The organism is Paenibacillus paeoniae (genome assembly GCF_003388735.1).
In the GTDB taxonomy this organism is placed as follows: domain Bacteria; phylum Bacillota; class Bacilli; order Paenibacillales; family Paenibacillaceae; genus Pristimantibacillus; species Pristimantibacillus paeoniae.
On the sequence record NZ_QUBQ01000001.1, the window covers coordinates 1,844,469 to 1,958,652 of the forward strand.

Consider the following 114,184-nt stretch of genomic DNA (forward strand, 5'->3'; position numbering starts at 1 on the left):
ATGCTTTTAACTAGAAAAGGAAGGCTAATGAAGATAAAGACAGCATAAGGGATCGGGGTTAGAGCGTAAAAGATATTAACGATTGAATAGCCAAATGAGATAAATAAAACTCCGCTAAATATATACCAGTACCTGCCTTGTGCCAATCGAACTTTAAAATCCATCTCGTCATCCTCATTCTCTGCGTAAAATATACATGCCTCTGCCTATCCATTCATATTCGTCGTATTCCACACATAAGCCCTCGCTAATGAAAAGCTCGGTTAGCTCTTCTCTTGAGAACAAGCCAAGCTCCAGCGTTTCCTGCACATGTTGAATGCCATCTCTGCGCCCAATCAAATAATCGAAATGAAGAACCGAGATTGAACCAACCGTACTAGAATGAGACATCCGGCTGATTTTGCAATCCTCCGATTCGTATTGAAGAGTTGATACGTAACCAGGCTGCCAATCATCGGGGGTGAACCAAGCTTCAATGAGGAGGATGCCATCTGGCTTCAAATGCTCCTTGAACCTGCGAACCGCTTGCTCAACTCCGACTAGCGTTTTGGCGAATCCGATGGAGCTGAACAAGCATGTGATGACATCGTAGGTTCGATTGAGTTGAAAATTCGTCATATCATCGACTGTAAACTGCGATTTCGGATTTCTTTTGCGCGCCGCCTCAATATGGGACTCATTCAGATCAATCCCATCTACAACGTAGCTAAGTTGAAGGAAACTTGCGTGTTTCCCCGTACCGCACGCTACATCCAGAATCGTTCTGGCATTCGGATGCTTTCTATCGATTAACTCTTTGATAACCGCTGCTTCCTGTTCATAATTTTTGAAGCTGTATATGGCATCATAGAGCTCGGATTGCGCTTCTGACATTGCCCAGACTTCCTTTCTTGGCGGTCAATATAGACTTAATGCTGCCGCCGGATAACAAATGCCTTATCTAATCGTTCCATGCCCATTCGCTCATAGAATCCGACGGCCGTAGGCGCAGATACGAGGATATATTGGATTTCATCATTGCCTAGCTTCTCCTGCAGCTTCTGCATGAGCCTCTCTCCAATTCGCTGCCCGTGATAAGCTTGATCTACAGCTAAATCTGAAATATAGCAGCAATAAGCGTAATCCGTAATCGCCCGTAATATGCCTACCAACTTTCCGTCCGCTCTGGCAGTCAACCGTTCATCGGCATGTGTCAGCATACGGCTGAGCCGCTCCAGATCTTGCGCTGGCCTGCGAATGCCAGACTGTATGAACACTTCAGCCAGCTCCTCCGGAGTAATCGTATCGTCTTCGTGGAATGTAATGGTCATGGAGTATCCCTTCCCTCTGCTTAGTTAATGGTCTAGTTGAACCTGCTCGTAATGCTCGACTGTCGGGAAGGGATCATAGTAATGATGCAGCAGTGCTTTCCATTCCTGGTAAGGCTGCGACTCCCGGAAACCAACCGTATGATCTTCAAGCGTCTCCCAATGGACAAGCAAAATATATTGATGGTCATTCTCGATGCAAGACTGAAGCTCATGATTGACATAACCCTTCATACTGGCAATAATGCGTGAGGCTTCCTTAAAGCTAGCTTCAAACTCGCGAGTCAAACCCTGCCTAATAGTTAAAATGGCTACTTCCAGTATCATGGTTGACTCCCCTTTTCAGACAATAATTCATAAACCATCAGCTCTTCGTCATACCGTATTCCATCCACGATGAGGGCATTTCGTTCCAAACCGTAACTCTGAAAGCCAAGCGATTCATATAATTGCCTTGCCCCTCTATTGGCTGTGACAACCGTCAATTGAATCAGCTCAAGACCTTCCATCCTGCGGGCTTGCTCGATAACGGCTTCCAGCAACCCTTTGCCGACTCCATGTTTGCGGTAGTCAGACTTTACGTACACTCCCCATATGAACCCCTTATGTCTTGTCTTTCGAGCAGTCTGTCTCAGAAATCCAGCCATTCCAACCATTTCGCCATCGGCATAAGCCCCCAGGATGAATTGATTTTCAGTCGCTTCGACTTTAGCCCGCACAGCCTCCAGCGGAGTCTCCAGCGCATCCTCGTAGGAACTGCCGAATGCCTCCGGGCTGGTGCCGAGCGCCTCCAGCCGGAGCTCCCACAATACGGAAGCTTCATCGACCGTTACAGGACGTATGTTCAGCATAGTCATTCACTCCGTTGCTTCTTATTCGTCACAAAAGCTGTATCGAAAACACCATCTTCATACAGAAGGGCATTAAGCTGCAGACCGATTGAGCAACCTCCGTCAATGCCGATTTTATCCCCGGCGAACCAGATATCAGCCGTAGCTTGGAGCTTTGTCGTAATGGTATGGCCAAAGATGACCGTCTTGTCCACTGTAGTAGGATGGAGATAAAATTCATCCTTAATATACATAAAATCGTGATCGGATTGTAATGTCCAATCGGACGTTCCCGGCCGCAATCCGGCATGCACATAGATATGATGGTCATCCTCCACATAAAGCGGCAAGTCTGCCAAGAAATCCAGATGACTCGCATATTGCTCCTCCATCATTTCTCGCGCTTTCTCCCGGCTGCGCTCCGTTACCTCCGAGAAACCGACATAGCTCTGTAACGTTGGCGGGCCGCCATGTTCGGCAAATTTATGGAGTACGACCGGATCATTCCCCCGAATAAAATCGACGAGACGCTGATCATGATTGCCCCGCAGCGCAATCGCGCCATGCCGCTCCACAAGTCGCATGACAGCTTCGACAACTTCTCGGCTTTGCGGTCCCTTGTCGACATAATCGCCAATCAGAATTAGCCGATCTTGCTCCGGCACGTACCGCACCTTCTCCAGCAGCCGTTCGAAGGGCTCCAAGCATCCGTGAATATCACTGATCATAATAGTCCTGTTCATAGCTCCGTCACCATCGCAATCGAAGTTCCGACCACGCCGATCTCTTTGAACCCGTAACGGGTATATAGGATGACCGCTGCTTCATTGGAAGGGTCCACACTTAAAGAAAGCTTACCAACTCCATTAATCCGCAGCTCAGCAATTAGCGTTTCCATTAGCAGCTTGCCCAGCCCTTTTCCCCGATGCTCTGCCAGTATTGCCATTCCCAGTTCGGGAACATCATCGCCGACATAGCCAAATCCTTTGTTTGCCTCCGTGTAGAGGCGAGCCGTAATGGAGCCTACCGCAATGCCATTCTCATTTCTGGCAATATATCCGACATCGCCGCTTCTGCCCCATCCCTCTACATATTTGGCCATAAAGGGCTCTTGCAATATCGAACGGTCGAACGGCTTTTGTCCTTCCTGTACATAGAGCGACTCCAATAACATATCCCATAAAAAAGCTGTATCTGCTTGAGTTGCTTTATGCAGTGTATAGTTCATGCTTTTTTCACTCCTACATCATCTACTTTTAGTCTATTCATTTCGGTTTAGGCAGTTGAAATCGTTTTATTGTCATAGGATGGCTTAAATTAAGGCTATGAATAGAGCGCTCGCGATATTGGTCCAACAACCGCCAAAAAATTTTGGCAATTCGATAGCTGTCACTAAGCGCATCATGCCTGGCGAGTCCCGAATCGTCGACGCCCAATCGTTCCATTAATAGATTGGTAGAAATAATGGCTTGTTCTTCAGGATACAAATATTGATAGAGCAGCTTGGTGTCCAGAATAGGCGCATTCAGAGCAGGCAACTGGCGGCGATGGCATTCCGCTTGGATAAGCGGCCAGTCATATTCGTAGCCCGCTTGCGTAACGAGTATCGTATCTTTGGCAAAAGTCCGAAAGTCCTCATAGGCTATTTCCCAACAGGGTGCATCTGCTATATGCTCATTAGTCACGCCAGTCAACTGTTCAATGAAGGGAGAGATCGGCTCCGGCGATCGTACATAAGTCATAAAAGACGGATTGGATTGGCTAGAATCATCGTTGCCTGCAGAGATGCGTACGGCCCCGATTTGAATAATATGGTCTCTTTCCGGATTGATCCCGGTAGCCTCCAGATCGAACACACAATACGACTCATTGAACAAGTTGTCGACTTTAAGCTCCGACACTTCGTACTCAACTTCGGATATGATTTGAAGTTTCATTCGCCCACTCCTATTGTGATTAGCCGCTGTTCTGTCCCCTTCCGCCTGCTTCAAGCAGCGGCTCATACATCATTAACGCCTTGTTCTCTGTCACAAATTCATCTGCAATACATTCATGACTAGGATTCATGACTCGTCGATAGATTTGATTGTGCCTGGTATAGCCGCCCCAGTACTCCTGAGCCAGACGATGCTCCCGTTCATATATTTCATAGTGATAGATGGATGGCTTCGAGCATCTCCATTCACCTACCAAATTCTCCTCGGTCAAGTGAAGCGCTAGTTGATAGGGCGTATCCGTTGCATTGTAGATTTGCAAATCCAAATAATTGTAAGCGCAAGTGGCACCGCTGCCGAAGGGCTGCGTACGGTTCGAATCCGGGAATACATCATAGCTGTGGCGATGCCGCTCCACTACCTTAAGCGGTGTATGGAGTGTAATCCAATAGAGAAGATTCGATAATTGACATAATCCGCCGCCTACACCGCTCTTAAAGCTGCCATAGTACAAGATCATGCCCTCTACATATCCCTTTCTTGTAGTGGGCTTGCCGAGCAGCTTCCAATAAGAGAATGTCTCGCCGGGATTAAGAACGATACCGTTCAACGCTTTCAGGGCAATCGTCAGGTTTTTGATTTTGTTATACTGCATGGACATATCCACATCTCTGAGTTGACGCAGCAATGGGGTTTGATGTGTACTGATGCGATGAGGTAAGAGTGTCGTGCTAACGGTTCTAGAGTACCTTTTGCCGCCAAATCGCCAAGCTAAGTGCCTTCGGAACCGATAGTACATCGTACCTGCCATAATTCTTGCCTTCGATCGCTTAATTGGCTTCATCTCACATCTCCTTTGCTTCCAAATCAACCCAATGATTGGAAATGATTGTATCGAAAAAAGCCGAAAGGTGTCAAGCACTATTATTCAAGATAGTGGACACCTTCGACTTCAAAGTTCTTATTCGTTAAGGTTCAATGCCCCAGACCAGAGAGCCGTTATGATATAACGTTATTTTGTTATGATCGGCAAAAGAAGTTAGAGACGGCGCATAAGAGTAATCATTTGCTTCATTGAAGTTGGACCAGTTGCTGTTGTTTATTCTAATTCTGATGTCACCTGTATCACTTGAAGCCGCTACGTTCCCGGCTGCAGCCAAAAATCCCAGTTCAAGATAAGCGTCTGCCGTAGCAATTGGCGAACCCATCGTATAGAAGACGCCTGTCAGATTCGTCTTACCTATGACGGCATAATCGATTGTAAAGTTCTGGGCTACGGCTGCTTCCCTCTTGAAGTAGTAACGAACGGTTAGTTCACTAAGGGGAATAGGCGTTGTACCGGTATTCACAATTTTCAAGAATGGCTTGATCGCATTATTGCCTACTACACCGTCTCCATCCTTATATTGAATTTTAAGCGAGGTAGTACCCCCGCCGCCCCCTGAAGACAGTGTTGTCGCACTTACGGATGTGCTGCTTGCAGATACATTATTGAATGCATCATACGCTTTGACTGTATACGTGTATGAGGTGGATGAGCTTAGCCCTGTATCGCTGTAGGATGTTGTATTCGTTGTTGCGAATTGTACGCCATTCCGATAAAGCCGATAACCCGCAACACCTACATTATCAGTAGACGCGCTCCAAGTTAAGGCAATGGCACTGCTCGATGTTGCTGTTGCCGTTAGACTGCCAGGTACTGTTGGCGCTTGTCGATCCCAGGATACCGGCGGATGTCCTGCGAAAAACTGGTTGTTCGTATACGTATTCCCGTCACTCGTATCTCCGAGGCTTTGATTCGATGTTTCGCTTGCGGGACACCACGGACTGCTGCTGGTGCGATTCACTTCCGCAATATCGGCTGTGATGCCTGTGTTGTTCTGGCGATAGCCGATATTGTTACGTATGGTGACATGCACTCCCTTCACGTCGATGAAGCTGTCTGCGAAATTAAAGCCTGCACCGGCAATGCCTGCCCCTAGAAACAGATTATCTTCAATTAAAGTATGCGAGGTTCCTTCCTTAATATCGATCGGTTCAGCTGCTACAGCAGGACCAATGATGTTGTTGCGCACAATCGTATGCCATACAGCGCGATTATAACCTTGCCCTGACCCAACGCTGCTCCCCGGCATCCCTTCATTGACATCCCATACCGAACGATCCGACCCGATATAGATACCTTCGGCAAAACCTTTATCCGTAGCGTTGCCCGTCGCTCCAGTCTGGTCTACGATGCTGTTTTCAATAATGGCGTAAGAACTTCCATCTCTGATGTGAATGCCTTCCTGTCCGACATGACGGACAGTTACTCCATTCAAATGAGCGTAATTGGCGTTATCGAGCACTATACCTTTCTGACCATGCGTAATCGTCATATTTTTGACAATCCAATGGTCACCGGTCAAATATAACGTATAGCCAGGCGATGAGATGGATCCGCCTTTCAGTATAGCGGGATTGGCAGGATCAGCGCTTTGCAGCGTGATAGGTGCAGCAGCTGTTCCATTAGCACCAGAATAATAATAAGCGGGCCGAATACCGACAGTGCTCACTGTCGACAATTCGTAGGTACCTGGGGCAACATCAATGACATCGCCAGGACTAGCATGCTGCAATGCGTACTGAATCTCTGCGACAGTGTTAACTGTGACAATCGTGGCAGCATCTGCCGTTGGAGTGCGAACAATCGCAATCGTACCAATGACTACAACCATACTTAACAACCATAGTGACAAGCGTAGCAAAACCTTCACTAACTTTCCCTCCCCATAGAATGAAATACTTGCATGACGGCGCCGTCACATTTCATCCTATTCAGTCAAGGGAATGTCAAGAATCAATGATATGATTTCCTATGTCGAACGTAAAGATCGGTTCGATATAGCCCCTCGGCGGAACTCTATTTCCAGCAGCTTGGCATACCATAGGCTTGTCATGAATCGTCCTTTTCTTAGAACTAATGGTAACAATGGACTCTATTACAAAAGGGTCATTTCTTTCACGAAGACGGCATGTCCGGAGACATATACACTCATGCCAAGATCGGTTCGGCTAACTTCGACCTGCACCCGTCCATCCCGTTGAATTTCGTGACCTTGTTCTACCTGAAAGGATAGCTGCTCTAATTCCGGTTCCATATACGTCAGATAATAAGCCCCCATTACGCCGGATGCTGTCCCCGTGACTGGATCTTCAATTGTACCTGAATAAGGCGATGAGAAATGTCGGGCATGCATCAGCGTATCCGAATAAGCAGTCTCGAAGCCGAATGGATGTAAGGAAGCACGCGGCATCTCGGTCAATAAAGCGGGAAATTGTGCGGAATCGGGTCTCATGAGGCCAAAAGCGCCCAACGTTCGGATCGGTATGAGCAACGTCCAGGTACCCGTACTTCCGTATACAATCGGATAACGCGAATCCCAATCCTCCATCGTAAGACCAATCGATTGCATGAGCCGCTCTTCATCACCTTTGAACGCTACAAATTGCGGTTCGCTCTGCTGCATGCGAATCTTTAGTTGTTCGCTGGAATCTGTCGATAACGTAATCGGCAATACTCCTGCTTTTGTCTCTATGGTGAGGTCGGAGATCCCATCCAAGTAACCTCTGGTTTGCAATCCATAGATAGCTGCCATCGTGGCATGTCCGCAAAGATTAATTTCATGCCCCGGCGTAAAATATCGCAATTGGACAGTAGCAACCGAGGAGGTCTGTACGAATACCGTCTCGTTAAAACCTACCTTCCTGGCAATTTCCAGCATCGTAGATTCATCAAAGTGATCCGCATCAAATACAACACCTGCCGGATTTCCTTGATTAGGAATCTGAGTAAAAGCATCATAATGATAAACGATCATACCTTGCATCCTCTCCAGCTTTAAGTTTTGATACTATTCAATGTTAGAGGTCGTCAATAACTGTTTCTGAAAGTATTCTCTCCAGTACCAATGCTACCCCGTCTTCGTCATTCGTTCCTGTTATTTCCTTGGCCAATTGCTTGAGCTCTGGAATCGCATTGCCCATTGCGACCGGCCATCCGAAGCATGTGAACAAACCCACATCATTATAATCGTCACCGAATACAACAACTTCTTCCTCAGGTATTCCATATGCGCTACAGATGGTGGCCACTCCTTGTTCTTTGGAAGCTTCGCGAGAACTAATCTGAACTACCCTGCCTTGATCGGTAACTACAATATGAAGCAGCGATGAAAACTCTTCAAACAATGGCTTAACAGAAAACGATCCTGTCACTAAAATTTTCGTCGCCGCTTGCTTGCGAAGCTGTTCCAGTGGAGTGACCGTTGGTCCTGAACTCACGCCTACTAGCATTTCTACTTCCATGTGCTTAAGGCTCAACCACTCATCGAGTACTTCAAGACTTAATTCTGATTCCGGGTACTCGCGGATACAACGATCCAATACCGCGGCCGTTAAGGAGGCGGGAATGGGTTTATGAAGAGCTGTCCCGGTATGACTGCATTGGATATATGCTCCGTTGTAATAAACAAAGGAACCAAGGCGAAGAAGGTCGTTTGGCAAAAAATGATTCACGGTGCGAGGAGGTCTTGCCGTTGCAAAAATGATTTTGATCCCGAGACTGTGGCACTGTCTTACAGCCCTTACGTTACGTATGCTAATTTGTTTGTTCGATTGCAGCAATGTACCGTCGAGGTCCAATACGACAGCAGATACTCTCATACAATAATCCCTTTTCGAGGGATAGAGGTCATTTCATATCGTTTTCCCTTAAGCATTTTTCCGATGTAGAAGATTTGACCCATATGTTCGGAGAAATGAGCCGCGCATTGAATCAGCATATCCAGATGTGTTCTTTCCTTGCCTCTTACACACTGTGTTTGATGCCACTGCGCATCCGTCATTTGCGCCACTGTATCCGTCACGAACTGAAAGGATTCGGATATTATTCGAATCAGCTCAGATTTGGATAGATGAATGGGTTCAAATTCAGAGTCCCTGTCTCTGGCGACATTCTGACCTTGAATCCCATTCACGATGCGTTCGTTTATATTTCCTCTAATATGTACAATCAAGTTAGAAATACTGTTGCTGGACTCATCGGGACGCCAGTTTAATTCTTCTTCGTCCAGTTGATTCACAACGAGCAGAATGCGCCTTTCGATTTCATTGAACTTTTGTATAAGCAAATCTCGCATCAATTCCAAGAGCTAACCCTCCCCCCGCGCATTTAACAATTGTTCCATTGTAAATAACGCGTGGACACGAACACCAATGGCCTCCAGCTTGCGTCTTCCTTCCGGGTTGCGTTCGATGACACATATAACATCCTCTACGATTGCGCCAGCTTCGAGCAGCTCCTGTGTGCTCATGATCACTTGACCGCCAGTTGTAATGACATCCTCCACAACACATACCCGTTTGCCTTTGATGTGTGCTCCTTCGGCCAGTTTACAGGTTCCGTATTCCTTCGCTTTCTTACGGACGAAAGCCGCAGGCACGCCAGACTGAAGTGAAAGAGCAGTTACGACGGGAATACCGCCCATCTCTAGACCTGCGAGCACTTCTGTACCATGTGGAATAAGCGACAACATCTGCTCCGTTATGGCACGTAGTACACCTGGATCAGCCTCGAACAGGTATTTGTCAAAATACTCGTTGGATATTTGCCCAGACCGCAATGTAAACGTACCATTTAGATGGGCTGTATCATAGATTTGTTTTGCCAGAGATTGTGTCATAGGAACCTCTCCCCTAATAGATTTCTATTATCATACAATTTTCAGGCAGGATATGGGAATAGCTATTTTATGTTCCATCAATGAATAGCTGATTTAATCTGGGCCAAGTGATGTCGATTATGCCACACTAATCGCTTAAGTGCTGTACCAAGCGTAACGCTGCCCAGCGCCTGGGTAGTCAACGTCCGCTCGAAGTCGCTTTCCTTCATACGAGACATGACGATGATGAGTCGTTCATGAACCAGCTCTAATAGCCCTATGGCATGGGCTACAGGGACACTTTTATAATCGGCTAGTTCTGCCCATAAGTCTTCCCGATACGAGCTCGCTGCCGGCGCTTCCTCCGTTAGGGCACGCTTGAATCGAATATAGGCATTCATATCGTTATCGGCCATATGATGAATAATTTGGCGTATCGTCCATCCGTCGGGACGATAGCTGCTCTCCAATTGAGCCTCAGTTATTGAATTTGCGACTTGACGCAGGGATTGAGCGATGGTTGGCAATTCAGCGATCAGCTGTATCCGATCATTTGGCGACAGATCTTGAGAAAGAAACGTGCCGATCGGAAAACGAATGGCATCCATAAGAACAAGTACCTCTTCTCTCTACGAAAGTTGTGTTTCATTCCATTGTTCATCACGCAAAAGGATTGTCGCCTGCCACTCGGTCTGCAGAAAGGTTGTCGTACGCTCCGTAAGCTGCTCCAGACTCATCGGATTTGCACTTGACGATAACTTATTGGATGGCCAGACATATACTCACCCTCCGAGATTCAAGGTATCATTAATTTGAACGGTACCAAAGTATACAGGCGAGTGATTAACAATATCGGATACCGCCAACTCTCTGGCTTTATCATTTTTATCCTTATTATTTATAAATTGCAGTCAAATACAATAATCTTCTTCCATTTCAATTGGGTTGGATTTGATGTGAGTTACCGTTTTGGTGCGCTTATAATAGAGGAGTTCTATTTGAGCACCTTCATCTATATGTTCGAATTGTTCATTGGGCAGACGATATACAAACTTGTCTCCCTGAGGATTAGTCACAAGAATCTTGTTATACCGCTTCTCCGTCAGTGTTCCAGAAAAGCTCTGTTTGTCCTGATAGATGAGATCGAGGCTAATCATGACAATCACAAACAGCAGTATAGGGACACACACGAAAAATGCGAGATTCAAGATAGGCGGATAATATCTATAAATATTGCTCCACTTCAGCTAAAGAGGCTTTGCAGTTCCACGATAGGTGTATGAAACCAATGGACGATGGGAACGTCGATGCTAGAGATCACTTGGTCCTGGCTCCCAACCTATATTTTGCGACCAGGTATGCGCTCTCTGCAATATATCCCATACGATGGGCCCTTTGCCTTCTACGTACTGGGCTCGTTCATGATAAAATTCCTTCATCAGCCGATGCTTCTCACGTGCATATCTAAGACAATCTTCCGGATGCAAACGTAAGTAATCGCGGAATAATAAGGATAGCTGTTCCGAGTAGCTGCCTACTTGACGTACATGGATATGTGTTCTTCGATCACCCGGCCGTTCGCGAAAATAACGTTTGCTTAAGTCAGGATTCTCTGATCGGAGAATGAACCCAATTGATTCAATCTTTAGTTGGTAACACGCTAGGTTCTGATAATCAGCTACAGATATTTGAATATCAATAATTGGTTTTGCAGCTAACCCTTCTATCGACGTAGAGCCAATGTGGTCGATTCGAATAGCCGTCTCCTTCATAGCTTTTCTAAGCAAAGTACCCGTATGAAAGAACAACTGCCTCCATTCCGACTGATAAGAGGCTATCCTCCATTGATCCTCCATGCTCTCATCCTCTCAATATCGAACGTTCACTTGACCTATAACTAAGGCATCGTTGGCCAAGGAGAACCTGAACGATATTGTTTAATTAACCATTCGTTATCGGCCTTAACCATTGTCAATCGATCTATTCCTTTAAACCATTTTCCAACTGTGTTGTTGCTCTCTACTTTTATAAACACAAGCTTTTTATTAGGACCGATCCATAATTGCCCCATTTTCTTATGCCTATCTATTTCGCCATACCAGTGTCTATCATTAATGATGCTCTGAGCAATAGATCCCATCTTCGTTGTCTCATCGTAAGCGTCATCGTTTTTAATCGTAAAATGCAGGTAGCTTGTTTCTAATTTGTTTTTTGCAAATCCGTCGTAGAAAGAGTTTAACGTAAGGTTAATACCTCTTGTTCCACTCATGCAGAAAAAGGTATATATGCCAATAAGAACAACACCAGCAATTAAAATTTTTCTTATCATCGAGACATTTCCTCCATTAATTTAAGCACACCATGTCTAAGGAAGTTATTAAATATAAATTCCGGGAGCAATTCAGCTAATTGATCTTTGGTCGCCCATAGATAAGCGGAATGTTCTTCCGATAATGTGATGATGTCCTGTTCTGAGCAGCAGTGATAGGACAAGAGTATGATCTGGCGATTAGGCGCTGTATGGAAGGTGGACGCGTATAACAATCTTTCGATCTCAATATCAATGCCCGCTTCTTCATGGACTTCGCGAATAAGTGCAGGTTCCAAGTGCTCGCCAAAATCATTTTTTCCGCCCGGTGTTTCCCAGTCGCCTGCTGCAAACCCCTCCTCATCGGAGCGTTTCATGATCAATACTTTTCCATGGCGTATAATGATCGCTTTAACGACCACAACCATCTGGTTCATAGAATGCCTCCCTGATTTAATGTTCTGCGTTATGTTTTCTTTTCATGATGCAAGCGTACTGCTTTTCTAATTCTGTACTTGTACATGAACCAAGTTTTCAGGATGGATTCAGCAGAACGATGCTTCGATACTTCATGAAGATATACAAAGTCTAACGGCTTCACGCGAATATGAAACAACGGCTTGACGGGCTCAATGCTGGTCCATTCATCAAAGACAAGAAGCCCTTTGCCCTGCTTCTTGAACGAATTGCGCGGCAGAACATAGACTACTCCTTCGCACCAAGGATCATTATGATAGGTCTCTTCACTGAGCGAAAAGAAATAATATCTTTGACCTCTGCATACGATACAGCCATTCCTGAAATTGCCTTGCAGCTTCATACGATTAAATACAGCGTAAAAAATAGGCCAAATGCCGTCTGAAGTTGCGAAAACAGCTTCTGTCAATTGACCTGTATATATTGTCTGCGGTCGTGGAGTAAACTCCTGTATATCCCTTGCATTGGAGCCATGAAATAATACTTGATAACGCATGGACAAATAGTGCAGGAAATGATCTACATGAATTTGTCCATCCAACTCGCATGTTTGATGCAATAAGGCCTTCTCATATATTTGATCGTACCTTTTGATTTCTGCTTCGCTAAACTTTGGTTTTTTGCCTTGAAAAAACAGCATTCTCCATAAGAGTCTTCTCATGACTGTTTCCTCCGTTCAATAGCAGCTTACCAACCTATCTCTCATGACTATAAGTGCCATGTTCAATCTGATCTTCCGCCTCGTTTCTCGTTGATGTAGATATCAAGCGCTATAATTCCACGTTTTGCTAATCGAATAAACAGAATTAATGCATATATAACCAAAACAATACCTGCTATATAGACTAAAAACATGATTAAGGGCCAAGCTGAAAACAAAGATATACTCACGTTCACCATCACCTTTCTATGGTTTAATCGATTCCTTCAGGACGTTATGGATTGGACTGCACTTTCATTAAAGGTTGTAGAAGCTGTAATAATTCAGGTGAGGCTTGAAAAGAATAGCGTTGATTCTGGACAACTAACCAAAAAACCTCACTATCCGGACGGATATAAAACTCCAAATCTTGAAATGACTCTCGATACTTCTCGGAATCCTGTTGCAGAAGCAGTCTCCACTCATCGTCATGTTGCATGTATGGTCTTTCTTTTGCAGGAGTGGATTGCTTCATAGCCTCGTAGATCTGACGACCCTTTTCATCCTGCATATGATAGGACCAATAGATCGTCCCTTCTGGATTATTCATTAAGAAATTAAAGCCCCGTTTCTGTTCATTACTACCAATAGTTAAGTAAGTACTCATCTGATCACGAGGATAAAACCAGTCTTGCATTCCGCTTTGCAAAGGAAGAAATCCGATGAGATAAACTACTAAGCCAAGTAGAATGACCCGTCCCTTGTAGACTTTGTTTTGTTTGGCATTTCGGTAGAACAACCATGCCACTAGTGCGCCTGCTGGCAAATACAAACCATTGAATAGGAGACGAAAAGGCGTAAGCAACAAGTACCCTGCCGTCTTCCAGCCCAGGTTGCGTTCGTCTTGCCTCTCTGTCTTCTTCCATATTAGAAGCAACAGAAGCATTATCGGAATCGCTACGATCAAGTAAGGCATTATCAGACTAAAAAAATAGTAAGCCATAGCAACCATCCCGCCTATACCAAAGTGTAATATTGTCCTGCTTTGACTTCAATTTGGTGCTGATCCGCCCACGCTTTCAGGGCCTTGAATCCTTCATCGTGATCTCGAAAGGCAAAGCTTAAATACGCAGGCACGAATCGCTTTCCTTTAGGAACGATTCCGACCGAAGGATTGAAGTAACCCTGAATGACAATTTTCTTAATCTCGTGAGGCTGAATCCCCCGATTATACAGAGCTATACCGTTCTCTAGAAATTGAATATGACTGGGTTTGAGTTTGATCTTCTGTAGTACAAGAGTAATAAAACCAACTAGATATAATACAATAGAAGTCACAAAGAAAATGGTGGCAACATTCCATGAATGATACCTATTCATAGTCGCCAGCATGATCGTTAGAGAAAGAGCCATGAAAAGGAACAGAATAGGGGTATAGTTAAACGTTGGTCTTTTTATCACATATGGTTGATCCTCTTGCATTTTTGTTCTCTCCCCTCTTAGATGCCGCTCCTTCGCATCGTATTTGAAATGCAACTTGGAGCGATTAGCTTTAAGCTTAATCGTATGATAAGACCTGCTCGAATAAATAGCGATTCTCGATCATTTTTTGCAAATGTACGCTTATTTCTGCGGGACTCAAAAGCTGACCCGAATGATGCGCATCTCGAAAATAGTGGGCCATTGCGAAGCTTCGATCATCCTTGTAGCGAGCAGTAGCCTGCATCTCCGTTTCAACCATATCAACCATAACCGGCATCATTTTTCGATCCCCAGCCATTGAATAGATCAAACGAAAAGTGATGATAACGTTCAAAAGCAGCTAATGGCTCCGGTGTCTTTCGTGTGATGCCAAAAACATGGCTTCCTTGCTCAAGCAAATCCTCGTGCTGCTGGAGTCATCTCACGAGCCTCCATCCTTCAATATTCTAATTCTACGTATTAGAAGTTGAATGAATTTGATAAGGAAGCCCTCTGACTTGATGAACAGACTCATGAAGGCCTTCTATGACTACTTGCAACGGAAAGACTCTTACAGGTTTAGTGGAGCCTAGCCATTGTCGTTCCGTCGAGGATAGGATGAGCAGTCCATATTCGTCTCCAATCGGCGCAAATAAAGAATCTGCGTTCAAATAAATTTGCTCTTTCAGTAAGTCTTGCAGTTCATCAGCTGTGTCCGTTACGTTTGTCACAGCCATTCCAATCTCAGTTATGTTAAGCAAAACATTTCCTTCGAACGCTACTTCCGACACTCCAGCCAACTTCTGTCGCGCAATGTATTCAACAATGTTGCCCGCTGGGTCATAGAAATAAATAGAATCCGAATTCCAACTATTCGAGTGAACAATCTCTCGACCATTTACCAGATTCAATTGAATACCGCGTTCTCTCAAATGGCTGATGGCTAAATCGAATTTATGAGGGGAAATATTAAAGGCAAAGTGATAGTAAGGCATTTCATCCCCGTTGTAAGCTTCAAAGGTTAATATGGAGTCGCCGCACTGAATACGAAGCAACTTCTCTGTATAGGCTACGATTGGCAAGCCGATCCTCACATGGTAGAACTGATACTGCTGATCCAATTCACTGGTCTGTAAAATCACTTCTCTTATCTTCATGCTGTCTTCCTCGATTCATTAAAAAGTAAAGGAACTTAGAGTTGTCTCCGTTCTGTATCGCTTTGTATTAATATCGAGTAGACGTCATCTAAATTATGGCAGATATAATCAGGGCAGTATCCATCGGTTTGCTTTTTATGGAGCCGATTCAGCCAAACCGCTTTGATTCCGAGTTGTTGGGCGCCGTATACATCGCTTACCATCGAATCTCCGATATGAATAACTTCATGGGGCTGCAGCCCTGTCCGTTTCAAAGCTTCCAGAAATAGCTCCGCTCTTGGTTTGTAGGACCGCACGTCCTCACTTGTAATAATCGCATCCGCATGTATGCCATGATGCCGGACTGCTTCTGCGATATCATCAGAATCAATATTCGACAGAATATATACCCTCGTCCCCTGTAGTTGCTTCAGAAATGGCAGTGTATCTGTATATAACCTTGGTTTCCTCCAATGGTCAAATTGAACCTCTATCAGCTCTTCCGCTCTACGTGTTGATTGAAAATGTTCCAGCGTCTGCTTCAATGATTGGATGCCAATCGCTCTTTGGGTTTGATAGGTATCGCCGAAGCTATTTTGGAAAATTGCCGAAAAGCTCTTCCACCAAAATCTTCCGATCTCTTGTTGATTACAAGCTCTAGAAGCTGAATCTTGAATCTGTTGGTAAATTACCGGTAATATGTCGTCATCTTCATGTACTAATGTTCCATAAAAGTCCAGAAAAACAGCTTTGTACATCATCATTTCACGCTCCATATCGGTCGTAAGAACATAACCCACCGGTGGCAGTTAACCATGGGTGGGTTATGGAGAACATACTATAACATACGGCTTAACAGCATTCTTACTACATAATAGATGAAGGCGATGGCCAAAAATCCTGCGGACATAAATAAAATGGTTCTCCACCCGAATGAGCTTTGAATGAATCCAAAAGTTACTTTGGACTGTAGATAATCGACCGATTCATAGCTTTTTAGAATATCTGGCACATGCTTCTTGGTCAGCATATAACCTTGTACAATTCGCCATATGACTCCAACTAGAAGAATGACGAACGAGATAATAAGTGATTCCAATGCCAGCCATTTGTTGAAACTCATGATATTCCTCCAGTTTATAAGGAAAAGATCGGGCTAGCCTTTACTCTGTTAACTAATGTCAACTCATGCTGAATGGAATAGTCCACTAGCTTGCGAGCGATGTCTTCCCGGTGATTCGGATCAATTGAATAGGCGATCCTGCTCCACTTTCCTTTTACATGCAATTTGAATATATAATTCGTGATGATGAGTCGGTCAATATCTTCGACCTGAACTTTCTGATCGGCAATCATAATGAAGCTAGGATCAAGCACGACTGTCGAGGTCGCACTGTGCTTTTTCATTTTAATGAATAGGTAAACAAAGTAACTAAACAAAAGGAGTAAAACGATAATACTTGCAGTGTTAATGTTGCTATTGCTCGATCCCCACTTGTTGGCTGATAGAACCATAATATTAAAAGGCACTAGTAACAACATCCAATAAGCAACAGGGCGTTTTGTCATAAATGTATTTGGATTCATATTGTTCACCTCGTTTGATGCTCACCTGCCTATTGTACCATCATATTCCAGCAGATTGAAGAAGTTTTTACTTAGGAAACAATCAAATTTGGGTATTACATGCAACTTTTCTAATTATACACTGTCTATAGTGTGAAGAAGGATAATGCGTTCAAATGAAGGAGAGTGAACATCATAAAGAAGTTTATATTAGGACTAATTTGCGGAATGGCAGTTATTGTATTCACTGCTGCAGCCGTATCCGAGGAGGTCAGAGCTAAATTAACACCTGTATTTGTGACGTTTCACCTCGGCGGCGAAGAAAATGCGCTTAGCTCGGATGACACCAAAATATTGAATTATAAAGGCCAGCTGTTCGTACCGCTGCGATCCTTTGCGAATGAGATGGGCGGCTCCGTCTATTACACGGCCCCGGTCAATGGTGAGAGAGCTAAGGTGGACATTTATTATGAAGATGATCGAGATATGACGCTGAAAGACAAAGAGGGCTATGTTAGTCTGGCCAATCTGGATGTTCGTTTTGCACTGGATGATAGTATGCCTGGAATTAATGGTACGGTCAAGATCAATAAAGTCGTCCCAAAAGATCGCGATATAGTGATTTCCGTCTTGGACAGCAATGGCAACACACTAGGCGTTAGCGGAGCAATTCAGTCCTCTGATCCTTTTCATTTGCCAATATCACAGATCAAGCAAGGGAATATAATCAACTTCGGTACGTACTTCCCTTATATGTCAACGCCGGATAAGTATACACTCAAGGTAGAAGTAGTAAAGAAAACGGACTGGGCATACTCTCAAGGATATATAGGGACGGTTTCAGGTGCGGGTGGTTTTAACGGTTTCCCTTTAAATCCCGCAATCCATGGTACTAATCATCAAAACAAGTTAGGAGAATCTACTCCTATTGTTGTTAATGTAATTAATATTGGCAAGGAAGACTCTATTGTCATAACCAAACCATTTACCCTTAGTGTGGAAATTTCAGACAGCAACGGTAAGATCATTCGTACACTCACAACAAAACCTTTTCAAGGAGAAATCCTATGGAGATATGGTTCGATTCGTACAACAATTCCATGGGATCAAAAAGACAGCTCTGGTAAAAAAGTAACCAAAGGCGAGTATCAAGCCAACCTATTAACAACCGTAGCTGAAGGCCACTATAAAAACAAACCCGATAAGATCATAAAATTTGATCTGCTACATTCCATGCAAGCAAGCATATCGCTTTTGCTTGAATAAAAAACAAGCTTCCTGCTCCGGTTCCCGGTAGTTTGGAAGCTTGTTTTCTTACTCCACATCTGGCTTAAAGCTTAAGGAGTTGGTTACCCTCACATTAATTATGCCTTAGCAGAACGTTGTTCTGACTACAAAAATGAAGGATTACAGACCCTAGTTTCTCCGATTGTTCCTTATGTTTTAACTTAAGCCGCATGATTGTTAATCCCTTATTTTTCCTTCTAAGATAAAGATCGACTTTGTCTTTAGCTAAAACCATTTCCGTTATATGTTCCGCTTGAATAGTCGTTGCGTTAAAAATAAGCTGATCATTGGCGACAATAAGTTCTTTTGATCTTTTAACTTCAATTGCATGCCATAGTAAACATATAAGTGATAGCAGAAACGCGGCTGACATCAATGGAACTCGAAGATTTGTATCCATCAGAAGAGCAATACAGATAAAAATCAACATGCTAACTTGCATGATAGCTGTAAGCGCAAAGCTTTTCCACGTCTGGAACTGCTGCATAATAAACTCAGAGTTTCTTTGTATCTCGCTCAATTAGGATCCCTTTCCTTTATGTTTGAATCTGTTTCATTCCAATTTTTCTCTATGATTGTCGATTGTTTTTTCGTCACTTTTTTTATATCCGGTAAAAAGAGGCAGATCCCTGCGATCAACGCCATCCAGCTAAGAACTAAGGGGCCGCTTCCCACATACTCTAGCATGTCAGAAAATAGACTTTTGCTCCATGAGCTAAGATTCGAGCCAAATATGGCCGCCGCAATATATCGTACTCCATAAAGGAATGCAGCTATTCCAATAAAAACAAGCCAATCGATCTTCTATTCATAATATCCTCCTTCAACAAGTGTTCATCTAATATATGTAAACATACTGTTTTTGTCCTATTCTCGCTATCTCTTCGTAAACATATTGCTTCATAAAAAATGTTTAAGTTCTCTTATGTCTAATATGTTTCCAAATGGCACTACGCCGTTTTTGTTCATTTTCTCGGTATCGCCATTATAGGCGATAAAAGCGATTCCTGCATTGGCTGAAGCCTTACCATCGATCCAGGAGTCGCCTACTGATATCCATTCTAATGCTGATGTAGAATTAAAATGTTCCAACACGCATAGAAAACCATCAGGAGAAGGTTTAATCTCTTTCATCACTCCCCTGCCGACTACATAATCAAAATATGATAGTATTTGATGATCCCGAAGCGCTGTCTCAGCCGCTTCCATTGCGTTATTTGTGACAACCGCTAACTTGTAGTGTCCGCGAAGGTCATCCAGAAGTTTCAGAACGCCCTCTTCAAGATCAGCTCCTTTCATCCCTCTTACTTCATACTTTTTAGGAATATCCCACATTTCACGGATACTCTCGGTACTCATATTGTTCGTGGATAACGCAAGCGTAATAATAGTGGATGTAGTATGATGCTCAAGATTCATATTAGGAGGCAGATATTCCGCGTTGACCAAATATTGATAAGTATCTCGCTTCATCGAGTCAAAATCTATCCTTGATCGCAGCAACGTATTGTCCATGTCAAATATGATACCTTTTATCGTACAATTTTCAGGCGACATCATTGCGTATTCCCCTCTTTTATATCCTATGGTCCGCTTTAACTTTGATTCGCGCATTTTCTTCAGTTCAGGCTGATCTCACATTATAAATAAAATATTGGCTGGATATCTTCTCAGCCGTCAGACGCCGCCATTTGTTTCTGCTGCAAATGAATAGCAGCTTTATAAAAGCTTCCCCTTTAAGTTGATTTTGATCTCGGGCCATTCGTTGAAAATAATACTGTAAATTACATAATCCAGATTATAATATTTTCTTCGAAGTATTCCTTCTTTAGTTGCACCTAATCGCTCAATCGCTTTCTGTGACCTGACATTATCGGTTGTCGTAACGATTTCTACTCTTACCACTTCCAGCATCTCAAATGCATATTGTAACATCAGAAATTTGCATTCTGTATTGACACTCGTTCTCCATACTGTGGGTGAAAACCAGGTTGTTCCAATATTCAAATTTTTATTTTCCTCAGAGATGCGAAGAAACCGCGTAGTGCCAACATATTCTTGCCGCTCTTTGTCATACACGGCATATGGATACTGCTCCTTCCTTTCACGGCAATCCATTGCTTTATGCACAAATGTCGTCATCTCTTCCAATGTCTTTATGACATAAGGATAATGAGTCCATATCTCGGGATCTCTAGAGCAATTATAGAGCGGATGGATATGTTCTTCCTCAAGCGGAACTAGCTTCACTCTCTTTCCTTCCAAGGCCGAAAATATATACAAATCCTTCACCCTTTCATTCAAAAGTGACGTTATGAGTTTCTATCATTTGAAATATTCTTTCCATTTAAAGTATACTCAATGTTTAAAGGTTTATATAGACAATCTTAATAAAGGAGTTGTTTTGAAATGCCATTAGAACAAATCACCATGAATCGATCCGAAATAAAGCTAGTTGGATACCGTGTACACGTATCTTTGAATCAAGATTTGGAAGAAAACATTGTTGTAAACTTGCGCGAGGAAATGACAAAACAGCGACATCATATATCCAATCAAACGAATGCAGGCATGTATCTGGTTCAAATCTACCCCGAAGAGGAGTGGACGCCGGATGTGCCGTTTACTAGTTTGGTTGCAGTAGAAGTTAGTGAATATAGTGAAGCGCCTGAAGGATGTGTCACACATACGATTCCATCCGGTCAATATGTGAAAGTCACGCATAAGGGACCAGAATCTGATATCGGAGAAGCTTACGATTGGATTCGCGAACAAGATATTTGCAGCGTTCGTTCATTTGATTTCGAGTATTGGGCGCCAAAAGCTTCCTTTGACGAGGAAGACAGTATGATCGATATTTATTTGCCAGTAGAAGAATAAGCAGTGTTTGTAGTTAGAACTCGTGCAGTTGGCGGGTTCTTTTTATATCCAAATATCCATATAGACGTGCGTATGTCAAATAAAAAAGTGAGAGAATTTCTTCTCTCACCCTAAATGATTACTTATTGTGGAAATGTAAGGTTAATGAATGAATGTATTTTTAACGCGAATGGACCTAATAAAATAAGGGATCCAGATGAGACAAACACCAGCCGATCTAACCAACTCGAAAATCGTGCTGCCGTCATCAAGACTTTTTGCTAATGGAATTTGAAGGAGAAGCGCATAATCGATCACTCCTACAATCAAGAAGGAACTAAAGTAAATAATCATTAATCGCGGTAAAATCGCTTTTTTACTATAGAAGCAAACGATTATATATATCCAAAAAGCAAAAAACAATACATGATAAATAACTTCAAACAAAATTAGAGGCTTCCATAAAGCATGATACATAGCGGAGCCTTTCTGCGTAAGCAGCTCCCAAGACCCGTCACCAAAAATGCTTACCGATCCCATGAACTGAAAGAATGAAGCAATTATGGTGACATACAGGCCAATTTGAACTACGACTAACCAACCTCCTAGTCCCGAAATGAGTTGAGGTAATGGTTTAATTTCTTGCGTAGCCTGAGTCTGAGTTTCCATTGATACACGTCCCTTTGTCAAATGTAAGTTTGGTCTATTCTAGCTTCGCCAAGAAAGTTCCGTCCTGAACATTCCTGACCCACCATAATAAACCCTCTACTTACTTATCGTCCCATCAAGGGAAAATATTAAGAGACAAAGACAAAACAAGGCCTTTCTAAACTCTTATACATTTGTATCTGGTTTCTCATCTATTTTTTAACCTATAAATCAATATAATTAATGAGAGCAATACTATTGAACAACACGATAATCATCGGACAAATCAACATTCTGAAAATACCTATTTTCTTATAAGTAACCTTTAAGTTCAAATCCCGATCCCATGATGTAATCTTTGCATATCTTAAATTGTCATAGCCGATCATATAGCAAGCCAGGTTGATTAGACCTACGCCCACTCCCATACCTCGAAACCAAACCAATATGGCTCGTTTTAACGCAGTATACTTAGGGACAGCACTGCCTTCTGAGCTTAACACGCGTATACCCAATATTTTCTTACCCGGAGTTGTGCCGAATATTGCCATGTACCCCCATTCCATGAATATCCATAAAAAAGTAGTAAGGGCATTAAAACTGAAGCTAGACATGCGTTCAATGCTTGCTTCATGCAGGAAGACCCATACCATGCCAATAATCGTAGCATGTATTAATACATCAAAGGTTCTTGCCCAAAATCGTAGCCAAGGTCTTTCTTTTTCTACTACCTGCGTAATTGCTGTCTCCAAGCTTTCCCCTCCATAAATAGATCATAGATGTTGAAGCCGATACTTTACCAACTACTAATACTATCATATTTATGGAATATTGTGCATGATTATTTCCATCATTACCCTTCAACCAGCTTGAAATATCGGATATCCCCTGCATCCGTTTCTGCAATCACAATATCTCCACGCTCTTTGGCACCATATATTTTTGTACCGATTGGCAATTGATTTGCTGCTCCATTCTCAAATTGTTCTGCATCATCCGTTTTTAATGTAATCTCCAACAAGAATTCACCCTTCGTAAGTTCTACTTCATCAACCCAATCAATCCCCGAAACGAGCACCACATCATTGTACATGATCATGTTGGCTTCAGGGTTTCCCTTCAATACTTCTTGAACCGTCGGATTTCCAATGCTATTTGGAATTGTACCGTTCTTTTTCTCAAACGTCCCTGTACCGCAACCCGCTAGCACCATAACCATACAAATGACTAGAAGCCATCCTTTCATATAGCTCACTCCTTACTATTCATAGTAGCCTTCATTATCCGGCAATGTCTGGTAAGCTTCTTTGCTGTTAATTATCTCTATGATCATGTTCGTCAATCGCTTAAACTCCTTATGCGTTCTGGAGTCATTGAATTCGCCTTTCCAATGAATGGTTTGTGTATTACCGTTCAGACTAATCTGAAATGTATATCCTGAAACCGGTATGATATTCATTCCATCCACTTCATTGGGATATTCGAATAGTCCAATTTCCTTCATGACAGCATATACGTCCTCTTTTTCGCTAGCAGTTAATGTCAAATGAGTAGAAATTGTTCCATTCTGAACAAGATCTTTCGTAAATGTCTCCTCCGCTGTGTTCAAAACATTTTTGTACATGACACCATAGGAAAATATAAAATCAAATTGCTTTTCATTAGAGCAACTAACTAGCACCAGCAATAACACCACTGCAAGGAGCCTCATCATACCTTAAGTCCTCCCCTCTATCCCGATCGAATCGCATACAATAAACTAGACGTGATGATTTGAGGAAAAGTTGTTATTCTTTGCATATTCAAGCAAAACAAAAAACAGCGTCTCTAAGCCAGAGTGCGCTGTTCTATTGGAATAGAACCAAATTCCCCAAATAAAATGTCAAACTGTTTTGTTGTGAATGGCTAGAAAGTCTTGAACTTCACGCATAGAAGTCGGCCTATATCCTGGCCCGTCACAGCCGCACGAGTGATAAGCAATTCCATGATCATACAGAAGCTTTACCTTTCTCCATTGGTTCTTATCGATTTGTTTTGGCGCTTTGAAATCATGCCCCATATTCACCATTGGCTCATGACACTGGGGACATTTATAATTGAGTTTGCTAATCTGTTCTGGATTCAAATCTGCGGTTGATGTTTGTTTGAACGATTTCCTGCAACCGAAGCATGCGAATATATCTTTGTACGGGCCATATATGGCATACCTGCACATGAAACTCCCTCCAGCCTTTTTTTCTAATCAAAAATCTTAGTATAATCGCTTCTCATAGCTGTCTTGCAATCCTTTTCTTATCACATCAACTGTAAAGGAGTCCGACTTTACATGCGCAGTTATCATATGCGGGATAGAAGGTAACTCACACTCATCCACCCACGTGTCCTTATGCCAGGCACCCGAGCGTTTGAAAGCTTTGGCACAATGGATAAAGGCTTCCTCTACTCGAACGCCTATACCTAACACCGGTTTTTTGTCTTTAACCGTCATTTGCTCCAAAATATCTTCATCCTTAATGACAAATGCCTCACCATTTACTCTGAGCGTTTCTTCTAAACCAGGTATAAGAAAGATAAGGCCTACTCTAGGATTTGAAAGAATATTTCGAAGCGAGTCGATTCGTCGATTGCCTGGCCGCTCTGGAATAACGAGATGCTTATTATCCATGACATACACTGATCCAGGCGAATCACCGCGAGGAGATACATCACAATATCCTTGGACATCAGAAGTAGCCATAAATAAGAGTGGAGACAAGGAAATAAACGTTCTACAATGATGATCCAATTCTTGAATCGTTTTCTTCTGCACCACTTCGCTCGGATAACCAACGATCTGCCTGATTTCATCTTCTGTTGAAAGAACATGCTTGAACGGAGTCATTTCTTCACAGCCTTTCTTTCCCGGTCACTCTGATGCCGCTGTTTCAAAGCGACAACATTCTAGTGGATCAAAGTCATTCCATCTTTAAACTGAACATCACAATGAAAATGACCAAAATACCAGTGATTGAACAAAAGTTTGTCTTTTACCACCTCTAAATATTGATTAAGCAGATCTTCTTCTACGATCGTATGAACGTTCTGACGTAATGCCTGTAATGTAGATGCTGGACAGGTATGGGCAACGACGCAATCCACCAATTATTTCCACTCAGATTTGTAAATCCTTTAGAACAACCCTTTATTATGAGCGAGTCTTTTTTGAATTAAGCTTCCTTATATCCGTATAACCATGCATATCTCCTGTTATAAAGATCAATAGCACCAAGTCCTATTACATCAGGTAATCAAGCATTTGTACTTATTTTTCCAGAATTAATGTATCAAAGAACTCCTCATAAGAAGACAAATAATAATCAGCGCATGGTGCTTGGTTTTGGAATAGGCAACTTTTAATTCCCAGAGCTTTAGCTGGTAAAATATCAATCTCGCGATCTCCAATAACTAGGTCTATCCCATATCGATCTTGTAATACTTGATATGAAGCTGGGTCAGGTTTTCTGGGGTATCCATCATCTCCGGCAATCATGTCTTGAAAATAAATTTCCATACCATAGTATTGAAGAATCTGTTCTACTTCATTGCGAGGCTTATGGGTCATAATGACGTTGAGCTCTGAGTAAGACAGAATTTCTCGTAGATGATGAAACGGTGGAGTTAAACTTGGATGCATTTGGCTTTCCTTATCAAAAAAAAAGTTAACTTGTTCATCTGACAACTCAAAGTGCTTAATTGCATGCGTAAACGATATCTTAAGTTGTGACGAAATGTCATGCTTGTCCTTCTTTGCTTCCATCACAGCGTATAAAATATCGGTGTAAGCAGGATATGTATCAAAGAGAGTTCCGTCAAAATCCCATAAGATTTTCATATAACTTTATCTCCTCATTTTTCAATAAAGACGTTGAAGCTATCTCCGTTTACTCGCCCTTAGACTTCCGATATAGCTTCTCTGTCCAATGCCACGTCCACAATCCGAAAAAGATACCGCCTAATGGGAATAACACCAATGATGTGAGCAGTGTTTGATAAAACTCTTGATTCATAATCAATTCTTGATTATTGAAAAATGTCGATGTTGTGCTAAATAAAATCCCTGTCGGAACTCCCCAACCTAAAATCCCAGTAAAAATGATAAAGTTTTTCTTCCCTTTAGCTCGTGTAACTTCCCATTTATCCCATTTTGTTTTCATCTTGAATCCCTTCTTTCTAAGGTTAATTTAAATACGTTATCAACTCGCACCAATCGTTGGTACTGATCATTAATATCTGAATACTTCCTACCCAATTCAATCTATGGAAAGAGCAGCCTCTAAGGGTCACCGATGACCTTTAGAAGCTTATTTTTACATATTCCCGATTGTAATGGACATCCTTGACCATTAGAAGTCGTTTCCCACTGAATCGTCCCTTTTTTGGCCTGTAAGGGACATCCGTGTCCGTTACAATCTCATTTCGCTGCATTTCCGATTCTAACGGACTATAGTGACCGTAAGGGATTAGGGGCACGTATTGCACTATGACATGCCGCTATTAAGCTGGCATTTTTATAGAATTTAACAGCCGCCATCGATTGTTAGTTTGACTATCAAGCGCTGATTAGTAGGTTGAGCCAATATTTATACAGTTATTTTTTCCATTTCAGCCTATTATACTGTCAATCTGCATATTTGGAAATATAAAACAGCGTAATTGATAAGAAATGAACGCCCTTTCACCGGGTTATACTAGAATTATAAAAATACAAGAGGAGTTGTCCATCATGTCAATCAAGCTTACTCCGTATCTCGTAATGGAAGGTACTGCAAAGGAGGCAATCGCTTTTTACCAAGAGGTGTTTGGTGCTGAGGTGCTCATGCAGCAGGCATTCGGCGACATGCCGGCCAATCCGGAATATCCGCTTCCTGAATCCGTAATGGATAAGATAGCCCATGCTCATCTGAAGATTGGAGAATCGGAGCTGATGCTCTATGATACATTCCCGGGATCTCCTTATGCTCGCGGGAATAATATGACCGTCTGTGTGACGCTGCCGAATGCTGAGCAGGCAACGAAAGTGTTCGAAAAGCTTGCTCATGGCGGACATATCGTACAACCTCTTCAAGCTACCTTCTTCAGCGCAGCTTTTGGTTCTGTAACGGATGCATTCGGCATAACGTTCACCGTTACTACAGAATCGGCCCAATGAAGCAGCGTTATTAACAACTGTGAAACACTCTACCTATTAAGTTCTAGCTATTACCTTCTTCATAACAAAAAAGAGGACCTACTCGCTGCAAAACAGCGAAAAAGGTCCTCTCTTCCTATAAATTAAAATACTTTTGTCGTCCAATTTTCACAATTCCATGTTTCTGTCACGACATCACGATAGAATTCCGGTTCGTGAGAAATAAGCAGAATGCTTCCTTTGTACGCCTTCAACGCACGCTTCAACTCTTCCTTCGCATCGACGTCCAAGTGGTTCGTCGGCTCGTCAAGCACCAGCAGATTCGTATCGCGATTGATCAGCTTGCACAGACGTACCTTCGCTTTCTCGCCACCGCTTAGCACAGTGATCTTGCTCTCGATATGTTTAGTTGTCAACCCGCACTTTGCCAAAGCAGCACGAACCTCAAACTGGGTATAGGAAGGGAACTCTTTCCAAATCTCTTCGATACATGTATTGTAGTTCGCGTCCTTCGCTTCTTGTACGAAGTAGCCGATTTCGAGATTGTCGCCAAGCTCTGCAGAGCCGGATACGGCTGGAATCTCACCCAAAATACTGCGTAGCAAAGTAGTCTTACCAATACCGTTCGCTCCAACAAGAGCGATCTTTTGTCCGCGCTCCATGCGCAGATCAAGCGGACGGGACAGGGGTTCGGAGTATCCAATGACAAGATCCTTCGTTTCGAAGATCACACGGCCAGCCGTTCTGCCTTCCTTGAAGTTGAATTGCGGCTTCGGCTTCTCCTTCGCCAGCTCGATGACATCCATCTTATCAAGCTTCTTCTGTCTGGACATCGCCATATTCCGAGTCGCCACACTAGCCTTATTCCGCGCGACGAAATCCTTCAGACCCGCAATCTCTTGCTGTTGACGCTTGTAAGCAGACTCCAGCTGTTGTTTCTTCATCTCATGTACTTGCTGGAAATGTTCATAGTCTCCAACATATCGGGTCAACTCTTGATTTTCCATATGATAAATCAAGTTAATCACACTGTTCAGGAACGGAATATCATGCGAGATAAGGATAAATGCATTTTCATATTCCTGCAGGTAACGCCGCAGCCACTCAATATGAACCTCGTCCAAGTAGTTGGTAGGCTCGTCAAGCAGCAAAATATCCGGCTTCTCCAGCAAAAGCTTCGCGAGAAGCACCTTTGTGCGCTGCCCGCCGCTAAGGTCGTGAACATCCTTATCCAGTCCGATATCCGTCAGACCAAGTCCGCGAGCCGTTTCTTCGATTTTGGCATCGATCATATAGAAATCCTGATTGGTCAATGTATCTTGAAGCGTGCCAACATCCTCCAGCAAGCGCTCCAGCTCCTCAGGCGATACTTCGCCCATCTTGCCATACATATCGTTCATCTCCTGCTCCATGTCGAGCAGATATTGGAACGCTCCCTTCAACACATCGCGGATCGTCATGCCTTTGGTCAACACTGCGTGCTGGTCAAGATAACCGACGCGCATCCGCTTCGACCATTCTACCTTGCCATCATCCGGCTGCAGCTTGCCTGTAATAATATTCATGAAAGTCGATTTGCCTTCCCCGTTGGCGCCAATAAGTCCAATATGCTCGCCTTTCAGCAAGCGGAATGACACGTCGTTGAAGATGGCGCGATCTCCAAAGCCGTGGCTTAATCGTTCTACATTCAATATGCTCATGAATTAACACCTTTTCTGTTAGACTTCATACTCGCTATATTATAAGCGTTACAGGGTGCTCAACTCAATAACGAAATTGCCGTTTTTCGTCGAAAATAGCCATTAGACCCGGTATTGTTCCTTTTTCTGCACACGAGTCAGAAAATGATTCATCAGAACGGGCAATGAAATTAGAATCGGCGGGTCATCAAGCGCAGGCGGATACAGTGTGACGTTCAGGGGAGGCAGCTCTTCATCTGGACGGACAACAACAGCTTCTCTATATCTTGTACGAAGCGTCGAGTGCGGCAGCAGCATATCGAGCACTCCCGTTCCCCATGATATCGTTGTAGCCATCAAATAATAAATTCCGGGCTCTACATCCGTAAGTTCGAACTCGCCGAGTGAGCCGATCAACGTGCCATAGAGGGGAAAGCCCTCCGGAATCGGCTTCGGGAAGAGACCAATCAATACAACGCCGGAAAATGGATACTCCGAGCTGACTGTTCCTCTAACCGCAGAATGTCTGGACTGGCTTAAAAACGGAGTTGCCCAATCACTCAATTGCTCAAGTGATTGCAGATGCCGACTTGCGTCTTGAGCCGTATTGCGGAATTGTGCAGGAGTCATGCCTACCCGCTCCGTGAAACGCGTCGTGAAGGTGCCTAGACTTTGCTGACCGATCTCCAGACTGATATCCCTGACGCTAAGATTGGTTTGCAACAGAAGATCCTTCGCCTTCTGCAGGCGAATGGACGAGACGTAGTACATAGGGGAAATACCCATTCGTTCCTTGAACAATCGGGTGAAGTGATACGGGCTGTAGGCGACATGGCTTGCCAGTCGCGCAAGCGGCAGCGAATCATAAATATGCTGATGAATATAAGCAATGATTTCGTCGATTTCGGTGGTCGTCGTGGTCACGTCATACACCGCCCTGCCGTGGTCTAGATCAAGACGAGCCTCCGTCTTAATTCGTCCATAGTTTATCATCATTCTGACACGCGATCAAGTGTTCTTATTTTTCATTCCTCATTACATCTCATAAAAAATCCTCCATACTCCTCCCCCGGCATCTGCTAGAGGAGGTATATGAAGGATTCAACCATCTTCGAAGAATGGCTTATGCGTTTGCCTGTCCTTTTACTTGAACGTCGTCCTTCTTCTCCGTTACTTCATTAGATGTACGAAGCGGAATTTCTCTCAAGAAGAATGAGAGCACAAGCGCGACAACGACAAGCGCCGTACCTGCCAAGAAGACTGTAGTGAGCGATGCGCTTAGAGCATCGCGCAGCGTCTCGATCAATTTGGTAATGATCGGCTGAACATCAGCTGGCAGCGTCGATTGAAGCTCATGCAGCTTCGGCTGATCCAGCAGCATCTCTGGGTTATGGAACAGTTCCAGTTGCTTGGCTAGTGCAGGGTCAAGGTTATCAAAGCTGAAGCCTTCTGCTGATGCCGTTTCCTTCTGCATGTTGCGGACAAGGCTGGACTGCATAATTGTACCCATAACCGCGATCCCGATTGTACCCCCGAGGTTGCGGAACAACTGTGATGAAGCTGTAGCAACACCAAGTTCCGTTGGCTTGACTGCGTTTTGAACCGTTAGTGAGAATACCGGCATGCCGACGCCCAAACCTACGCCAAAGACGACCATCGCTATAACGGCAAGCCATACGCTATTCATAAATGCCATAATCAACATACCTGCTATCATAATAGGCAGACCTAGAATGGCATAACGTTTGTATTTGCCTGTCTTCGTAATTTGCCGCCCGATAATCGTACTCATAATAACCATGGCGATCGACATTGGCATCGTTACATAACCGGAGTAGGTTGGCGAGATGCCCTCAACGCCTTGCACGAAAAACGGCAAGTAGATAAGCGCGCCCATCATGCCGGCGTTCATCAGAAATCCGATTACATTAGATATCGTAACAATATCGTTTCTGAACAGATGAAGCGGAAGAACAGGGCTCTTCGCCTTCCACTCCACGAGAATAAAGATGGCAAGGCAGACAGCAGATGCAGAGAATAGACTTATAATCTCCACTGAGCCCCAGGCATATTTTGTACCGGCCCAAGAGAAGCCTAGAAGAACCCCGATAATGGTCAAGCTCAGGAAGAGCGAGCCTACATAATCGATCTTCTCGGATTTGTTCGTCTCCACTTTCGGGAAGAGGAACAAAATCATGAAGAAGGCCACCAAACCAAGCGGAAGGAAAATCCAGAACAGCCACTTCCAAGCGAAGTTATCGACGAGCCAGCCGCCCAAAGTTGGGCCGATTACACTGGAGAAGCCGAACACGGCCATCATGACTCCCGTCCACTTGCCACGCTCGCGCGGCGAGAACAAATCACCGACTGCCGTAAATACAGAAGCCATAATAATACCGGCGCCTACACCTTGAACACCGCGATAAATAATCAATTGAAAAATATCTTTCGAAAATCCGGTTAAGAATGCACCTATCATAAAGATAACAATACCGGCTAATATGAATGGCTTCCGCCCATATATATCAGATAGCTTACCGACAAGCACAGTTGCCAGTGTCGAAGTCAACATATAAATCGTGATGACCCAGCTGTAGTATTCCATACCGCTCAAAACGGCAATAATGCGTGGCATCGCCGTACTGACGATCGTCTGGTTAATCGCGGAAAAGAACATCGCCATAATAATGGCCATCATAATTGTAATTTTTCGCTTGTGGGACAAGTGTTCCATTGGTTCCTGCTCCTTCTTTCTCTTTGGATGAATGAAATATAATTTCGGTTAGCGGCCATGCCGTCCATGACACTTCGAGTTCTCCTGGGCGATCAACACCATCTTCTCCAATACGTCCGTCGCAATGCGGGCGTCACCTGGGTCCATCTTGTCTATATAGGCTCCGACAATTTGTTCGCGCAAGGCTTGAGCTTTCTCTAATATGTCTTTGCCGGTTGGCGTGAGCTCGACCAGAATGACTCTTCGGTCATCCTTATCATGGGTTCGCACCACGTAGTCCGATTTCACCAATCGATCAATCATTACCGTTACCGCGCTTGGCTTGACATCCAGCTTCTCAGCCAGTTCCGTCAATCGGCATCTCTCGCTCTGATTGATGTAATGAAGCATGTACATCTGCGTCCCTGTCACTTGGGAATCAAGACGATCCACGATTTCAGAAACAAATAGCCGATTAAGCTGCGTCAATGAACGTTGGAAACGACTGACGAGCGTTGGCATAGAGACACCTCCTTTCATTTAGCTTAGAACTATAAACCTTAGAACTATATATTTAAACTATTTAAATAATAGTCCGCTTCCTTTCCGCTGTCAAGCGCCTAAATGTAAGATTATTTTCGCCAGAATGGTGAAAGCGAATACAGATTCAAGCTTGTGACGCCAACCGAACCCCATAAGAAAAGGATACCCTCCACTATGGAAGATATCCTTGTTCATCCGTTATTTCTCAAGCAGCTTTGCCCAGAATCCGCCGCGGAAATGCCGCGGCTCATGCGAGATGACGAACGCTTTGGGCGCAACAGACGATATAGCATCCAGCAGCTTCTTCTCCGCACTTCGCTTCACCAGAACCTGCATGACGAGCCTCGGTCCGTTCCGTCCTTCTCCCTGCCATACCGTTACACCATAGCCGCTCGCCCGAAGCTGGTCGGGCAAGCTGGTATTAAGCGTGTCCGCGATAACCTGTACAACGGAATAACCTAGCGCCAATGCTTCCTCGATTCGACTGCCCAGATAGACGCCCAGTCCGAAGCCAATGCAATAGGCCGCCATATAGATTGGTGTGGACAGATTGTTCAACACAAGCTGCAAACCTACCAGATAGACGAATACTTCCACTGTTGAGAGAAGTGCAGCGGCTGTCCGTTTCCCTTTAATGACTAGAATTAGCCTAAGCGTGAACATAGAGACGTACGTTATGTTAATGCCCAGAATAAGGGCAATGATCCAGACTGGATTCGTCATCAGGCTCGTGTCGCAATGAAAGAGGGCCTCGGGCTTTGCCCGGAATACGGCTTAACAAGCCGGTTGTCCACACTGTTATAGACCAGAAATACATTGCTGCGAGGGAACGGAGAGATGTTGCTGCTAGACCCGTGCATGAGGTTGCAATCGAACAAGAGGACAGAACCTGCTTTGCCGACCGGCATCTGAATGCCCTTCTCATCAGCCAAGCTGCGGAGGCTGTCGTGGTCGGGAACGCCATACTCCTGCTTGCGAAGCGACTCCTTGAAGTGGTCATCTGGCGTTTGGCCCACACAAGAGATGAACGTTTTGTGAGAACCGGGAATAACCATTAGCGGACCGTTATAAGCGTAATTGTCGCTTAAGGCGATTGAGCAGCTAAGAGCGCGCATGCCCGGCATGCCATCCTCCACATGCCACGTCTCGAAATCCGAATGCCAATAAAACTCTTTCCCGGTAAAGCCCGGCTTAAAGTTTATGCGTGATTGATGAATATACGTATCCGAACCGAGCAAATACGACGTGATCGCTTTCAGCTTCGGATGGTTCGACAGATCCTGGTATATCGCATTATGCTCATGCACCGCAAACACCGATCTGACTTCCCGACTCTCCGGTTCTCGTATGACATGTGCAGCTTCCTGATCACGGTAAGCTTCTTGCAGTCTGCTCAGTTCATTTTTCCATAGAGACAGCTCTTGGTCTGAAAAGAATTGCTCCAAAAACAAATAGCCATTCCGCTCGTAGAAGGAGGATTGCACTTCTGTAAGGGGACCCTCTGATGTCCATTCGCTATAAACAACAGGATCCCTCCGATCCAATCTGACGGGAACTTCATCTATCCGGGAAGGATAGCGGTCGCTTGCGATTATCGTATTCGCTCGGTTGCTATTCATCATCCATCAGCTCCTTTTTCATTTCATTTAGACTTATGAGGCATGTCTTCGTTATCGCGATACCCTACTCTCCTCGTCTACTAGAGGATAGACGCCGTCCTGATCGTGTACTTCAGCTCCTGTAAGCGGAGGATTGAAGACGCATACCATACGAAGCTGGCTTCTCGCTCGCAGCAGATGCTTTTCATGACCATCCAGCGCATACAGCATGCCGGGAGCAATCGGATAGGTCCCTCCCCCTATCACTTCAATCTCTCCTTCCCCTTCGATGCAATAAACAGCCTCCACATGATTACGGTACCAGATGAGAGTTTCCGTTCCCGCCTTGATAATTGTGTCGTGCATGGAGAAGCCCATCCCGTCCTTCTTCAGCAGCAGACGCCTGGAGTTCCACGTTGGCGTATCAATATCATGATTTGTTCCCTTAATCTCAGCCAGTTGCTTGACAATCATCTCGCATCACTCCACCTTTTCCCTTCGATTTCTCAGCCTTTCATTTGCATAGCAGCTTTGGGCATTATGCCCGTATACATATCAACCAGAGCTGACTCCATCTTCTGCAATCCCTTCTGCAACATTTCAGCTTCTATTGTCAATGGGGGCATAAGCTTTGCCACTTCATCATGCGGCCCTGATGTCTCCATAATGACGCCTCGTTCAAAGAGCAGCTTACATAAGCGGGAGGCATCTTCCGGCTGCTGGAATACAAGGCCTTGAATCATTCCTTTGCCTCGGATTTCGATAATTTTGTCGCTATAGCGGGAAGCCATACGGCTAAGGAAGTCCCTTATGACTTCCGCATGATTCCGAATTTGTTTCGCTAATCGATCATCATCCCAATAGCGGAGTGCTTCGGATGCCGCGATGAATGCCAGATTGTTGCCGCGGAACGTCCCATTATGCTCGCCCGGCTTCCAGATATCATGCTCCGGCTTGATTAGCGTAAGCGCCATTGGCAATCCGTAGCCTCCGATCGACTTGGACAGACATACAATATCCGGCTGAATGCCGGATGACTCAAAGCTGAAGAATGTACCAGTACGGCCGCATCCCATCTGCACATCATCAATGATGAGCAGGATGCCGTTATCTCGGCATATACGCTCCAGACTGCGCAGCCATTTGCCGCTTGCAGCTGCCAAGCCGCCCTCGCCTTGCAACGTTTCCACAATGACAGCCGCCGGGGAGTCCAGGCCGCTTCCGGGGTCTTGCAGCAGCTTCTCCAGCAGCGCTGTCGTATCCACGAGCGGACCCAGATATCCGTCATAGGGCAGGAAAGTCGTGCCGCTTAGCGGCAACCCGGCACCTCCCCTCTTGAAAGCGTTCCCTGTGGCCGACAATGATCCCAGCGACATGCCATGGAAAGCGTTCGTGAAGCAGACGATATTAGTTCTTCCCGTTACCTTGCGGGCGATTTTGAAGGCACTCTCTACTGAATTCGTACCGGTAGGACCAGGGAACATCACTTTGTAACACAACCCGCGCCGCTTCAGAATCGTCTCCTGGAAGCGAAGCAGGAATGTTTCCTTCGCATCTGTCGCCATATCCAGACTGTGGGTAATGCCATCCTCCAGCAAATAATCAATAAGCTTGGTTCGAATATGCGGGTTGTTATGTCCGTAGTTCAATGCGCCAGCGCCGGCAAAAAAATCGATATATGTCTTTCCGTTGCGGTCATGCAGCATCGCATTGCTGCCTTTGGTGAAGACGGTTTGGAAGCTTCGGCAGTAGCTTCTAACTTCAGATTCCAGTCTATCGAATACGTTCAGCGAACGTTTCGTCTGAGCATTCTTTTTAATCAATTCCGTCATAGTCATCCTCCTTTGTTGGGAAACGGGGGGAGATTAATTGTCCATAGCAATTGGGCCAATCCGAAACATCAGCTCAGTCTCATGAGCTTCAGGAAACATGGAGGCCTCATAGCGCTCCGAAATCTTGCATTCACTCTCGAGTTCGCGAGCCATGGACACGAACAAGCTGCGTGAAGCCATGTTCCCCGGACTGATTGTAGCTTCGATATAATGAATAGTGTCGTTGCTGTTGCGCGAGATCACTTCCTTGAGCAGCAAGCTGCCGATCCCATTGCCTCTTCGAACAGGATCTACGGCAATTTGCCAGACGAACAGTGTATCCGGTTGCTCCGGTTTTCGGAATGCGGACAGAAATCCGCACATGCGTCCATCCTGCTCGGCTATACAGCATGTCTCACTGAACATGTCGCATAGCATCAAATAACAATATGCCGAGTTGACATCCAGTCCGCCAGCACGTTTGACCAGCTTCCATATGCCTTGGCCGTCTTCGATCGTCGGCTTGCGGTAGATAACCTTTGATGCATGGCTCCCATTCATGAAATCACCTCCTAAAGCCGGCTTAGAAAGGTACGAAGCCGCTCACTTTGGGGCCGTTCGAAGATATCCTCGGGCGTCCCCTCCTCGACGATAAGCCCTTCCGCCCCGAAGATAACCCGATCGGCAACTTCTCTTGCAAAATCCATCTCATGAGTAATGAGCATCATCGCCGTCTCGCCTTCCTTGGCGATTTCCTTAATAACTGCGAGCACTTCCCCTACAAGCTCAGGGTCCAGGGCGGAAGTAACCTCATCGAAGACCACGACCTTGGGTCTCATCACCAGCGCTCTGGCGATCGCCACGCGCTGCTTCTGTCCGCCCGATAACTGCGACGGATAGTTGCGCAGCTTGTCGAGCAGTCCTACCTTCTCCAGCATGGATTCGGCCCGCCCGATTGCTTCCTCTTTGGATAAGTTCAGTACGGACGTAAGCGCCAATGTCACATTGCGCTCCACCGTCAGGTGGGGAAACAGATTGAAATGCTGGAACACCATGCCCACCTTCTCCCGGATGCTCCGAAGATGAGCTTCGTTCGCCGCCTTCCAGTTGCCCCTCTTGTCTTTCATTTGCCAGATGGGCTCGTTATCAATCGTTAACGTCCCTGTCGTCGGTTGCTCCAGCGTCATCAGCATTCGACCCAATGTCGTTTTGCCGGAGCCGCTAGGACCGATGAAAGCCAGCTTTTCTCCCGCATGCAGCCGAAGATCAATCCCTTTAATGACTTCCAGGTCGCCAAATGATTTGGTCACACCGCGGTATTCCACCAGCGGCTCGCTCTCATCCTGTGCAAGGTTCAGACTATTCCTCTGCCTGGACTCACCAGACTCAGCAACTTCTGTTTGATCATGCGCAAACTTCGTTTCGATAATGACGCTCCCTCCTTTTTATGCCGATGGCCGTCTGCCCCATCTCTTCTCAAGCCGTGCAACGAGCAAGGACATCATGAGGCTGCATACGATAAAGATAATGCCCACAATGGTAAAAGGCTCGAATACCCGATAAGTGACGGAAGCTTCATTCTTGGCGCGCAGCAGCAGCTCGACATAAGTGATAGCGGACAGCGTTGGCGTTTCTTTGAAGATGACGATTAGATAATTGCCCATAATGGGCAGCACCGGCGGGATCGCTTGCGGCAGCACAATGGAGAACCATGTCCGCCTCTTAGATAAATTCAATGCGGTCGCCGCTTCCCATTGTCCCTTCGGCAATGCATCAATCCCGGATCGGTACACCTCCGACATATACGTGGAGTAATGCAGTCCGAGGCCGATTGCCCCGGTCCAAAACGCCGTCATCGAAACCGGCACGAGCATCGGCAAGCTATAATACAAGAAAAACAATTGCACGAGCAGCGGCGTGCTGCGGATGAAATGCGCCACGCTGCTTGCCACACGTCTTACCGAAGCGAATCGCGAACGGATCAGCGCAGCGATCAGAAGTCCTACCGTCGACGCAATAACGAATCCGCAAGCCGCAGCCAATAAAGCGGCGGGAAGCGCGCGCAACAGAATGACGCTAACGTCCATTGCATAATCCCAGCTCCACATCGCTTCACCTCCAGGCTGTGAGCTTGCGCTCCAGCCACTTTACCGGAGCCGCAATACAGGACGCGAGCACATAATAAATGAGCAGCAGCAGCCCGAAGATGATCGGCGTATCGGTATAGTAATTATTGCGAAGAATCATCGCCTCATAGGTCAAATCCGCCATCGTAATGAAATAGACAAGTGAGGTCGCCTTCAGCATTTCGATCCAGAGATTGCCCATAGGGGGCAGCATTCTTACAATCGCTTGCGGCAAAATGACAGAGCGCATCCGGGTAAGCGGCGATAGATTGAGTGCGATGGACGCCTCATATTGTCCCTTCGGAATCGCTTGAATGGCGCTCCGTACAATCTCACCGCCATAAGCGCCGATGTTGAGACCGATCGCCAGGACGGCAGACCAAGTTTTGGACAGCTCCAAACCCGCAATAGGCAATGCGAAATATACCCAAAACAATAACACCAGCAAGGAAGCGGCTCTGAACAGTTCGATGTACCCGCTCGCTAACCAGCGAACCGGCGTCAGTGAAGACAACTTGCCTAGACCAGATAACATAGCGAAGAGCATAGCGACAACACCCGACAACAGCGTAATTTTGACCGTCACCCATGCTCCCTGCATCAAATACGGAAGCCACTGGCCGATAACCTGAATCATCTTATTGCTCGCAGAGCTGCTCTGCGGTCGCGTCCCCCGGCAGCTCATGCTCCGTAAAACCGAAAGCGGTCAAAATATCCAGCAGCTCACCGTTTTCCTTCATCTTCGCCAGCTCAGCATTGAATGCATCCCGGAATGACGTATCGTCCATACGGAATGCCGTGGCTCCGTAACCTGTTACACTGTTGCCGTCGACGAGGGGCTGCTCGAAATCCATCACTCGCTCGATCCCGGGATCGTTTGCTGCTGTCAGTCTGGAATGCAGCGCAGGACCTGTCATCGTCATGGCATCTGCCCTGCCGGACTGCAGCGCGCTTATCGCCGCATCCTGATCGGGCACGATGACCATTTGTTTCTCCGACACGCCGGAAGCAGTCAGATAACCAATCTCTACAGCGCCGGCCATTACCGCCACCTTGGCATTCTTGTTCTCTGCGATAGCGGCATAGCTGTTAAGCCCGAGCGGGTTGCCCGATTTGACCGCCAGTCCTTCCCCGATACTGTATTCGGGATCAGCGAACAGCACAGCCGCGCAGCGATCCGGGTTAATGAACATGCCAGCCGTAATCATATCGAATCGCTTGGCATGCAAGCCCGCTACCAGAGCGGAGAATTCCGTCAACTCGCCTCTCATCTCTCCTATGTCCAGCCGTTCCAGGATGACTCGGGCAATCTCTACCGCCTCACCCGTAAGCTCACCTTTTTCATTCTTATACGCATACGGATTTTCACCTGCGAAGCCGACGGTAATATAGCCATTTTGCACCGCCCGCTCCAGTGTAGTGAGCCCCGCTCCATCTTTTCCGCCATGGTTGCCATTACCAGTACCTGTATTGGCCTCATTATTCACTCCGCATGCACCGATCAGCATGATCGTCATCAGAATGAAGGCCAACCATTTTCCGCGCAAATTGCATCCCAACCTTTCCCAGTTTTTTTGGTCACTACAAGGCTAACATGAATGCGGCCCCCGGTCATTTCCAGGAAAAGGCGATAATGTAACGTATCATGGGGTAACTTTAGCTGAGGAAGACCCACCCCGCTTCTCCTCCTTTTTCCTTCCGCATCCTTCCTTATCGTTCCGAATAAACGAGTTTACTTATGAGATGAAGTATGTTATATAAATAATCCTTATATATATATTCCTCATATTAATGAATTTTAATTATAATTTTTACTTATAAAAATATTGTCGAATGTTCTCCGCGTATGGCAGGATCCGCGCTTTTTTTCGCCAAAAAAAATGGCTTCCCGCCGTTGACGATACCGTCAGGCAAGAAGCCATTCCTATAGTTGACCGATCATCAAAACCTATCGTGCCATATTAAAGCTTGCTCATCCACAATACATACGCATTCCGATCGCGCTCCGCTCCAATATCGACTAACTGCTTCGCTGCCCCTGATTGCGAAATCGGCTCTCCATTCCATTCCTCAATGACGATTTTCGTTAAGCCTTGCCGGCGCAATACTACACCGAACATCGTACGAAGAGCTTCCAACCGCAGCTTGTCGTTGCGCCCGTTTTTCGTCCCAACCTCATACACTTTTTTTCCGCCCGCTTCCAGCCAGAATTGCCAATCGCCGCCGCTAAGCACGACATAACTGCCGGCTTTCCTCGCATAAGAAGGAGCGCTTGGCGATTTGGCAGGCCAATCGATGAACAAGCCATACGGATTGGCTGGATCAAGTGCAGACAATACGGTTACTTTCCCCTCTACCTTCCCGGGTATAGGACTGCTTAGTGCTTCGGCGATTTCCGGTGTGGTGAATTGCATCGCTGCTGCTCCTTCGACAAATACCCCTCTCGTGAGCGTACCCCATTCCTCCAACTTGACCAGCACGGGCAGCACCTCATCCCAGCGGAAAGGCGTATAGGCCGTAATAAGCTCTTTCGTTATAATGCCGTAGCATTCGATCAGTTGGTGAATCCAGTGTGAAGCGGACGCAGAGCCCGTCTTGCCTTGAAGCTGTGAACCCGTAGATTCTGCTTGCTTGTCCAGCTCATCGTCCATGTTCTCCCCGCTGCTCGCCTTAGACTTGCCGGCCAGCGCGCCTGTCCAATACCATCTGCCGAACCCTGACCCGGTTCGCGCCCAGTCCTTGCCCTTCTTGCCAATCCCGAGACGCAATGGAGCGAATTGATCATTGGACGCGTGGCCTTCCCAGGCAAGCTCCAAGAGATCGCTCAACGTCTCACTCGGCGGCTTGCCGTATTGACGGCTGATCTGTGTCAAGAAGCTCGCTCCTCCATCCCTCAACAAACGAAGCAGCTCGGGATAAGCCGTCTCTCTCGTTAACAGTTCCTCCGCATAAGGAGACAATAGCGCAGCATTTGACGCCAGGAAGAATGCAATTCTGCCCTCCTTCTGTCCGGCCCCTCTACTTCCTAGCCAGACCACCTCCCCGGTGGCGCATAGCGCATCTAGCTCTTCCTTGCGATAATCCTTCAAGCGTGAAGGAAAGAGAAAGCTCTCCCAATGCACCGCAGGCAGGAATAGTCCTTGCATACGACCGATCACAGCAAGCAGTCCCTCTTGACCTTGAAGCTGGGCGCCCTGCAGCGCATGCTGTCGATATGCCAGATAACCGCACCACTTGGAAGGGGCAATCGACGGCACTAGCTGACGCGCCTCCCCAATCGACAGTCTGACCATCTGCTCTGCCGCTTTGCTGCTAGTCCATATCCGTTCTTCGTCATCCGCAGCGAATGGCGCTTGTCTGATTAGCTCCTGACTTAACAGTTCCTCCGTAATCCGCCGAGCGTCTTCAAGCTGAAGGACGGGATAGCGTTCACACAGCTCCGGCTCCGTATATGACATTCTTCCTTCGGCATAACGGCTTACGATGAACAAGCAAGAAGAAGCTTCATCCGGAAATCCGGCATAAATCTCCGCTTCATCCGCGCATATCCACCGTGGCAGCGGATCGCTGTCATGCTCGCTCCGCATATCGATCTCTTCTACGTTACCGCTCGACGCTAACGTTCGCAGCCAGGTCACCGCTTCTGCTCCTGCATGAGCAATCAGCTCCGACAAACTCATATCCCCGCGAATTTTCAAGAAGGAGCGAAGTTCGTCTGCGGAACGGATCGATCCCGAACGCTTCTCGATCCGCTCCTCAACCTGATGCAGTACGTCATCTGATATGCTTCGCTTCACCGCATCGCGACCGAACAGTTCACCCGCCAAATCTTTGCTGATATGCAGAAGTCCGGCTTTGGTCGCCGCATCCAGTCCATCGCCTTCATACAATCTCATATTGACATAGTCCGCCAGAAACTGCGTTGCCATCGGCGAAGGATATTCCGTCTCTCTCACGACAACTTCAATCTCACCCTCCTGGATCGTCGTCAGAAGCGAACGAAGAGATACAAGATCCAAATAATCGTATAGACATTCCTTCATCGCTTCCGTCAAGAACGGGAAGGACTCCGCATATGGCAGTGATTCTCGCAGCAATTCCTCGCTTCGCAGACGCTTCTGCCACATCGGTACACGGGTGAAGCTTCTTGCAAGCAGCAGCGAAGTCTCAGCGATACGGCGGAACGCAATGGCGAGCAGCGGCGACCCCGTAACCGCCTCCGTCAGCAATGGTTCCACATTCGCGGGAGTCACCTCCCAAATCATTCGGAGCCAAGAAGCATCCCATTCCGGCAGTACGAACTCAATGCCGTTGTCCTTGGCGTTGCCATATAACGTATAGGGCAATGTCCGTTCGAATTGCCGCTGAATCGCAAGCAGCCATGTCCGATTCAGACGTCTGCCGTAGGGATTCAAAATGATCACATGTGTCTGATTCATCATATCCTTGTAATGCTCGATTACGATTCGGCTCGCCGTTGGAAGCTCACTGAAGGCATGCTGCGATACGATATAACCCATTAATTCACCCGCGGTGTAGTCATCCAATCCATATTCGCTGCCAAGCCACTCCGTTACGGCATCCACCCGATCCTCTCCGCCTGAATACGAACTTCTCCAATTGCTCCATTGCCGATGTCTGGACCGGTCAGGCGAAGGATCTAGTGATAAACGCGCAGACAACGACTCTATCAGCTCGCCTACCTTCATACCAAGAGCAAGTGTCCGTCCCGGTCCCTCATTGCGCCAGAACGGCACCTCGCTGAAGCTGTTCGCAGCCTCCGAGACATATACCCTGTCTTTATCAATCTTGCGGATCATCCATGAGCTTGTTCCCAGCAGGAACACATCGCCGACACGGCTCTCATGCACGAATTCCTCATCCAATTCTCCAAGATGGGTGCGACTGTCAAGATGATGCACCGGAAAGTGAGAGGATTGCGGGATTGTGCCTGCGCCTGTCATCGCAGCAATAGAGGTATTTCCCCTTTTGCTCAAAAGGCCGGAATCCCGGTTCCAATCCAGGATTGGCCGGGCGAACGGATACAATCCCGCCAGTACAGCCAATGTGCTTTTCAATTGATCCATATCCAACTCGCGGTAGCTGTAACTTCCAAGCAACAGCTGATAAAGATCATTCACCGTCATCTCTGACGACGCCACGATGGCAATGATTTGTTGGGACAAGACATCCAGCGGCTTCTCTGGCATCTGAATCGGCTCAATCTCCCGATTCGCGATTAATCCTCCCAGTACAGCAGCCTCCGGCAGGACGCCCCGCTGTCGGATGATGATAACGCCCCTCGATAAATCGCCTACCCCATGGCCGGCCCGCCCAATCCGCTGGATGCCGGAAGCCGCCTCAAGCGGGGAATCGATCTGGAGTACAAGATCGATATGGCCTACGTCAATGCCTAGCTCCAGTGACGATGTGGCGACGAGACAACGCAGCTCGCCGCTCTTCAGCATCGCTTCTGCTTCAAGCCGCTTCTCCTTGGACATGCTCCCATGATGAGACCTGGCCATCTGATACCCGACATGATCGTTAATGCGCAGCACTAGCCGCTCGCACAACCTGCGGCTGTTCACAAACAACAACGCCGATGTGCAATTCTCCATCAGCTTGAAAATGCGTTGCAAAATGGGCAACCATACCCCGTCCCTGGTCCCTGCCGATACGCTTGTATCCGGCATCGTAACTCTGACGTCCATCCGCTTCTCCATATGGCTCTCGACAATTTCGACAGGCCTCAGCGCATAACCAAGCGGATAACGCTCTTTATCCGAAGCATGGGAATGGCCATTGTCAACAAGAAGCGACTCCTTCTTCAATCCTCCAAGAAATTGCGCCACTTTCCACAATGGCTTTTGAGTCGCCGATACACCGATTCGCTGTATTCGAACGCCATTAGCGGCGTTATGCTCCAGACGCTCAAGCGATACAGAGAGATGAGCGCCGCGCTTGTCTCCCGCCAAGTCATGAATTTCATCCACGATGACATAACGAACTTCGCTCAGCATGCCCCTGCCTTGCTCCGAGGTTAACAGGATGTAGAGCGACTCAGGCGTCGTAATGAGCAATTCAGGCGGATTTCTAAGCATCGACGCCCGCTGGGATGAAGACGTATCGCCTGTCCGTACACCGCTTCTGAAGCCGGGCCACCGGATACCAAGCGTCTTGGCCTCGTCTTCAATCTGGCCTGCGAAAGCAAGTACATGATGCTGAATATCATTGTTGAGCGCTTTGAGCGGCGTAATATATAACAGCTTGACCCCCTTTGGCACAGGGGTATCACCAAGCGTCTTCTCTTGAACAATCGCATTCACGCAAGGCAGCAAGCTGGCTAAGGTTTTGCCGGAACCTGTGGGAGCGGCAATCAGCGTATGACTGCCAGCTTTAATCGATGTCCACGCTCTGGCTTGCACGTCCGTAGGTTCCCCGAACGAGCGGCGAAACCAGGACATCACTGCGGGATGCCAGGCCATGCTGTTCCATTCGTAATCAGGCATAACTTTCAACTCCAACCGGCATAATAGTGTCAATCTATTCCTTGCCATACTAGTCCAATTATAACAGTGATTACGGCAAGGAATAAGCATGACATTCAGAATAAAAAAGGAGACATACGATGAATGTATGGGATGTTGCGATTATTGGCGGAGGCCCGGCAGGACTTAGTGCCGCGCTTGTTCTTGGCCGCGCGCTGCGATCGGTCATTATTATAGATGAGGATAATCCCCGCCATGCGGCTGCGAGAAGCTCCCATGGCTACCTGACACGGGACGGCATTGCCCCATCGGCGTTCAGGGAGCTGGGACGAAAGGATTTGCAAGCTTACGAGCTTGTCAGAATAGAGAAGGACACCGCGATACAAGCCGCACGGGAAGAGAATCACTTCCATATCGCGACTTCAAGCGGTAAGTCCTATCGCAGCAAATATCTTATCGTAGCCGCTGGTGCTCGCGATCAGCTGCCCCCTATTCCCGGCATCCAGGATGCTTATGGCATCTCCGTCTTTCCATGCCCGTATTGCGACGGGTGGGAGCATCGCGGAGAGCCGCTTGCCGTAATCGGCAGCGGGCAGTCCGTGTTCGATTACGCGCGGCTCATTTTTAATTGGAGCAGAGACTTAATGGTTTTCACTGACGGAGCTTCAACGCTGACGCTTGACCAGAAAACATCGCTTCAGCAGCACGGTATCTCTTTAATTGAGCAGCCGATTAAGTCGTTCAGCAATCGCGACGGTCAGCTTGTGAAAATCATCTTGGAGGATGGACAAGAGGTTGACCGGCGCTTTGCCTTCCTCGCGGATACCGGTGCTCGGGACGCGACGGATATCCCCAGCACGCTAGGCGTTGGACGTGAACAAGACGGCCAATACGAGACGCAGGAGCATGGAAGCACACGGATCGACGGATTATATATTATCGGCGACGCCAAGCATTATTTTACAGGACTGATTGGATCGGCCAGTGAAGGCTATGAGGCGGGGGTTGCCATTAACAAAAGACTTGTGGAGGAAGATTGGGGTTAGTGTCGATAAGTATTCAGGCGCAAGACCATGTTGCGACAAACATTTCAGCACGGTTCTGATAGGATGATAGGCATGTCGCCTATAACTAGCAGAGGAGCGTTGCGCATGAAATGGATTATGAATGAAAGCTTTCACAACGAGACGATCAACTTTGACAGCTTTAGCTTCAAAAATTGCAGCTTTACGAACTGTGTCATTATCATTACGACATTGAACTTCCACTTTGAGGGTTGTTCGTTCTACGGTTCTGCGCTGCATGTCAATCCGGACCTGCCCATATTCGAAGTATCCCACCGACTCTCTCAATCCGTCTATGATACGGATACGAATTGTTATCGTGACGATTACAAATACCCGAGAACGAGAGTGCCGCTTCCAACATCGAACGTCCACTGATGGCTAAGCTCGCATGAGCCGTCATAAGCAAAAAAAGAACCTCCCGCCGCATCCATTGCGCCGCTTGGGAGGTTCTTTGTCTATTGTCCGCTCGTCATGTATCATTAGCGCGTCTTCACAATAATTTTGCGGATGCTCTCACTAGACAGATGGTACTTACGCTCCAGCTCGGCGACAGTAGCACCGTTGCTGTAGTGTTGGAAAATTTCCTTGTTGCGCTCCGCCAGAAGCTTGCGTGTACCGCTTACTTCACCCCAGCTTGCGCGCTGGTTCGACGGTTTTGGAATATAGATCAGATCGCCTTGAATGTATTTTTGCAGCTCCAATAGGAGACTAGGGGGAAGCACGTCTCTTCCATTTTTGTAGTTCACGGTATAAATCCTCCTCAAATATGTTCAAACGTTTCGCTTGCAGTGCGTCATTCAGAAATGCATTTTTCATTTCTTGCCGCCTCCCTTTCTAGAGTAGTTTTTTTGGGGTGGTCCCCGGCTTCATATGAAGCGTCACTTTCCATTATAAAGAAAACCAATTTCAATCACAATATCATTTTATCAAAATAAAAAGAGGCCCGAAGGCCTCTTCGATTACGGTAATCTCCGTTAAACGGAGACCACCTCTAAGTTGTGAATCACACGGATCAGCTCCCTTCCTTCACGTAGTACGTCGGCCCGACAACCTAAGTATACTGCCATTCCGTGGAAGCCGAATAGGACAAAAACAAGTTAAAAAAAACTTTACCAACTTATGCTTTACGCCCCGATACCGGGAGCCATGCGCCTATTCCGTTTGGCCATCTTGGCAAGCTCTGGATAAGCTACACCCACCAGCACAACAATGACTCCTGTCCATTGCAGCCAAGATACATGCTCATGCAGGACGATGGACGATAACAAGACCGCTACAGGCAGCTCCGCCGCTCCAAGAATGCCAGCCATGCCTTCACCGATATGCGGAACCCCGTAGGTGAAGAGCAGTGGCGGAATAAAGGCGCCGAACAAGCCAAGCACCAAACCAAACAAAAAGAGGCTGCTGAACAGATCGCCATTCCACAGAAACGCTGGCGGGAACAGGATGAAGACAAACGTCATGCCTCCTGCTAGCATCCACTTGCTGCGGGTGGCCGGCGCCACTTCCGGCGCTGCTTTGCCGCTGAACAGAATAAAGAGGGTGTAGCTTATGGCAGCCAAGAAGCCCAATGTCACACCCAGCAGATGGAAGGTGCCTCCGCCCTGCTCCATAATCCCTGCAGCCAGCACTGTCCCACCCAGCAAAATGACGAGTGTAGTAAGAATGGCCCGATTGGGCCGCTTCTTCTGCCTGATAGACTGCAGCAGTACACCGATCCATGTAAATTGGAACAATAATATAATGGCAAGCGACGCCGGAATATAGCGTAGCGATTGATAATAGATCAGACCTGTAATAGCTGTAGGCAGTCCGGCAGCCATCAGAAGCAGCCGCGTCTTCCAAGCAAGTCCGCCTCGGCCCGTCTTAGCACCACCGCTCCCTTTGGCTGATCCTGAATCAGCAGATCGCTTTTGCCTGCGCTCCACATACGTTGCGAATAGCCAGGACAATAAGAAACCGACCATTAGCTGAGTTCCGACAACCTCGCCAAGCTTATAGCCTTGGCCGTATGCTAGTACGACGAATGTAGATAGAATGCCATAACTGGCTGATCCGATAAACACGGATATCATGTATTTCATTTTTCTCTCTCCCCTTGATGCTACGTTGAATGTTGCGCGAACGCAAAAAAGCTACGGATAGCAAATCTTATGTCATCATAAGATTTGCCATTCGTAGCAAGGAAGTTAGGCTTCCCGTAGAAACCCCCACCCTGTGTCCGAAGCCGTTATGTGGGGTTATACGAAATGTATGCACAAATAGTTGAACTGCTCGTTCTTGAACGGAACCTTACCTATTCTGTCACCTTGATGGAGTTCTGTCAATACCCTCCTGGCAAAATAGCTTCAGCCGTCCTTCTATTCCATTTGTTGAATTTGTATCAGATTCGTTGCGCCTGCTCTTCCGCTAGGAATCCCTGCGGAGATGACGAAATAGTCACCTGATTTCAGCAATTGCGTGCGGGACGCGCTGCGCACTGCCGACTTAAACATTGCATCCGTAGAGTCCGCCCACTCGCCCTTAACCGGCACAACACCGCGTACAAGCGTCAGTCGGCGCAAGACATGATCATGAGCCGTAATGGCGATAATCGGCGCTTTCGGCCGGTATTTGGACACCATACGCGCTGTAAAGCCGCTCTCGGTCGGCGCCAGAATCGCCTTGGCATCGAGCTGTAGAGACGAGCTCACCACAGCTTGGCTGATCACTTCTGTCGTCGAAGTAGACGGTGCGGCAAGCCTGTTGCGGAATTGTTCCGTATAATCGATCGTCGACTCTGCGCGTTCTGCGATCATAGCCATCATGCGGACCGATTCCAACGGATATTTGCCTGCAGCTGTCTCGCCGGACAGCATGACCGCATCGGCTCCTTGCAGTACGGCATTAGCGACGTCACTGACTTCCGCACGCGTAGGGCGCGGATTCACTTGCATCGAATCCAACATTTGTGTGGCCACGATAACCGGTTTGCCGGCCAAATTGCACTTCTGGATCATTTCCCTCTGAATCATCGGAACATCTTCGGCAGGAATTTCGACACCCAGGTCGCCGCGGGCAACCATAATGCCATCGGATACCTCGATGATCGCATCCAAATTCTCAACGCCCTCTTCATTCTCGATTTTGGAAATAATCTGAATGTGACCTGCGCCCGCATCCTCAAGCAGCTGTCTTACTTGCAATACATCCTCCGCTTTGCGCACAAAAGACATAGCGATCATATCCACGCCCTCTTCTACGCCGAAAGCAATATGCTTAATATCACGATCCGTAACGCCTGGCAGAGTGGTGCGGATGCCTGGAAGATTGACGCCTTTACGCGGCTTCAACGGGCCGCCGTTCAATACACTGCAAATTATTTCTGTATCTTCAACTTCATCGACGCTGAGTTCAATAAGACCATCGTCGATTAAGATTTTGTCGCCTGCTTGAACAACCTTTGGCATATCAGGGTAATTAACAGCTACACAGCTTCCATTGCCTGTAATAGCTCTGCTTGTCAGGGTCAGCTTGTCGCCTGTTTTCAGTTCATAACTGCCTTCCTCCAGCAGACCAATCCGGATTTCCGGACCTTTAATATCCATCATGACCGATACAACTGCCGATGCGGCCGAAGCCGATTCACGGATTAGCGATATGCGCGCGCTATGATCACTTAACTCACCATGTGCCATATTCAATCGGGCTACATTCATTCCCGCATTCATCATTTCTTTCAGTATAGAAATCGAATTGCTGGACGGTCCCATCGTACATACGATCTTCGTTAGACTCATGTCGTCATCCCTCCATTATTAACTTCGTCCATTGTAGAGGAAAAAAGCGACATCGTACATGCATTATAGTATGATGAATATATTATAGTATGATTCGAGGTGTCGTATGCTGTCGTTTGAACAATTGTGCTTACACCAAGGGATGAACTGGTACGAAGAGCGGTCCTCCCATACTCCAACGGCTATTCTTGTCGTGATGACCTATGGAAAATGCGTCTACTGGATAGATGGAGAGAAGCTGCTGCTGGAGAAAGGCGACTTTATGTTTATCGCTCCCGGCGTAGACTACTACGCTAAAAGCGTTCCTACCGTCTTCCATGAACAATTTGTTCTGACCTTTCGGATGATGGAGAACTTCAATGAAGAAGGCGTGCCGCTGCTTGGGAGCCGCCCATTCACCAAAGCGAAGGCCGGCTGTTACGAGATGATGATCGAACGGCTGCGCACGGTATGGAAGGAATGGCAAGAAAACATGCCGTACGTCAAGCTGCGGTCAGCTGCGCTTACGCTTGAGACTCTGGCTTTATGGAGCCGGGAGCTGCAACGAGGTGCGCAAACATCCCTTACTCTGCAGCATGCCGATCGCATGAAAGCTTATATACAGGATCATTATCGGGGCAAAGTAACGAAGGAGCATTTGGGGACATGCATTGGCAGGTCGCCTAACCACGCAGCCTCCCTGTTCCGCCAGACGACTGGAGGAACCATCAGCGAGTTTGTACACAGCCTTCGCATGCGTACCGCCGTCTACATGCTGACGGAATCATTGCTGACGGTATCGGAGATTTCCGATTACTTGGGCTATTCTGACGTTACGTACTTCCAGCGGGTCTTCAAGCGTACGCTGGGCCACACCCCGTCCGCGTATTTAAATGAGCGTCGGCAGCACGTATAATAGAGACAAGCCATCTAATTTTTCAGAACCTAACGATATCCGGAGTGATGATACAAATGACTACTTATACTCACAACGGCGTGGTACGTTCCGTCTGTCCGTTCGATTGCCCAGACACTTGCGGCCTCCACGTCACGATTCAGGACGGACGCGTCACGGGCGTAACCGGTGATCCCGACCATCCCGTCACAAGAGGAGCCATATGCAATAAAGTCAGACAATTGCCAGACCGTGTGCATCATCCCGATCGGCTGCTCTACCCGATGCGCCGGACAGGTCCCAAGGGCTCCCTTCAATTCGAGCGGATCAGCTGGGAAGACGCCTATGAAGAGATCACGCGCCGAATGAAGTCCATTATGAACGAGAGCGGAGCCGAAGCCATATTGCCTTACAGCTTCTACGGCAATATGGGCGTCTTGAATGCCGAAGGCATGGATCGACGCTTCTTTCACCGCTTGGGCGCAAGCAAGCTTGACCGTACAATCTGCAATGCCGCCGGATCAAAAGGCTACAGCTATACAATGGGCGGCTCCATCGGCATCGATCCCGAGGAGACGGTTCATACGAAGCTATTCCTCATTTGGGGAGCCAATTTGGTCTCGACCAATATGCATCAGACGATGCTGGCGACAGAAGCGCGCAAGCAAGGCGCGCGTATTATTCATATCGACGTTCACCGCAACCGCACCTCCTCCTGGGCGGATGAGTTCATCCATCTGCGGCCAGGCAGCGACGGAGCGCTGGCCCTTGGCCTCATGCATATTCTGATCCGTGACGGTCATGTGAAGGACGAATTTATTCGAGACCATACGGTTGGCTACGATGAATTGCGAAGCGAGGCTGCCAAGTATTCGCCAGCCGTCGTATCTGAGCTTACCGGCATTCCAGTGGAGAAGATTGAAGAGCTGGCTCATGCCTACGGCACGACTACTCCATCCTTCATTCGGATTGGCAACGGATTGCAGCATCATGACAACGGCGGCATGATCGTCCGCACCATCGCCTGTCTTCCTGCTCTGACTGGCCAATGGGCGGAAATCGGCGGCGGTGCGATGAAGGGCAATAGCTGGTATGCCCGATTTAATAATGCTGCCATCGAACGCGAAGATCTATTGCCGGACCCGAACGTACGCACCGTTAATATGAATCAGCTTGGAGACGCGCTTACGTCGCTGGAGCCTGCAATCCGTATGCTGTTCGTCTACAACAGCAACCCAGCAATCGTCGCACCCGATCAACAGAAGGTCAGAGACGGGTTCATGAGGGATGATCTATTCACAGTGACCCATGATTTATTCCTGACCGATACTTGCAAATATGCGGATATCGTCTTGCCAGCGACAGCCCATTTGGAGAATCTGGACCTTTACTCCTCTTACTGGCATCATTACATTCAAATCGGCAAACCGATTATGCCGCCAGCAGGTGAAAGCAAATCAAACTTTACGCTGTTCAAGGAATTGGCTTTACGGATGGGCTTCGAGCCGGAGCTGTTCGATCTGACCGAAGAGGACATGATTCGGATCGCGCTGGATAGCGACCATAATCCGTTGCTGAAGCATGTGACGTTCGATTCGCTAATGGAAAACGATTGGATAAAAGCCGGAGACGGTACCCGCTATCCGAAGACGAACCGTCTGCCGACACCTAGCGGGAGGATCGAGCTTTATTCCGAGTCGATGAGCGGAGCCGGCTTGCCTCCTGTAGCAACTTATACGCCGCTTGCTGAGCCGGAGACTTATCCCTTTCTGCTGACATCGGGACCTAATCATAGCTATATCAATTCGACCTTCGCCAATCAAGCAAAGCTGCAAAAGCTGGAGAAGCGCCCGACACTGCATATGCATGCCGATGATGCAAGCAGACTACAGCTTATTGATGGAGAGCGCGTGCTATTACGCAACGATCGCGGTGAGGTACGATTGACGCTGAAGATCGGCACAGACGTGCTGCCAGGCGTACTGGTGACACAAGGTCTCTGGTGGGATGATGAAGCGGAAGGCCGCAGCGCTGTAAATTCGCTCACTCCACAGCGGTTGGCCGATATGGGCGGTGGCGCAACCTTCTTCTCTAACCGGGTTGAGGTCGTGAAGATCCCGGTTATTGAATTGTAACTGAACAATTATACAAGATGGCGCTGCTGAGTATCTATGGCAGCGCTATTTCGCGTTTCTATAGCCAATAGAAAAGGGACCGTCCTTAAGTCATAAAGACTATTAGGACGGCCCCTCCAAGTTGAAAGAGATTCGACTATACTTTAAATTCCGGAACGCGGTGAGGCGGCTCCTCGCCTTGCAGCACAGCTACGAGATTGCGTGCCGCCAGCATCGCCATTGCGTCTCTTGTCTTCTCCGTAGCTGAGCCAATATGCGGCAGCAGCAGTACATTGGGAAGCGTTAGCAGCGGATGATCGGCAGGCAGCGGCTCCTGCTGGAAGACATCGAGTCCAGCCGCGTGAATGGTGCCATCCTGTAAGGCTTCAATCAGTGCCGGCTCATCAACTGTGGCTCCACGGGAAGCATTAATGAAGATCGCTGATGACTTCATCAGACGGAATTCTCGTCGGCCTATCAATGATTTTGTCTCATTCGTTAATGGAGTTAACATGACAACAAAGTCCGAAGCGGCCAGCAGCTCGTCCAGCTCCATATAGCTGGCCCCATACTTCGCTTCCGCTTCCGGCTTGCGGCTGCGGTTATGATAGTTCACCTTCATGCCGAATCCATGCGCAGCTCTGCGAGCTACCGCTTCTCCGATACGCCCCATACCGATGATGCCCACAGTCGCATGGTGCACGTCCAAGCCGAACAGAACACCATCATCCCCTCTCTTCCAGCGGCCATCTCTGACATACTGGTCAAGTTCAGCCACTCTGCGGGCACTGCCAAGCATAAGCGCAAATACAAGATCTGCTACCGTCTCATCCAGCACTTCCGGCGTATGCGTCCCCGTTACATCATGACGCTTCATCGCATCAATATCAAAGTGGTTATAGCCAACGCTTACCGAGCTGACTACTTTCAAATTCGGCGCTGCCTCAAGCAGCGACTCATCAATCCGCCTGCCGCCCGTTAAATATCCCTCTGCAGGGGCCAACCTTGTATGTAGCTCCTCTCTGGGAACCGTATCCTCTTCCGTCCAAGCATCAACCGAGCAATGCTCCGCCAAATAGTTCAATACAGCTTTTGGCAAATCAAGATCTACAAAGATAGTAGGCTTCAAAATGTTCTGCTCCTCTCTCGTTGTCACGGTACGAGCAGCGGCGTATAGCCCGTCTTCTCAACAAGCTTCTGGCCTTGCTCTGACCGTATCCAGTTTATGAAAGATTCGACATGAGGATTGCTTGTTCCTGCCGTCACAGCGTAGAAAGGACTGCTGAGCGGATAGCTATCGTCTGCAATGCTTTCCCGATCTGGATAGACGCCATCCACAGCGAGCAGCTTAATTTCCCCATTTCTAACCATTTCTGTCGCATAGTAAAGGAAGGTGAACCCGATTGCATCAGGGTAATTCCGATAGTCTGCCGTACGCGCGATGATGCCGCCCATGCCTGCCGCCACATCTTCCTGCGGCGGATTAGTTAGGCTTCTCCCTCTCATTAACCGCTGAAGCGCCGATTGACTGCCGCTGCCTTCCGGACGCTGGAATGCCCTGATAGCCGCACGTTTGCCGCCCAGCTCATCCCAACTCTTGATGTTTCCAGCATAGATATTCTGAATCTGCTCTAATGTAAGACCAGTAACCGGATTATCGGCATGTGTAAAAAACACAAACGCTTCACGCCCGATCGGCGTCAGCGCAAGCTCCGCGCCAGCAGCCAACGCATCGCCGCGCTGCCGCTCGGATGGCTCGGCTGCAAAGATCAGGTCTGCTTCTCCCGAGAAGAGACTCTCATAGGCTTGACTGGTTTTCGTCGAGCGCACCTCGCTGCGATGTACATCATAGTCCTTCTCCGGATAGACTGCCATGGCGAAAGCGGAATAAAGGGGATAGAGAGCTGTAGCTCCGTCCAAAACAGGCAATTCATCTCTCAATTTGAAGGTAGCCGCCTCATTCAGAACGGCAGCCTTGGAGCCCCGAACGAATGGCTCATAGGCTTTCAGATCAACTTCACCCTCCACCACTTTGGGGATGCTGTTTTGATACATCCCATTCAGCTCATAACCGGAAATAACAACGATAAAAACAAGCGTCAAACCGCCCATGATGCTCCAGTATACTTTTCGCCTCAGCCATTCGCCCAAGCCTAGCACCAGCATAACTGTAAGCACTGCACATACGCATAGGATGAGCCAAATATAAAAGAATCCCGCCCCCGACAAAGCGGCGAAGATATACACAAAAAAACCGACAAGCCAAATTAACGGCACGAAAAACAATCCCGTCAGCACACGAGACCAAAACGTTCCCTTTGCAGCCAATCCCATCACACTTCCTCTCATGGACATCTATTTCTATATATCCACTATAAGGAAATTCCCGCATGCCGAACAGTACTATTTTGTACTAGTACCGAGTCCTTTGAACCATCCCCGTATGACGGCAAGAATACAAAGCAGCAATGGAAACAGGACAAATCCGATCAATATATAGCTGGTGCCCGTATTGGCGATGAACGAAGAGACTGTCTGAAAGTCAGGTCCGACCCAGAAGCATACAAATAACAGCAGCAGCCCGACAGGCATCACAATAACCTCAGGCTTCTTAAGTCGGAACGTATCGGAGATGCCTCGCGTAATCACATAATAATAGACGCTGATTTTGATATACTCGCCCAGTACCCACACCATCATCACTATCGCTTCCAAATGCTCGAAAAACTCGGCATACGCAATATAGCGTGCCGCCATTAGAACAGGATAGGTATAATAGCCAGCGCTCTCGCCTACCAGCATAAAAACAGCCAAATTCGAGGCCAGCATGACGAACGTAATGCCGATCACGCACCAAAAGCCCCATTTTCGAATATTGTCCTGATCGCGAACTAATGGAAAAATATAGACGGCAAGCAGCAATTGACTGAACCATCCGTCCACAACAAGCGAGCCTTGAAGCAAGGGCCCTGCCCCTCTCTCCATAAACGGCAGCAAATGAAGGGGATTCAGCTCAGGAATAAGAAGGATAAGAATAAGCACGGTGAACAAGGTAATGATCGGTACAAAGATTTGTCCAGTACGCGCGATAACCTCGAACCCCCTTCTTACCGCCCAACCGCACAAGATTAGCATCGTGCCGATAATGACGACAATAGGTGTCTCCAGAAAGAAATTAGACTCAATAAATTCCGCATAATCGCGTGTGGAGATTGCCACGATATGGAATTGGAACAGAATAAAGAGAATGCTGACTATCTTGCCAAGAAAGGTCCCGAACAGAGATTCCATCAGCCTCACAATCGAGCCTTCCGGGGAGAGCTTGAACAACTTGTAAGCCAGCCACACGACAAGAAAACCTAATCCCATTCCGAGAAGCGGAGTAAGCCACATATCCTTCTCTGATAATCGTGTCGTAATAGACGGCATTAGCAGCACAGTAGAGCTTAGAACGAACTGAAACATGATGACCGCAAGCTGGACGGAGGAAATTTTCCCGTTCAGCATCTTAATTCACCGGCTCCAGCAGCGGCTTTAGCGGACTCAAGGCCTGCTCCACCCACTCTGTCGGATTAGGCAGCTGCGGATTGATCGCTATTCCGACCGTTAACGCCAAACTTAACAGAAGCAGCGTACAGACGATCCAAGCGTCTCGCTTCTGCAAGCCGCGCCAAGAACCGCTCGTATAGCCAAACCCTAGCGCAAATAACCAGACGAGCATCATTAAAGGGATGGACATGCGCGTATCACTCCATTGGGATGTTATTGATTTGTTTCACAAGCGCTCCGGGTCTACGAATCTGAATGTTCACTTCTGTGTTCGTCTCGATTTTCTGGAAGGTTTCACTCCAGCTCGATTTGGCAATGGCCCATTGCTTAGGATACTTTCTTCGAAACAGCTTGCTATAGCCCACAATATCCGACTTATATTTTTGCTGTATCATATTCAGGGACTTATCGACTTTATCTTTGATCATCTGCTCGAATAAAACCTCCATCTGCATAATTTGCTCCGGCTTGGAATAATCCAGTTGGCTTGCATTCTGAATCAAATTCCCCTCGCATTCAATAAGCAGATCCATAGTCCACTTGCCGCTGCCATCGATCTTAGGACGAAGCTTCGATTTGCTCATTGTCAAATGAACAGCGATCGTTTCCTCTTTTGCTACTGTTGCCGTTAGAATAGTGCTAGGTTTGATCTGATTGGTAATCCAGAAGTAGCCATGCGTCAGCTCGTTGTTCAGACTTCCAATCATTTGACCTTTTTTGAATATGGTCAACCCTTTGAAGTAAGGAACGTTGGCATTGCGCAGATGCTTCTTCTCGGACATGACGGCGCTGGTCAGAATATACGGCACCGTATACGTCTGCTCCGGTGTCTCCACAATCTGCTCCATTACTTTTTTCAAATCCACGTCGATGCTGACCTCTGTTTTTGACAGCTCTGTGAGTGCCTCCATCAGATTTTGGTCCAGCCTCGGTATGACGCCCATTACTTCGATAGCCCTACCTTGCGTCACGTATATATTCGTTCTCTCCCGTGCGCGTACATAGCGCAGGAAGAAGTCCAGGTCATCGTTGAAGCCGCGCTCCGCCCGTTCCTTCCCGAAAACATACACATTGTTATGGCCCCAATATAATCTGCGCGACAGCCTTTCCTGCAAATTGGACATCGCGTCTGCCATAGAAGTGCCCGTAGCGCTGGATACGAGAATATTGCCGTTTTTATTTTGACTGTCCATCTGCTCCTGTCCGTCTCCCGCTTCATTGCCCCCGGGAGACGGCAAAAAGATTTCAACAGACAGCTTCACTCTATTATTTTTCTCCTGATCAATACCCGCTCCCAATATGATGGCGATATCATTGACCTCGATCCGGTCCCAACAGCCCGTTAGTAGAGTGACCGTCGCAATTGCTGCAATGACACGTATCAGATGGCGCACCCTTATTCTCACTCCTGTTTTCGATGCAATTTGGATACGTGCATGCCCGACTTGTTGCGCAAGCCGCCTCCACTGTTCGTCAGCCTTGGCCGTTTGCGTGGAAGCCAGGCCGGCGGACGCATAATGACGTCCGTCCATTCTCCGACCATCATCGGCGCCATTGGGGACAAATAAGGCAAGCCGAAGGACCGCAGCGAGCAGAGGTGAATGGTTATGCCGATAATGCCCATGAGAAGTCCAAGCAAGCCGAATATCCCTGCCAGAAACATCATAGGAAATCGAAGCAGCCTGATGGATATGCCGACAGAATAATGCGGCAGCAGAAATGAAGCGATACCCGTTATCGCAACGACCATAACCATCGGAGAAGATACAAGTCCGGCAGAGGTCGCAGCTTGGCCAATGACCAGCGCACCCACGATACTAACAGCGGCGCCAACTTGCTTGGGCAGGCGTACCCCGGCTTCCCTTAACGCCTCGAACATCGTCTCCATCATGAATGCCTCCATAAGCGCGGGGAACGGTATAGCTTCCCTTGACTTGGCGATGCTAAGCAGCAATGCGGAAGGAATCATCTCATGATGATACGTCAGCAGAGCCACGTAACCGGAGGGAACAAGCAGCGCAATAAAGAAAAAGGAGTACCGGAGCCAGCGTATCGCCGTCGCGATAAGAAACCGCTCGTAGTAATCTTCCGGCGATTGCAGCAAGGAGAACAAGCTGACAGGCGCAATAAGGGCCATTGGGGTATTGTCGGTCAATATGACAACGCGGCCCTCCAGCAGTCCCGCGGCGGCTGCATCCGGCCGCTCCGTGCTCAGCAGCTGCGGAAAAGGTGAATACGGCTGATCCTCGATATATTCTTCAATCGTGCCGCTTTCCAGCACGCCGTCAATATCGATCATCGCGATTCGATCTTCTACCTCCCGTACCAGCTCCGGTGCCGCAAGCCCTTCGATATAGGCGATCGTAATATGCGACTGAGTAATTCGCCCCACTTCAATTCCTTTCATCTTCAGCTTCTGGCTTCTGAGCCTGCGCCGCAGCATGGCGCGGTTATCGATCATGCTTTCCGTGAAGCCTTCACGCGGACCGCGAATGACAGATTCCGCAGCAGGGTCCTCGATGGCTCGCTTGCGCCACTCTGCCAAGGAAAAGGCATAGCCGCGGTCAATGCCATCTACAAGCAGAATAACGCTGCCTGTCGTTATATGATCGATGATCTCTTCCAGGGTAGATATTTCTTCCGAGCATAAGCCTGTAATTTTATACTGGAATTGCTGTTGAAATGTAGTGTTATCAGGATGGAATCTCCAGCCCGCCATCTCTTGCCGAAGCTCGTCCATTCGGTCTTCATGCGTCAATCCGCTGAAAAAAACAAACATGCCGGACAATTGCTCGCCGATTCGAAAGTGATACATCGAGGCGTCGCTGCAATCGTTCAAAAAACGCTCAAGCATCTCCTGCGTCTCTTCGATACGGCTGGCCAGCGGCGTATTGTGGTCATTCATAGACATCTCCCTAGGCTACCGATGAGTTAGACGTGCTTATCGTTTGCCAGTTCTTTCTTTTTTATCCGCCCCCCGCCATGGCTGGCATTCCCGCGATAGATCAACGCGTAATCGGAGAACCTAGTAGTGCTCGCCTACGCGGGCCAAAATACGCACAATGGAGGAATCCGAGTATGGGTCGTCACAAGCAGCGCTCCTCAGCAGGCAAAAACGTGTCGTACGCGATTCGCTCTAGGCAAGCCGAGAATGACGTAGCAGGTACTGTGGCACAACATCGGAACCAAAAGGGCCATGCACCGAACAATCCATCCACAGGCTAGAAATTAAAGGTACTAACTGAGCTATGGGTATCCTTTTACAATAGCTCTAGTGGCTGGACGCACGGCCTCCATCCTTATGCGAATGACAAAGAGACTGTCAGGCCAAATGCCCGACAGTCTCTTTCATTGCGCTATTGCTTAGCGGAACTTAATCCGTCCCTGTTCAATATCCGTCCTATTTCCCTTGCAGCCTTGCCACCAGCGTTTCGCTTGGCACTTCAGGCCCGCCATTAATACGCTTCAGCGCAAAAAGCGATTCGGGATCACCTTTGACGATTTGACTGATGCCCGATTTGGTCGATAAGGTAGCGCGATACCCCATATCTTTCAAAATTTGCTCCGACAAATGAGAATAGAAGCCGAACGGATACGTAAATACATTCACCGTATTGCCAAGCTGCTCCTCAACCGACTTCGCCATGCCTCCGATATCGGAATGGAGCGCTCTCGCGTAATCCGCGGCAGATTCATTAGACATTTGCAGCACACCGCTGCGGACCTTAGGATCATCCGGGTTCGATTCATGCATGTCGAAGCTATGGTTCTGGATATCGATGACGCCAGAGTCCTGCATAATCTTCGCCTGTTCCCACGTAAAGTGAGGATAGAACTGCTTGCCCGGAAGACGATGCTCATCGCGTCCGACGGACCAGCCTATAATCGAGATAGTCGCATTGAGACTCAATTCCTTCAAAACCGGATAGCCATACTCATAATTGCTTAAGTATCCGTCATCGAACGTAATGGCGACCGGATTATCCGGAAGTTCCTTCTTCCCATCTACATAGTCAATCAAATCCGTGATCAGCACCGCGTTGAAGCCAGCCGCCTTGATCGCTTCCATATCGCTCCTGAATTTTGCTGGAGGTGTAATAAGCGAGTTCGGCTCGTACGGATCATCATCGATATGATGATAGACGAGAATTGGAATATCGACAGCATCCTTAGAAGCTGCCGCTGGACGTTCGAATACGGCAGCTGCGTGCTCCGCAACATTATCTTTCGTCGTCAAATGTCCGAAACCGCTTGGCACATATGCATTGTCGTCCTTGAAGATATAACCAAGCATCATGTTGCCAATTGAATTGCGATAATGCATCGTGTCATAGAAGTATCTAGGATCGCCGCTGATTGGCGTGTAGCCGGAGAAGTCCCAGAAGTCCGTCACCTCGGCCAGCTTGGTCCAGTATTCCTTCAGATCCTCCATATCATAGCTGAGCAGCTCCTGCTCGGAGGTTGCTCCCGTAATGAGCCGGAACGTCGCGCCATGCGACTCCGCATAAGCCTTCATTCGCGCAAGCGCCTCAACGTTCTTGTCGAGAGCCGAAGCTTCAAGCTTGCCAAACGGCGCGAAGGCCGCCTTGTTCGCTTGCATGTAGGCTTCCAAGTCGTCGACCTTCTCGGCGTCCCGCTTCACTTTATTGTAGACGCCTGTCTCCGGTATGAATTGCGAGTATTCGAACGAATCGACCGCCCGCTTGGCATAGCCCTGAAGCTTGTCATAGCCGTAAGAGGGATTGAGCTTCAAATAATCCAGATAAAATGAGAATTTAGAATCGCCCGATACCTTGGCATGGAGCGATTGCTTGAAGTCTGTCGCCTTCTCGTTGAAGTGGCTGATTTCCTGCAAGCTCATATGTACGACGATATTTTTGGGCTTGTATTCATCCATCAAGTAATAGAGCGTCTTCTCGTAATCATGAAAATCGCCGCCGTACATTAGCATGCTGTAGAAGCTGGCATCGTCGCCATAGTATTTGTTCAACAGCTCGGGCGAGATCGAGCTTGACTTAGAGCCGCCGATAATATACGAATTATAGCGTTCATGATACTGATCCAGGTAGCCGATCTTGGCTACGCGCGGATTGTTGACCATATTGTAGGAATGCCACTTCAACACCTTGTCGCCGAAAACGCCGAAAGGGTCAACGACAACATTGAAGCCTGCCACCACCGCTGCTGCAAGACCCAGCGAAGCGACAAACGCGATCAACCATTTGCGCAAACTCATTGCGTCACCTCAAAATTGGAAATATAAGAAATTAGATACCGATGTCATCTGAGCCAGCGAGATGCCCAGCAACAGCGCAGCCGCCACCGCGTAGCGAATGTTTGGCTTGAAGTCTTGCGCCATCTGCGTTGAATTTTTGCCGAAGAACGAGATGGCCATGCCGACAAACAACAACGCGATTGTATAAGCATTGTAAGCGCCAAAACTTACGATCTTAGTCAGCGCAGCAGACATATCCATGCCAGCGAAATCATGCACGCTGAACATCTTGCGAATGACCGTCCACGCCTCGCCCATCGTATCAGACACGAACAGAATTCGAGTTCCGACTACTCCTGCGAACGTCAGCGTCCAGGCCAGGAAGAAAGGCAGCTTCCACTTGTTCCGGTACATGAAATGCGCCATACAGACAAATATGCCGTTAATAATGCCCCACACAATAAATTGCCAGCCTGCGCCATGCCAGAAGCCCGACACGAAGAAGGTCATCATGACAGCGAAGTAAAAGTTGAAGCTCCCGCTCCCCTTGCGGTAGAAGCTGCGGAAGATATAGTCGGACAGAAACTTCGACAACGTCATATGCCATCTCTGCCAATACTCGCGGAAGTTCCGCGCCTTGTATGGCGAATTGAAGTTATGCGGCAGCCTAATATTGAATAGCAGCGCAAGTCCCAGCGCCATGTCCGCATAGCCGGATAAATCAAAATAATAGGAGATCGTATAACCGACCGACGCCAGCCATGCCGAGAGTGTATCGCCTGCTCCGACATTCGCGTAGAAGGCTGAGGCATAGCTTGTTATGGGATCTGCCAGCATAATCTTTTTGGCACAACCGATGGAGAATAGGAATATGCCCAGCATCATATTGGCCGAATTGATGCGCCGCATCGCCTTATCCTGGTATTGCGGGATGACATCGGCATGATGCACGATCGGGCCAACGATCAATTGCGGGAAAAACGTAATGAACAATAGGAAATCCACGATTGGCGTTTTCTTGGTCAGTCCTTTATAACAATCGACCAGATAGGCAATCAGTTGGAACGTGTAGAACGAAATCCCGAGCGGCAAAATAATTTCCAGCAGCGGGAAGGCTTGTCCGGTCAAATGATTGACATTTTCAATCGCGAAATTCGCATATTTGTAGTAACCCAGAAAGGCAACATTAAGCAATAAGCCGATCGTAAGCAGAAGCCGCTTCGACCAATTCGATCTTCTTTTGCCCGCCTTCACGATCAGGTTGCCGATCGCAAAGTTAACCAAGATGTCGAGCATGAACAGCACGACAAAATTTCCACTGCCTTGCGCATAGAAGTAGATGGATGCGATAACGAGCCATAGCTTCGCAACATTCGGCTCCTTCACATACGTCAGCAATCGGTAACCGAGGAAGGTTATCGGCAGAAAAATGAATATAAATGTATAAGTTGAAAAAATCAACGTGGCAACCTTCTTTCAATAGATGCGTGTCGGTAATCGACTGAAGCGTTCCCTATACTTGCTCTACAGCTTTTTGATCATGCGAATATGCGGTATGCCTTCCTCCATGAACACATCGGAATCCGCGCTATATCCCTGCTTCTCGTAGAATCCTGCAGCTTGAGTCTGAGCATGAAGCTTCGCCTTGGTCAAGTCGGCCTCCCTCGCCACTTCTTCAAGCTCCGCCATGATCGCAGCACCGATCTTATGCTTGCGGTACGGAGCTAGCACACATATTCGCTCCAGCTTCGCAACTCCTTCAACGACCCGTATTCGGCCTGCTCCTGCTGCTTTCCCGTTATACTTAACCAGAACATGAATCGCCTCTTCCTCATGCTCGTCAATCTCAGCCTCGGGCGACACGCCTTGTTCATTTACGAATACTTCCATACGGATGCGGTAAGCCTCATCTAGCTGTTCTTTCGATTCTACTCTTTCACTTGTAAGCATGGCTCTCCGCCACTCCCTTCAACATCATCTTATCCATTATAATGCTATCTACCCAAATTGCCAAAATCGTTCAAAAATCGTCGTTTCTCCTCCATGCATTCCTTGATTGAAGTAAACCCATAATAGACATATAATGTCTTGTGATAGCACTTAAAGTCGGGTTATGGAGGGTCAATCATTTTATGGGCAATTTTTGGACGCTGGTCAAAAAAGGCAATACATCATCCGCTACAGCAGCAATTGGCAATACCGGGTTAGCCATCATTAAGGCCATCGGAGCGTCCATCAGCGGCAGCGGCACCATGTTCGCCTCCGCCATGCATTCCGTCGCGGATGCAGTGAACCAAGGGTTCGTCTTCTTCGGCAGCGTGCTCGCCGAACGACAGCCGACCAAGCGATTCCCGACAGGCTTCGGCCGGGTCGTAAATCTCTTCTGTATGATCGCTGTCATCGTGGTAACGATTATGGCATATGAGACCTTCCACAAAGGGCTTAAGCTGATCAAGCATCCTGAGGAAGCCTCAAGCTTTTGGCTGAACTTTATTATTCTACTCGTTGCTATCATCATTGACGGTTCCATTCTAATCAAAGCGATGAAGGAAATCGTCAAGGAAACACGCAGCGGAGCCACAGGCTTAGGCATTCTGCCCTCTGCCATCCGCAATGCGGGCAGAGCTGCGCCGCCAACCCGGCTCGTATTCTATGAAGATGTTGTAGCTACGCTGGGCGCCTTATTCGCTCTTGTCGCCATCATACTTGCCGAATATTCCAGCTTCAAGCTGATGGACGGCATTGCCACCATCCTGATTGCCTGTCTCATGATCGGCGTTGCCTTCAAGGTTGGCTACGACAATATGGTAGGCCTCATTGGCGTAGCGGCACCGAAGGACGTCGAGGAACGCATCGGAGCTATCATTTTGGAAAATCCTGACGTTGCGGATATCGGTAAGCTGCGAATTGTCCAAGAAGGACGAAGCTACCATGTGGAAGCCTATGTCGAGCTTCACAAAGGCTTCTCCCTTGCGGAAGCGACCGAAATCAATCACCGCATACGCGCCAAGCTTCTGGGAGATCCGGATATAGCAGACGTTACACTTGGCATCATGGACGACAATGGCGTTATATCCTGGAAGCGCCCATAGCCCTCTGATTCGCCTTCTTCTCACATTCAGGTCCCTTCCTAACTGTATCCATCCATTGTATGATAGGGTTCAGTAACCACTAGATCCTATGTAAGATAATCCCGGAGGAGATGCAACCTGAACCTGATGAAATGGCTGAAGTGGATTCCTCTCCCTGTTCTGATCGGCATTGCGGCGGGATCAGCTTCCGCCCTGTTTATCGCTAGCCTGGATAGCGTTACACTGCTGCAGACGAAACACCCATGGCTCTTATGGCTGCTGCCGCTCGGAGGCGCCGCCGTAAGCCTTATCTATATGAAATTCGGCAATGAGGCCGGACGCGGCACCAATCTGGTATTGGAGCAAGTGCATAGCGGCAGTGGCCACGTTCCTCTTCGAATGGCTCCGCTTGTCCTGATCGGCACGCTAATGACACATCTTTTCGGAGGCTCGGCAGGACGCGAAGGAACTGCCGTTCAGATGAGCGGCAGTCTCTCCTCGGCTATCGGCCGCAAGCTTGGTCTCACCGAATCAGAGCGCAGAAGGATGGTCTTATGCGGCATCGGGGCAGGCTTCGGCTCGGTCTTCGGAACCCCGATTGCCGGTGCCCTCTTCGGACTTGAAGCCAGTGCCCGAGGTTCCATGCGCTATGAAGCGCTGCTGCCGTGTCTGATAGCCAGCTTTACCGGTCACTGGGTGACGCTTGCATGGGGAATCACGCATAGCCATTATGCAATCGGCGTAATTCCCGAGCTTAGTTGGCTTGCGGTGCTCAAGGTGGCAGCAGCCGCAATTGCTTTCGGCTTGATCTCTTCTCTGTTCGTCCAGCTTACGGCCGGACTCAAAAGTCTGTTTGCACGCGGCTTCAAACATCCCGTCCTTCGCAGCTTCGTGGGCGGCACTGTCATTATTGCCCTCGTCTACGGATTAGGGAGCCGCGATTATCTTGGATTAGGCCTTCCTCTTATGGAAGAAGCATTTGCCGGTGATGGAACTCCGCTTGCGTTCCTATGGAAAACCTTATTCACATCCGTGACGCTCGGGTCCGGCTTTATAGGCGGTGAAGTGACCCCTTTATTCGTTATCGGCTCATCGCTCGGCAGCGTATTATCCGCAAGCTTGGCTATGCCGGCCTCGTTCCTTGCCGCATTAGGCCTCGCATCCGTATTCGGCGCAGCCTCCAAAACTCCCATCGCCTGTACCATTCTCGGTCTAGAGTTATTCGGCATGGAGGGTGCGCTTTATCTATTGCTCGCATGCTTTATTAGTGCCGCTGTATCGGGCCGCACAGGCATCTACGAAGCAGACGTCCGCGCCTATGCGCCGAAGCGTTGACGATATCCGCATTTTCGGCACAGCTCTTCGACGGCTTCCCTGCGGGAGAAGCCGTCGTACAAGTTGTTTGCCCGCTCACCCTCGATAATATCTGCAAAGGGCTGTTCGTGAATATTGCCCAGATCGATGACACCCTCCCCATCCAGACAGCAAGGAATAACGGTTCCGTCAATCAAAACTCCTGCTTGATTGCGGAGCGCATGACAGAACCCTCTGCCATCGTCCTCTGGTTCCCTCAGATCGGGCCATTTGAACTCCGGGTCCTGGTTCAAGTAAATCCGGTCCGCGATCTTCACACCCGTACCCGGCTTGAACTTCTCCTCGATACGATAATCGAGCGAATATGCCTCCTCGATCATGCCAAGAAGCTCTCTGTTTTTATCTTCTTGCTTATTAATTTCATTGTTCATATCCAGGTTCCATAACCGGTAGGACACGATCACATCGCTGGACTCATTCGCTTCCTTGACGAAAGCAAGAATGTCGGCCAAATACCCCGCTTTGTCTTCCGAGCCAGGATGCCCGTCGAAGCTGTGAAGCGAGAAGTTGAGTTGGCGCAGAGCAGGTTTATTCAACAGCTTTGCTTTATTTTTTGTAATTAATGTTCCGTTTGTCGTAATGTTGACTTTGAACCCCTTCTCATGGGCAATGTCTAACAGCTTGTCAATCTTGGGATGCAGAAGCGGCTCTCCCTTCACATGGAAGTAGATGTAATCCGTAAACGGCTTAACCTGATCCAGTGTACGAGTGAAATCCTCGACGGACAGAAAGCCTTTCGCTCTTTGGGTTGGCGGGCAAAACGTACAGGATAAATTGCAAATGCTAGTCGTTTCTATATAAAATTTTTTGAACTTTTTCATCCAGTTTCTCTCCATTAATCAACTTTCATTCGACATGCTTTATGGCGTAGAGATGCCGTTTTTTACGAATCGTGACATCACTTCCGGTGTAGGCATTAAACAAGATTGTGCGCCGCCGGACAATCGATGACGGTTTTTTGCTATCCATCCATAGACGGCATTCCGTAAAGGCGCAGGAACAATAATGAGAGCATAGAGCAGACCTCTCCAGCCGCCGAGACCTTTCATTACTCGCAGAGCAGCACCAGAGTTCGTATAGAAGCGGCCGCTCTCGAACAGCACAAAGGAATCCCAATCATCCGTGGGTAATCCTCCTTCTCGAAGCAAGCGCTGCCCGGCAGCGGATTGCAGCGTAGCAAAGGAAAACGTTCGTCTATGATCATGCTTGACCAAATATTTCGTTATATTCTGGCATAGGTGGCATTCGCCATCAATGAATATGATGGTCTCTTTCCCGTCCTGGCTCTGACTATTCAGCTGCGCCATGATTTTATGTCCTCCCAGCTTTGATTATCTTCATCCTATCATATTCATAACAAACTTGCACTTGACCCCTGCCCCGGAGTGTACTATAATCAAACGAAACTTCATGAATAATAGTCTTCTAGGGTTCCGCGGCGCTTAGCCGGTCTGGTCCGAGGGAAGACCCGCGGCTGCAGCCACGGCAACACGGAGGGATAAAAGCCCGGGAGAACATCGACCAGATGCTCCCAGGGCTTTTTTTGTGCCAATTTTAGGAATCAGCCGCCCTCTTAGTTGCAGTGAATGAAGTTTTTATCAAAATCAAAAGATAAAGAAAAGGAGTGGACGTACCATGAAATCGAGCCAAAACAAGTATTGGTTGCTCGTCATCGTAGCGGCTTGTTTTGAAGTGCTGTGGGTGATGGGATTGAAGCATGCCGAGACTATGGCACATTGGGCAGGAACGATTGTCGCTATCATCGTTAGTTTCCTGCTGTTGATCTATACGGCTAAGAAATTGCCGACAAGCACAGCCTATGCCGTATTCGTCGGACTTGGCACAGTCGGCACCGTGCTCGTAGAGATGAGTGTTTTCGGCGAGCCGTTCCGCTGGAGCAAGATCGGGTTAGTAGCCGTACTTCTCGTCGGCATTGTCGGCCTGAAAATGGTCACGCACGGCAACGATGAAGACCATCTTCCAAAGAAAGAAGGTGAGCCTGCATGAGTTGGTTTCTCGTCATTATGGCAGGATTGTTCGAGGTTGTCGGTGTAGCTGGTATTGCTCAATACAACAAAAAAGCATCGCTACAAAGTGCCCTTATGCTTGGCGGCGGTTTCCTGATCAGCTTTATTCTTCTATCCCTTGGCATGAAGGATATGCCTATGGGTACTGCATATGCAGTGTGGACAGGTATTGGCACGGTCGGAAGTGCGCTTGTCGGTATCTTGTTCTTCCGTGAATCCAAAAACTTTCTGCGTATTTTGTTTATCGCATTTGTACTCGGTGCCGTCATCGGTCTGAAACTTATTGGTTAATTGGCCAAATCATCATAAAATCATCAATCGCCCATGCTCCGTTGAAGGAACATGGGCGATTGTATGAAAAGGATTAGAAATCCGATTTCGGTTTGCGAGGCTGCGACTTTGCTTTGTTTTGAACGGGCGGGAGATGCCTCATGCTGCGAAGCATAGGGCCGCTGCAGATCGGGCATTTCTGCTCGGATGCAGCGAATTCATCCCTTACCCATGCTTTACAATCCGCATTTTTGCATTTCCAAATTTTTGTAGGCTTAAGATTATCTTTCGTGTCTGTGCTCGTAGTCAAGAATAACGATCCCTTTCATATATCCAATTTCATCGGATTTCTCTTTTATTTATGTCATTAACTATTTATACAGTAAAATATGTCGGTACCACACAAACCGGTTTAGTCGCTTCCGCTTCATATCCTGTTGCCTGCAAGGTTCCCTGCTCCGCATCCACACTGAACGTCACGATATTATTGGCATCGCGATTGGCGACAAGCAGAAACTTCCCATTTGGCGTCAAGGAGAAATGCCTTGGATGTCCCCCGCCCGAATGAATATGCTGCAGAAGACTCAAGCTTCCGTTATCCGCATTCACGGCAAATACGACAATGCTGTCATGTCCGCGATTAGAACCATACAGATAACGTCCGTCTTGGGAGATGGCAATTTCGGCTGTACCATTTTCTCCATTATAATCATCAGGAAGCGTGCTGACCGTATCCAGTACTTCCAGCTTGCCCTCAGCCTGATCATATGCTAATGAGGTAATCGTGGAATTCAGCTCATTAATAACAAAAGCAAACTTCCCGCTCGGATGGAACGTCAAGTGGCGGGGCCCTGCTCCACCGTGAAGCCTTATCGTATCATGCAATATCAGCTTCCCATCCTCCGCATCAAGACGATAAGTTGCAATGAGATCAAGTCCCAGGTCTTGTACAAGTAAGAAACGCCCGTCAGGACTGTAGAAGCTGGAATGTGGATGAGGTCTGTCCTGCGACTGGGGATCAACGCTGCTGCCCTCGTGCTGGCGAACATCTGCCAACTCACCGATAATGCCTTCACCCTCAATGCGCAGTAGTCCGATCATCCCTCCATGATAGCTGGTTACGGATAAGAAACGATTGCCTGGATCGCGTTGAATATGACAAGTCGTTCCTGTTACCGTCAAGCGGCGGCTCAGCAGCTCCAGCGTTCCTTCTTGCTCGTCAATGCGGAATGATGCCACTTCTCCTGCTTTCTTACCTTCCTCGCCCACGCCTTCCGATATCGAGTAGAGCAGCTTTCGCTCAGCATCAACATGGACGAACGTCGGATTTTTCAAGCCGGCATAAGAGCCGGTCTCCGTTAATTGCCCGCTCGTCTCATCCAAACGGAATACCCGAAGTCCAAGATCGGATTCTTCAGCGTACGATCCCGAGAATACAAGCAATTGACGTTGTTCAGCAGCCACAACCTATTCCTCCCCAACAAACAGATAATTAATATGGACGGCCGACAGTCGGCCCATTCGCTATATTAAGCCTTGTCCGTGCCGGGAACGCAATACCCGTCAGTGCAAGTCGCACCAGTCCCGTCGTCGCTGACTTGCATAAGTACAGGGTATTTGGCTTCCCACGCTTTATTCAGCGTATCGAGAAATACGGCCGGAGATTGTGCGCCGGACACAGCATACTTCCGGTCAATCACAAAGAACGGCACGCCACGAATACCCAGACGGCTGCCTTCCTCCTCTTGCGCGCGGACGATATCCGCGAACTGATCCGATTCCAGAACCTCTCTAGCCCCCGCTTCATCAAGTCCGGCCTCGACAGCCAGCTCCACCAGACGATCTTTGTTTGACAGATCATCGTTATCGGTAAAGTAAGCCCGGAACAACCGTTCAGCCGTCTCGTAGCCGCGGCCCTGCGCCTCTCCGTACTGTGCAAGACGATGGGTGTCGAATGTGTTCAGCACCAAAGCGCCTTCGAATTTGAATTCGAGCCCGACTTCGGCAGCTTGCTGCTTGACATTTTCACTGGATGCTTTCGCTTGTTCTACGGTCATGCCATACTTCTTCGACAGCATCTCGTACGTGCCCATTCTTGCGGTTGAATCTGTGTGGGGATCAAGCTCGAAGCTTCTAAATTCGATCTCGATATGTTCCTTATGGGCGAACTGAGCTAAAGCCGCCTCGAATTTCCTCTTCCCGATATAACAGAACGGACATACAAAGTCCGACCATATTTCAACTTTCATGTACTTCCACCTCCTGAATGAATGTAACCTTTATTATACCATGTTCCATGGCAATGAACGAATAGCGGCATACAAAAAACATGCCCCGCCATTCCAGTGGCGGAGCATGCTGTCTAGACTGCAAATATATGGCGTCCAATCTTGTCTGTCTGGGTCCGTGTCCAGATCCACGCGGAAGTCGCGGTATCCGGATTAAAGTAATACAGTGCCCCGTTCGTCGGATCATAACCGCGAACCGCGTCGAGTGCCGCCAAGTAAGCTTGCTTGTTCGGCACCAAATAATATTGACCGTCATCCACTGCGGTGAACGCTCTTGGCTGCTCGATGACGCCCTTTACCGTATTCGGGAAGCTTGTGGAAGCCAAACGGTTCATCACAACTGCACCAACAGCAACTTGGCCTACATACGGCTCCCCTCTTGACTCGCCGTAGATAACTCGGGCCATCAGATCAAGCTCATGTTTGTTCACGGACACTTTCTTGAGCATAGCCCATGTCTGGCTGCCTGCTACTCCGTCAGCCGCTAACCCATAGTCCTGCTGGAAACGAACAAGAGAATCCTTTGTTACATGGCCGAAGAACGGCGTAACATCTGTATTAAAGTAACCCAAAACTTTCAAACGATATTGTAAGTCCGGTACATCCGGAGCTGTGCTTCCGTAAGATAATGTTGGCGGTGCGGCTGCATGTGCAGTCGGTGCCGACAAGCCGGTCATGGCTGTAGCCCATAGGGCGAATGCCAACGTCATGACAACGATTTTTTTCTTCATCTTGGAACATGACCTCCTTCATCCATTGCCGCCCAAGCGACTCGTTGTAGTGTAACATAGACGAATTAGGCATGTAATAGAATTCAACTAATTACATATATTTGCTAGATCGCTGAAGTCGGTAATTATGAGCTGTTCCTAAGAGAGTTCTATCGAGAGAGACAGGATAGTTTAATTGCTGGCGCGAATACCTTCCTATAGAGTTTCATGTTAGGGGGAGGCAAGATGGAGTTTATATTTATTAGGCATGGTCATGGAGAACATCTCAACGAATACCCAACTCGGTTAAATACTTTACATCCCCGTCTTACAGAATACGGGAAGTCTCAAGTCTCACAATTACGAGATAAAATAATAGTTAAAAGTGAGGATCTGCTTCTTGTGAGTCCAACCAAACGTACAATTGAGTCCGCAATAATCTTGAAAAATGATATGAACTTCATCATTACACCGCTTGTCGGTCCGAGAATGTTTCCGCAAAATCCTGAATTCCCTTTTCTGGCTTGTGATTATATCCTTTCAAAATCTGAGATTTCAGACCTTTATCGCGACGCAAAAATAATTGATTTTGGTCTGGATTGCTGGGAAGAAGGAATTAACAGGATCGACCAAGATGTCTTTGAAGGATATGCCAAGCAATTACTAGCCTGGATTGGAGATGGATATAACAAAATATTTGTGATTTCACATGACGGTACCATCACGAATTATCGAATGATGCTTGGAGAAAACGGACTGACAAGAAAAGATTTTCTTGGTGAGGCAGGAATATATAAAATGATTTTGTAGTCCTTCTTCGGATTGTCCCCATTCAAGTCCATTGGTACAATAAGCTAAGGATATCGATTTCAAGGAGAAGAGCTATGAATATTATCAAGATAAAGGACCGGCAAGAACTGGACGCCAAGCTTCCAACGATGCCGTGGTACATCGAACAATTTATTAACTATAAATTGCCTGACCTCTCTCCTTCTTCGCTTGTAGAATACATGAGAGATTATGAGACATTTCTGCATTGGCTGATTAGCGAAGGTTTGACCGAAACGACCAATTTAAAAGAAGTGCCTCTGCGAGATTTGGAGACGCTTAAGATGGAGAGCATCGATGCCTATCGCATGTTCCTCTCTACGTATAAGCCTGAGCGGAACAATCGCACGACGATCTCCAGGAAGCTGTCCTCGCTTCGCTCCTTGTTCCATTATTTGAGCCAAATCGCGGAGGACGACGACTTCTACCCTCTGCTCAAGCGCAATGTCATGGCAAAGGTCACGATCAAGCGTACGCACAAGCCAAAGGATACAGCAGCTAAGCTGGAGGGAAAGCTCCTCCAGGAGGAGGAAATCACCGAGTTTCTTGCATATATCAAGCAAGGCTACGGGGTTGAGATTGCCAAAAACAAGCAAGCCTCCTACTCTTACGAACTGAACAAAATTAGAGACGCTTGCATCATCAGCTTTATTCTTCATTCAGGACTTCGTGTCTCGGAGCTGGTCAATCTGAACACCGATGACATCGACCTGAAGAAAAAGCTGTGTTATGTATACCGTAAAGGCAAAAATGACGATGACTTCAAAACCCCCGTCTACTTCCGCAACGATGCGATTGAGGACTTAAATCATTATTTATCGCTTAGGGAAATCCGTTACAAATGTCCAAGGCGGGAAAAGGCGCTTTTTCTAGCGATAGCTAACGGCAATAATGAAGGCTCCCGTATGACCAAGCGGGCTATCCAAGCTATGGTTATCAAATACGCCAAGCGTTTCGGCAAGCCCTATCTATCTGTACATAAGCTGCGGCATTCCTTCGCCACTGATTATTATTTGCAGAACGATATTTATAAAACACAAGAGCAGCTTGGGCATGCTTCTCCCGAAACTACGCAAATTTACGCTCATCTGACAGATAAGACAATGGCTCAGGCCATTGACCGCAGACAAAAAGAAGACAAGTCGGACGATTAGGGCATAGCCCTGGTCCAACTTGTCTTCTTCTATTCGATCGCTTATTCCATTAGACGCCGCTATACTTCCAGATCCTCAGCAGAGATGCCTTCCTCCACCGCAAACTCGAAATCCTCGATATCATATACTTGCACAGGCACTTCCGCCTCAATAAGCTTATCCTGAAACTCGAATTGATCCGACAGCAATGGAATACCCAGCTTGATGCCGGTCAGCAGAAGCTCCGTCTCAATGGGATCAAAGATTTCTCCATACTGTGCGTTATCCAATGCATTCACAACGGTAAAATGAATATCGTCGCTCAACAACAGAGCCGAGCTTTCCCGCCACGGCACCTGCAGCGCCTTCTCAATCTTCTTCCGGTTTAGCGAATCCTCGAAAAAAGCAATCAGTTCTATAATCTTCGACTTCACGTGACCGTCGTCATCGGGATTGTCCATCACCGGGTCCGAACCGTCCCTCATATCGTACAGCTCCGCAATGGAGGAATAGGGAACAACATAATCAACCGGACGACTAGGCACGAGAAGATGTCCATACGTTGCTACCATCACTGCTTCTATTACAAACCGTCGACGCATGCCAATCCCCCTGATTCAATCAATCTGTGTAACGATAAGCTTTCACCATATTATACAATAAACCTTTGCTCGTTCAAGATAGTTATTCGCCAAATTTGCGCACCAACGCCGTCCGAAGTACAATGTGAGTAATCATTGTGCATTTTAGCAGCTGTTCTACAGGGGGATGTATACATGTCTAATCATACAATCGAACATACCATTATTATTGGCGCGGGTCCTTGCGGCCTCGCTGCGGCTATCGAGTTGCAGCGTGAAGGTTTGAGTCCGCTTATTATCGAAAAACGCAACATCGTCCATTCCATTTCGCAATATCCTACATACATGCATTTTTTCAGCTCGCCCGAAAATCTGGAGATTGGCGATATTCCGTTCACTACAGCTAATGACAAGCCATCCCGGCTGGAAGCGCTCAACTATTATCGCATAGCTGCACAGCGCCACAACGTGCGTGTTCAGCCCTATGAGACGATCTTATCGATTGAGCGCGCCCAAGACGGCTTCAAGCTATCCGGCGAAGATCGCTTCGGATCACCGAGAGTGCGGTATGCAAGGCATGTCATCATCGCCACCGGTTACTTTGATCATCCCAATCGGCTAGGCATTCCCGGTGAAGATACGGAAAAGGTCAGTCATTTCTTCCGTGAGGCCCATCCGTATGCAGGTATGGAAGTGGCTATTATCGGAGGCAGCAATTCTGCCATCGATGCTGCACTGGAGCTGGAGCGTGTCGGCGCCAAAGTAACGGTCGTCTATCGCGGAGCGCAATATTCCACTAGCATTAAGCCATGGGTCAGACCCACATTCGAGGGCAAAGTTTCGAAAGGCACCATTGCCATGCGATTCGCATCCAGAATTACCGAAATTGCCGATACTTATGTCGTCGTTCAGCATGAGCATGGCCAAGAGCAGCTAGCCAATGATTTTGTACTGGCCTTGACCGGTTTTCACCCTGATCGCGGCTTCCTAAGCAATGCTGGTGTCACCATCGAGGCTGAAGGTTATCCTACCTTCCATGAGGATACGATGGAGACGAATGTTCCAGGCATTTACCTCGCAGGCGTTGTCGCTTCCAGACATGAGGCTAATGAAATCTTTATCGAGTCTGGCCGATTCCATGGCCGCAAAATTGTTCAGCATATGCGCAGTCAACAAAAATAACGGCGATTTCGCCGTTATTTTTTGTTTTTCTTAGGTTGAAGCTTCGTTCGATACTGCAATACCTGCTCATCGTCAGGCTCTTTATCTCCATAACGGGTATCTTCATATTGTCCGATGAAAGGCTCAATCCATTCCTCGTCGGGTCGTTGCCCCTTCGCCTTGTCCCCGATGTCGGCAGCTGTCTCACGCGGTGTCAGATGCGGCTGAGGCGTATAACCTCGCTTCGTTTCTGCGGTTAACCACGTACGGTACAAGTAACGCACCCGTTCGCGGTTCGTGGCAAGCGTGTTCCATTCATCGCCCCTGCTCCCCTTGGATCCGAACAGGGAGCGAAGCCTGTCCCTCATTCTGTTCCGCATATCGGAGAAGGTCATCAAATTTTCAATCTCATCAACGTATCCTGTATCAGGCTGCACGACTCTCCGCTTCAACAGCTTATTGATCATCGCTATAATTGTCCGGCCGAACTTTTTGATCATCACGATTAGCGAAGCCGTCATAAGAATCACAATAATAATAACAATGAAGATCCCCAAATAGTTCCAGAATGCGAATCCTTCCATATCGACTTCCGGCAACATAAACGGCCCAGGAGACTCTTCCTCTGCCGGCGGTGGCGGTGCAGGCTCTCCTGTTCCGATTAGCGCAAGCAGCCAGCGCAGAATGAAGTGAATAAGGGACTCAATCCCATGCCTGAGCTGAGCAAATGCCATCACAATCCCGAGCAAAGCGATAAGAGCTGCGATCCAAATCCGATTCTGCTTGCGAGTTGCCCGTAAAGCAAGGGATTGTCTATGATCCACGACCTCTTTCGTTACATGCCGCTCGTTCATAATAATAAATAACAAGAAAATAGAGGCGATAATGCCTGTATTCAGAATAAAGGTATAGTCTTTGAGCGGCTGGACCAGCACCATCTTCAGTACCTGTGTCGCAACATAGGCCATTATTCCGGTAACCATATGAATGGTATCGAAACTAATATTCCAACCCAGATTTATGTGCTGGAAGCCTCTATAAGCAAAGAAGATGCCGAACAAGGTAACCGTTACCAATGTGACCGGGGTAAGCCCTGCTCCTGTAAGCAAGACAACGGCTGCGCCATGGGCAAAAACTAATACCAAGACCAGCAGCAAGCTCATCATAAAGCGGATACGCGAATGCGAGCCCAGCATAGCTAGCGGCGCGCAATAAACGATCGGAAGTGTCGCGAGCCACACATTCAAGGTCTGAGACGGCAGTAACAAGATGGTCAGTGTCAACAAGATGGGCAAATAAAACAACAGCTCGATGTATCCTTTCAAGACGATTCTCCAGAGGGATACGCGTGCAGTGCTAGTCATGCGCTTATTCCCTCCCCATCCTGCCGGGATGACTCTGCTGACCTGGTATCCGAGTCAGCCCTTGGAATCTCCCACATCGTCACCGAGTTTCCATTCCCTCGCAGCTCCGCTGAAGCAAGCTCAAGCGCGTCATTCCAATAAGCAGAGAGAATGACAATATCGCAATTCGTATAGCCTAGCGACGCTTCGTACTCCAGCAGCTGGATGAACGTTTCCGTCGAAGACAGTTGAAGATTGGCCATAACTTCCAGAAGCAGCAGCATATGCTCATGTCCGCGATTGCCCTCTATTCGAGTGCTGTCAAGGCCGGACTTAACCAACGGCATATTCGTAGCGAGTCCTACCGCCATGCCTTGTCCAATAACTGCGGCAGCTATCCCTGCTGCCCATTCGATTCCACGCTCAATGATCGGCTCATTCGTCACGCTTCTCCACATCAACTCCTTGTCCTCTACGTTTAACAAAATGAGCATATTTCTCTCAGCTGTAAAATCGTAGTGGTGAACCTGCAGCTCTCCCGTTCGCGCACTGGCTTTCCAATTGATTTGTTTCATGGAATCGCCGGGCTGATACTCTCTCGAACCCGCTACGACGAAGGGGTCGGGCACGATAAAGCGCTTGACCGCATATTCGCCTTGCATGCTGCGGGAGGGCAACAGGTGAAACGGCACATCCGCGATCCGAGGATAAACAATTAGCTCATCATTCAGCTGAAGTTGCGTTTGAAGGAGATGAAGGCCAAGGAGGTCTCCGCCTGTTATCGTAACGGAATTGAGCCGGTAGCAGCCTCGCTTGAGCGCTTTAATATGATGCGTTCGGGTCAATCTCTTGTAGCTTCCAAGGCTGAAGAAACTACGATGATTCTGATACAGGCTGCCGCTGCTCACTTCAATGTTTTCCCCTTGACGGAATTGAAGCTGGGCAGGGAGCTGCGACTCCACGCGCAGCCAAGGCACGGGCAGGCTCTTCCGGTTCTCCAACTGCTCCACCAGCTCTATCTCATCGCCGGCGAAACAAGTGTGCTGCTGAAATTTTCTTTGGTAACTGAGCTCGCGGAGTACAAATCGTTTGAACATGCGCCCTTGCCCGTAAATGGCAGCCAAAGCAAACAGGAAAACCCATAAGATGAACATAAGCGCCCTACCTGACGGTGAGACCGGCCTCTGCCGGCACTTCCGTCTGACGGATAATATCCTCCAGCACCTTGTCGGCCTGACCTTGCGTCCTGGCTATGCCGCGCAATGTCAGACGATGGGACAACGCCGGCTTGGCCATTGTTTTAATATCATCAGGCGTGACATAATCCCGTCCGCGCAAGACGGCATGAACCTGGGCTGCCCGAAGCAGCGCCTGGCTGCCGCGGGGACTAACGCCAATGGCGACATCTTCCCTCGTACGTGTTCGTTCAACAAGGGCCAGCAAATAAGCCAAGACGTCATCAGCAATAGCTACAGTCCGATAAGCTTGTCGTGCTGCCGCAAGCTCCTCTGCTCCAGCGATAGGCTCAAGCGTCTCCAGCGGATCATGCTCCTTGAATCGCTTCAGCAACCGCAACCCCTCTTCTGTCGTCGGATATCCCATCTTCACTTTGAACAAGAATCGGTCGAGCTGCGCTTCCGGCAATGCGAACGTACCCTGATGCTCGATCGGGTTCTGAGTCGCAATGACCATGAACGGCAGGCTGAGCGGCATCGTCTCGCCATCGATACTTACTTGACGCTCCTCCATGCATTCCAGCAGGCTGGACTGCGTGCGAGGCGTAGCCCGGTTAATCTCATCCGCGAGCAGCAGATTCGTAAATAAGGGACCGGGACGGAACTGAAACTCACCTTGCTTCTGATTGTAGTAGTTAATGCCGCTTAAGTCGGAAGGCAATAAATCAGGCGTAAACTGCACACGCTTGAAGGCAAGCGATAGCGACTTCGCGAACGACTTGGCAAGAACTGTCTTGCCTGTTCCTGGCACATCCTCCAACAGTACATGACCGGATGTAAGCAAGCCGATAAATAAAAGCTCGACGACCTCTTCCTTGCCAATAATCACTTCGCTGACGTTTTGCTTGATACCCTCTGCCAATTGTCTAATCGCTTGCAAAGACATAGCTACAACTCCTTATGTATTGAGTTTAGTTTGACGATGCACGGCTTCGCTGCAGCCGTTGAAGATCGCTCCAGCGAATAAGCTTGATCCCCTGCTCCTCAATCGTCTTGCGCACATCCGCATCGCGGAAAATCTGGAGCTCCATACCGCGCTTCACTGGTTCACGGTGAAAGGCGTTCAGCTCATCCGTAAGATGAGACGGATGGATAATCACTTCCGTGACGCCCGGCTTCAAGGTGGTCAGCAATTGCTGCATATCGGACTTAAAGGATGCGAACGTCTCGCCCTTTTGGAGTTGGAACGACAGACCTAACAAATAATCCAATATAACGACGCCTTTGGAATCAGCAAGCGCAGCGATCGCGCGAGCCTGCGCCTCCAGCTCTGGCGGCGCAATGCCTCCGCTCTCCACCTGTACGTATCGCGGCAGTCGGAAGGGCAAGCCATAGGCAGCGCAGATATCCAGTACTTCTGGCATAAAGTGCTTGCCCGTCTGCAACCCGTAAAGGCTGCCCATATGATTGTCGGCATGCGATGGCGATACACCCAGCTTTATCGCCTTCTCGATCTGATGGATCAGCTCTTGCTTCACTTGTGAAGACTCCGCATGCTCCTCGAAGCTGCGAACGTCTGGATGAAAGTAACCTTCGTCTGTCGTCAGAGACGAGACATCTCCGTTTTGCGTGACGGGTCCCCAGCTGTAGGGCTCCCATTCGCTCGTAAGGGTTAAATGTACTCCCACATCGAACTGGGGGTGAGCCGCACTCCAATGTGCAGCCTCTCTTGCCCATCCGCAAGGCATCATGATCGTAGCGGAGCTGATTACACCCTCGGTCAACAATTGCTGTACAGCCGTATTAACCGAGTGACATACGCCATAATCGTCTGCATTAATAAGTAGAAGTCGGTCATCCGCACCATATCCAAGGTCTTGTGCCAAACTCATTGTAAATTCCTCCATCTGATTATTTAATGGGATTTATCATTAGCATTATTCAGCCAGCTTATGGAGTCTGGCAGTCAGTTGATCACGCCAGCTTGCTGCCAGCTCTTCTACTTCAAGAAGCGACTCTATCGCGCGCTTATTGGTCTTCTCCTTGTACATGACACGATTGGCCTCGGCGATCGTAAACTTCGCTTTGTGCAGCTCATGGATAACGAAGGAATCCCCTGTTTTTACCGTGCCTTCCTGCAGCACCCGAAAGTAAAAGCCCGTATACCCCGTCTGCTGCGCCAATGCAGGCAGCTCAGGCCATTCATTGCGTAATCCCAGCTTGTAGCAAGGCTGTCTAGGCTGACTGATCTGCAGCACCGTATCGCCTATACCGATAATATCGCCAATAGAAAGTTGCTCCTCCGTCCAGTGGGTCATCGAAAAATTTTCCCCGAATGCCCCGTTTGGGATCGGCCGGCCGCGTTGCTCCGACCAATACGGATATCGCTTAACAAAGTACGCGCAAATAGCTTTGTCAGCGCCTCCATGGTGAATCGTATCCCCTTGTCCATCGCCATCTATGCCTAGAAAACGGACTTGATGCGGTTCTTCAGAAGCCGATTTAAATATACCGCTGAGCACTTGCTTGGCTCCATGCTGGAGCAATTGGGGCCGGCCGACTTGCAGCGATGCCAGAGAGGCCGTAATGTCTGCGTTCATGACGACTGCTCCTCTTTTCTATTAGTCTCGTATCTCTACTATATAAGATGAACCTTTGATTTTCCTTTGAAAACTACTCGATTATTACCAGTATGCAGCCCAAACCTCTTACGGTTTGGATATATTGATCGGTATGCCATGAAGACAGCTTCTTCCGAAAATAATGGACATAGAACTCAACGATGCCATTTCCCGCTTTCGAATCGAGTCCCCCAAATTCGGTCATATATAAATCGAAAAAACCAGGATAAGGCGGTGGACGGGATGGAGAACAAGGATGCCCTGACTGAAGTGGAAGAACGACTGAGGTCGACGAAGGATCGTCGAATGTACGGGCAATTGCAGACGGTTCGACTGCGACTGCGCATCATGGGAACACCCGTTAAGGAGACAGCCGGGATCCTTTGCCGTTCCGAGAAAACGATTCGCAGTTACATCCGCACTTATGAAACTGAGAGGCTAACCGCTCTTCACATGCGCTTCTCTCCCCAACGTTCCACGCGACTGACGCCGGAACAACGAGAGAAGCTGAAGCAAGTCATTGTCAATCAGGTGCCCGCGGAAGTGGGGTTCACTGCCAAATTCAATTGGACGCTGCAACTCATCGCCGACTACATCGAACGTACCTATGGACATCGCTACTCACTACGTGGGGTGTCGAAGGTCATGAAGCGTATGAATTTGAGCTTCGACGAAACATTCCCCGCGCTAAAAAGGGTTGAAACGGGTGAAATTGCTCCTCTTTTGTTGAAGATGAAAGTATGATTCGGGACTATCAAACGCTACAGCGAACCTGGTTTGAGAAAGGAGGGCAACGAATCATTCAAACAAATGGCAAACATCGCAGCGTAAAGTTGCTGGAACCGTTTCTAAACGAGAATAAGCGGCTTACCTTCGTCTTCCTTCCACCGTACAGTCCACAGCTGAAAGTTGATGAGTGAATAATGTTTTCTACCACACAGTAGCCGAGTTTCGCAGAAAAGTCTCCTCTTTCATGAACGCAGTGATGCAACAACCTCAGATTGTCATTAACCGACTCTAGGTCCGAATGGAATCTGATCACGTAATGGAAACTCTTTAATTCAACATATATAGTTATTATAAACTTCGCAGGGAGAAGTTGACAACGAAAACTAGTGCCATTAATGATTAATGACACTAGTTTGTGAAAAACTTCTGCACACCAGCCTTTCGACACGTTCTCCCGTTGACGTAACTGCCGCTGTCGAAACCGTTTAGTTTCTGTCCGTTATTGCGCTTCCCCGGGAAATGATGAGCCGGAAATGATTCATTTCCCTGCCTGCTGAATCCTATTTCCCTGTCCTTTCAGCTTCCTCTACCCGTACTTGTTTGCCAGCGCGACCACGCATAGCTAAGCACCAACAGCAACCCAAGTCCAATAGCGGCGATTGCCGCCTCCCATGCAAGAAAGGCCACCGCCATTCCACAGCACAGCATTAACCACCCGAAAGCAATCGCATTGACGGTCCCGCTCCACTCCCCAAGATGCCAAGGCGCATCCCGCCAAATGCCTTCCTTCTCCCCGCGCGCACTTCCATACCTGACTTGCCTTCGCCCGCGTGATACCCATAATCTTAACCCGATTGGAATCGCATACGCCGTATGCAAGAAAACGATAGCCGCAGCCAGCAATCCAATGAACATGTCGTTCCTCCACCACAACTGAGCGCATCCCAGCAGCAACAGCGCCGTTGCTGCAACAGCCCAACTGCTATGCGAAGTAATCCGGCCTCTAGCCGTAACGCGTCCAATCCACTTGCTGAAGGGCACTGACTCATCCCTCGCCAAGCTGAACACGGTCCGTGCGCATACCGACATAGATTGCAGACCGCTTATCCACAACGAAGCGACGATCAGCACAGCGATCAACCAGGAGCCGCCAAAGCCTGCCATTGCCGTCCCCGTGAACCATTCTAAATTTGCAACGCCAGACGCTCGCATAGATGAAGGTCCCAGAGTACCCGTACCGTAGGAATACGCGACAGCCAACGATACGATGGTTAGCATGACGAGAGCGGCTACATACGTATATGCAGTGGACAAATAGATCGCCCAAGGCACACGTACTCGCGGCTCAATGGTTTCCTCTGCACCTGCTGAGGCTCCATCCATACCGAGAAATAGCTTCATCAGCAGCAATAAGCCTACGATATAGGATTCCGGGCGGATATGTGCCGCAAAGCCGGCCGAATCGAATTGATACAGAACCGCCGCGGAATAGGAATCCGGCCATAACAGCCAAACCATTGAACCGACGACAATACCGCCCACAAGCAATTGCAGCCAGATTCCCGCTCCATGCAGCCATCCAAGCCATGCGGCACCCCATTGATGAAAGATTCCTTGCGATACCGCGATGATCACTGCCAGACTCATGAAGCTGAGTGCCGAAGGCGTATAGCCAAAGTGCCAAGACGCGACGCTGTCGGCCAAGTAGGCGCACCCGCCTATTAAGAGCGCCAGCAATGTCACATGACCAGCCAAATGAAACCAACCGGCTCGTCTCCCCCATCTCGCACCTCCAAGCACAATAGAAGCATGCGACAGACTTCCGGCTGTCGGCATAGCTGAAGCAATCTCCGCCAAGCTGCTGCTTACGCATATATAGAATAGCGCCAGAATGGGCAAACCGAATCCAATGATGGACAGTCCCCCCTGCCCTACTGCCGGTCCGTACCAGAGAGCCGTGCTTCCGATCAATGCCATCGTGCCGAACGATAATCCAGCCGTCTGCCAGCTGCTTCTGTCCCTTTGCAGCGGATGAGTCAGGCCGAATTGGTACAGGTCTTGCCTGTCCTGCATGGATTGCGTCTCCTTGCCGTAGCGCAGCATGCTCTGATACCTGCTAGTCCGATATCCAATACTGGCCTTATAGGCCAAACCGATCATAAGCGCGCATACAGCGGCAGCGAGCAGCAACCCGATATAAGCGGCAACCATGTCCCCACCTCCCTATCCTACTCTATGTTTGGTTGGATGGGGCCATGCAAGGGTATTGGAATCACGCAAAAAGAACCCCTGCCCGCATAAAGCGAGTCAAAGGTTCTCCTCAGCCAATCTCCCGATGTTGGACACCGCCGGCCATGTCCCGAACAGCTTGTTTCACATGAAGCAGGTCAAACGGTTTATCGAGCAGACAATGAAAGCCAAGCCTACTAGCTTCCGTCATCATGTCCGCATCGGCAAAAGCCGTCATTAGCGCAACCGGCGTGAGGTTATTGGTGGCTCTAATTTCTCTGAGCACGTCAATGCCGCTCCTATCAGGCAGCCGAATATCCAGCAAGACACAATCCGGCTTTTCGCTCAGCCACTTGGCAATCGCCTCGCTCCCCGATGAAGCCTGAAGCACTTGGTAGCCTTCCTCCTGCAGCATCTCGGCCATCAGCCCCCGCAAGGCGTTCCCGTCATCCACAATGAGGACAAGCGGCTGCCCACGCATGGATACTGACTCGGGTTGTCCATCAAATAGCGGCGCCATTCGGCCGGAGCTGCTTGTCTGCTGAGCGGATGGTTCAGAATGCGCAGCCGAACCGTTCTCCACCTCGCGTGACGATCCCCGCGCATCCCGTTTTGCCCGAATGAACGCTCCTGCAAGCACCAACAGGGCTATAGCTGCTGCAAGCCAATACGTAACAATCATAGTCTACTCCCTAATGTTAGTCATTTGCGAGCATGGGACCAAGCGGCCCTTCTTCATTAATGATATCTTGAAGTGCATATACCGATATCGGAAAATATAGAAAACCGTAAACGTAAGCGGCCAGCTCATATAACCCAAAATAAATGACAAGCGACCGGTCCGCCACATAGAAGGGTTGATCCGGCGCAATACTTTTGAACGGCTCCAGTGTCGGAATGTTCCGTTCTGCAATCCCCTTGACGACAAATGCGTTAATCCGAGCCACATAATCGCTGCCAGGCTTGAACAGCTCGCTCAGACTGTATAACTTGCCGGTCGAAGCTCTAAACGTCAACGATTTCTGAAGCGTCATGCCATGGGCGCCTCCCGTATACGCGTAATTGTACAGCGAGAGGCTGAGCACGTCCTTTTCGTTTGTTTTCACTTCAAAATAACCGATCATCTCTGCGCGAGGGTCCTCCAAGCTTCCCTGGCTGTTGACCAACTGCTGTACAGACTCCAGGATCACTTGATTCATCTTGGCATCCGCTTGAGCATTCGTACCGCCGCTTATATAGGGAATGGACAAGTCTGCCTTTGGAAATGATGCCTTGGCCGTTTGTACAACGAGAGGCGTTTGAGGAGCCATACCGTCTCACCATCCTGTTCGCAAGATGGTTCATTGTATGCGATCAAGCGCTCGGACCATTACAGCTGCATTTTCTCTCGTTCCGTCAAGCGTCTGCCGTACACATCCACCACTAGGTTGCCTTTGTTCAGTCCCAGTATGCGGTCCGCATAACGCTCTGCCCAATCGCCCTGATGCAGAACAGCGATGACGATAATCCCCTCTTTCTTGCATAAATCCTTCAATTCGCTTAATACTGCATCCGCAGCATGCGGGTCAAGTCCTGACACCGGCTCGTCCGCTACAATGACTTTTGCCCCGTGGACGAGCGCTCTGGCGATCGCCATACGCTGGCGTTCTCCGCCGCTCAAGTGCTTGGCAGGCATTTTCGCCTTATCAAGCAAGCCGCGCTTTTCAATCATGTCCATCGCACCCATATAATCGTCGCTGCGAACCATGCCCGTCCATCTGCGCCATGCAGGCGTCTGGCTTACGGAGCCAATAATGACGTTTTTCAAGCCGCTTTTGTCCGGGAAGAGGAATGGCTTCTCCTCCAGGTAGGCAACCTGCTGCTTCACTTTCCATTTGGCAAGGATGCCTTCCTTGAATACATCTTTCCCGTTGAACAGGTATGTACCGGAGCTCCAGCTCTCCTGCAGCGCCAAACATTTCAGCAGCATCGACTTCCCGCTGCCGCTGCTTCCCTTCACGGCGATGAAGTCGCCTTCGTACGCTTCGAAGCTAATATCGTTAAGTACCTTGGGACCACCTGGGATCCGCTTACTCAAACCCTTTATTCTCAACATGTTCCGCACTCCCTCTGCTCGATGCCAGCCTTCTATGAATCTAGTTTAAAGTAAATAAAAAACTCTTTCCACACGAACAAATGTTTGCTATAATGAAAACAAGAACAAATGTTCTGAATATTAGGAATCATATCCTTGAAGGAGGCTAGATCACCATGAAATCCAACTGTGAAAATTTCCGCTTTGTAGAGAGAGGACGCTCCTCCCGCGACTTGACGTTCAAGTTTTATAACGACGGGCGGCTCGTTATTATGGATAACGACTCAGAGGAGGTGATCAGCCCGAGAGACCTCCGCAGCGATAGCCGTGACTTCTATGTTCGCAAGCGAATTGCCTTTATTAAGAACCAACTGGCGATGAGCCAGTTGAAATATGCATAATGACGAAGAGGAGAGAGCGGCTATCCATAGCGGCTCTCTCCTCTTTTTTCGTTGCCCTACGGCTGCTTGTCAATTCCGTTCAGGCTGGGAGGGCGTTTCGCATGTTTGTCAGGCTTCGGCGTAATCGCCTCTTCCTTTATGCTCGCTTCGTTCTGCTGATTGCGAATCTTCTCGCTTTTGTTGAATGGCATCCGGATCACCTCCACTTACATTATGCGGAAGCGAGAACCGTCCTATGCCTTTCTTAGCAGGACAAGTTACGCTGCCGAACATTGACTAGTGGCCGGCATTTGCGGTAGATTGGTCATACAGCAGCAACGGCTGACAAGAAGGAGACTCGCCTATATATGAAACAACAGCTATTTTTCGATTTGGACGATACATTGATTTATTGCAACAAATATTTCTTTTTTGTCGTGGATCAGTTTGTGGATTCTATGTCCACCTGGTTTAGCGGATATGGTATCGTTACGCCAAACGCTGTTCGCGACAAGCAGATGGATCGGGATATCGCGCTTATTGGTGATACCGGTTTCAAGAGCGAGCACTTCCCCCAATCCTTTCTGGACACGTATGCCTACTTCAGTGATGCGACAGGAAGAAAACGCTCCGTCGTAGAAGAGGACTTTCTATGGAAGCTCGGAATTAGTGTATACGACCATGAGACGGAGCCTTACCCCAACATGGAGCATACGCTTGACGAGCTTGCATCTGCCGGTCATGAGCTTCATCTTTATACGGGAGGCGAGCTTCTTATTCAACAACGCAAAATTCAGCGAATGGGGCTGGAGCGTTATTTCAGCTCGCGCATCTATATTAGACAGCTGAAGAACAACGATGCGTTGGAGCAGATTTTGAAGCAAGGCATCTTTGACCGCGAGCATACCTGGATGATCGGCAATTCCATCCGGACTGATGTTGTACCTGCCTTAACTGCGGGCATTCATGCCATTCATGTCCGTACGCCGGAAGAATGGCATTATAATGTTGTACAAATCGACGTTCAGCCCAGGGGCGCTTTCTTCACATTGGATAAGCTGATCGACGTCCCGGATACGATCCACCGTTACTTGAATCGCGACTAACGGCTAGCCATCCCCTTCCACGGCGAGCTCGCCCGTCGCCGCATTCCTCAGCACGATCTTGCCCTGTATCTCCGTCCCATCGGCCATGGTCAGCTTTAGCTTGGCGGTTTTCCCTTTCTCCGCAATAGCCCGTACCTGGGCATCCGTCAAGCTGCGGCCGAAGCTATCCTTCCAGATGACGAAGGAGCAGCCGCTCCGGTAATGGGAGCAGCCATACCCCTTCCGCCCCATAAACAATCTGCCGCCGCATCCAGGACGCGGACAGGATGCAATCGTGCCATCACCCTGCGTTTCCGTACGTGCCTTTACTGCTGCACCTTTGCCGGCTGATCGCGAGGATGTCCCTGACGGACCGCTGTTGGCTGCACGTGATGTCTCCGACGAGCCGCTGCCAGCAGGTCGCGACGATGTCTCCGATGGAACGCTGCCACTTTGGCTCTTACGCCCTGGCGTTGCACTTCGCGCCGGCCGCTCTCCCTTGCCTGATTTCCCTCTCCCCGGCTTCTCGTCTCCCTCGAATGCCTTCATATCAGCTCGGGCTTGCTGACGAACCTTATCGACGATCATCGTGGCGAACTTCTTCACATTTTCCATGAACGTAGCATCGGAGGCGCTGCCTCTGGCGATTTCATTCAGTCTGCGCTCCCACATGCCTGTCATCTCAGGCGAAGTCAACAGCTCTACTCCGGCACCGCGAATCAGCTCAATCGCCGTTCGCCCCTTCTGGGTAACCATGATCCGTTTGCCTTGCATCGTCACATACCCTACATTTTTGAGTCTCTCTATTGTAGCCGCGCGCGTAGCAGGCGTGCCCAGGCCGGAATCCTTCATCGCATCCCGCACTTCTTCATCCTCGATCTGCTTGCCTGCGCTCTCCATCGCCCTCAGCAGCGTACCTTCGGTATAAGGTTTGGGAGGCTGCGTTTCTTTCTCCTTCATTGCAGCATCTACACATTGCACACTCTTCGCTGGATGTACGGAGAATGGCTCCAGCACTTCTTCCTCATCCTCGGAATCATCGTCCTTGTCTCTCTTGCCGCCTTTGGGCTTCTCCTTCTTCTGGTCAGCGTATAGCAGCTTCCACCCCAGGCTGAGTAGTTCCTTCACTGACGTCTTGAACGTCTCTTTCTCCACTTCAGTCAGCACCGTATGAGATTTGTACTCCGCAGCAGGATAGAACTGGGACAGGAAGCGGCGCACAATAAGGTCGTACAGCTTGGCTTCATCGGGTGACAATCCGCTTGCCTTCCGATGCGTCGGCAGAATGGCATGATGGTCCTCCACCTTTGCCGGATTGCAAATAAATTTATTCCCCTTATGCACAAGACCTTTATTCGCTCCCTTGGCCCACTCGTCATACGATGTGCCCTGCAAAGAGGCCAATGTCTTGTGCATCTCCGGGATGTTCTGCTCCGTTACATAGTTGGAATTCGTACGAGGATACGTGATCACCTTATGCTTCTCGTACAGAGCTTGCGCCGTATCCAGCGTCTTTTTCGCCGAAAATCCGAACTTCCCGTTCGCTTCCCGCTGCAAGAGCGTCAAATCATACAGCTTGAAGGGATATTCCTTCACAGCCTTCACTTCATAGGACGAAATCGTTCCGCTTTTCCCCTTCACCTTTGCAGCTATGGCTTCCGCCTTCTTGGGATCGGTCATCCGCTCGCCTTGCCATAAGCCGCGATACGGCGTATCCTCTTGCAGAAACTTGGCCTCTACTTCATAGAACTTTAATGAATCGAAGGCTTCGATTGTTTTTTGGCGATCATAAATAAGGGCCAGCACGGGTGTCTGCACCCGGCCAACGGACAGCAGCACATTATGTTTCGTCGTAAAAGCACGAGAGCCGTTCATGCCGATCAGCCAGTCGGCTTCGCTTCGGGCAGTCGCGGCTTTCGTTAAATTATCGTAGTCGGATCCTGCTCTCAGCTCCGCAAAACCTTTGCGTATCGTCTCCGGTGTCAGATCGGATATCCAGAGCCGTTTGACGGGTTGACGCAGCCTTAAGTGGCGCTGAATGAGAGAGAAGATGTATTGTCCCTCTCTCCCGGCATCGCATCCGTTCACAAGTGAATCGCATCGCTTCGCCAGCTCCTTGATTACCTTAAGCTGATCCATCGTTTTTTTGTTCGGTACAAGCTTGAATACCACCGGAATAATGGGCAGATCTCCGATATTCCAGCGCTTGTACTTATCGTCGTAAGCATCCGGCTCCGCTAGTCCGATCAAGTGGCCGATAGCCCACGTGATAATGTAACGTTCGCCTTCTATATAAGTACGGTGGTTTTTCGCTTTCGGATCGATAGCGGCCGCGATATTGCGTCCCATGTCGGGTTTCTCCGCAATGATTAGTGTTTTCAACTGGGCTCGCTCCTTTAGTCAACTCATGCTCATCAGGACGTCTCCACCGACTTCAGGATTGAAGCGAAGATGGTGCGTACTCCCTTCGACCAATTGGAGTCCTCTGCGTATTCCCGATTAATCCATGTGAAGGGGTCTACGTCAGATGGCCTGTCCTTGCTTAGTCGCGTAATGGTTCTTGCCGCAATCTGCGACGATTGCTCAATCGTTGTATTGAATTCTTGCCAGCTATGAAAGACGTTAAAGGGATTGTTGGCGATCTCCTTCGCCCGCTCATGCTTCCGCGGCACGAAGCCCTGCTCTTGGCCCGTGATAGCCAGTAAAAAAGCAGGATGAATATCGAACTCCTGCGCTGTCTTCATGATGGCGTCTATGTATGGCGTATCAGCCAGAATCGAAGATTTGCTCTCCAGAAAGGCGACAAGCTTGTCCTTATCCATAGAGGCATACTTTAGCTCTGTCGGCAATTCATTAGGGGAAGCAGTCGGAACCTCAGCAAATATAGGAATTCCGATCTCCGCTCCAATAGCTGTCGGCTCTTGTACCCGTTCCTGTGTTAGCGACCAGCTAAAAAGCAGGGAGGCTGTTATGACGATAGCCGTCAACGTTCCGTAGAGCGTGACGTTTCTTCGCCGATGCTTCCTGACTACCGCTTCGCTTGCAGATGATAGTGGGATGACAACCCCTGTGTCAGATTCGCTATATATTCGCCCACGCAATGGCAAGCCGGCTCCATCCATACCAGCCCAAGAAGCTTCCTGCTCCCTTGTCCATTTGTGGAACGGCTCCGCGACATTGGGGTCCTCCAGATTCAGTTCCATGCACATCACATAAATATCATCGGGACTGACGGGCCGCTGATGCTCCAGAACCGTCGAGCGAATAAGCCGATAAGTTAGTTGTTTTTTTGTCTCGGAATCAAAGTCTGGCAATTGATTGTGGATAATGCGCGTAACAGCATCTGCGACGATCTCCGCACGCTGATCGCTTGGCATGGAGGCATACTTATGATGCACATAGTTGCGTATGTTGTGAACATCGGTTGGCGTTAACACATAGGCATGTTCTGCGGGCATCGGCCTCTCCCCTTACGCATAATCTCACCACAATTTTACCACAACTTACCTTATTGTGGGGGAGTCAGACCAGAAATCGTTTCTTGAATTGCGGGTTGCATCATATAGGCGCGAACCTGTTCCTTCTCACTAAACGTCAGTTGGTATTCGCAATCGCAATCGTCGTCCTGCGGAATCATCTGAACAATCGTGCCGTCCAGCGTACAGATGACATAGAGGGTGAATTGGATCAGATCGTCCGGTACGGGCGTACCCTCATCTAATGTCGGACGAAGCACAATATCTACCCATTGATCGTCCCGACGCTCTATAGTTGCATCGAAGCTAGTGAACCGAAGCTCCGTTATGTGGTCTGAACCGTATTTAATCATACATTCTCTCCGTTTCCTTAGATTCTGGACAAGCAAGAAAAGCGCCCTAGGGCGCTTCCTTCTGAATCCTATAGGTATAGCCTAACATAGAGCTGCTCCTTATGGAAGCATCGATGAGCCCATCAAATACTTATCCACTTCGCGGGCAGCCTCGCGGCCTTCGTTGATCGCCCAGACAACCAAGCTTTGTCCACGGCGCATATCGCCAGCAGCGAATACTTTATCCACATTCGTTGTGTATTTGCCGTATGGAGCTTTCACATTGGAACGGCGGTCTTGAGCAAGTCCTAGCTGCTCGATCAGCGTCGTCTCCGGACCTTCAAAGCCTACCGCGATGAAGACCAGGTCTGCTGGCCATACTTTTTCCGTTCCCGGCATTTCTTTATAAATTTTGCGTCCAGTCTCATCAACCGTACGCTCGATTTGAACAGTGTGCAGCTCTTTCAGGTTGCCATTCCCGTCCCCAACGAACTTCTTCGTCAGAACGGAGAATGCGCGAGGGTCTTCGCCGTACAGCGCTTTGGCTTCCTCTTGCGCATAGTCCAGCGTATAGACGTTCGGGAATTGCGGCCAAGGGTTGCTGATTTGATCACGTTCCAGCGGAGCTTTGGCATGCGTACCGAATTGCGTAACCGACTTGCAGCCATGACGAAGTGCTGTTGCCACGCAGTCCGTACCTGTATCGCCGCCACCGATAACGATAACGTCCTTATCTTTCGCGGAGATATAGTTGCCGTCTTCCAGGTTGGAATCCAGATAGCTCTTAATTGTGCCGTTCAAATAGTCCATCGCCATATGAACGCCGTTCAGATCGCGTCCCTCGATTTCTACATCGCGCGCGCGCGTCGAGCCGCCGCACAGAACGACTGCATCAAATTGCTCTACCAGCTCGCTTGCTGTAACATCTTTGCCGATCTCCGTATTTGTGACGAACTCGATGCCCTCTTCTGTCATCAAGTCTACACGGCGCTGAACGACATGCTTCTCCAGCTTCATTGTTGGGATACCGTAGGTAAGCAATCCGCCGATGCGATCGGCACGCTCGTATACCGTTACGGTATGGCCTGCTTTGTTCAGCTGCGCTGCCGTAGCCATGCCAGCCGGGCCAGAGCCTACGACTGCAATACGTTTGCCTGTACGCACTTTAGGAGGTTGTGGAACAACCCAGCCCTCCTCGAAGCCCCGATCGATAATCGCTTGCTCGATCGTCTTGATCGTAACCGCATCGCCGATTAGGCCGACCGTACAAGAGCCTTCGCATGGTGCCGGGCATACACGGCCCGTGAACTCAGGGAAGTTATTGGTCTTGTGCAAGCGCTCCAGCGCCTCGCGCCACAGACCTCTATAGATCAAGTTGTTCCACTCGGGAATCAGGTTGTTGACCGGGCAACCGGACACCGATCCGGCGAGCTCCATGCCTGTATGGCAATAAGGCGTTCCGCAATCCATACAGCGTGCGCCCTGGGTGCGCAACTGTTCGTCGGACAAATGCTTATGAAATTCGTTCCAATCTTTAATGCGCTCAAGCGGGTCGCGATCGGCCGGCAATTCGCGCTGATATTCCATAAATCCAGTTGGTGTAGACATGATCGAATTTCCTCCATCCCTGTTCCCGGTTGCTTCACGTACACGTACAAGATACGATATGAGACCACTTGCGGGAATCCATATATTATTGAACACAGCGTACTGTGTCAAATCCGGTAGCTTATTATAACATGCTAGCATTCCTGCAATGAACACGTTAATGGACTTTCCGTACAATCATTTGCACTTTATGACATATTGTTCGTACAAATGTCCTTTTCAGCATCCATTATCGCTCTGCCCGTTCATAGGTTTGGAATGTATAGTCATATGGATTCCGCTCATCTTTTTGGTTGAAAACGCTATCCTTTAATCCCCATATTCGTTTGTCAAACTCCGGGAAATACGCATCTGCCTTGTCAATCTCTGCATCGACCTCCGTCAAGAGCAATCGATCAGCGAAGGGCAGCATCCATGTATAAACCTCGGAGCCGCCAAGTATCATTATTTCCTCATGTCTGAACTTCTCCAGCGCTTCTTCGGGACTATGGATGATTTCGCAACCATCAAGCTCCAAGGTGGATTGTCTAGTCAAAATTAGGTTGCGCCGATTAGGCAAGGGCTTTCCTATGGAATCGAACGTCTTCCTGCCCATCAGTACCGTCTTCCCGGTCGTCGTTCGCCGGAAAAACGCCATATCCCCGGGAAGATGCCACAGCAACTGGTTCTCATATCCAATCGCCCGATTTCGGTCCATTGCCGCAATTAACGTTATGCTCATCGTCTATTTCTCCTCTCCTTACACCGCTACGGGCGCTTTGATCGTCGGATGCGGATCATAGGCTTCCAGCGACAGATCTTCCATCTCGAAATCAAACACCGATTGCTTGTCCGTATTTAATAGAAGCTTCGGCAGCGGCTTCGGATCGCGGGACAGCTGAATCTCGATCTGTTCCATATGATTGGAATAGATATGGGCATCGCCAAGCGTATGAACAAAGTCGCCTACTCCGAGTCCGCATTCATGCGCAATCAGATGCGTCAGGAGCGCATAGCTCGCGATGTTGAACGGGATGCCCAAGAAAATATCGCCGCTTCTTTGGTACAACTGGCAAGAGAGCTTGCCCTCCGATACGTAGAACTGGAACATCGTATGGCATGGAGGCAGAGCCATCGACGGCACATCCTCGGGATTCCAAGCGGTTACAATTAATCTTCTGGAATCCGGGTTGTTCTTAATGGATGAGATCACATCCTTGAGCTGATCTATGCTTCCACCTTGAGCCTTCTTCCAGTCACGCCACTGCTTCCCGTAGACATCGCCGAGCTCGCCGTACGCAGCGGCAAAATCTGAATCGGCCAATATTCGCTCCTTGAACAGATTCATCTGCTCCATATATTGCTTGGCAAAAGCAGTGTCCGTCTGAGATCGAAGCCCGAAGTTCGTCATATCCGGTCCCGAATAGTCCTCACTTTCAACCCAGCGCTTGAACGCCCATTCATTCCAAATGTTGTTGTTATGTTGAAGCAGATTCCTGATGTTCGTATCTCCTTTAATAAACCAAAGCAATTCACTCGCCACGAGCTTGAAGGGTACGCGCTTCGTCGTCAGAAGCGGAAAGCCCTCGCTGAGCGGGAATCTCATCTGATAGCCGAACGTCGAGATCGTTCCAGTCCCTGTACGATCATCCTTCCGGACGCCATTCTGCAGTACATCCCTCAATAATTGCAAATAAGCCTGTTCACTAGTGCTCATAGGAGATCTCCTTCATCATCATAATCGCCATCAATGGCGTAATCTTATACGAAAAGCGAGCGCTTCTATGCGTTAAAGCAAGCTTTCTTTCGCAAAATAACTATTATTATAACATTAGTTGTAATTAGTTGCCCAGCCTATCTTTCTTGCGGTTTCGACGCAGCTGATGCCGGTCTGGAGCTGTCGCGAACAGCTGCTTCTCCAATTCATTCTCCGGTACAACCGACGGTACCGGGCAAGGCTTGCCGTCCTCTCCGAGCGCAACAAAAGTGAAAAAAGCCGTCACGGTAACCGCACGTGTACCCGTATACAGATTCTCCGCAGTAACGGTTACATAGATCTCCATGGAGCTCCGATGCGTCCAGGTGACGAATGCCTCCACCTCAATCACTTCTCCGATCCGGATTGGCGCGAGAAAATCAAGGCTATCCGTCGAAGCCGTCACCACTCTTGTTCTGGCATGCCTCATAGCTGCAATCGCCGCTACCTTATCCATATACTCCATCAACTTGCCGCCGAACATCGTATCGTAATGATTCGTATCTAGTGGGAAAATAAGCTGTGTCATAATCGTCCGTGAGTCGCTCGATCGTTTTTGCCCAGCCTGATTCATGTTGTCCCAGCCCCTTTTCATTCTCTGCGCATTTGTTTCTTCATTATAATATATGCAAAAAGAGATAGGCAAAGGGAACGTCATGAAATGGATGAAATTCCATACATAGGAGGTTCATTGACGGGATTATATAGGCGCAAAAAAGCCCCGCGGCACTTTTATGATAAAAGCGCAGCGAGGCTTCTTATTATACGGAGCTATATCATTTTGCGGAAAGTAATCCGTAATAAATTACTTAACAACCGTGTGGATTGGGTGTCCAAGCGCAACTTCAGCTGCGTCCAACACGATCTCGCCCAGAGTCGGGTGAGCATGGATAGTCAGAGCGATATCTTCAAGCGTAGCGCCCATCTCGATCGCCAGAGCAAGCTCAGCAATCATGTTGGAAGCTTCAAGACCTACGATATGCGCGCCCAGCACCAGACCGGAGTCTGCATCTGCTACCAGCTTCACGAAGCCTTCTGTAGCGTTAAGCGACATTGCGCGGCCGTTGATAGCGAATGGGAATTTGCCCACTTTCACGTTATGGCCTTGCTCCTTCGCTTCTTTCTCGCTTAGGCCGACGCTTGCGCACTCCGGATCGGAGAAGCAAACGGCAGGTACGCATTTGTAGTCGATTACGCTTGGTTGTCCAGCGATCGCTTCAGCCGCTACGCGGCCTTCATACATCGCTTTGTGCGCAAGCGCTGGTCCAGCGATGATGTCGCCGATAGCAAAGATATGAGGAATGCTCGTACGGCATTGTTGGTCAACTTCAACCAGACCGCGATCGGTTGTTTTCACGCCGATCAGATCAAGGCCAAGCTCGCCATCCGTGTTCGGGCGGCGGCCAACCGTAACAAGCAGGTAATCTGCCGTTACTTTCTCTTCTTTGTCGCCAACTGTATAAGTAACCGTTACATCTTTATCCGTTTGCTCTGCGCTTTTCGCTTGAGCGCCCGTTACGATGTCAACGTTTTTCGCTTTAAGCTTCTTCGCAACGATGGAAGACATATCTTTGTCGAAGCCTGGAAGTACGGAATCGGAACCTTCGATTACCGTTACTTTCGTGCCGAACTTGGAGTACATTTGGCCAAGCTCGATACCGATGTAGCCGCCGCCGATAACGACAAGGCTCTTCGGAATTTCAGGCAGCGACAATGCGCCTGTCGAGGACACGATGCGTCCGCCGTAAGGGAACGCCTTCAGCTCGATTGGACGGGAACCAGTCGCAATGATGCAATTTTTGAAACGGTAGCGCGGCGCTTCTTGATCGTTGAATACGCGTGCTTCGTTTTCGTTAATGAACATCACTTCGCCTTGGAAGTATTGTACTTTGTTCGCTTTCAGCAGCGAAGCAACGCCGCCAGTCAGCTTTTTCACGATTCCGCTTTTGAATTCTTGCACTTTGGTGAAATCAACCTTTGCTTCGCCCACTTCGATACCGAATGCGGAAGCATGACTTACAGACTCATATTGATGAGCTGCCGAGATCAGCGCTTTGGACGGGATACAGCCAACGTTCAAGCATACGCCGCCTACATGCTCTTTTTCAACAACCAATACGTTTTGACCAAGCTGAGCCGCGCGGATAGCAGCTACGTAACCGCCAGGACCTGCGCCAATGACTAGAGTATCAATATCTAAGGAAGCATCTCCAACTACCATTTGTTAGACCTCCATTATGAACAGCTCAGGCTGTGCCAATAGCTGTTTGATATAGTTCATAAAGTTTTGTGCCGTTGCGCCGTCAATCAGACGGTGGTCGAAGCTCAGGGACAATGCCATAACAGGTGCTGCTACAATCTCGCCATCGCGTACAATCGCCTTCTCGGAGATGCGGCCTGTACCCAGAATCGCAACTTCAGGGAAGTTGATAACCGGAGTAAAGAACATACCGCCTGCGGAACCGATGTTTGAGATCGTGATTGTGCTGCCTCTTAGTTCGTTCGCAGCAAGCTTACCGTCGCGGCCGCGTACGGCAAGGTCACGAATTGTGTCGGCAACCATAAAGATGTTTTTACGGTCGGCATCTTCAATAACCGGTACGATCAAGCCATTATCCGTATCTGTTGCGATACCGACGTTGTAGAACTTGCGGTACACGATTTCTTGATTTTGCTCATCCAATGTGGAGTTCATAATTGGGAACTGGCGGCAAGCCGCTACCAGAGCCTTCACGATGAACGGCAGATACGTAAGCTTGGAGCCTTTTTTCTCTGCGTAAGGCTTGTATTTCGTACGAAGCGCTACCAGCTCGGTAACATCGACTTCGTCCATGATCGTTACGTGTGGAGCCGTATAAACCGACTTCACCATTGCATTGGAAATCGCTTTGCGGATACCTTTGAACGGTACGCGCTCTTCTGGACGGTAAGGCGTGCCAGCCGCTACTGGAGCTGCCGCTTTTGCCTCGCCAGCCGAAGCCGCTTTTTCTTCTGCAGGCGCCGCTGCTTCTACAGCCGCAGGTGCTCCGCCGAATCCGTTCACATCGTCACGCGTGATGCGTCCGTTTTTGCCAGTACCGCTCACTTGAGTCAGGTCTACGCCTTTCTCACGAGCGTATTTGCGTACGCTTGGCGTCGCCAATACTTGAGCATTTGTTGCTTTAGCTTCAGGAGCAGGAGCAGCAGCTGGTGCGCTTGCAGGAGCCGCTTCTTCCTTCTTCGGCTCTTCAGCCGCTGCAGGAGTTGCTTGCTCAGGAAGGTCGCCTTCCGCGTCAATAACAGCTACCAGTTCGCCAACATGGCAAACCTGTCCGTCCTTCACCAATACTTCCAGCACTTTGCCGTTAACTGGGCAAGGTACTTCGACGATAGCTTTATCGTTTTGTACTTCCATAATAATGTCATCGTCCGTCACTGTAGCGCCCGGCTTAATCAGTACTTTGATGATTTCGCCCTCGTGCAGGCCTTCGCCTAGCTCTGGGAATCGATATTCGAATTTAGCCACCGATCGTAACCTCCTTTTAAAAATGTTCCGTTCAATATATTAGAATTGGATAACTTTCTGAGCCGCAGCTACGATACGCGCTGGTGTCGGCAACCATTGATCTTCGATTTGCGCGAACGGATATATCGTATCCGGACCAGCAACGCGAAGCACTGGAGCTTCCAGATGCAGAATCGCTTTTTCGTTGATTTGCGCGATCACTTCGGCAGCAATGCCGGATGTTTTTTGCGCTTCTTGAACCACGATAGCGCGGTTTGTTTTTTGAATCGATGCCACGATGGTATCGATATCAAGCGGCACTAGGGAACGAAGGTCGATAACTTCCGCCTTGATGCCTTGTTTCTCCAACTCGTCGGCTGCCTTCACAGCGGTGTGAACCATCATGCCGTAAGAGATAATCGTCACGTCGCTGCCTTCACGAACAACGTTCGCTTTGCCGATTTCAACTGTATACTCACCTTCAGGCACATCAGCCTTGAACGCACGGTACAAGTTCAGATGCTCCATGAAGAATACCGGATCATTGTCGCGGATTGCAGAGATCATCAGACCTTTTGCATCGTATGGATTGGAAGGAATAACAACTTTGATACCTGGCGTTTGCACAGCCAGACCTTCCAGGGAATCCGTATGCAGCTCAGCCGCTTTTACACCGCCGCCGAAAGGCGTACGGAATACGATTGGCGAGTTGTAGCGACCGCCGGAACGGTAACGCATACGTGCAGCCTGGATGAACATTTGGTCAAGCGCTTCGTAAATAAAACCTACGAATTGAATTTCGGCGATTGGACGCAAGCCCTGCAAGCCCATACCTACTGCCAAGCCTCCGATTGCAGATTCCGCAAGCGGCGTATCGAATACGCGCTCTTCTCCGAATTCATCCTGCAAACCTTCCGTTACGCGGAATACACCGCCGACTTTACCTACGTCCTCGCCGAAGATGAGCACGTTCGGGTCACGTTTAAGTTCTACGCGCATCGCATCGCGAATCGCTTCAAGCATATTCATTTGAGCCATGATCGTTTCGTCCTCCCCTTTTATTGAAAATCAGCCTTTTGTTCTTCCAAGTATTGCGGTGTTGTTTCGAACATCGTATCGATCAAGCCTGCCACGGTCATTTTTTCTACCGCTTCCGCTTTTTTAATGTGTTCATTAACTGTAGCTTTTGCTTCTTCTTTTACGCGGTTTGTGTCTTCTTCTGTCCAAAGACCCTTTTTCTCCAGGAACTTGCCGAAACGGATCAAAGGATCTTTCAGCGCCCATTCCGCTTCTTCGTCCTTCGTACGATACTTCGTAGCGTCATCCGCCATGGAGTGCGGACGGAAACGGTAAGTCAGCATTTCGATCAATGTCGCGCCTTCGCCGTTGCGTCCAAGCTCAGCTGCATCTCTTACAGCTTTAATAACAGCCAGAACGTCCATGCCGTCTACTTGAACGCCTTTGATGCCAGCAGCTACCGCTTTGTGAGCGATCGACAATGCAGCCGTCTGCTTCGCGAAAGGAGTCGTAATCGCGTAGCCGTTGTTTTGTACAGCATAAATGACAGGCAGTTTGAACACGCCTGCAAAGTTAAGACCTTCGTAGAAGTCGCCTTCGGAAGAACCGCCGTCACCTGTGTAAGTGATTGCTACGCGCTTCTCGCCTTTTTTCTTAAACGCCATTGCTACGCCTGTAGCATGCAGAATTTGTGCGCCGATAATGATTTGCGGCATAAGAACATGCACATCTTCAGGAATTTGGCCGCCATGCTGGTGACCACGGGAATATAGGAATGCCTGGTACAGAGGCAGACCATGCCATACAAGCTGCGGCATGTCGCGATAGCCAGGGCAGATAAAATCATCTTTATTAAGTGCGTATTCGCTGCCCACCATTGAAGCTTCTTGGCCAGATACTGGCGCGTAGAACCCAAGACGACCCTGGCGGCCCAAGTTAACGGCACGCTCGTCCCATGTGCGGGTAAATACCATGCGATACATGATCTCTTTAAGTTGCTCATCAGTCAAATCTGGCATAAGATCCGGATTAATTACGTCCCCATCGAGTGACAATACAGATAGCGGCGTGACCGGTTCCGTTTGAACTTCGTATGGCAATTTGCTCATTTTGAACGCTCACCTCAATCGAAATATTTGAAAATCGTGTATCTCTGTTATAGAATTATTATAACCCTGTTTAACGAAAATGGTCAAAGCAAAAAACAAAAAAACCGTTGTTTTTTCGCTCATTCCGGCTATTCTGTTAAGGAATTGTATATGCTACAGCATTCTAAATGTAGTAGTACAGAATAATACAACAGCTTGTACTCGCCCCATTTCCCGTATACACCTTACTATTGTTTACCCACAACAACGGTAATCCATTCAATAAAAATAAGGAGTTTTGAGCATGACTGATGCGCGATATTTGAAAAGAACCATTTTGAAGGAAACGGTAGACAGCCGTTACTTGGTTGAAGGGCAGCGCAATCTGCGCATATTTCTGCCGCCTGGGTATAATGAAGTGCTTAGCTATCCCGTTGTCTACTGTCAGGACGGAGAAGATTTCTTCAACTTTGGCCGTGTAGCGACAACCGCAACACAGCTTATCCTCGACGAAGGATTGGAGCCTTTCATAATAGTAGGGGTCGATGTCGACAAAAAAGTACGCACCGAGGAGTACGCACCCGACGGCAATCGTCACGCCGCATACCTGCGTTTCTTCGCGGAAGAGCTTGTACCATTCATTGAAGAAAAATATCCGGTGCGCCGTGAGCCCCAGCATCGATTGCTTGCCGGAGATTCGCTTGGGGGCACGGTTTCGCTTCATTTGGCGCTGGAATATCCACAGCTCTTTACACGGGTCATGTCGATGTCAGGCGCATTCTATGCAAGCTCGCAGAACATTGTAGGCCATGCGCTGGACCTCAGCTGGCTCAACATTTACATGATAGTCGGCTTGCAGGAAGACGCCTTTGAGACGGATCGCGGCGTGTACGACTTCATCGCGCTGAACCGCAACACACGCGCCCTACTGGAACATAAAGGAGCCAACATCTTTTATGAAGAGAAGGACGGCAAGCATCAATGGGGCTTCTGGCAGAAGGAGATTCCGCAGGCGCTTCGTTACTTCATTGAAGTAGAATAAATCAAAAAAAGGCCGGCATGGCCCGGAAGAGAATAGCAACCGAATTATCGGTTGCCGTATTCTCTATCTCCAGTCCATGTCGGCTTTAATTTTGTCCAGCAAAGCGCTGCAGCCTTCGTTCACCAACTCATACACATAATCAAAGTTGCCTTCATAATAAGGGTCCGGCACATCCGCCACGCCTCTCTCTGGAATCAGCTCCATAAAGGTGAACAGCTTCTCCGCCCCATTCTTCTCCATTGTACCCGACATCATCTCGCGTACATCCTTCAAGTTCTTCCGATCCATGCAGACCAAATAATGAAAGCCAGTCCAATCCTGCGGGCTGACTTGACGCGCTGTCATGCCTTCATACGAAATACCGTTCGTATCGAGCACCTTGCGCGTGCCCTCATGCGGCTCACGGCCGATATGCCAATCGCCCGTCCCAGCGGAATCAATCGAGATACGGCTCTCCAGCCCCTGCTCCAATACCAGCCTGCGCATGACCGCTTCGGCCATTGGCGATCTGCATATATTGCCAAGACAAATAAATAAAACACGTACGCTTTGCTCCATGATGACTACTCCCCTTTTTTCACTTTCATTCTCCGAATAGCTGCCTTCTCTGATGCCGCAAAAGCGCCTCGGAGTGATCTGCGCGGAAGCTTCCATTTGTAGTAAACGGATAACATTCGGAACGTAATTATAATCGCAAACAACGCCAGCAGCTCAATCGTCGACTTGAACCAGCCGAGCCCGATCGCAACGCCTGCCAGCATCGCCCATACCGCGTAGATTTCATCCTTGAGCACAAGCGGCTTGCGTCCCGCCAGCACGTCGCGGATGATCCCGCCGCCGATACCGGTCAGCATAGCTGCTACAAGCACCGCACTAAGCGGATGCTCCATTTTCGTCGCATACAGGGCCCCCTGAATGGCAAAAGCAGAAAGTCCAATCGCATCGAAAAAAGCCTCGCTTCGTCTCCAGCGGAGTATCCATCTGACCGGGAGGATAAAAGCGATCGTCATCGCCGTAAGTGCCGTCATAAATAAGTAGCCTTGGCTCCACAGCGTTGTAACGGGAACCCCAATCAACAGGTTCCGCACGACCCCTCCTCCGAAGGCCGTCACGAGTCCAAGCACGTATACGCCCAAAATATCGTATTCTTCCTCCATCGCAACGACCGCTCCGCTCACCGCAAAGGCAATGGTGCCGATTAAGCTGAATACGTTGAATATGTCCATACTCACAGCTACTATCCCCGCTTCCCGTCCATTATGAATGGCTGGTGCCATACGTCATTTCCCATTTTATATCCGACTTCCCCATATTCGCAACGACATTTTTTGTGCGCATTGTCGAATCAGCCGCGAAACGATATACTGAGAGGCGTATTAACCTTATATGGATACATAACAACCAATCACAGGTCAGAAAGGAAGTCCCTTTCATGCAGCAACGCATCGTTATTTTCGCCGGAGGGAACTTGGGACCTTGGGCTCTTGGGCATATTCATTCCTCGGATACGTTGATCGGCGCAGACAGCGGCGCCAAGTTTCTAATGGAACATGGCCGTTCGCCCCATATCGCTATCGGTGATTTCGATTCGGTAACGGAGGCGGAAATGGTGGAAATTCGCGCCAAGAGCGGCAATACTATCGCTTGCGATCCCATAGACAAAAATTATACCGATACCGAGATGGCCTTTCGCCTGGCGCTAGACATGAAGCCCCGGCAACTGCTCCTGTTAGGCGTTCTGGGTACTCGCTTCGATCATTCGCTCGCCAATGTTCATCTCCTGATGCTTTCACATGAGCAAGGCGTTGAGGCAGTAATCGCAGACGAGCATAACGAAATCCGTTTAATCTCGAAAACAACCGTCTTGAAGCGCAGCGATCATCCTCAGGTCTCGCTGCTGCCCCTGTCTGAGAAGGTCACTGGCATTACGCTAACCGGTTTTCAGTACCCTTTGATTGAAGCGACGCTCACCATCGGCATGTCGCTAGGAATTAGCAACGTGTTGCTGGGCGATGAAGGCACTATAGAAGTTAGGGAGGGCAAGCTGCTCGTCATCCGCAGCCGCGACTAACACCCTCCCCATCCATTGCCCCCTATTCTGGGGGCAAGATGATCTCCAATCCTTCCACATGTTTCCGACTCATATCATGACGCGCCCTTCGGTGCTCCTTGGACTCGAAGACGATATCGAGGTCATACGATTCGCCGGGGTACAACTCCTCTTTGGCAATATACAGCTTCAGCCGTTTATGGTTAAAGCTTAGCTTCTCCCCTTTCACCTGAACCAAGACATTTCCCTTCTCGTCAGCGGGTCGATATACGACTCCTGCCCGTCTGAGAGGAAAGATCCATACGGAATCTCCTTTTTCGAAAACCCGCTTCCGCTTGCCCTCGTTAGAGTTTAGCGGCGGCTTCGCTGCTACAGAATGGACGGGCGATCTGCCGAGAGATGGAATCGTCAGCGGCAGCTTAGTGTCTGAACGAAGTTCACGCTCATTCCGATTCCGGGACTGCTCCTGCTTATGCCAGGATTGCTGCGAATCCAGCGATTGCTCCTGCTCGTTTCGGGATTGCTGCGAATCCAGAGAATTCTCCTTCCCACTCAATGGGGATGCAGACGCAGGAATTGTCTCCTTTTTGTTGGACAATAGGCTCTCTGCACGAAGCATGACCGCCTCCGGCAATCCAAACCGTCTTGCTATCGCAAACGCATGACTGTCGCCCGCCTCGCCGATTTCTAGTCGATAGAGCGGCTTAAGCGTAACCGGATCAAAGGCCATGCGGCCATTCTGACATCCTGGGGTACGTGCAGCGAATGATTTTATCTCATTGAAATGGGTTGTTGCGCCTACAAGTGAACCTCTCTCTAGCAGAATCTCCAACATCGCAATAGATAACGCAATGCCTTCCGATGGATCTGTTCCCGCTGCCATTTCATCCAGCAGGAGAAGTGTCCGAGTGTCCGCCACTTCGAACATCTCCTTCAATACAGCAATATGAGAGGAGAAGGTACTGAGCGATTGCTCCAGACTTTGCCCATCGCCCACATCTGCTACGACATGGCGGAAGATACCAAGCACGCTCCCCTCCTCTGCCGGAATAAGCAATCCGGATTGAGCCATTAGCACGTGGAGACCGATCGTTTTGAGAGATACCGTTTTCCCGCCAGTATTGGGTCCTGTTATAATGAGTTGCTTCCAGCGTATGCCAAGCTCTGCGTCAAGTGGCATGCTGTCGGCGCCCAGCAGAGGATGCCTTGCGCCCTTCAGCCATATAACCGGCTCATCGCTGAGTGTGACGCGCCGACCGCCGCAGCTCCGGGCAAGCTTGCCTCGGGCCATAATAAAGTCGAAGCTCGCCATGGCTTGCGCATTTGTCTCCAATACATGTGCATAGCTCTCCGCCAACTGGGATAGATTCGAGAGCACGATCATACGCTCCCGATCCTCCGCCGACCGCCATTCCGCAAGCTCTCCTTGAAGATCCGACACGTCATTAGGCTCGATGAAAAGCGTCTGGCCGCTGGATGATTCGTCAAGCACCGTTCCCGGCACTTGCTTGCGAAGCTCGCGCTTAACGGCCAGCACAAAGCGGTCTCTCCGCTTGCTGACAATGCTCTCCTGCAGTGAGCTTCGGTATTTGCTGAGCGAGTGCTCCATCTTCTTGCTGATCTTGTCTTCCGTTGCATAGATATGCCTGCGGACATAAGCCAGATCGGAGCTGGCTTCATCCGTCAGCATTCCGTAACGAATACATCTCCCAAGCTCTTCGCGAAGCGGCTTGCAATCGTCCATCGATTCCGCATAAGCTGCAATCGTCGGTGCAATATGCGCTTTTCCTCGCATATACCTTTTCATTTGTGCGACGGATCCAAGCCATACGGACAATGATTCCAGCTCATGCTCTGTATAGCTCCGGCCTTTCCCCAGAAGGACGAGAAATGCCTCAATCCCTTCCATCGCGGACAATGGAATGCTTGCCCCGCTTCCGAGCAGCTCGGAAGCTTCGAATGTCTCGTTCTGCCATGCCTGGATTTGCGATTTGGACATGCTTGGCTTCATTTTCTCTGCCAGCTTCTTGCCGGCATCCGAGACGGTCCAGTCAACCGTCATTTGTTTAATCTTGTCATACTCCAATTTCCTTAGTGTTGCTTCGTTCATCCTTGAACTCCTCCTTAAAAATGAGCATAAAAAAAAAGACAGCAACGAAAACGCGAGTGCGTTCCGTTCCTGCCTTTTAACAAATGGAGCCATTTATACCCGCATGTGTTGCGTCAATATGACGCAGCACTAAAAAAGGGTATAAAAAAAACCGTGCACGGAGCACGGTGATTTGGCCTCATCCCTATAGCATGGTGGGCGGAAATCCTCATGTTCTCAACTCATGGGATCAGCTAACGAAATACACCTTTGAACTCACGATAGAAAAATCGCGACTCCAGAGGAGTATGTGAAAATAGCTCTTGGGGTGTCATTGACGCCAAGAAGCTGCTCTCGTCCTGATCATATCCAATTACGAGTTAAGAACACCGGTAATCATTAAAATTGCCCCTTTAACATGCTTAGTCCCTTTTATCGTATAAAATGCGGCTCCTCGTGTCAAGTCAGTGAGCAACAATCGCATGGAATACCGTTTTAGACATGGCATGCGTCCCGCTTCTCCATCATGTTCTATCCTGCATACTCCGGTTCTTTTACATGCCATCAATCAACTCATCCAGCTTCTTCTGCCGCTTTCGCTCCCGAATACGGCGCAGCTTCTCTTCCTCCCGCAAACAACGAATTAATGCGAAACACATGCCGACGATGATCGCAGCGAATGGCAGTGACGTCACAATAGATGCCGTCTGCAAGCCGTTCAGTCCTCCGCTCAGAAGCAGGACGATCGCAATTGTAGATTGCAGCACTCCCCAGACCAGCTTCACTTTTGCTTTAGGATTAGGATCGCCGTCTTGCGATAAGATACCCAATACAAAAGTGGCCGAGTCGGCCGAGGTGACAAAAAAGATAACGATAAGCAATGTTGCCACCCCTGATGCCAATTGGCCCAGCGGAAGCTGATGAAGGAGCAGAAACAAGACAGACGTTACATCCTGCTCTGCGGCAGCGGCAAGCGGAATGTGCTTCAGCAGCTCCATATTCAAACCCGTCCCTCCAAATACGGAAAACCATAGAAACCCAAGCAAGCTTGGCACAATCAACACGCCTAACACAAATTCCTTGATCGTTCTTCCCTTCGAAACTCTGGCAATAAAGGTTCCGACAAAAGGCGTCCACGATATCCACCATGCCCAGTAAAAAAGCGTCCAGTTTCCGATCCATTTGCTCTCCGAGAACGGTGTCAGCCGCAAGCTCATGCCAATCAAATTCTGCACATATGAACCAAGCGTATTCGTCAGTGTATCCAAAATAAACGCGGTAGGCCCAACACAAAAAACGAACAGTAACAGGCAAAAAGCTATAATCAAATTAGCCGTACTTAAGATTTTGATCCCGCGATCAACCCCGGATAACGCAGAGGCCATAAATAAAAGGGTCATAACGACAATAATCCAAATCTGCGATCCTGTTGTAGTCGACATGCCGAACAACGCGTTTAAGCCGCCATTGATCTGAAGCGCGCCCAAGCCAAGCGACGTTGCCACTCCGAATACCGTGGCGATAATGGCAAGCAGATCAATGCTTTTGCCGATTGGCCCGTACACCCGGTCGCCCAGTATCGGCAGGAATGTGATGCTGATGAGACCTTTGCGTCCTTTCCGGAATTGATGGTAGGCCAGGATAAGCCCGACAATGGTATAAATCGCCCAGGGATGAAGACCCCAGTGGAAAAACGAATAGCGCATTGCGACTCTGGCTGCATCCGTAGTCCCTCCGGTCAGCCCCTCTGGCGGGACCAAATAGTGCGACAGCGGTTCGGCAACACCCCAGAACACAAGGCCAATGCCCATCCCTGTACTGAAAAGCATGGAAAACCAGGAGAGCAGCGAATATTCTGGGTCATCATCGTCATTCCCCAGCTTGAAGCTCCCATACTTGCCGAAGGCTAAAACAAACGAAAAGATTAAAAAACCGAACATGGAAAGCAAGTAAAACCATCCGAATTTATCAATGGTCATATCGAATACGACGTTGGCAACCGACGACAGCTGATCCGGCTGCAGGGCTCCCCAAAGCACAAACAACGTAACGATAATGATGGATAGCCGGAAAACCATGACATGTGCCCCCTTTTATGCCATAGCATCTCCTGCTGCCCGCAAAAATATTGGGGATATCCTATAAGGTGAAAAACTCGAATTTGTGGTACCTAGAATCGTTATTGCCCGGATTTGCCTAAGGAGGTCAAATAGCAGTGCCACACACAACTAATCGCGTTGAGAGCAACGGAAATCCAGATTAGTGGTGCCTCGAAACACTAGTTGAATATGGAGTAAGAAAGCGCCCACAATACCGGAGTTGCGAGGGGTTTTGCTTTTATCGAGGATTATGATGCTTTCTGCCTGGAGGCCCGACCTGGAAAAAGCTACCCTAGAGCCTAGGCGACGTTCGCTCTCCCACGTTTTGCTCAAGCAAGCGGCAATGACCGCAAAAAAATATGGCGGTGAAACGAACCTCTCTTGAGACCGCCATCCGCCATTCCTTTTCTTGAGATGCTACATTCATTAGTCGAGCTCACTAAACAAGTGAACAGACCGGACTAGACAAGATACCACGGTCAATCACATAATGTTATCGACATGCCAGTTACTGCGAACTGTACTCCCTCCGGCAATACATCCTTCTTATTCACATCGATATCATGAGAAAGATGCGTCAGGACCATCCGACCAGGCTTCCAACGCTCAAATAGCTCTATAGCTTCCTCCACATCGTATATCGATCGTGTATGGATCGGATATGGCTCCTTGACGAAGCTAGTACCCAATATGACGAGATCCGCTCCATAGAACGGCCGTTGCTGTTCTTCCGTCAAATCAATCGCATCCGAACAATAGATCCAGCGGTAACCGTTAACCGAATGAATAAACTCAAAGGCATAGGAGTAGCCATTGCGACCGTGATGTACACGGAAGCATCGTACGACCCACTTTCCCAGAACGAGAGATTCCTCCATCGGGATAAAGCGGAGACGTGAAGCTACCCATGGAAATCTCGCCGTAATCTCTGGAATAACTTCCGCCGGACAATACGTCAGCCCTTCCTTATCCGTCCATCTGCATGCATCGTACCATTCCGGCAGGCCGCCAATATGATCGTAATGGGCATGCGTAATTAGCATCCGATCAACTGAGCGAAAGCCTGCATCCTCCATTTGACGTCCCCAATCCGGACCGCAGTCGATCCATGTCGTGCCGGATACAGGCTCCCGCATGTAAAATGACGGCCTGAGCCTTCGATTGCTCCCTGCCGCTCTTGCCTCTACGCATACCTGGCAATCACAATAAGAACGGGGCACCCCTTGAGAGTCCCCCGTTCCGCAAAATATTAGTGTGGTCATAGAGGCAGCAGTCGAACGGTGGTCATGCCCTGCAATTGGTCAATCATCGTCAACCATGCTTCCGGTTTGTTCGGCAAAGCCGAGTAATAGCCGGTCAGAAAAGCTGCGACAAGCGCTGCATCGATCTCGTCTGCCGTCTCGTCTTGTGGCAAAAAGCCAAGGTCAAGCTCTGTAACCGCATGTCCTTCATGATCCCAAGAGGGATGAACATAAGCGAGATCAAGACGTTTGTAGCCCATATGGGACAGCACTTCTCTTCTCACATACGGATTCATTGGCGATACACCGCCGAATTCATGGGAAGCGGCGCGATAAGGATCATAGATTTCTGCAAACATGCCAAGCGGCTCTGTGCCCGATTCTTTCGCCAGACGCTCCAGATCACGCTGACGGCTTCGCATCAGGAAGCGTCCCACCCCAAGCGACGGCTTGCCGATAATCGTAAAGTCCGTCATCGCTACGCGAAGCGAAGGATAATAACGGTATTCCGTAGAGCCGACAACCTCATCTCCATGCAGCGCAACGTATACATGGATGTTCTCGTCCAGCAGAGGCTCTCTCCACAGCTCGTAAGCGAGCACTTCCTCCGGCGGGAAGATCGAGCCAAGCAGCTCATGCAGTGGCTTGAAGTAAGGATCGTCAATGGAGGTAATACGATGATAGGTTAACATAAGTTCGTCACTCCGATTCAGCTTGATATTTCATTCATATTGGTTAGGAAAGAAATGGATTGCGCCATTCCATAATGACTGCATAATTAAGCGATTCTTCATCATCCAAATAATTCTCGGCAATGCCGACAGGTACACGACCGCAGCGAAGCAGGAATGAAATTACAGGATCATTCCATTCGCCTGACAATACCTTCTCAACATATTGCTGCGGAGTCGCTTCCTGCGATTTGGCTCCATATCCGGGCATTCTACCTCCGCCCAGCAAGCGCTCCAGCCGCAGCTGTACGACCGTTTCGTACATCGACTGCATCAGCCATTTGCCAAGTCCCGTCTTACGGAATTCCGGGATGATGCAAATATCGACAACATACAAAGTATTGCCATTCGGACGATGGTTGCGAATATAGCCGTTATCCGCGACTGCTTCCCAGTTGTGATTATGCTCATAATCTCCAACATTGATAATCAGACCGGTCATGGAGCCAGCAATGCGTCCGTCAATCTCGGCGCAAAGCGCCCCCTCGGGAAAACGGCTCACATGCTCGCCAAGCTGTTCCTTGTTCCAATGCAACTCCTCAGGATAAGGCGGCGGGAAGCTTAAGCGCTGTGCTTCAATGAGTCCGTCAAAGTCACGCTCTGAATAATTACGAATAACAGCCTCCACCGGTTTCCCGTTATGCCATACGTATAGATGTTTATTCACTCGCGAAGCTCCTCTCCGCCGTCAGCTCCAGTCCGGATACAGATCCGACCGTCTGTCTCTCCAGGTCATAACCGAGCCGTTTTTTCTGACTTCTTCAAGCAACGATAAATCAAGATCGCCCACAACGAGCATGTCGTCATTGATGATACCTTCCGCAATAATGCCTGCAGGAGGGAATGGAATGTCGTTCGGTGCAAGAATGGCAGCTTGACCGAAGTTAGCGCGCATAAAGTCTACCTTGCGAAGTGCGCCGACTGTCCCTGTCGTCACAACATAAATCTGGTTTTCAATCGTTCTCGCATGGCAGCAATAACGAACGCGATAGAAGCCATGGCGGTCATCGGTGCAGGATGGACAGAAGATCACATCTGCCCCCTTCGCTCTTGCCATCCGAACAATCTCTGGAAACTCGATATCATAGCAAGTAAGCATGGCAATTGTGCCGAATGGCGTCTGGAACACCTCAACACCATCGCCCGGCGACATATCCCACTCCTCTACTTCCGTAGGAGTGAGATGAATCTTGTCTTGAACATCGATCCTACCATTCGGATGAAACAGATGGGCGGCATTGCGGCGTTTTCCGCCTTCCACTTCCACAACGTGAGTACCTCCGATTATGTACATGTCGTAAGCTTTGGCCAGATTGGAAAATAACCGCTTGTAGTCTTCTGTAAAATGAGGCAGCTTCCCGATCGGAAGCGGCTCGCCCTGATCGTCCCCAATCGATAGAAGCTGAGTCGTCATAAACTCAGGGAAGAGCAGGAATTGCACCCCGTACTCGGATGCATTCCTTACGTAGTGGGTAACTTGCTCTTCGAATTGCTTGAAACTCTGGATGTCGGCAAGCTTGTATTGCACCGCCGCTACACGATACTTCATGGTATAACTCCCCCTGAAATCGATTATTTGCGTTGCTTGAACTGGAGCGTAATCGTCGTGCCCAGCTCCGGCAAGCTGAAGACATCAATCTTGCCTTCATGCAGATCGACGATCCGCTTGGCAATAGACAAACCAAGACCAACTCCGCCTGTCGAGCGGCTTCTTGCGCCATCAACGCGGTAGAAGCGTTCAAACAAATGCGGAATTTCTTTTTCCGGAATACCCATGCCTTTATCTTTCACTTCGATTTTCACAATGTTCTTCATTAACGTAATAGAGATATCAATCGGTTCCTTGGAATACTTGATCGCGTTATCCAGCAGGATAACCAGCAATTGCCGAATCTTGTCCTTATCGCCCATCATGCGAACGACTCTGGATAGCGCTTTGACACGAATCGGCCGTTGGAACGTGGTCTGCAGCATCGTCGCAAGCTCGTCCACTACCTGAACGACATCGAACATCTCCAGCTTCAGCCAGTCTTCCTGCTCCGCTTCAGCCAGCGTAAGCATCGATTTCGTCAGGACTTGAAGGCGCGTTGCTTCCTTGGCAATCGCCTCGACCGCTTCATCGCGTACGCTCTCGTCATCTCTGCCCCATCTCTTCAGCATCCCTGCATAACTGCTAATAACCGTTAGCGGCGTCTTCAGTTCATGCGAAGCATCCGCTACAAATTGCTTTTGTCTCGCAAAGGTGCGATCGAGCCGTTCAATCATCTGATTGAACGCCCGGACAAGCTGCTGAAGCTCTGCCGACTCTTCCCTATTGCCCATGTCAATCTGACGAAGCTTGCCGCTTCGGTCAATCTCGCGCATCGTATTAACCATTTGTTGAATCGGAGCAGTCAACCTGGAAGTAAACCAATAGGTGCCGAAAATCGCGAAGAGAATAGCGCCTCCGCTAGTTACACTAAGCGCAGCAACCAGTACCTGCAAATAATCATCAAGCTCATCCAGAATACGCATCACTTCCAGCATGGCAATGACTTTGCCATTCTCGAAGAGAGGCACCTGCATAAAAATGATTCTTTCCCCGCCTCTCGTAATCATACCGGAGTCATGATAGGGCTTGAACTCCGCCGGGATTTCAAGCAGCGCAGGATGCGAACCCATGCCGATATTCAGCACACGGTTATTGGGCGCAATGATACGGACCATCTCGTTGATATTGCTGTACTCTTCCAGCAGCTCCGGGGAGCTAAGCGCTCGGCCGCTCTGAATTCGCGGATTTTCCAGCATGATGTTGACCTTGGTCGAGATGACCTCTTCTTCACTCTCTGTCGTAATCTTGATGACATAGAAGTAGACGAATATATTAAAGAAGATCAAGATTAATATAAGCCAAAAAATGGTGAAAAGCGTAAACCGTTTACGCAGCGTCATGCATCCGGCTCCTTTATCATGTAGCCTACGCCGCGTACCGTATGAATCAGCTTATGGCGATAGCCCTTGTCCAGCTTTTGGCGCAAATAACGAATATACACGTCAACCAGATTGGTTTCCCCGATAAAGTCATAACCCCATACTTCAGATAAAATGTCTTCACGAGACTTCTCTTCATTGCGATTTTCAACCAAATAAACAAGCAGCTCAAATTCACGAGGCGTCAGCTCGATCAGCAGATCCTTGCGAAACACTTTGCGCGTGCGAAGCTCAATCGTCAGATCGCCAAGCTTGATTAAATCTGAGCCTTCCGCTTCCTTCGGATATTGTTGGAAAATACGCAATATATTTCTGACCCTGGCCAGCAGTTCTTCTACCGCAAACGGCTTCGTGATGTAATCATTAGCTCCATGCTCGAATCCGCTCACCTTATCGGGGACGGTATCTCTAGCTGTAAGCAATATAATAGGAACGGGATTTCCAGCTTGGCGGATAAGGCGGAGCACTTCAATTCCGCTCATCTCCGGAAGCATCACATCCAGCAGCACAAGATGCCATTCGCCGGAAGATGCCATTTCATATCCTTTGCGCCCATCATTGGCCACGCCTACCGTGTATCCTTCGTGTTCAAGCTCTAGTTGTAATATGCGGGCGATCCCCGCTTCATCTTCAACGACAAGTATGCGTTCATTCATGAGTCTGGACCTTCCTTCTTGTTAGAATCCCAACAATATTATCATCATAAAGAAGGATATGTCCAATTGCAAGAGAATCAACCCTCCCCGCGACGCTCGGTTCCCTTAGTTAATTCGTCGCACAGCGGGGACATGGCCTTGCCGAGCCGGTAGTCCAACACTGTATTTTCCGTCATCCACTTGTTGCTCCACAACGAGTTCAATACCGCATCTTGCGGCAGCAGTGGAATGGCACATATTGGAGGATTGGGGAATAGGGACAGCCATTCGGCCCTGGCACGGAATCGTACGTCCTTGTTCGCAACCCAGTGCAACGCTCCTCCGTTTGCCCCAAGCTTTTCGCCAAGCTCGATCAGACGTTGAACTTGGTCCACTTGCCACTTCGCTATAAAGGGATCGCCTACTGCGATCACATGCATCGATTCCATCAACCAATATAAAGCATCGGGCTCATGCCACTTGCTGGAAAAATCAATAATGTTGATTTCGCTGCCGTATTGCCTCAGCTTCTGCTCGAACAATCTAGGATCATGTCCGTTCGGTGACAGGTGATGAGATGGAACGACGCACCAATGAATCCGATTACTCTCCTTCTTTCTTCGATTGTAAAGCTCTGTATAGCTGATAATGCCATTCTCGTCATGAGGATCCCTCTTGGATCTTGCGGGAAGCAATTCCACCCACTCCGGCTGAACGCCATAATATTCGGCTGCCGTGACGGAGCAGCCTCTGCGGCCCAGCATCATAGCCAGCGTAATAGACAGCATCGTTGCGCCTGCACCCGGCGACATGGAGATGACGCTCACAAGCGTCGGCTTTAAGCGATTCATATGTACATCCCAACGTTTGGGTCGATCATCCAATAGAACGGCTTGAGAAGAAAAGGCTTTCAACGCTTGCTCTACTTCATTCATCGATTGATAACGATGCAACGGGGAGGGCTGAAGCATTCGCTCCAGTACCATACCGAATGAAGGAGGATAGTCTTTGGGCAACTGCGGACTGATGAATCGGGAACCGTCCGAATCACTGTCATAGGTTCGAATGCCATTAGAAGCGATATAAAATAGTAAGGCGCCAAGACCGTATATATCTGTCCGAACGTCGCTTTGTCTCCCGTCCCGCTGCTCCGGCGCGGCGAAGCCAATCGTACCAAGCTTCACCGTATCTTGATGCTGCCCAGCCTTGTACCTTCTGGAGATGCCGAAGTCGATCAGCTTAATATTGCCTTCTCGATCTATCATCACGTTGGACGGTTTCAAATCCCGGTGTATGATGGCAGAAGGTCGCGAATGCAGATAGATTAACGCCGAGCATAGCTGTAAGCCAATATGAATCAATTCAGGGAAAGTGAACCCGCTCATCGATTGAGACAACATGCTTGCCAATGTATCTCCGTCAATATAATCCATAATCAGCACCTCTCTACCCTCCCCCTCTTGAGACGGAAAGTAATCGGTGATTAGCGGCAAGTAAGGATGACTCAATTTCATGAGCATATGGGCTTCTTCCGAATAAATGCCCCCGCCCATGCTGCCTGACGTTATTTTCATCGCACGAACGGTACCTTCTAGCTTCATATCCTCTACCGCATAGACGACTCCCATGCCGCCTTGACCGATAACACGAATGACACGGTATCGCCCTTCGACAATTGTGCCGCTTTTCAATATTTGACTACCTGATTCCAACTTTTCCATTCTATTGACTCCCTCTCTCCCCAAACGAAAAAAAGCATCACGAAATCACCTGCCCTCGGCAAGTGTTTTTCGGGATGCTTTCCCAATTCAAATATGGATGTTATTGTCGCTATTATAGCATAGGTGTGATTTCAGTCACAATGGTGACACGCAAGTGAACTTATTCCTTACTTCGTAGATAAAGCGTAATCTCTTCTCGATTATGAAAGAGCTGCTTGGCCTTTAGCACGATAAATGCCGTACCGAGACGTTCCTTCACTTCCCGAATCGTCTGCATCGGCTTGCGGTGCATAAGCTTGACTGTTACTACCGCAGTAGCTCCTGGTGCCAGTGAGCTTCTCAAATCCAGGACAAGCTTGCTCATCAGCATCGGACTCCAGCTCATATCGCAGACGAGCAGATCGAAAGCTTCTTTGGGCAGCTTGGCTTCTGCAGCGTTGCGCTTGATGTGCGTAAGCACAGGGCTCACAAGCAGGGACGGATGCATCTCTGCCGGATCGATCGCCGTCACGCGAAGTCCGCGCTCCAGCAACAAGGATGTCCAGCCGCCTGGAGCTGCGCCTACGTCCAGCGCATGTCTGTAGTCCGCGTATCGGAGTCCAAAGGCGATCTCCGCTTCAAGCAGCTTGAACTTGGCTCTGGAGACTTGTCCCTCTTCACGCTGGAACCGAATGGCTCCGCCCGGCCAATCCGACAACATCTCCTTCGGTGTGCCGAAACCGACGTACAGCTTGTCCCCTGCCGCATAGATAGAGATGATTATCTCTGGCCCCTGCACGACGGGTTCCGCACCCAATTCCTCCAGCACGGCATCGAGCAGCGCCTTCGTATCCGAAGCCGAATAATGAAAGGAAGTATGGGCATTTCTTCTAATATGAACAGCCGTCCGCTTTTCTTCAAAGCTAAGGC

The 114,184-nt window shown here is 48.7% G+C and carries 122 protein-coding genes and 2 riboswitches (2 of these 124 only partly in view); of the genes, 20 read left to right on the forward strand and 102 right to left on the reverse strand.

Annotated elements, in window-relative coordinates; genetic code table 11:
• The 26 genes from DX130_RS08345 to DX130_RS08475 form a co-directional block, all read right to left on the reverse strand.
• Positions 1–164, reverse strand: partial view of a hypothetical protein gene (locus DX130_RS08345; RefSeq protein WP_116044319.1) — the start only. 250 nt of this gene lie to the left of the window's left edge; only the first 164 of its 414 coding nucleotides appear in the window; the start codon lies at positions 162–164; its stop codon lies beyond the left edge, outside the window.
• Between the two features lie 10 nt (positions 165–174).
• Positions 175–873 (reverse strand): class I SAM-dependent methyltransferase, encoded by a 699-nt coding sequence (locus DX130_RS08350; protein WP_116044321.1) that lies wholly within the window; start codon positions 871–873, stop codon positions 175–177.
• Between the two features lie 35 nt (positions 874–908).
• Positions 909–1,310 (reverse strand): GNAT family N-acetyltransferase, encoded by a 402-nt coding sequence (locus tag DX130_RS08355; RefSeq protein ID WP_116044322.1) that lies wholly within the window; start codon positions 1,308–1,310, stop codon positions 909–911.
• A 24-nt stretch (positions 1,311–1,334) separates the two neighbouring features.
• Entirely contained in the window at positions 1,335–1,634 is a 300-nt protein-coding gene (locus tag DX130_RS08360) for an antibiotic biosynthesis monooxygenase family protein (protein WP_116044324.1), read from the reverse strand.
• Positions 1,631–2,158 (reverse strand): GNAT family N-acetyltransferase, encoded by a 528-nt coding sequence (locus DX130_RS08365; RefSeq protein WP_116044325.1) that lies wholly within the window; start codon positions 2,156–2,158, stop codon positions 1,631–1,633. Before DX130_RS08365 ends, DX130_RS08360 begins: the two co-directional genes overlap by 4 nt.
• A 2-nt stretch (positions 2,159–2,160) precedes the next feature.
• Positions 2,161–2,880 carry a metallophosphoesterase family protein gene (locus DX130_RS08370; RefSeq protein WP_116044327.1) on the reverse strand — a complete coding sequence of 240 codons (720 nt, stop codon included), beginning with the start codon at positions 2,878–2,880 and terminating at the stop codon, positions 2,161–2,163.
• Positions 2,877–3,365: a GNAT family N-acetyltransferase gene (locus DX130_RS08375; protein ID WP_116044328.1), complete on the reverse strand. Its 489-nt coding sequence runs from the start codon at positions 3,363–3,365 to the stop codon at positions 2,877–2,879. Before DX130_RS08375 ends, DX130_RS08370 begins: the two co-directional genes overlap by 4 nt.
• A 37-nt stretch (positions 3,366–3,402) precedes the next feature.
• On the reverse strand, positions 3,403–4,074 hold the full coding sequence (locus DX130_RS08380) for a 3'-5' exonuclease (protein WP_165861198.1): 672 nt from the start codon (positions 4,072–4,074) through the stop codon (positions 3,403–3,405).
• A 19-nt stretch (positions 4,075–4,093) separates the two neighbouring features.
• Positions 4,094–4,915: a VanW family protein gene (locus DX130_RS08385; protein ID WP_116044333.1), complete on the reverse strand. Its 822-nt coding sequence runs from the start codon at positions 4,913–4,915 to the stop codon at positions 4,094–4,096.
• A 124-nt stretch (positions 4,916–5,039) separates the two neighbouring features.
• Positions 5,040–6,827, reverse strand: coding sequence for a cellulose binding domain-containing protein (locus tag DX130_RS08390; RefSeq protein ID WP_116044335.1), 1,788 nt, complete (start codon positions 6,825–6,827; stop codon positions 5,040–5,042).
• Between the two features lie 225 nt (positions 6,828–7,052).
• Positions 7,053–7,931, reverse strand: coding sequence for a PhzF family phenazine biosynthesis protein (locus DX130_RS08395; protein ID WP_338068620.1), 879 nt, complete (start codon positions 7,929–7,931; stop codon positions 7,053–7,055).
• Positions 7,932–7,974: 43 nt separating this feature from the next.
• Positions 7,975–8,775: a Cof-type HAD-IIB family hydrolase gene (locus tag DX130_RS08400; protein ID WP_116044339.1), complete on the reverse strand. Its 801-nt coding sequence runs from the start codon at positions 8,773–8,775 to the stop codon at positions 7,975–7,977.
• Entirely contained in the window at positions 8,772–9,251 is a 480-nt protein-coding gene (locus DX130_RS08405; RefSeq protein ID WP_116045841.1) for a DinB family protein, read from the reverse strand. Before DX130_RS08405 ends, DX130_RS08400 begins: the two co-directional genes overlap by 4 nt.
• Before the next feature lie 12 nt (positions 9,252–9,263).
• The gene (gene pyrE / locus DX130_RS08410) at positions 9,264–9,794 is read right to left on the reverse strand and encodes an orotate phosphoribosyltransferase (RefSeq protein ID WP_116044341.1); all 531 of its coding nucleotides are present in this window, start codon (positions 9,792–9,794) and stop codon (positions 9,264–9,266) included.
• Between the two features lie 77 nt (positions 9,795–9,871).
• Positions 9,872–10,381 carry a YfiT family bacillithiol transferase gene (locus DX130_RS08415; protein WP_116044343.1) on the reverse strand — a complete coding sequence of 170 codons (510 nt, stop codon included), beginning with the start codon at positions 10,379–10,381 and terminating at the stop codon, positions 9,872–9,874.
• Positions 10,382–11,083: 702 nt separating this feature from the next.
• The gene (locus tag DX130_RS08425) at positions 11,084–11,629 is read right to left on the reverse strand and encodes a GrpB family protein (RefSeq protein WP_116044345.1); all 546 of its coding nucleotides are present in this window, start codon (positions 11,627–11,629) and stop codon (positions 11,084–11,086) included.
• Between the two features lie 41 nt (positions 11,630–11,670).
• Positions 11,671–12,102, reverse strand: a complete 432-nt coding sequence (locus tag DX130_RS08430; RefSeq protein ID WP_116044346.1) for a hypothetical protein — start codon at positions 12,100–12,102, stop codon at positions 11,671–11,673.
• Entirely contained in the window at positions 12,099–12,518 is a 420-nt protein-coding gene (locus tag DX130_RS08435; protein ID WP_116044347.1) for an NUDIX hydrolase, read from the reverse strand. Before DX130_RS08435 ends, DX130_RS08430 begins: the two co-directional genes overlap by 4 nt.
• Positions 12,519–12,547: 29 nt before the next feature.
• Positions 12,548–13,219 (reverse strand): hypothetical protein, encoded by a 672-nt coding sequence (locus DX130_RS08440; RefSeq protein WP_116044348.1) that lies wholly within the window; start codon positions 13,217–13,219, stop codon positions 12,548–12,550.
• A gap of 274 nt (positions 13,220–13,493) precedes the next feature.
• Positions 13,494–14,201 carry a hypothetical protein gene (locus DX130_RS08445; RefSeq protein ID WP_116044350.1) on the reverse strand — a complete coding sequence of 236 codons (708 nt, stop codon included), beginning with the start codon at positions 14,199–14,201 and terminating at the stop codon, positions 13,494–13,496.
• 14 nt (positions 14,202–14,215) lie between these two features.
• On the reverse strand, positions 14,216–14,680 hold the full coding sequence (locus DX130_RS08450) for a hypothetical protein (RefSeq protein WP_116044351.1): 465 nt from the start codon (positions 14,678–14,680) through the stop codon (positions 14,216–14,218).
• Between the two features lie 76 nt (positions 14,681–14,756).
• The gene (locus DX130_RS08455) at positions 14,757–14,960 is read right to left on the reverse strand and encodes a hypothetical protein (protein ID WP_116044353.1); all 204 of its coding nucleotides are present in this window, start codon (positions 14,958–14,960) and stop codon (positions 14,757–14,759) included.
• 172 nt (positions 14,961–15,132) lie between these two features.
• Entirely contained in the window at positions 15,133–15,816 is a 684-nt protein-coding gene (locus DX130_RS08460) for a VOC family protein (RefSeq protein ID WP_116044355.1), read from the reverse strand.
• Between the two features lie 35 nt (positions 15,817–15,851).
• The gene (locus tag DX130_RS08465) at positions 15,852–16,559 is read right to left on the reverse strand and encodes an HAD family hydrolase (RefSeq protein WP_240644362.1); all 708 of its coding nucleotides are present in this window, start codon (positions 16,557–16,559) and stop codon (positions 15,852–15,854) included.
• Positions 16,560–16,633: 74 nt separating this feature from the next.
• A complete protein-coding gene (locus DX130_RS08470) occupies positions 16,634–16,918 on the reverse strand; it encodes a hypothetical protein (protein ID WP_116044359.1) in 285 nt (94 codons plus the stop codon).
• Positions 16,919–16,932: 14 nt separating this feature from the next.
• Positions 16,933–17,382 carry a hypothetical protein gene (locus DX130_RS08475; RefSeq protein ID WP_116044360.1) on the reverse strand — a complete coding sequence of 150 codons (450 nt, stop codon included), beginning with the start codon at positions 17,380–17,382 and terminating at the stop codon, positions 16,933–16,935.
• Between the two features lie 207 nt (positions 17,383–17,589).
• Between DX130_RS08475 and DX130_RS08480 the strand changes: the two genes are divergently transcribed.
• Entirely contained in the window at positions 17,590–18,627 is a 1,038-nt protein-coding gene (locus DX130_RS08480; protein ID WP_133297908.1) for a T9SS type B sorting domain-containing protein, read from the forward strand.
• A 94-nt stretch (positions 18,628–18,721) separates the two neighbouring features.
• Here the strand turns inward: DX130_RS08480 and DX130_RS08485 are convergent, their stop codons facing one another.
• From DX130_RS08485 to DX130_RS08505, 3 genes are all read right to left on the reverse strand, one after another.
• Positions 18,722–19,168, reverse strand: coding sequence for a hypothetical protein (locus DX130_RS08485; RefSeq protein ID WP_116044364.1), 447 nt, complete (start codon positions 19,166–19,168; stop codon positions 18,722–18,724).
• A 380-nt stretch (positions 19,169–19,548) separates the two neighbouring features.
• Complete coding sequence (locus tag DX130_RS08495; protein ID WP_240644363.1) at positions 19,549–20,208, reverse strand: HAD family hydrolase; 660 nt, start codon at positions 20,206–20,208, stop codon at positions 19,549–19,551.
• A gap of 159 nt (positions 20,209–20,367) precedes the next feature.
• Positions 20,368–20,898 carry a GNAT family N-acetyltransferase gene (locus DX130_RS08505; RefSeq protein WP_165861199.1) on the reverse strand — a complete coding sequence of 177 codons (531 nt, stop codon included), beginning with the start codon at positions 20,896–20,898 and terminating at the stop codon, positions 20,368–20,370.
• A gap of 159 nt (positions 20,899–21,057) precedes the next feature.
• On the opposite strand from DX130_RS08505, the gene DX130_RS08510 reads away from it, so the two are divergent.
• Positions 21,058–21,528 carry a GyrI-like domain-containing protein gene (locus tag DX130_RS08510; RefSeq protein WP_116044368.1) on the forward strand — a complete coding sequence of 157 codons (471 nt, stop codon included), beginning with the start codon at positions 21,058–21,060 and terminating at the stop codon, positions 21,526–21,528.
• 141 nt (positions 21,529–21,669) lie between these two features.
• On the opposite strand, the gene DX130_RS08515 is transcribed toward DX130_RS08510, so the two are convergent.
• The 7 genes from DX130_RS08515 to DX130_RS08550 all read right to left on the reverse strand — a co-directional run bounded on the left by DX130_RS08515 (position 21,670) and on the right by DX130_RS08550 (position 26,348).
• Positions 21,670–22,176 carry a DUF2569 domain-containing protein gene (locus DX130_RS08515; RefSeq protein WP_116044370.1) on the reverse strand — a complete coding sequence of 169 codons (507 nt, stop codon included), beginning with the start codon at positions 22,174–22,176 and terminating at the stop codon, positions 21,670–21,672.
• Positions 22,177–22,379: 203 nt separating this feature from the next.
• The gene (locus DX130_RS08520) at positions 22,380–22,907 is read right to left on the reverse strand and encodes an RDD family protein (RefSeq protein WP_165861200.1); all 528 of its coding nucleotides are present in this window, start codon (positions 22,905–22,907) and stop codon (positions 22,380–22,382) included.
• Positions 22,908–23,008: 101 nt separating this feature from the next.
• Positions 23,009–23,401 (reverse strand): hypothetical protein, encoded by a 393-nt coding sequence (locus DX130_RS08525; protein ID WP_116044374.1) that lies wholly within the window; start codon positions 23,399–23,401, stop codon positions 23,009–23,011.
• 15 nt (positions 23,402–23,416) lie between these two features.
• Complete coding sequence (locus tag DX130_RS08530) at positions 23,417–23,869, reverse strand: hypothetical protein (RefSeq protein ID WP_116044376.1); 453 nt, start codon at positions 23,867–23,869, stop codon at positions 23,417–23,419.
• Between the two features lie 537 nt (positions 23,870–24,406).
• The gene (locus tag DX130_RS08540; RefSeq protein ID WP_116044379.1) at positions 24,407–25,036 is read right to left on the reverse strand and encodes a pyridoxamine 5'-phosphate oxidase family protein; all 630 of its coding nucleotides are present in this window, start codon (positions 25,034–25,036) and stop codon (positions 24,407–24,409) included.
• Positions 25,037–25,456: 420 nt separating this feature from the next.
• Positions 25,457–26,026: an HAD-IA family hydrolase gene (locus DX130_RS08545; protein ID WP_116044380.1), complete on the reverse strand. Its 570-nt coding sequence runs from the start codon at positions 26,024–26,026 to the stop codon at positions 25,457–25,459.
• A gap of 49 nt (positions 26,027–26,075) precedes the next feature.
• A complete protein-coding gene (locus DX130_RS08550) occupies positions 26,076–26,348 on the reverse strand; it encodes a hypothetical protein (RefSeq protein WP_116044382.1) in 273 nt (90 codons plus the stop codon).
• Positions 26,349–26,917: 569 nt separating this feature from the next.
• Between DX130_RS08550 and DX130_RS08555 the strand changes: the two genes are divergently transcribed.
• The gene (locus tag DX130_RS08555; RefSeq protein WP_116044384.1) at positions 26,918–27,343 is read left to right on the forward strand and encodes a VOC family protein; all 426 of its coding nucleotides are present in this window, start codon (positions 26,918–26,920) and stop codon (positions 27,341–27,343) included.
• Positions 27,344–27,465: 122 nt separating this feature from the next.
• On the opposite strand, the gene DX130_RS08560 is transcribed toward DX130_RS08555, so the two are convergent.
• From DX130_RS08560 to DX130_RS08625, 14 genes are all read right to left on the reverse strand, one after another.
• On the reverse strand, positions 27,466–29,022 hold the full coding sequence (locus DX130_RS08560) for an ABC-F family ATP-binding cassette domain-containing protein (protein WP_116044386.1): 1,557 nt from the start codon (positions 29,020–29,022) through the stop codon (positions 27,466–27,468).
• A 102-nt stretch (positions 29,023–29,124) separates the two neighbouring features.
• Positions 29,125–29,925 carry a helix-turn-helix transcriptional regulator gene (locus DX130_RS08565; protein ID WP_116045844.1) on the reverse strand — a complete coding sequence of 267 codons (801 nt, stop codon included), beginning with the start codon at positions 29,923–29,925 and terminating at the stop codon, positions 29,125–29,127.
• Positions 29,926–30,124: 199 nt separating this feature from the next.
• On the reverse strand, positions 30,125–31,735 hold the full coding sequence (locus DX130_RS08570; RefSeq protein ID WP_116044388.1) for an MDR family MFS transporter: 1,611 nt from the start codon (positions 31,733–31,735) through the stop codon (positions 30,125–30,127).
• A 48-nt stretch (positions 31,736–31,783) separates the two neighbouring features.
• Complete coding sequence (locus DX130_RS08575) at positions 31,784–32,236, reverse strand: MarR family winged helix-turn-helix transcriptional regulator (RefSeq protein WP_165861201.1); 453 nt, start codon at positions 32,234–32,236, stop codon at positions 31,784–31,786.
• 219 nt (positions 32,237–32,455) lie between these two features.
• Positions 32,456–32,980, reverse strand: a complete 525-nt coding sequence (locus tag DX130_RS08580) for a DUF2179 domain-containing protein (protein ID WP_116044392.1) — start codon at positions 32,978–32,980, stop codon at positions 32,456–32,458.
• Complete coding sequence (gene thpD / locus DX130_RS08585; protein ID WP_116045846.1) at positions 32,980–33,876, reverse strand: ectoine hydroxylase; 897 nt, start codon at positions 33,874–33,876, stop codon at positions 32,980–32,982. Before thpD ends, DX130_RS08580 begins: the two co-directional genes overlap by 1 nt.
• Positions 33,877–33,927: 51 nt before the next feature.
• Positions 33,928–34,329: an ectoine synthase gene (locus tag DX130_RS08590; RefSeq protein WP_116044393.1), complete on the reverse strand. Its 402-nt coding sequence runs from the start codon at positions 34,327–34,329 to the stop codon at positions 33,928–33,930.
• A 32-nt stretch (positions 34,330–34,361) separates the two neighbouring features.
• Entirely contained in the window at positions 34,362–35,687 is a 1,326-nt protein-coding gene (ectB, locus tag DX130_RS08595) for a diaminobutyrate--2-oxoglutarate transaminase (protein WP_116044395.1), read from the reverse strand.
• A 33-nt stretch (positions 35,688–35,720) separates the two neighbouring features.
• Positions 35,721–36,227 (reverse strand): diaminobutyrate acetyltransferase, encoded by a 507-nt coding sequence (ectA, locus tag DX130_RS08600; RefSeq protein WP_116044397.1) that lies wholly within the window; start codon positions 36,225–36,227, stop codon positions 35,721–35,723.
• Positions 36,228–36,238: 11 nt separating this feature from the next.
• A complete protein-coding gene (locus tag DX130_RS08605; protein ID WP_276310889.1) occupies positions 36,239–37,024 on the reverse strand; it encodes an amino acid ABC transporter ATP-binding protein in 786 nt (261 codons plus the stop codon).
• A gap of 87 nt (positions 37,025–37,111) precedes the next feature.
• Positions 37,112–37,774: an ectoine/hydroxyectoine ABC transporter permease subunit EhuD gene (ehuD, locus tag DX130_RS08610; protein ID WP_116044400.1), complete on the reverse strand. Its 663-nt coding sequence runs from the start codon at positions 37,772–37,774 to the stop codon at positions 37,112–37,114.
• Between the two features lie 4 nt (positions 37,775–37,778).
• On the reverse strand, positions 37,779–38,429 hold the full coding sequence (gene ehuC, locus DX130_RS08615; RefSeq protein WP_116044402.1) for an ectoine/hydroxyectoine ABC transporter permease subunit EhuC: 651 nt from the start codon (positions 38,427–38,429) through the stop codon (positions 37,779–37,781).
• Position 38,430: 1 nt separating this feature from the next.
• Positions 38,431–39,309, reverse strand: a complete 879-nt coding sequence (gene ehuB, locus DX130_RS08620) for an ectoine/hydroxyectoine ABC transporter substrate-binding protein EhuB (protein WP_116044404.1) — start codon at positions 39,307–39,309, stop codon at positions 38,431–38,433.
• A gap of 444 nt (positions 39,310–39,753) precedes the next feature.
• On the reverse strand, positions 39,754–44,301 hold the full coding sequence (locus DX130_RS08625; protein WP_116044406.1) for a DEAD/DEAH box helicase: 4,548 nt from the start codon (positions 44,299–44,301) through the stop codon (positions 39,754–39,756).
• 119 nt (positions 44,302–44,420) lie between these two features.
• On the opposite strand from DX130_RS08625, the gene DX130_RS08630 reads away from it, so the two are divergent.
• Positions 44,421–45,326 (forward strand): NAD(P)/FAD-dependent oxidoreductase, encoded by a 906-nt coding sequence (locus DX130_RS08630; RefSeq protein WP_116044408.1) that lies wholly within the window; start codon positions 44,421–44,423, stop codon positions 45,324–45,326.
• 105 nt (positions 45,327–45,431) lie between these two features.
• Positions 45,432–45,722 (forward strand): hypothetical protein, encoded by a 291-nt coding sequence (locus tag DX130_RS08635; protein WP_116044410.1) that lies wholly within the window; start codon positions 45,432–45,434, stop codon positions 45,720–45,722.
• 104 nt (positions 45,723–45,826) lie between these two features.
• Here the strand turns inward: DX130_RS08635 and DX130_RS08640 are convergent, their stop codons facing one another.
• The 3 genes from DX130_RS08640 to pyk all read right to left on the reverse strand — a co-directional run bounded on the left by DX130_RS08640 (position 45,827) and on the right by pyk (position 49,126).
• The gene (locus tag DX130_RS08640; protein WP_116044411.1) at positions 45,827–46,093 is read right to left on the reverse strand and encodes a CD3324 family protein; all 267 of its coding nucleotides are present in this window, start codon (positions 46,091–46,093) and stop codon (positions 45,827–45,829) included.
• A 378-nt stretch (positions 46,094–46,471) separates the two neighbouring features.
• Complete coding sequence (locus tag DX130_RS08645) at positions 46,472–47,431, reverse strand: EamA family transporter (protein ID WP_116044413.1); 960 nt, start codon at positions 47,429–47,431, stop codon at positions 46,472–46,474.
• Positions 47,432–47,505: 74 nt separating this feature from the next.
• Positions 47,506–47,615, reverse strand: a riboswitch (purine riboswitch).
• A gap of 92 nt (positions 47,616–47,707) precedes the next feature.
• Positions 47,708–49,126: a pyruvate kinase gene (gene pyk, locus DX130_RS08650; RefSeq protein WP_116044415.1), complete on the reverse strand. Its 1,419-nt coding sequence runs from the start codon at positions 49,124–49,126 to the stop codon at positions 47,708–47,710.
• Positions 49,127–49,232: 106 nt separating this feature from the next.
• On the opposite strand from pyk, the gene DX130_RS08655 reads away from it, so the two are divergent.
• Positions 49,233–50,021: a helix-turn-helix transcriptional regulator gene (locus DX130_RS08655; RefSeq protein ID WP_116044417.1), complete on the forward strand. Its 789-nt coding sequence runs from the start codon at positions 49,233–49,235 to the stop codon at positions 50,019–50,021.
• A gap of 56 nt (positions 50,022–50,077) precedes the next feature.
• Complete coding sequence (locus DX130_RS08660) at positions 50,078–52,135, forward strand: molybdopterin-containing oxidoreductase family protein (protein WP_116044419.1); 2,058 nt, start codon at positions 50,078–50,080, stop codon at positions 52,133–52,135.
• A gap of 136 nt (positions 52,136–52,271) precedes the next feature.
• On the opposite strand, the gene DX130_RS08665 is transcribed toward DX130_RS08660, so the two are convergent.
• From DX130_RS08665 to DX130_RS08690, 6 genes are all read right to left on the reverse strand, one after another.
• Positions 52,272–53,243: a 2-hydroxyacid dehydrogenase gene (locus DX130_RS08665; RefSeq protein ID WP_206098779.1), complete on the reverse strand. Its 972-nt coding sequence runs from the start codon at positions 53,241–53,243 to the stop codon at positions 52,272–52,274.
• A gap of 23 nt (positions 53,244–53,266) precedes the next feature.
• Complete coding sequence (locus DX130_RS08670; RefSeq protein ID WP_240644365.1) at positions 53,267–54,448, reverse strand: substrate-binding domain-containing protein; 1,182 nt, start codon at positions 54,446–54,448, stop codon at positions 53,267–53,269.
• A 69-nt stretch (positions 54,449–54,517) separates the two neighbouring features.
• Entirely contained in the window at positions 54,518–55,621 is a 1,104-nt protein-coding gene (locus DX130_RS08675; RefSeq protein ID WP_116044421.1) for a GerAB/ArcD/ProY family transporter, read from the reverse strand.
• Between the two features lies 1 nt (position 55,622).
• The gene (locus DX130_RS08680) at positions 55,623–55,853 is read right to left on the reverse strand and encodes a hypothetical protein (RefSeq protein WP_116044422.1); all 231 of its coding nucleotides are present in this window, start codon (positions 55,851–55,853) and stop codon (positions 55,623–55,625) included.
• 7 nt (positions 55,854–55,860) lie between these two features.
• Positions 55,861–57,057, reverse strand: a complete 1,197-nt coding sequence (locus DX130_RS08685; RefSeq protein ID WP_165861202.1) for a Ger(x)C family spore germination protein — start codon at positions 57,055–57,057, stop codon at positions 55,861–55,863.
• An 8-nt stretch (positions 57,058–57,065) separates the two neighbouring features.
• Positions 57,066–58,568 carry a spore germination protein gene (locus tag DX130_RS08690; protein WP_240644366.1) on the reverse strand — a complete coding sequence of 501 codons (1,503 nt, stop codon included), beginning with the start codon at positions 58,566–58,568 and terminating at the stop codon, positions 57,066–57,068.
• Positions 58,569–58,741: 173 nt separating this feature from the next.
• Here DX130_RS08690 and DX130_RS26395 point away from each other — a divergent pair, with 173 nt between their 5' ends.
• Entirely contained in the window at positions 58,742–58,888 is a 147-nt protein-coding gene (locus DX130_RS26395) for a hypothetical protein (protein ID WP_165861203.1), read from the forward strand.
• Between the two features lie 175 nt (positions 58,889–59,063).
• Here DX130_RS26395 and DX130_RS08695 read toward each other — a convergent pair whose 3' ends face one another.
• The 3 genes from DX130_RS08695 to DX130_RS08705 all read right to left on the reverse strand — a co-directional run bounded on the left by DX130_RS08695 (position 59,064) and on the right by DX130_RS08705 (position 62,828).
• Positions 59,064–60,899: a polysaccharide deacetylase family protein gene (locus DX130_RS08695; RefSeq protein WP_116044427.1), complete on the reverse strand. Its 1,836-nt coding sequence runs from the start codon at positions 60,897–60,899 to the stop codon at positions 59,064–59,066.
• A 9-nt stretch (positions 60,900–60,908) separates the two neighbouring features.
• Entirely contained in the window at positions 60,909–62,339 is a 1,431-nt protein-coding gene (locus DX130_RS08700; protein WP_116044428.1) for an MBOAT family O-acyltransferase, read from the reverse strand.
• Between the two features lie 63 nt (positions 62,340–62,402).
• Positions 62,403–62,828, reverse strand: coding sequence for a GNAT family N-acetyltransferase (locus tag DX130_RS08705; RefSeq protein ID WP_116044429.1), 426 nt, complete (start codon positions 62,826–62,828; stop codon positions 62,403–62,405).
• 182 nt (positions 62,829–63,010) lie between these two features.
• On the opposite strand from DX130_RS08705, the gene DX130_RS08710 reads away from it, so the two are divergent.
• Both DX130_RS08710 and DX130_RS08715 read left to right on the forward strand, forming a co-directional pair.
• Positions 63,011–63,970 (forward strand): cation diffusion facilitator family transporter, encoded by a 960-nt coding sequence (locus tag DX130_RS08710; protein ID WP_116044430.1) that lies wholly within the window; start codon positions 63,011–63,013, stop codon positions 63,968–63,970.
• Between the two features lie 126 nt (positions 63,971–64,096).
• A complete protein-coding gene (locus tag DX130_RS08715) occupies positions 64,097–65,284 on the forward strand; it encodes a chloride channel protein (protein ID WP_116044431.1) in 1,188 nt (395 codons plus the stop codon).
• On the opposite strand, the gene DX130_RS08720 is transcribed toward DX130_RS08715, so the two are convergent.
• A complete protein-coding gene (locus DX130_RS08720) occupies positions 65,266–66,144 on the reverse strand; it encodes a radical SAM/SPASM domain-containing protein (RefSeq protein WP_116044432.1) in 879 nt (292 codons plus the stop codon). The two genes, DX130_RS08715 and DX130_RS08720, sit on opposite strands and share 19 nt — an antisense overlap.
• A 39-nt stretch (positions 66,145–66,183) precedes the next feature.
• Complete coding sequence (locus DX130_RS08725; protein WP_116044434.1) at positions 66,184–66,630, reverse strand: thiol-disulfide oxidoreductase DCC family protein; 447 nt, start codon at positions 66,628–66,630, stop codon at positions 66,184–66,186.
• Positions 66,631–66,737: 107 nt separating this feature from the next.
• Positions 66,738–66,838, forward strand: a riboswitch (guanidine-I (ykkC/yxkD leader).
• 120 nt (positions 66,839–66,958) lie between these two features.
• Here DX130_RS08725 and DX130_RS08730 point away from each other — a divergent pair.
• Both DX130_RS08730 and DX130_RS08735 read left to right on the forward strand, forming a co-directional pair.
• The gene (locus DX130_RS08730) at positions 66,959–67,330 is read left to right on the forward strand and encodes a DMT family transporter (protein WP_116044436.1); all 372 of its coding nucleotides are present in this window, start codon (positions 66,959–66,961) and stop codon (positions 67,328–67,330) included.
• The gene (locus DX130_RS08735) at positions 67,327–67,641 is read left to right on the forward strand and encodes a DMT family transporter (protein WP_116044437.1); all 315 of its coding nucleotides are present in this window, start codon (positions 67,327–67,329) and stop codon (positions 67,639–67,641) included. Before DX130_RS08730 ends, DX130_RS08735 begins: the two co-directional genes overlap by 4 nt.
• A 73-nt stretch (positions 67,642–67,714) precedes the next feature.
• On the opposite strand, the gene DX130_RS08740 is transcribed toward DX130_RS08735, so the two are convergent.
• From DX130_RS08740 to sleB, 4 genes are all read right to left on the reverse strand, one after another.
• Positions 67,715–67,930 carry a cold-inducible protein YdjO-related protein gene (locus tag DX130_RS08740; RefSeq protein WP_116044439.1) on the reverse strand — a complete coding sequence of 72 codons (216 nt, stop codon included), beginning with the start codon at positions 67,928–67,930 and terminating at the stop codon, positions 67,715–67,717.
• 65 nt (positions 67,931–67,995) lie between these two features.
• Positions 67,996–69,084 (reverse strand): lactonase family protein, encoded by a 1,089-nt coding sequence (locus tag DX130_RS08745; RefSeq protein ID WP_116044441.1) that lies wholly within the window; start codon positions 69,082–69,084, stop codon positions 67,996–67,998.
• Positions 69,085–69,149: 65 nt separating this feature from the next.
• The gene (locus DX130_RS08750; protein ID WP_116044442.1) at positions 69,150–69,869 is read right to left on the reverse strand and encodes a DsbA family oxidoreductase; all 720 of its coding nucleotides are present in this window, start codon (positions 69,867–69,869) and stop codon (positions 69,150–69,152) included.
• A gap of 113 nt (positions 69,870–69,982) precedes the next feature.
• Entirely contained in the window at positions 69,983–70,639 is a 657-nt protein-coding gene (sleB, locus tag DX130_RS08755) for a spore cortex-lytic enzyme (RefSeq protein ID WP_116044444.1), read from the reverse strand.
• A gap of 225 nt (positions 70,640–70,864) precedes the next feature.
• Here sleB and DX130_RS08760 point away from each other — a divergent pair, with 225 nt between their 5' ends.
• Both DX130_RS08760 and xerS read left to right on the forward strand, forming a co-directional pair.
• The gene (locus DX130_RS08760) at positions 70,865–71,428 is read left to right on the forward strand and encodes a histidine phosphatase family protein (RefSeq protein ID WP_116044446.1); all 564 of its coding nucleotides are present in this window, start codon (positions 70,865–70,867) and stop codon (positions 71,426–71,428) included.
• Positions 71,429–71,502: 74 nt separating this feature from the next.
• A complete protein-coding gene (xerS, locus tag DX130_RS08765; protein WP_116044447.1) occupies positions 71,503–72,600 on the forward strand; it encodes a tyrosine recombinase XerS in 1,098 nt (365 codons plus the stop codon).
• 59 nt (positions 72,601–72,659) lie between these two features.
• Here the strand turns inward: xerS and DX130_RS08770 are convergent, their stop codons facing one another.
• Positions 72,660–73,181: an ADP-heptose synthase gene (locus tag DX130_RS08770; RefSeq protein WP_116044449.1), complete on the reverse strand. Its 522-nt coding sequence runs from the start codon at positions 73,179–73,181 to the stop codon at positions 72,660–72,662.
• A gap of 174 nt (positions 73,182–73,355) precedes the next feature.
• Here DX130_RS08770 and DX130_RS08775 point away from each other — a divergent pair, with 174 nt between their 5' ends.
• Positions 73,356–74,342 carry a YpdA family putative bacillithiol disulfide reductase gene (locus DX130_RS08775; RefSeq protein WP_240644367.1) on the forward strand — a complete coding sequence of 329 codons (987 nt, stop codon included), beginning with the start codon at positions 73,356–73,358 and terminating at the stop codon, positions 74,340–74,342.
• 14 nt (positions 74,343–74,356) lie between these two features.
• Here the strand turns inward: DX130_RS08775 and DX130_RS08780 are convergent, their stop codons facing one another.
• Genes DX130_RS08780 through DX130_RS08800 form a run of 5 tightly spaced genes read right to left on the reverse strand, consistent with a single transcriptional unit; the run spans position 74,357 to position 79,439 of the window.
• Positions 74,357–75,685: a DUF4129 domain-containing protein gene (locus DX130_RS08780; protein ID WP_116044451.1), complete on the reverse strand. Its 1,329-nt coding sequence runs from the start codon at positions 75,683–75,685 to the stop codon at positions 74,357–74,359.
• The gene (locus DX130_RS08785) at positions 75,682–76,818 is read right to left on the reverse strand and encodes a DUF58 domain-containing protein (protein ID WP_116044452.1); all 1,137 of its coding nucleotides are present in this window, start codon (positions 76,816–76,818) and stop codon (positions 75,682–75,684) included. Before DX130_RS08785 ends, DX130_RS08780 begins: the two co-directional genes overlap by 4 nt.
• Positions 76,819–76,825: 7 nt before the next feature.
• On the reverse strand, positions 76,826–77,785 hold the full coding sequence (locus tag DX130_RS08790) for an AAA family ATPase (protein WP_116044454.1): 960 nt from the start codon (positions 77,783–77,785) through the stop codon (positions 76,826–76,828).
• A 25-nt stretch (positions 77,786–77,810) separates the two neighbouring features.
• On the reverse strand, positions 77,811–78,731 hold the full coding sequence (locus DX130_RS08795; protein ID WP_116044456.1) for a polysaccharide deacetylase family protein: 921 nt from the start codon (positions 78,729–78,731) through the stop codon (positions 77,811–77,813).
• A 45-nt stretch (positions 78,732–78,776) separates the two neighbouring features.
• Positions 78,777–79,439 (reverse strand): MOSC domain-containing protein, encoded by a 663-nt coding sequence (locus DX130_RS08800; RefSeq protein ID WP_116044457.1) that lies wholly within the window; start codon positions 79,437–79,439, stop codon positions 78,777–78,779.
• Positions 79,440–79,703: 264 nt separating this feature from the next.
• Between DX130_RS08800 and DX130_RS08810 the strand changes: the two genes are divergently transcribed.
• Positions 79,704–80,204: a helix-turn-helix domain-containing protein gene (locus tag DX130_RS08810; protein ID WP_165861204.1), complete on the forward strand. Its 501-nt coding sequence runs from the start codon at positions 79,704–79,706 to the stop codon at positions 80,202–80,204.
• 561 nt (positions 80,205–80,765) lie between these two features.
• Here the strand turns inward: DX130_RS08810 and DX130_RS08820 are convergent.
• From DX130_RS08820 to DX130_RS08835, 4 genes are all read right to left on the reverse strand, one after another.
• Positions 80,766–82,400 (reverse strand): amino acid permease, encoded by a 1,635-nt coding sequence (locus tag DX130_RS08820; RefSeq protein WP_116044463.1) that lies wholly within the window; start codon positions 82,398–82,400, stop codon positions 80,766–80,768.
• Between the two features lie 109 nt (positions 82,401–82,509).
• The gene (locus DX130_RS08825; RefSeq protein ID WP_116044466.1) at positions 82,510–83,100 is read right to left on the reverse strand and encodes a response regulator; all 591 of its coding nucleotides are present in this window, start codon (positions 83,098–83,100) and stop codon (positions 82,510–82,512) included.
• Positions 83,101–83,116: 16 nt separating this feature from the next.
• Positions 83,117–83,728 carry a DUF3298 and DUF4163 domain-containing protein gene (locus DX130_RS08830; protein ID WP_116044468.1) on the reverse strand — a complete coding sequence of 204 codons (612 nt, stop codon included), beginning with the start codon at positions 83,726–83,728 and terminating at the stop codon, positions 83,117–83,119.
• A gap of 59 nt (positions 83,729–83,787) precedes the next feature.
• Positions 83,788–84,513: a phosphonate ABC transporter ATP-binding protein gene (locus DX130_RS08835; RefSeq protein WP_116044470.1), complete on the reverse strand. Its 726-nt coding sequence runs from the start codon at positions 84,511–84,513 to the stop codon at positions 83,788–83,790.
• A 155-nt stretch (positions 84,514–84,668) separates the two neighbouring features.
• Between DX130_RS08835 and DX130_RS08840 the strand changes: the two genes are divergently transcribed.
• Positions 84,669–84,893 (forward strand): hypothetical protein, encoded by a 225-nt coding sequence (locus DX130_RS08840; RefSeq protein ID WP_116044472.1) that lies wholly within the window; start codon positions 84,669–84,671, stop codon positions 84,891–84,893.
• Between the two features lie 56 nt (positions 84,894–84,949).
• On the opposite strand, the gene DX130_RS27205 is transcribed toward DX130_RS08840, so the two are convergent.
• On the reverse strand, positions 84,950–85,084 hold the full coding sequence (locus tag DX130_RS27205) for a hypothetical protein (RefSeq protein WP_276310884.1): 135 nt from the start codon (positions 85,082–85,084) through the stop codon (positions 84,950–84,952).
• A gap of 156 nt (positions 85,085–85,240) precedes the next feature.
• Between DX130_RS27205 and DX130_RS08845 the strand changes: the two genes are divergently transcribed.
• Complete coding sequence (locus tag DX130_RS08845; RefSeq protein ID WP_116044474.1) at positions 85,241–85,978, forward strand: HAD hydrolase-like protein; 738 nt, start codon at positions 85,241–85,243, stop codon at positions 85,976–85,978.
• A 3-nt stretch (positions 85,979–85,981) separates the two neighbouring features.
• Here DX130_RS08845 and DX130_RS08850 read toward each other — a convergent pair whose 3' ends face one another.
• From DX130_RS08850 to pdhA, 11 genes are all read right to left on the reverse strand, one after another.
• Positions 85,982–88,339, reverse strand: coding sequence for a type IA DNA topoisomerase (locus DX130_RS08850; protein ID WP_116044476.1), 2,358 nt, complete (start codon positions 88,337–88,339; stop codon positions 85,982–85,984).
• A 32-nt stretch (positions 88,340–88,371) separates the two neighbouring features.
• Entirely contained in the window at positions 88,372–89,415 is a 1,044-nt protein-coding gene (locus DX130_RS08855; protein ID WP_116044478.1) for a hypothetical protein, read from the reverse strand.
• A 50-nt stretch (positions 89,416–89,465) separates the two neighbouring features.
• The gene (locus DX130_RS08860; RefSeq protein WP_116044480.1) at positions 89,466–89,786 is read right to left on the reverse strand and encodes a hypothetical protein; all 321 of its coding nucleotides are present in this window, start codon (positions 89,784–89,786) and stop codon (positions 89,466–89,468) included.
• A gap of 99 nt (positions 89,787–89,885) precedes the next feature.
• Positions 89,886–91,373, reverse strand: a complete 1,488-nt coding sequence (locus DX130_RS08865; protein ID WP_116044482.1) for a glutamate synthase subunit beta — start codon at positions 91,371–91,373, stop codon at positions 89,886–89,888.
• 229 nt (positions 91,374–91,602) lie between these two features.
• Positions 91,603–92,094: a dihydrofolate reductase gene (locus tag DX130_RS08870; RefSeq protein WP_116044484.1), complete on the reverse strand. Its 492-nt coding sequence runs from the start codon at positions 92,092–92,094 to the stop codon at positions 91,603–91,605.
• An 18-nt stretch (positions 92,095–92,112) separates the two neighbouring features.
• Positions 92,113–93,069: a thymidylate synthase gene (locus DX130_RS08875; RefSeq protein WP_116044485.1), complete on the reverse strand. Its 957-nt coding sequence runs from the start codon at positions 93,067–93,069 to the stop codon at positions 92,113–92,115.
• Positions 93,070–93,193: 124 nt separating this feature from the next.
• Positions 93,194–93,682: an acyl-CoA thioesterase gene (locus tag DX130_RS08880; protein WP_116044487.1), complete on the reverse strand. Its 489-nt coding sequence runs from the start codon at positions 93,680–93,682 to the stop codon at positions 93,194–93,196.
• 231 nt (positions 93,683–93,913) lie between these two features.
• Positions 93,914–95,329: a dihydrolipoyl dehydrogenase gene (gene lpdA / locus DX130_RS08885; protein ID WP_116044488.1), complete on the reverse strand. Its 1,416-nt coding sequence runs from the start codon at positions 95,327–95,329 to the stop codon at positions 93,914–93,916.
• Between the two features lie 3 nt (positions 95,330–95,332).
• Positions 95,333–96,613, reverse strand: coding sequence for a dihydrolipoamide acetyltransferase family protein (locus tag DX130_RS08890; protein ID WP_116044490.1), 1,281 nt, complete (start codon positions 96,611–96,613; stop codon positions 95,333–95,335).
• 39 nt (positions 96,614–96,652) lie between these two features.
• Positions 96,653–97,630: an alpha-ketoacid dehydrogenase subunit beta gene (locus DX130_RS08895; protein WP_116044492.1), complete on the reverse strand. Its 978-nt coding sequence runs from the start codon at positions 97,628–97,630 to the stop codon at positions 96,653–96,655.
• Positions 97,631–97,650: 20 nt separating this feature from the next.
• Complete coding sequence (pdhA, locus tag DX130_RS08900; RefSeq protein ID WP_116044493.1) at positions 97,651–98,718, reverse strand: pyruvate dehydrogenase (acetyl-transferring) E1 component subunit alpha; 1,068 nt, start codon at positions 98,716–98,718, stop codon at positions 97,651–97,653.
• Between the two features lie 283 nt (positions 98,719–99,001).
• Here pdhA and DX130_RS08905 point away from each other — a divergent pair, with 283 nt between their 5' ends.
• Positions 99,002–99,739 carry an alpha/beta hydrolase gene (locus DX130_RS08905; RefSeq protein WP_116044495.1) on the forward strand — a complete coding sequence of 246 codons (738 nt, stop codon included), beginning with the start codon at positions 99,002–99,004 and terminating at the stop codon, positions 99,737–99,739.
• A gap of 63 nt (positions 99,740–99,802) precedes the next feature.
• Here the strand turns inward: DX130_RS08905 and DX130_RS08910 are convergent, their stop codons facing one another.
• The gene (locus DX130_RS08910) at positions 99,803–100,297 is read right to left on the reverse strand and encodes a low molecular weight protein-tyrosine-phosphatase (RefSeq protein ID WP_116044497.1); all 495 of its coding nucleotides are present in this window, start codon (positions 100,295–100,297) and stop codon (positions 99,803–99,805) included.
• A gap of 5 nt (positions 100,298–100,302) precedes the next feature.
• Complete coding sequence (locus tag DX130_RS08915; RefSeq protein ID WP_116045855.1) at positions 100,303–100,965, reverse strand: trimeric intracellular cation channel family protein; 663 nt, start codon at positions 100,963–100,965, stop codon at positions 100,303–100,305.
• A gap of 206 nt (positions 100,966–101,171) precedes the next feature.
• Between DX130_RS08915 and DX130_RS08920 the strand changes: the two genes are divergently transcribed.
• Positions 101,172–101,810 carry a thiamine diphosphokinase gene (locus tag DX130_RS08920; protein ID WP_116044499.1) on the forward strand — a complete coding sequence of 213 codons (639 nt, stop codon included), beginning with the start codon at positions 101,172–101,174 and terminating at the stop codon, positions 101,808–101,810.
• A gap of 22 nt (positions 101,811–101,832) precedes the next feature.
• On the opposite strand, the gene DX130_RS08925 is transcribed toward DX130_RS08920, so the two are convergent.
• The 10 genes from DX130_RS08925 to DX130_RS08970 all read right to left on the reverse strand — a co-directional run.
• Entirely contained in the window at positions 101,833–103,899 is a 2,067-nt protein-coding gene (locus DX130_RS08925) for an endonuclease MutS2 (protein WP_240644368.1), read from the reverse strand.
• A 533-nt stretch (positions 103,900–104,432) separates the two neighbouring features.
• Positions 104,433–105,956 (reverse strand): glycine betaine uptake BCCT transporter, encoded by a 1,524-nt coding sequence (locus DX130_RS08930; RefSeq protein ID WP_116044501.1) that lies wholly within the window; start codon positions 105,954–105,956, stop codon positions 104,433–104,435.
• A gap of 500 nt (positions 105,957–106,456) precedes the next feature.
• Positions 106,457–107,113, reverse strand: coding sequence for an MBL fold metallo-hydrolase (locus DX130_RS08935; protein WP_338068623.1), 657 nt, complete (start codon positions 107,111–107,113; stop codon positions 106,457–106,459).
• 122 nt (positions 107,114–107,235) lie between these two features.
• Positions 107,236–107,910 (reverse strand): GNAT family N-acetyltransferase, encoded by a 675-nt coding sequence (locus DX130_RS08940; protein WP_116044504.1) that lies wholly within the window; start codon positions 107,908–107,910, stop codon positions 107,236–107,238.
• Positions 107,911–107,953: 43 nt separating this feature from the next.
• Positions 107,954–108,616 carry a GNAT family N-acetyltransferase gene (locus tag DX130_RS08945; RefSeq protein WP_116044506.1) on the reverse strand — a complete coding sequence of 221 codons (663 nt, stop codon included), beginning with the start codon at positions 108,614–108,616 and terminating at the stop codon, positions 107,954–107,956.
• 21 nt (positions 108,617–108,637) lie between these two features.
• A complete protein-coding gene (locus DX130_RS08950; RefSeq protein ID WP_116044508.1) occupies positions 108,638–109,498 on the reverse strand; it encodes a carbon-nitrogen hydrolase family protein in 861 nt (286 codons plus the stop codon).
• Between the two features lie 23 nt (positions 109,499–109,521).
• The gene (locus tag DX130_RS08955; protein ID WP_116044509.1) at positions 109,522–110,880 is read right to left on the reverse strand and encodes a sensor histidine kinase; all 1,359 of its coding nucleotides are present in this window, start codon (positions 110,878–110,880) and stop codon (positions 109,522–109,524) included.
• Positions 110,877–111,575 carry a response regulator transcription factor gene (locus tag DX130_RS08960; protein ID WP_116044511.1) on the reverse strand — a complete coding sequence of 233 codons (699 nt, stop codon included), beginning with the start codon at positions 111,573–111,575 and terminating at the stop codon, positions 110,877–110,879. The genes DX130_RS08955 and DX130_RS08960 overlap by 4 nt, the downstream gene beginning before the upstream one ends.
• Positions 111,576–111,652: 77 nt before the next feature.
• Entirely contained in the window at positions 111,653–113,275 is a 1,623-nt protein-coding gene (locus tag DX130_RS08965) for a serine/threonine protein kinase (RefSeq protein WP_116044513.1), read from the reverse strand.
• Between the two features lie 160 nt (positions 113,276–113,435).
• On the reverse strand, positions 113,436–114,184 hold the 3' portion of the coding sequence (locus tag DX130_RS08970) for an SAM-dependent methyltransferase (protein ID WP_206098780.1). The gene runs 271 nt beyond the window's last position; only the last 749 of its 1,020 coding nucleotides appear in the window; the start codon falls outside the window, past its right edge — the gene reads right to left on this strand; its stop codon occupies positions 113,436–113,438.

What these genes read in the sequence shown, in the direction of transcription:
- DX130_RS08560 (WP_116044386.1), bottom strand. Translation starts at nt 29,022, where the DNA reads ATGAGCATATTGAATGTAGAACGATTAAGCCACGGCTTTGGAGATCGC.
- DX130_RS08845 (WP_116044474.1), top strand. Translation starts at nt 85,241, where the DNA reads ATGAAACAACAGCTATTTTTCGATTTGGACGATACATTGATTTATTGC.
- DX130_RS08530 (WP_116044376.1), bottom strand. Translation starts at nt 23,869, where the DNA reads ATGATGAGGCTCCTTGCAGTGGTGTTATTGCTGGTGCTAGTTAGTTGC.
- DX130_RS26395 (WP_165861203.1), top strand. Translation starts at nt 58,742, where the DNA reads ATGGGTCGTCACAAGCAGCGCTCCTCAGCAGGCAAAAACGTGTCGTAC.
- DX130_RS08825 (WP_116044466.1), bottom strand. Translation starts at nt 83,100, where the DNA reads ATGATTGTTACGTATTGGCTTGCAGCAGCTATAGCCCTGTTGGTGCTT.
- DX130_RS08695 (WP_116044427.1), bottom strand. Translation starts at nt 60,899, where the DNA reads ATGAGTTTGCGCAAATGGTTGATCGCGTTTGTCGCTTCGCTGGGTCTT.
- DX130_RS08965 (WP_116044513.1), bottom strand. Translation starts at nt 113,275, where the DNA reads ATGGAAAAGTTGGAATCAGGTAGTCAAATATTGAAAAGCGGCACAATT.
- DX130_RS08495 (WP_240644363.1), bottom strand. Translation starts at nt 20,208, where the DNA reads ATGATGTCGCCTGAAAATTGTACGATAAAAGGTATCATATTTGACATG.
- DX130_RS08905 (WP_116044495.1), top strand. Translation starts at nt 99,002, where the DNA reads ATGACTGATGCGCGATATTTGAAAAGAACCATTTTGAAGGAAACGGTA.
- DX130_RS08590 (WP_116044393.1), bottom strand. Translation starts at nt 34,329, where the DNA reads ATGATTGTCAAGCAACTGGCTGAGATTAAGGGAACAAATCATGATATT.
- DX130_RS08470 (WP_116044359.1), bottom strand. Translation starts at nt 16,918, where the DNA reads ATGAGTTTCAACAAATGGCTGGCATTGGAATCACTTATTATCTCGTTC.
- DX130_RS08730 (WP_116044436.1), top strand. Translation starts at nt 66,959, where the DNA reads ATGAAATCGAGCCAAAACAAGTATTGGTTGCTCGTCATCGTAGCGGCT.
- DX130_RS08550 (WP_116044382.1), bottom strand. Translation starts at nt 26,348, where the DNA reads ATGAAAACAAAATGGGATAAATGGGAAGTTACACGAGCTAAAGGGAAG.
- lpdA (WP_116044488.1), bottom strand. Translation starts at nt 95,329, where the DNA reads ATGGTAGTTGGAGATGCTTCCTTAGATATTGATACTCTAGTCATTGGC.
- DX130_RS08860 (WP_116044480.1), bottom strand. Translation starts at nt 89,786, where the DNA reads ATGATTAAATACGGTTCAGACCACATAACGGAGCTTCGGTTCACTAGC.
- DX130_RS08450 (WP_116044351.1), bottom strand. Translation starts at nt 14,680, where the DNA reads ATGCAAGAGGATCAACCATATGTGATAAAAAGACCAACGTTTAACTAT.
- DX130_RS08630 (WP_116044408.1), top strand. Translation starts at nt 44,421, where the DNA reads ATGAATGTATGGGATGTTGCGATTATTGGCGGAGGCCCGGCAGGACTT.
- DX130_RS08810 (WP_165861204.1), top strand. Translation starts at nt 79,704, where the DNA reads ATGGAGAACAAGGATGCCCTGACTGAAGTGGAAGAACGACTGAGGTCG.
- DX130_RS08425 (WP_116044345.1), bottom strand. Translation starts at nt 11,629, where the DNA reads ATGGAGGATCAATGGAGGATAGCCTCTTATCAGTCGGAATGGAGGCAG.
- ectA (WP_116044397.1), bottom strand. Translation starts at nt 36,227, where the DNA reads ATGAATGGGAGCCATGCATCAAAGGTTATCTACCGCAAGCCGACGATC.
- DX130_RS08750 (WP_116044442.1), bottom strand. Translation starts at nt 69,869, where the DNA reads ATGAAAGTTGAAATATGGTCGGACTTTGTATGTCCGTTCTGTTATATC.
- DX130_RS08515 (WP_116044370.1), bottom strand. Translation starts at nt 22,176, where the DNA reads ATGGAAACTCAGACTCAGGCTACGCAAGAAATTAAACCATTACCTCAA.
- DX130_RS08645 (WP_116044413.1), bottom strand. Translation starts at nt 47,431, where the DNA reads ATGAAATACATGATATCCGTGTTTATCGGATCAGCCAGTTATGGCATT.
- DX130_RS08525 (WP_116044374.1), bottom strand. Translation starts at nt 23,401, where the DNA reads ATGAAAGGATGGCTTCTAGTCATTTGTATGGTTATGGTGCTAGCGGGT.
- DX130_RS08475 (WP_116044360.1), bottom strand. Translation starts at nt 17,382, where the DNA reads ATGAATCCAAATACATTTATGACAAAACGCCCTGTTGCTTATTGGATG.
- pyk (WP_116044415.1), bottom strand. Translation starts at nt 49,126, where the DNA reads ATGAGTCTAACGAAGATCGTATGTACGATGGGACCGTCCAGCAATTCG.
- DX130_RS08680 (WP_116044422.1), bottom strand. Translation starts at nt 55,853, where the DNA reads ATGTCCATCCCTTTAATGATGCTCGTCTGGTTATTTGCGCTAGGGTTT.
- sleB (WP_116044444.1), bottom strand. Translation starts at nt 70,639, where the DNA reads ATGAAGAAAAAAATCGTTGTCATGACGTTGGCATTCGCCCTATGGGCT.
- DX130_RS08675 (WP_116044421.1), bottom strand. Translation starts at nt 55,621, where the DNA reads ATGCTGAACGGGAAAATTTCCTCCGTCCAGCTTGCGGTCATCATGTTT.
- DX130_RS08780 (WP_116044451.1), bottom strand. Translation starts at nt 75,685, where the DNA reads ATGACTAGCACTGCACGCGTATCCCTCTGGAGAATCGTCTTGAAAGGA.
- DX130_RS08380 (WP_165861198.1), bottom strand. Translation starts at nt 4,074, where the DNA reads ATGAAACTTCAAATCATATCCGAAGTTGAGTACGAAGTGTCGGAGCTT.
- DX130_RS08955 (WP_116044509.1), bottom strand. Translation starts at nt 110,880, where the DNA reads ATGACGCTGCGTAAACGGTTTACGCTTTTCACCATTTTTTGGCTTATA.
- DX130_RS08840 (WP_116044472.1), top strand. Translation starts at nt 84,669, where the DNA reads ATGAAATCCAACTGTGAAAATTTCCGCTTTGTAGAGAGAGGACGCTCC.
- DX130_RS08400 (WP_116044339.1), bottom strand. Translation starts at nt 8,775, where the DNA reads ATGAGAGTATCTGCTGTCGTATTGGACCTCGACGGTACATTGCTGCAA.
- DX130_RS08670 (WP_240644365.1), bottom strand. Translation starts at nt 54,448, where the DNA reads ATGGGATTGGCTGCAAAGGGAACGTTTTGGTCTCGTGTGCTGACGGGA.
- DX130_RS08715 (WP_116044431.1), top strand. Translation starts at nt 64,097, where the DNA reads ATGAAATGGCTGAAGTGGATTCCTCTCCCTGTTCTGATCGGCATTGCG.
- DX130_RS08795 (WP_116044456.1), bottom strand. Translation starts at nt 78,731, where the DNA reads ATGAGTTTGGCACAAGACCTTGGATATGGTGCGGATGACCGACTTCTA.
- DX130_RS08510 (WP_116044368.1), top strand. Translation starts at nt 21,058, where the DNA reads ATGCCATTAGAACAAATCACCATGAATCGATCCGAAATAAAGCTAGTT.
- ectB (WP_116044395.1), bottom strand. Translation starts at nt 35,687, where the DNA reads ATGACGGAATTGATTAAAAAGAATGCTCAGACGAAACGTTCGCTGAAC.
- DX130_RS08830 (WP_116044468.1), bottom strand. Translation starts at nt 83,728, where the DNA reads ATGGCTCCTCAAACGCCTCTCGTTGTACAAACGGCCAAGGCATCATTT.
- DX130_RS08655 (WP_116044417.1), top strand. Translation starts at nt 49,233, where the DNA reads ATGCTGTCGTTTGAACAATTGTGCTTACACCAAGGGATGAACTGGTAC.
- DX130_RS08875 (WP_116044485.1), bottom strand. Translation starts at nt 93,069, where the DNA reads ATGAGCACTAGTGAACAGGCTTATTTGCAATTATTGAGGGATGTACTG.
- DX130_RS08775 (WP_240644367.1), top strand. Translation starts at nt 73,356, where the DNA reads ATGTCTAATCATACAATCGAACATACCATTATTATTGGCGCGGGTCCT.
- DX130_RS08365 (WP_116044325.1), bottom strand. Translation starts at nt 2,158, where the DNA reads ATGCTGAACATACGTCCTGTAACGGTCGATGAAGCTTCCGTATTGTGG.
- DX130_RS08915 (WP_116045855.1), bottom strand. Translation starts at nt 100,965, where the DNA reads ATGGACATATTCAACGTATTCAGCTTAATCGGCACCATTGCCTTTGCG.
- DX130_RS08370 (WP_116044327.1), bottom strand. Translation starts at nt 2,880, where the DNA reads ATGAACAGGACTATTATGATCAGTGATATTCACGGATGCTTGGAGCCC.
- DX130_RS08580 (WP_116044392.1), bottom strand. Translation starts at nt 32,980, where the DNA reads ATGACGAATCCAGTCTGGATCATTGCCCTTATTCTGGGCATTAACATA.
- DX130_RS08855 (WP_116044478.1), bottom strand. Translation starts at nt 89,415, where the DNA reads ATGCCCGCAGAACATGCCTATGTGTTAACGCCAACCGATGTTCACAAC.
- DX130_RS08785 (WP_116044452.1), bottom strand. Translation starts at nt 76,818, where the DNA reads ATGTTCATCTTATGGGTTTTCCTGTTTGCTTTGGCTGCCATTTACGGG.
- thpD (WP_116045846.1), bottom strand. Translation starts at nt 33,876, where the DNA reads ATGAATAGCAACCGAGCGAATACGATAATCGCAAGCGACCGCTATCCT.
- DX130_RS08865 (WP_116044482.1), bottom strand. Translation starts at nt 91,373, where the DNA reads ATGTCTACACCAACTGGATTTATGGAATATCAGCGCGAATTGCCGGCC.
- DX130_RS08910 (WP_116044497.1), bottom strand. Translation starts at nt 100,297, where the DNA reads ATGGAGCAAAGCGTACGTGTTTTATTTATTTGTCTTGGCAATATATGC.
- DX130_RS08625 (WP_116044406.1), bottom strand. Translation starts at nt 44,301, where the DNA reads ATGCCTGATTACGAATGGAACAGCATGGCCTGGCATCCCGCAGTGATG.
- DX130_RS08355 (WP_116044322.1), bottom strand. Translation starts at nt 1,310, where the DNA reads ATGACCATTACATTCCACGAAGACGATACGATTACTCCGGAGGAGCTG.
- DX130_RS08820 (WP_116044463.1), bottom strand. Translation starts at nt 82,400, where the DNA reads ATGGTTGCCGCTTATATCGGGTTGCTGCTCGCTGCCGCTGTATGCGCG.
- DX130_RS08940 (WP_116044504.1), bottom strand. Translation starts at nt 107,910, where the DNA reads ATGTTAACCTATCATCGTATTACCTCCATTGACGATCCTTACTTCAAG.
- DX130_RS08455 (WP_116044353.1), bottom strand. Translation starts at nt 14,960, where the DNA reads ATGATGCCGGTTATGGTTGATATGGTTGAAACGGAGATGCAGGCTACT.
- DX130_RS08735 (WP_116044437.1), top strand. Translation starts at nt 67,327, where the DNA reads ATGAGTTGGTTTCTCGTCATTATGGCAGGATTGTTCGAGGTTGTCGGT.
- DX130_RS08350 (WP_116044321.1), bottom strand. Translation starts at nt 873, where the DNA reads ATGTCAGAAGCGCAATCCGAGCTCTATGATGCCATATACAGCTTCAAA.
- DX130_RS08575 (WP_165861201.1), bottom strand. Translation starts at nt 32,236, where the DNA reads ATGCCAACGCTCGTCAGTCGTTTCCAACGTTCATTGACGCAGCTTAAT.
- DX130_RS08870 (WP_116044484.1), bottom strand. Translation starts at nt 92,094, where the DNA reads ATGAGCATAACGTTAATTGCGGCAATGGACCGAAATCGGGCGATTGGA.
- DX130_RS08360 (WP_116044324.1), bottom strand. Translation starts at nt 1,634, where the DNA reads ATGATACTGGAAGTAGCCATTTTAACTATTAGGCAGGGTTTGACTCGC.
- DX130_RS08375 (WP_116044328.1), bottom strand. Translation starts at nt 3,365, where the DNA reads ATGAACTATACACTGCATAAAGCAACTCAAGCAGATACAGCTTTTTTA.
- DX130_RS08460 (WP_116044355.1), bottom strand. Translation starts at nt 15,816, where the DNA reads ATGAAGATAAGAGAAGTGATTTTACAGACCAGTGAATTGGATCAGCAG.
- pyrE (WP_116044341.1), bottom strand. Translation starts at nt 9,794, where the DNA reads ATGACACAATCTCTGGCAAAACAAATCTATGATACAGCCCATCTAAAT.
- DX130_RS08555 (WP_116044384.1), top strand. Translation starts at nt 26,918, where the DNA reads ATGTCAATCAAGCTTACTCCGTATCTCGTAATGGAAGGTACTGCAAAG.
- ehuC (WP_116044402.1), bottom strand. Translation starts at nt 38,429, where the DNA reads ATGATTCAGGTTATCGGCCAGTGGCTTCCGTATTTGATGCAGGGAGCA.
- DX130_RS08440 (WP_116044348.1), bottom strand. Translation starts at nt 13,219, where the DNA reads ATGAGAAGACTCTTATGGAGAATGCTGTTTTTTCAAGGCAAAAAACCA.
- DX130_RS08705 (WP_116044429.1), bottom strand. Translation starts at nt 62,828, where the DNA reads ATGCTTACAAGTGAAAGAGTAGAATCGAAAGAACAGCTAGATGAGGCT.
- DX130_RS08480 (WP_133297908.1), top strand. Translation starts at nt 17,590, where the DNA reads ATGGCAGTTATTGTATTCACTGCTGCAGCCGTATCCGAGGAGGTCAGA.
- DX130_RS08570 (WP_116044388.1), bottom strand. Translation starts at nt 31,735, where the DNA reads ATGGAACACTTGTCCCACAAGCGAAAAATTACAATTATGATGGCCATT.
- DX130_RS08415 (WP_116044343.1), bottom strand. Translation starts at nt 10,381, where the DNA reads ATGGATGCCATTCGTTTTCCGATCGGCACGTTTCTTTCTCAAGATCTG.
- DX130_RS08395 (WP_338068620.1), bottom strand. Translation starts at nt 7,931, where the DNA reads ATGATCGTTTATCATTATGATGCTTTTACTCAGATTCCTAATCAAGGA.
- DX130_RS08545 (WP_116044380.1), bottom strand. Translation starts at nt 26,026, where the DNA reads ATGAAAATCTTATGGGATTTTGACGGAACTCTCTTTGATACATATCCT.
- DX130_RS08930 (WP_116044501.1), bottom strand. Translation starts at nt 105,956, where the DNA reads ATGGTTTTCCGGCTATCCATCATTATCGTTACGTTGTTTGTGCTTTGG.
- DX130_RS08790 (WP_116044454.1), bottom strand. Translation starts at nt 77,785, where the DNA reads ATGTCTTTGCAAGCGATTAGACAATTGGCAGAGGGTATCAAGCAAAAC.
- DX130_RS08770 (WP_116044449.1), bottom strand. Translation starts at nt 73,181, where the DNA reads ATGCGTCGACGGTTTGTAATAGAAGCAGTGATGGTAGCAACGTATGGA.
- DX130_RS08540 (WP_116044379.1), bottom strand. Translation starts at nt 25,036, where the DNA reads ATGACTCCGTTCAAGCATGTTCTTTCAACAGAAGATGAAATCAGGCAG.
- DX130_RS08725 (WP_116044434.1), bottom strand. Translation starts at nt 66,630, where the DNA reads ATGGCGCAGCTGAATAGTCAGAGCCAGGACGGGAAAGAGACCATCATA.
- DX130_RS08635 (WP_116044410.1), top strand. Translation starts at nt 45,432, where the DNA reads ATGAAATGGATTATGAATGAAAGCTTTCACAACGAGACGATCAACTTT.
- DX130_RS08445 (WP_116044350.1), bottom strand. Translation starts at nt 14,201, where the DNA reads ATGGCTTACTATTTTTTTAGTCTGATAATGCCTTACTTGATCGTAGCG.
- DX130_RS08660 (WP_116044419.1), top strand. Translation starts at nt 50,078, where the DNA reads ATGACTACTTATACTCACAACGGCGTGGTACGTTCCGTCTGTCCGTTC.
- DX130_RS08760 (WP_116044446.1), top strand. Translation starts at nt 70,865, where the DNA reads ATGGAGTTTATATTTATTAGGCATGGTCATGGAGAACATCTCAACGAA.
- DX130_RS27205 (WP_276310884.1), bottom strand. Translation starts at nt 85,084, where the DNA reads ATGCCATTCAACAAAAGCGAGAAGATTCGCAATCAGCAGAACGAAGCG.
- DX130_RS08405 (WP_116045841.1), bottom strand. Translation starts at nt 9,251, where the DNA reads ATGCGAGATTTGCTTATACAAAAGTTCAATGAAATCGAAAGGCGCATT.
- DX130_RS08800 (WP_116044457.1), bottom strand. Translation starts at nt 79,439, where the DNA reads ATGAACGCAGACATTACGGCCTCTCTGGCATCGCTGCAAGTCGGCCGG.
- DX130_RS08430 (WP_116044346.1), bottom strand. Translation starts at nt 12,102, where the DNA reads ATGATAAGAAAAATTTTAATTGCTGGTGTTGTTCTTATTGGCATATAT.
- DX130_RS08835 (WP_116044470.1), bottom strand. Translation starts at nt 84,513, where the DNA reads ATGTTGAGAATAAAGGGTTTGAGTAAGCGGATCCCAGGTGGTCCCAAG.
- DX130_RS08950 (WP_116044508.1), bottom strand. Translation starts at nt 109,498, where the DNA reads ATGAAGTATCGTGTAGCGGCGGTGCAATACAAGCTTGCCGACATCCAG.
- DX130_RS08710 (WP_116044430.1), top strand. Translation starts at nt 63,011, where the DNA reads ATGGGCAATTTTTGGACGCTGGTCAAAAAAGGCAATACATCATCCGCT.
- DX130_RS08960 (WP_116044511.1), bottom strand. Translation starts at nt 111,575, where the DNA reads ATGAATGAACGCATACTTGTCGTTGAAGATGAAGCGGGGATCGCCCGC.
- DX130_RS08895 (WP_116044492.1), bottom strand. Translation starts at nt 97,630, where the DNA reads ATGGCTCAAATGAATATGCTTGAAGCGATTCGCGATGCGATGCGCGTA.
- ehuD (WP_116044400.1), bottom strand. Translation starts at nt 37,774, where the DNA reads ATGTGGAGCTGGGATTATGCAATGGACGTTAGCGTCATTCTGTTGCGC.
- ehuB (WP_116044404.1), bottom strand. Translation starts at nt 39,309, where the DNA reads ATGACGATCATGCTGATCGGTGCATGCGGAGTGAATAATGAGGCCAAT.
- xerS (WP_116044447.1), top strand. Translation starts at nt 71,503, where the DNA reads ATGAATATTATCAAGATAAAGGACCGGCAAGAACTGGACGCCAAGCTT.
- DX130_RS08880 (WP_116044487.1), bottom strand. Translation starts at nt 93,682, where the DNA reads ATGAATCAGGCTGGGCAAAAACGATCGAGCGACTCACGGACGATTATG.
- DX130_RS08385 (WP_116044333.1), bottom strand. Translation starts at nt 4,915, where the DNA reads ATGAAGCCAATTAAGCGATCGAAGGCAAGAATTATGGCAGGTACGATG.
- DX130_RS08920 (WP_116044499.1), top strand. Translation starts at nt 101,172, where the DNA reads ATGCAGCAACGCATCGTTATTTTCGCCGGAGGGAACTTGGGACCTTGG.
- DX130_RS08435 (WP_116044347.1), bottom strand. Translation starts at nt 12,518, where the DNA reads ATGAACCAGATGGTTGTGGTCGTTAAAGCGATCATTATACGCCATGGA.
- DX130_RS08690 (WP_240644366.1), bottom strand. Translation starts at nt 58,568, where the DNA reads ATGAATGACCACAATACGCCGCTGGCCAGCCGTATCGAAGAGACGCAG.
- DX130_RS08465 (WP_240644362.1), bottom strand. Translation starts at nt 16,559, where the DNA reads ATGATGATGTACAAAGCTGTTTTTCTGGACTTTTATGGAACATTAGTA.
- pdhA (WP_116044493.1), bottom strand. Translation starts at nt 98,718, where the DNA reads ATGAGCAAATTGCCATACGAAGTTCAAACGGAACCGGTCACGCCGCTA.
- DX130_RS08925 (WP_240644368.1), bottom strand. Translation starts at nt 103,899, where the DNA reads ATGAACGAAGCAACACTAAGGAAATTGGAGTATGACAAGATTAAACAA.
- DX130_RS08720 (WP_116044432.1), bottom strand. Translation starts at nt 66,144, where the DNA reads ATGAAAAAGTTCAAAAAATTTTATATAGAAACGACTAGCATTTGCAAT.
- DX130_RS08935 (WP_338068623.1), bottom strand. Translation starts at nt 107,113, where the DNA reads ATGCGGGAGCCTGTATCCGGCACGACATGGATCGACTGCGGTCCGGAT.